Below are 115,343 nucleotides of genomic sequence, written 5' to 3'. Positions count from 1 at the left end.
GCAGATTTAATCTTTGGTTCTAATACAGAATTAAGAGCTATTGCAGAAGTTTACGGAGCAGACGACGGAGAGCAAAAATTTGTAAAAGATTTCGTGAAAGCATGGAGCAAAGTAATGCATTTAGATCGTTTTGATCTAAAATAAAACGCAGTTATCAATTTTAAAAGAGGAGTGGGTTTTGGTGCTCATTCCTTTTTTAGTTTAATATAAAATCTTATGAAAAACATTGAACTCCTTTTTGAAGCTATAAGAATCAAGGATAACGAGCAACTCAAGTCGCTTCTAAAAGAACAACCTGATTTAGCGAATGTTAGAGATTCCAGAGGGTTTACACCTTTAATATTTGCTACTTATTTTGACAATGAGGTAGCAACCAAAATCTTAATAGAACATAATGCGGACATTGATGCAAAAGACCATACGGGAAATACAGCATTAATAGGAGTGAGCTTTAAAGGAAATGAAAAATTAGCAAAATTATTGATTGAGAAGGGTGCAAATATCAACGCACAAAACAATTTGGGCACCACACCATTGATTTTTGCAACCACATATAACCAGCAAAATACAGTAGCGCTGTTACTAGATCACAAAGCAGATAAAACAATACAGGATAAAGAAGGTAGAAAAGCAATTAATTATGCTTCGGAAAAAGGCTATCAAGATCTTGTAGCGCTTTTACAATAGACTGAGCTAAAGATAGAACACAAAAATACGGTTACTCCCACAAGGAAAATAACCGTATTTTTTAAATCTAAAAAATCTAAGAGATCTAATTATCTATTGAACCCATCACACGTTTCATAAAAGCATTTAATGCTTCCTTTTTAGGTGTTCCAGATTTAATCATTTTTTGAACTTCAAGAGCACCATACATATTTGAAATCAGTTCTCCAATAACATCCAATTCTTCATCTTTTAAAGAAGAAACTTCTGTAAGGTTTTCTAAAGTCTCTATTGTTTCGACAATAAAGTCCTCGTCGTTATCTTCAATAAATTGAGATAGATGCTTAATTACTGGTAACTTCATTTACTAAATCTTTTAATACGTCAAACTTGTTCGTTTGCGTTTGGTTTATGAAAGCTCCTTTTTGAAATGTTGCGAAAGTTGGTAGATTATCAACTGTAGCTAGTTTTCTTGATTCCGGAAATTTCTCGGCATCAGCCATAATAAAGGTGATGTTCTCATTTTCCGAAGATAACTTTTTAAACTTTGGTTTCATGATTCTGCAGTTTCCACACCAAGTGGCAGAATACTGTACAATTACGGTGTCATTTTGCGATACTATTTCAGCTAAGTTATCTTGTTCTAATTCTTTTATCATAATAAAATTTTGAATCCCAAATTCCGAAGTAAAAAATAATTACATTTTGGAATTTGGGATTTTGTTTTGGTGATTTTTAGTTCAAGTGCGCTTTTAAATATTCAGCAGTGCCTTTTGCGTTTGCTTGCATTGCGTCTTTTCCTTCTTCCCAGTTTGCAGGACAAACTTCTCCTTTTTCCTGGACGTGGGTTAAGGCGTCAATGATTCTCAAATATTCATTTACATTTCTACCTAAAGGCATATTGTTTACGCTCTCATGTTGGATCGTTCCTTCTTCGTCAATGATGTATGTTGCTCTGTATGTTACATTGTCACCTTCAACAGTGTATAATCCTGTTTCGTCGTTGTATTCAACATCTGTTGTATCTAAAATACCTAATGCAGAGGCAAGGTTTCTGTTTGAATCTGCTAATAAAGGATAAGTTACACCTTCAATTCCACCATTATCTTTTGCTGTGCTTAACCACGCAAAGTGAACCTCTGCAGTATCACAAGATGCACCAATTACAATGGTATTTCTTTTTTCAAATTCTGCTTGTGCAGCTTGAAATGCGTGTAATTCCGTTGGGCATACAAAAGTAAAATCTTTTGGGTACCAAAATAGCACTACTTTTTTATTGTTGTTTTTTGCTTCTTCAAGAACGTTGAGTTTGAAAGTATCACCCATTTCGTTCATAGCGTTTACATTTAAATTTGGAAATTGTCTTCCTACTAAAGCCATATTTATGTTTTAATTAAAGTTATTATTTAGAACAAAATTAAAGCATGCAATAGCTTAATGAAATAGAATTTGATTATAAGAAACTATAAAATTATAGTATGAAAATATGGCTTCAAAAATACACATCATTTTGTGCTGATTTGATAAAGAAAGGATGTGTAAATTATCAACTGAATAAATACAACTACTTTTTAATGAAAAATCAATTTCATTTATTCTTGAGTTGCCTAATCTTTATAGAAAATGCTGCGAAGATTAAAGTTGTAAAAGGACTTAACCAATTAAATATAGCGTACATGAAATACTCACCCACACCCACACCTAAAACACCAGATTGATAAGCGCCACAGGTGTTCCAAGGGATTAAAACAGAGGTTACTGTACCAGAATCCTCAAGAGTTCTAGATAAGTTTTCTGGCGCAAGCCCTCTATCGTGATAAGCTTGTTTGAACATTTTTCCCGGGATTACCAAAGCCAGGTACTGGTCTGATGCAATAATGTTTAATCCCAAACAACTTGCTACTGTACTTGCAAATAAACCAAATACAGATGTTGCCACGGTAAGTAGTGCTTTTGTTATTCTAGATAAGGCGCCAATACCATCCATAATACCTCCAAAAACCATGGCGCAAATTATGAGGTAAATGGTCCAGAGCATTCCTTCCATTCCACCAGCACCAAAAAGCTGTTTAAGTTTATCAATAGTTAATAATCTGCTCAAGCTATCGGTTTTTAAAGCTAATGTGCTTTGATCATAATTAGCATCTTCAAAAACTTGTTCCAATTCTGTTTGGGAGAAGTTTTTCTCAATACCACCATCACTTAAAAGTGCTTCTAAATTTTCATTGTTGTTGATAGCCTCAATATCTTGGTCATTGAGTTTTGCTATATATGCGGAATCATCAATAGGAATATTAGTATCTGTAAAAACTGAGTTTACAATAGTTTTAGATTTAGATCCCGTTACATTTTCTATAACATCTGGCTGAAAAACAAGCGCGAAAACAATAGCTAAAATAACACCTGTGCCCAACGCAATAAGTGGTTTTGTTTTCATCAAAATTAAGGCAACTACAGCGATAGGAACTAAAAACAACCAAGGTGTAATATGAAATGTAGCATCTATGGTTTCAAGAATTTGAGAAATATCTGCATTTCCAGAAGTATCGATTGAAGCACTAATTATTCCGAAGATAATCAAAGTAATTACTATCGTAGGCACAGTCGTCAATGCCATATATTTAATGTGCGTAAACAAATCGGTTCCAGCCATTGCAGGCGCCAAGTTTGTGGTATCACTTAGAGGTGACATTTTATCACCAAAATAAGCTCCCGAAATTACAGCACCAGCAATCATACCTGGGTTAATACCCAGAGCTGTGCCAATGCCAACCAACGCAATACCAACAGTTGCAGAGGTAGTCCATGAGCTTCCCGTTGCAATAGAAATAACAGCAGCAATGATCACAGAAGCTGGCAGAAAAATCTCAGGACTCAATACTTTTAATCCATAATAGACCATTGCAGGTATCACACCGCTAATCAACCAAGTGCCAGCAAGTGCACCAACCAAAAACAAAATCATAATTGGTACGAAAACGCTTTTTAGGTTTTCCCAAACCTCTTTTAGCATAATCGATATTGAGACTTTATTAAAAAAGCCAACCACAGCAGCAACAGCGCCTCCAAGTAATAAAATAATTTGATTTGTATATCCTCCAAACCATTCTTGGTCTTCAACAAAAAAGATATTGTAGGCTAGCATGCCCATTAATATCACAACAGGAATTAGTGCTTCAAAGAAATTAAGTTCCTTATTTTCAATAACATTTTCATTTTTAGCTTCAATTTCTGAAATATTTTTGTCGTCGCTCATCTGTTTTTGTGTCGGTTTTCACTTGTAATGTTACAATAATGTTGTCTATTCTGCAAATCATAATAGTTGCGTACATTTACATTTCAATTCTAAAAAAATAAATGGATTCATTAACTCAAATTGTTTTAGGTGCTGCTTGTGGAGAAGCTGTTTTGGGTCGTAAAATAGGGAATAAGGCTTTATTTTTTGGAGCCATTGGAGGGACGATTCCCGATTTGGATGTGTTCTTCGGAAGGTTATTCTATTCAAACGAAATTGATATTATGCTATTTCACAGAGGCTTTATGCACTCTATTTTATTTTCCATTTTGGCTGGATTTTTATTGGGATGGCTTGTATACAAATTGTATAATAACGGAAATCGTTTAGGCACAACCACAAAAAAAGATTGGATTCTGTTATTTTTCTGGTCATTATTTACGCATCCTATTTTAGACTGTTTTACGCCATATGGCACACAATTATTTGCTCCTTTTTCAAATTATCGCGTTGCATTTAATAATATTGCTGTTGTAGATCCTCTGTATACTGTACCTTTTTTGTTAAGTATGATTGTTTTGATGTTCTATAGTAGAGAGCATCATAAACGTAGGTTTTGGATCAAGATTGGCGTAGGAGTAAGTTCAGTATATATGATTTTTACCATTTTTAATAAGCTCTACATAGATAGTGTGTTTCAAAATTCTTTAGCTGAAAAAGGAATCGTTTATCAAAGGTTTAGCGCTCAACCTTCTATTTTTAATAATATTCTTTGGTACGGAATTGCAGAAACCGATAGCACTTACGAAGTAGCGTATTACTCATTGTTTGATACAACGGATAGATTTTCTGAGTGGATGACATTTCCGAAGAAAAGAGATTTAAAAGAAGACGGTTATGCAGATTTAAAATCTTTAGCTTGGTTTAGTGACGGTTATTATAATGTGGAGCAATTAAATGATAACGCGTATGATTACAAGGATTTACGTTACCCATTGGTTGAAACCAGAGAAGGTTACAAGCCTGTTTTTAATCTAAAATTGTACAAAACTGAAGATCGCTTAAATATGAAACCGTTTGCTCCAGAAATAGACGATCTTGAATTTACTTTGAATGTCATTTGGGAGCGAATTAAAGGAAAATAAAAGCCTTCCAGAATTATCTGAAAGGCTTTATGTTTTTTGTGTTTATGCTAAAACATCCTCAGCTTTTAAAATTTCTAGTTCTTCCATACATGCACGCATCATTTCAAAAGTACGTTCAATATCTGCATCCAGTCCAATAGAAAAACGAATTAGCCCATCACTTAAGCCCATTGCCTTTTGCTCATCTTCAGGAATTTCCGAAGACGTAGAACTTCCAGGAGCAGAGAATAAGGTTTTATAAAATCCTAAACTTACTGCCAAGTAGCCTAGGTTTTTCTCTTGCATAAGTTCCATGAGTTCGTTTGCTTTGTCGAGGCTACCAACGTCTATGGTGAGCATACCTCCAAATCCGTATTTTTCATTCATCATAGATTTGAACAACTCATGTGATGGATGTGATGGTAATCCTGGATAAACGGTTTTTAATCCCGCCTGCTCAAACTTTTGAGCTAAATATGCGCCATTTAAACTGTGTTGTTGCATTCTAATGTGCAATGTTCTCAAGTTCTTTAATACGGAAGCAGATCGTAAACTGTCCATCGTAGAACCTAAAAGCATAGAAGCTCCATCGTTTACATTTCTCAAATCATTGATAAATTCTTGAGTGCCACAAACAACACCACCAACCGTATCACTTGAGCCATTTATGAATTTTGTTAAACTATGGATCACTATATCTGCACCTAATTTTGCAGGAGAGATTGATAATGGGGAAAAGGTATTATCTACCACTAACTTTAAGTTGTGACGTTTTGCAATCTCAGCAAGGCCTTTAATATCTGCAACCTCCAAAAGTGGATTGCTCACCGACTCACAATATAAAACCTTCGTGTTTTTAGTAATGGCAGCCTCAACGATATCTAATTTTGTTATATCTACAAAAGAGGTTTCAATATTAAATCGAGGTGTAAAGTTTTTTAAGAAAGCATACGTACCTCCATAAATTGTTCTACTGGAAACGATATGATCACCAGCTCCACAAAGTTGCATTAAAACAGGTGTAATAGCTCCCATGCCAGAAGCAGATACGTTTGCAGTTTCGGTCCCTTCCATGGCAGCAAGTGCTTCGCCTAAATATAAGTTGGAAGGTGAGGAGTGACGAGAATATAAATAACAACCATCTGCATTTCCCTCAAACGTATCAAACATTGTTTTTGCTGAAATAAAGGTATAGGTTGACGAATCTGAGATTGAAGGATTAACGCCTCCAAACTCTCCAAAGTATTGTAAATCCTGTATGTTATTTGCTGGTTTAAATGCCATTTTTATAATTTTTATTAAATTAAAATTCATATCAAATATGATGATAATTAGATAAAATATCAATGTATATTAGAATAATTAGAATATAAAACTATAATAATGTGATTATTTAGTTATTTTTGTTTTGCAAACCCTATTAGTAAATATCAAACTGAAAAAATTTCAAATTTATGATTCAATTAGATGCTATTGATAAAAAATTACTTAAACTTATTCAAGATGATAGCAAACAGACCAATAAAGAGCTTTCGGGTAAATTAAACTTATCTGTAACTGCGGTTTATGAACGTATAAAAAAACTGGAGCGTGCTCAAGTGATTTCGGGATATGTCGCATTGGTCAATAAAAAGGAAGTTGATAGATCTTTCGTTACGTTTTGTAGTATTAAATTATTGCAGCATACTCAGGATTATGTTGTTCAGTTTGAAAAAGAGGTGAAAAAGTTAGATGAGGTTCTTGAATGCTACCATATAAGTGGTGATTATGATTATTTGCTCAAGGTCATTGTTGCAGATATGGATGAGTTTCGTGAATTTATGGTTAAAAAATTAACCACAATAAGTCATATAGGGAGTACACACAGCGCATTTATGATAAGCGAAGTAAAACATACAACTGCAATTAGTGTGTAATTTTAATGGTTATCTTTAAGCATGCAATCAAACGTTTACAAGCTCACAGAGTTTTTTATAATTTTTATTTTAGTTCCGTTAAGTTTCTCCATAACATATCCCTTAGCGATAAAAATGGGTATCGGGATCTTTGGTTTTATGTATGTTTTGTTCGTGTTGTTGCGGGTCGAAAAAAACAAATTTAAAATTGCGCCACATCTTAATTGGAGCATGTTTTTTAAGTACACATTCGTCCAGTTAATAGGTATTGCAATAGTTACAACGCTCTACATGTGGTTTCTGGATAAGCCAAATCTTTATGTCGTTGTGTTGAACAAACCATTATTATGGTTGTTTATTCTTTTTGTTTACAGCGTTTTTTCGGTATATCCTCAAGAATTGATTTATAGAACGTTCTTTTTCCAACGTTATCAATCGTTATTTAAAAATGATACGCTTTTTATTGTTTTAAATGCTACACTTTTTTCTTTGGCGCATTTATTCTTCGGAAATGTGCTCGTCATGTTCCTTACTTTTATTGGAGGAATACTTTTTGCAATCACATATAAAAGGACAAAATCAACACTATTGGTAACCATAGAGCACGCCATTTATGGTTGTTGGTTATTTACCGTTGGAATGGGCAGCATGCTCGGTTTTCCGTCGTAGAAATTTTCCGAAGAAAAAATTGTTGAGGCAACCATTTTATGTTTATTTGCGTCTGTAGGGTAAGGACCCTTAATTAAATTTATGATTAGATGAAAAAAATAATTTTAGCTTTTAGTGTTATTTTAGTAATGGCTTCTTGTGCCAGTGTAGAGAAACATAATTCGGAAATTACAAAATTACATCCTGTTGAGGATCTGCATAATGATATTGATAAGCTCTACAAGCAGTTGCAACGTCATCATCCTAGATTATATCAGTATACGACTAAAGAAGTTTTGGATTTTAAGTTTGATAGTTTAAAAAAAGCTATGACCGAGCCAATGGATAGTCGTACGTTTTATAAGCAATTGGCAACAGTCACAAAATTTGTTGGTCAAGGTCATATGTCGATTTCTCCACCTAGTGTAAAATTATCAAAAACAGAACGTAAAGAAAGGTTAAAAACACGTTATGACATTAATTATCTAGAGTTCGAGTATTTGGACGATAAACTGTTTATTGCTGATGCTGTAGGTAAAGATTCGGTTTTGATTAATGCTGAAATTTTAAAAATTGAAAACGAAAGCTCTCAAGATTTAATTGCGAAGTATAAGCGTTTAATCGCCTCAGACGGTTATAATACCACTTTTCATGATCGTGTTGTTGGCAATCGTTTTTTGAATTATTATGCGAGTGATAAAGGGACTTTAGATAGTATTTCATTCACATTAAAAAATGCGGATTCTACATCTGTTAAAATGTACAAAAGAAGACCTTTACGAGATAGTCTTGAAATTAAAAGAGATTCCATAAAACTGGATTCTATAAAACTTGTCAACGAAACAAAGCCAAAGCTCACAAAAGCTGAGCGAAAAGCAGCCAAATTAAAAAGAAAAGCTTTGAGAGAATACAACAGTAAATATGGTTTTGTACCAACACCACATATGCCAGAGGTTAAAAATTATACTAGAAACTTAAACTTTGTTGGTAAGGATAGTACTATCGCACTAATTAAAATAAAAGGATTCCAAAATGGAAAGTATGAAGGATTCTATGATGATACATTTAAAACCTTGGACTCATTAAATACCGAAGTGTTAATAATAGATTTAAGAAATAATTTTGGAGGTCGCTTAAACGAAATCGATTATTTCTATTCCTATCTCACAGATGAAAACTACACCTTTCTCAATAAAAGTGAAATAAATAGCAGGTTTCCAATATTGAAGAGTATGATGAGCAACTCCAATTCTATTTTGTTTAAGGTTTTTGTAGGCATATTGTCACCTGGTCTGGCTACTGCAGATATTCTTGCTGTAAGCAAAAAAGATGGTCAGTTGTATCGCAAGTTTAAATCTGCAAAGCCAAAGGAGCCTAAACCGCTAAATTTTAAAGGAAAGATTTATGTTTTAATAAATGGAAACTCTTTTTCAGCATCATCAGTATTATCAACCCAGTTAAAAGGAACTGAGCGTGCTACTTTTGTTGGCGAAGAAACTGGAGGCGCATATAATGGTACCGTAGCTGGACTATTTAAAATTTACGAATTACCCAATACTAAGGTGAGAGCCAGAATAGGATTGGCTCATATAGATTCTAAATATAAAACAGATGTAGATGGTTATGGTGTAAAACCAGATGTTGAAATCATACCAACATATCAAGATCGACTCAATAATGTTGACCCAGAATTAGAATGGGTTTTGAAAGATATTGAATCTAAAAAGTAAATTTTAAGTTTTAAAGAAATTAATTATTCCTGTCCATATATTTATTTATAAAGACAGGAATAATTTTTTAATCCGTTTTAGTCTTCCATTGTAAATCCTATTTTTACGGTCACTTGCCAGTATGAGACTTTTCCGTTATCGCCAATAAGACCTCTAGATTCTACGATTTCAAACCATCTCATGTTTTTAACAGATTTAGCAGCCTTTGCCAATGCATTTTCAACAGCATTATCGCTAGAGGTTTCCGAAGAACCCACAATTTCAATTTTCTTATACGTGTGATTACTCATGATATTATAATTTAATGTTCAGCATTAAGATACAAAATTATGATGGCTTCCACTCATTTTGGGTAAATCTAAATTCGTACTTTTGTATTCGATTTTTAAACTGAAAACCAAAACGATAAAAAATTCTTTATGAAATCATACGATGTAGCAATAATAGGTTCTGGACCTGGTGGATATGTAGCAGCAATTAGATGTGCACAATTGGGCATGAAAACAGCAATTATTGAAAAATATTCTACACTTGGCGGAACGTGTTTAAACGTAGGCTGTATCCCAAGTAAAGCCCTATTAGCATCATCCCATCATTACGAGGAGGCAACAAATCATTTTGAAGAACATGGGATTGAGATCCCTGGTGATATCAAAGTCAATCTAGAGAAAATGATTGGTCGCAAGCAAGCGGTTGTTGATCAAACTACTGGTGGAATTGATTTTTTAATGAAGAAAAACAATATTGATGTGTTTGAAGGTCTGGGGAGCTTTATAGATGCAAACCATATTAAAATTGAAGGAAAAGATGCTCAAGACATCGAAGCTAAACATATTATCATAGCTACAGGGTCAAAACCTGCAAACTTACCATTTATCACGTTGGATAAAGAACGAATTATTACGTCTACGGAAGCATTAAAACTCAAAGAAATCCCTAAGCACATGATCGTGATTGGAGGAGGCGTTATTGGTTTAGAACTTGGTCAGGTTTACAGACGTTTAGGTGCAGAGGTAACCGTTATTGAATTCATGGATAGAATCTTACCAACTATGGATGCTGCGTTATCTAAAGAACTGAACAAAGTATTTAAAAAGGCTAAATTCAATATGAACATGTCTCACAAAGTGCAATCTGTTGAGCGTAACGGTGATGAGGTTATTGTTAAGGCTGAAAATAAAAAAGGTGAGATCGTAGAGTTTAAAGGCGATTATTGCTTGGTTTCCGTAGGAAGAAAACCATATACTGATGGATTAAATGCAGAGGCTGCTGGTGTGAAACTAACAGATCGCGGACAAATTGAAGTCAACGAGCATTTACAGACCGCAGTTAAGAATATTTACGCCATTGGTGATGTTGTAAAAGGTGCGATGTTAGCACATAAGGCTGAAGAAGAAGGTGTTTTTGTTGCTGAAACGTTAGCAGGACAGAAACCTCATATCGATTATAACTTAATTCCGGGAGTGGTTTACACTTGGCCAGAAGTTGCTGCAGTAGGCAAAACAGAAGAAGAGTTAAAAGCAGATGGAGTAGAGTACAAAGCTGGACAATTTCCGTTTAGAGCATTGGGAAGAGCCAGAGCAGGAGGAGATTTGGATGGATTTGTAAAAATCTTAGCCGATAAAAAAACAGACGAAGTTTTAGGAATACATATGATTGGCGCACGTTGTGCCGATTTAATTGCTGAAGCTGTCGTTGCTATGGAGTACAGAGCATCTGCAGAGGATATCTCTCGCATGTCACATGCTCATCCAACGTATGCAGAAGCCATGAAAGAAGCAGCCTTGGCTGCGACTGAGGATAGACCTTTACATATTTAAATAAGCACTATGAATATAAAAGTAATTTTTGTGCTTTTTCTATTATTCAGTTTCAGTGGATATGGACAGAATAAATATTTTGAAACCGAGAGGATTCAGAAAGTTTTTCTGAAAGAATGACTAAGTTATTTGGAGAGAATGAGCCTTCCGAAGCATTTGATGAAATGAAGGATTATTGGCCTCTAGCAGAGACAGAATTAGATTTAATTAAAGAAAAGACTTTAAAATGATTAAACATAATGGAGTCTAGGTTTGGTAAATCTATAGGGATTACTAAAGTCAAACATCTCAAGCTTGGAGATGTTGCATATAAAGATGTTTACTTTGTAAGATATAAAGTAATTGCGTTACGATTTATTTTCATTTACTACAAAAATGAAAATGGGTTGCTAATGAATTCATTTAAATTTGATGAAAACTTTGAAGAAGAATTTTAACTATAAAACGAACACATTGTGTTCGTTTTTTTTTTTTTTTTTTCTTTCTGTGGTTTTGATAATAAGTCGATTTTATGTCAACTTATTTCAGGATGGGATATTTAATTTTTAAAAAGCGAACTTACTAAGTTCGCTTTTTTTATGTTTAAATAGTTTGCTGTGTAACAATTTAATATCTTTAAAGACAAATAGTTAATTAGTTAATCAACCTCAACTACACCATTAACCTAATTTACTTTCTAACCAAAGTAAATGATTACATTATTTCGTCGTTTTAGGGAACGACTACTCTCCACCCAGTTTTCCGAAGCTTCTGCGAAAGCAGGAGACAAATTCTCGAAATATCTTATCTATGTTAATGGCAAAGTTATCCCTATGGTTATTAGTAGTCTCAACGCTTTTCAAATTAGTAGTTTAAAACAAAAACCAATTAAATCATGAAAACCAAAAAACCAAACTGGAGCAAATCAGAATTACAAATTTACATCATGCTACTCTGTGCCAATGCAGATAAAAAAGAAACAGAAGAAGAATTGGAAATGATCCAAAAAAAAACATCCAATAAAATCTTTCTAAAAATGCATAAAAAATTCCATAATCATTCTGAAAAAGAGCGGTTAGATAAAATTGAAAAGGTTATTGATAACCATAATTACAGTCAGATGGAACTCGCATCTTTTAGAAGAGAAATGTACAAAATTTTCTTTTCGGATTGTAGTTTTAGTATGATGGAAGAACGTCTAGATAGAACCTTGGATAATATTCTTTACTAAAAAACCAAATAAGCTTACCGCTTTCTCGGGAAATAAATATGATTAAATTTTTTAGACATATACGTCAACGGTTAGTTGCTGAAAGTAAATTCAGCAAATATTTACTTTATGCCATCGGAGAAATAGTGCTGGTTATAATAGGTATTCTTATTGCTTTAGCAATTAACGAAAATGTAAAAGATAGAAATAATCTAAAATTACGTAATCAATATATAATTCAGTTAGAAGATGAAGCAAACCGTAATATAATACGATTAAATGAACTTAATGATTTTACAATTAAAATGCTTAAAGAAATTGATACTTTAGGTAACATATTATATACCAAAGATTACGATAACCCAAAAATAGCAGAAAAATCAGAAATAATATTGCGTACTAATGGCTTAAACCCAACAACGGTAATCTATGAGAATTTGAAATTCTCTGGTGACCTAAAATTGTTTGATGATTTAAACTTGCGTAACGCTATTTCTGAACCTTACGAAACATTTAATGATATAAAAGTCGTTGAAGATTTAGATTTTGCCGGATTCCTAGATTATTATGAGAATTTTTTAATTAGAAATGTGAGCTTTTTTGAGATGCAGTTAACCTCAAAAAGTTATGCAAAAGAAATCCATTTTCAGAATTATATTATAGCACGAAGAACATCTTTAAATCTAAATAAAGAGGCCTATGAGAGGTCCATTGAATCCTTAAACAAACTAAAGACCATTTTTGCTGAATTAAAAAATGATAATTAGATGACCAAAATACAATTAGCTAAAATTTAGACTGTTGCATTTTATTATAACCATACGCTAACCAATGATTAAATTCTTTAGAAAAATTAGATACAACCTCTTGGAAACAGGCAAAACATCCAAGTATCTAAAATACGCCATTGGCGAAATCATCCTCGTTGTTATTGGGATTTTAATTGCGCTCTCTATTAACAATTGGAATGAAATCCGAAAGCAAAAAGAAACCACCAATTCAATTTATGTTATTGTAAAGGAAGATCTGATTAATGATATTTCAGAAATTAATCTAATTTTAAAATATCATGATGAGGTGAGAAAGCCCTCATTTGAAACCGTTTTAAACACTAACCTTACAAAAGAAGATTGGTTAAAAAATCCACAATATTTATCTGTAATAGATGGATTTAAAGATTTTTCCATTAATCAGCGTGGTTTTGAATTGCTGAAAAATCAATCTAATCTTATTGCAAACACGAAACAAAACCTAGCTTCAGAAATCAACTTGTTCTACAATCAACATCTTGTAGAAATAGATGTTGCAATCGATGAGTTATTCCGTGAAAATGTAGATATTAATAAAAATCTAAAAAAACATGATTGGTTTTCTTCTTTCTTACTGCACAAGGAAACTGAAGGCATAATAGATTACATTTCTAATAATACCATTGCAAAAAACGAGATAGCATTATACTATGTGATTTTTGATGTTTATGCACAAGAATTGAGAAATTTTAGAGAAAACGCAAAAAACATAATAATAAAGATTGATCAGCAATTAAAGGAGAACTAGAAATAACGAAAGCACAACAATGTTTCTACTTCATTATAACCAGCAATTAACCAATGATAAAATTCTTTCGAAAAATTAGACAAAACTTACTTTCAGAAGGAAAAACTGGAAAGTATTTAAAATACGCTATCGGAGAAATTGTACTCGTAGTTATCGGAATTTTAATTGCGTTACAGATTAATAATTTCAATAATAGTAGACAGGAAACAAAAATAGAACAAGCGTATTTATTGTCGTTACAAACTGAATATGAAACTAACCTAGAAAAAATAAATATTAGTCTTCAAGCAAATAAGGAACGAGTAAATGCAGTAGAGGATATGCTGACTTTATTTGATACTAATGTACTGGACACAATAAGTGATAAAGCTATATCAGATATATTGTATTCAGTTTTTTCTGGCGACGCAACCTTTCAACCCTCAAAAGGAGTATCAACGGATATTATAAGTTCAGGGAATCTTAATGTAATTAAAAATAAAAAACTAAGACAACGTATTGCTTCATTTGAAAGCAAATTGGATTTTTTAAAATTAATGCGAAATGCTATTAATACTTTAAAGAGTAAACTAAAAAATCAATTAAACAAGAATGGAAGTATCCGAAAGTTGTTGATGGGTAGAGGTCGTGAATTTGAACATAATTCAATTTCCGATTCAATTAACAATAGGCAAATCTTTAGTTTGATTGAATTTGAAAATAACCTTTTAGATTACTATCTAACAATTAAAGCAGCCAATGGACCAAGAGTTTTTGGCGGAATAAAAGAGCACATAGAACTCATTTTAGTTGGTCTTGAATCAGAAATAAAACTATGATAAAGTTTTTCAGACATATAAGACAGTCACTAATAATGAATAATCAAACAGAACGCTATTTCAAATATGCCTTTGGTGAGATAGTTCTTGTTGTTATCGGAATATTGATTGCACTTCAAATAAACAATTGGAACGAGAAGCATCAAGCTCAAAACAAGATGGTAAGTAATTTTCAAAACTTAATTGAGGATTTGGAAAGTAATAAACTTCAGCTATCAAATCTTATTGAAAGAAGGATAGAAATATCAGAAGGAGCTGGGTTATTGATTGATAACTATGAAAATCAAATCCAGGTTAACGAAAATAACTTTATTGCTTTACTCTTCCCTGTTCTATCTGAAAGAAATTTTAAAATCAATAGAAACGGAATTGATAAGGTTGTATCATCCTCTGCATATGAACTTGAACAGATGGAAACCATTAGAGACCTTATCAAATCATATATACAGATTAACAACACTCTAAACGCATTTGAAATAAAAGAAAATGCTGCGATTGAAAATATGGAAATGATAACTGCTGGAAATGGATACTTTAGAACTGTTTGGAAAACATTTCGCAAAAACAGATTTAAAACTACAACAGATTATAATAATCCAGATTTTGATTTTCTTAAAATTATGGAGAATGATGAACTATTATATATTTTGTTTCGGTATGAATTTGTAACTCAAACTGCGAGTAAACATTACAATGATCTCACTGAAAAAGGCGATGAAATCATAAAAGCAATTGAAGACTATAAAACAAAATAACTAAAGCACAAACCGCTTACCTATGATAAAATTCTTCCGTAAAATACGCTACAATCTTATGAGTGAAAACAAAACAGGCAAATACTTTAAATACGCCATTGGCGAAATTGTTCTAGTTGTTATTGGGATTCTCATTGCGTTACAGATTAATAATTGGAATGAAAATAGAATCAACATCAACTTAGAAAAAGACGTAATTGCAAAACTTCATATCGACTTTACGCAAAATAAAAGGACTTTAGAGGAATTCACAATAGGAAATAAAACTGAGATGAATGCCAACATGGAACTGATGAAACTAATTGGAGCCTCAAAAGAAGAACTTCTAAAGCACAACTTAGATAGTTTGTTTTTTATGTCTTTAGCAGCAAACGAGCTAGCTTTTGCTGATAATACGCTTAAAAATATTATGCAAAGTGACCAGCTAAATCTTTTAAAAAACGAAGATATTTCTGCGCTACTTTATAAATGGAATGAGCTATCAGAAATAAGAAAAACTAGAATGAATAAATTAGATGACTGGGCAAATGATAAGTTTATCCCTTATTTAATATCTAAAATTTCATTTAAGGAGATGGATGCTATAGGTAATTTAAAATGGACCGGTAAATCTAAAGTTAAACCTGATTATTATCCATTATTTCAAGAAGTAGAGCTTGAAAATTATTTAGATAATAGTCTTTGGTTGCATCAGCAAATTGTAGACCGATGTGAAGACACAATGATCTTAATTAATGAGATTATCAATGCTACAAAACCTTAGTCTCTATGATAAAATTCTTTAGACATATACGTCAAAACCTCATTGTGGAAAACAAAACAGGCAAATACTTCAAATACGCCATTGGCGAAATTATCCTCGTAGTAATTGGTATTCTCATTGCTCTACAGATTAATAACTGGAATGAAACTCAAAAAGGCAAAATGAAAGCTAGCACTATTTTGGAAGCAATTCGTTCCGATATGGTTAAAGATTTAGATCGAATAGAAGATTTAAAGCCTTATTGGGGAGAAGAAATATTATTCTTTAAGAAAGTATTTCCTTCTTATAAATATCCTATAGATATAGAGAATATTGTAGACTTAGATACTATTAACCAAGTGAATTATTCGACATTATTTGATTATGATGCACCATTTAGATCTAACACTAGCGCCTTCGATGCTATGATTGCTGATGGTAATTCTGACCTTATAACAAATGACACTCTATTTTCAAATATTCAAAAGTTCTATACTTTTAATGTTCCTACCAATGAAAATCTATTCGAAATTTTGAGGCAACGCTCATCAGATTTAAACTATAAATATGCACATGTAATAACTTATAAGCCCTATAAAAATATTAATGATTTAACGGATGAATATTTAATAGCAGATCTTAATATTTATTTTCGATCAAAGAATTTTTATTACTGGAGAACATTTATAATAAACCAAGAAAGTCTTACAGATATAATTGCTCAAATTGATAAGGAATTAGAACAATAGCTGAATTAAAATAACGAAAGCACAAGAACTAACCAATAAGATTCCCGCTTTCTCGGGAAACAAATATGATAAAATTCTTTAGAAAAATACGCCAAAAAATGTTAACCGAAAACAAGTTTAGTAAATATTTACTTTATGCAATTGGAGAAATTGTACTGGTAGTAATAGGAATTTTAATTGCTTTATGGCTAAACAATTTAAATTCGATATCTCAAAATAAAGAAAAAGGCGATATTATGCTATTAGAAATTCGGGATAACCTTGTGTCTGACACCCTTTTAATTAATGAAATATCAATTTTTAACGCAGAAAAGTATTCGGATATAAGTAAATTTATGCAGATTACTGCAGAAAAGAAATTATCCAAAGAACTTGGTGATAAAATGGTTCTACTTATGTCTGAAGGTAAATTATTCACCAATATAAGTTTCACACCTAATAGCACAGGCTACAAAACTCTAACCAACTCTGGTAATATTGAAATGATTTCCAATACAGAATTAAGAAATGAATTGACACAATACTATCTAAAAACTTCTATAGCAGCATTTGAAGAATTAATCAATCTAACTAGGTCTTTTAAGTATTATATTTTGCCCAAAGTTATAAATAAGACTTTTGTTAAAAAAGCTACTAATCTTGATTTTCACATACGAAACCTCGAAGACATTAAGCTTAATGAGGATGAAAAAATGGTTAGCGATATGCTTCTAATTCTAGCTAATATTAATCAAAACGAAGAAGCATTAGTAGAACTGAAAAAAGATTTGATTCATCTCATTGCATTAATTGATGACGAACTAAAAAAGTAACAATATATTAAATTAAAACGTTTATAAAACTGTTGTAATACTCAATAACCAACCAACAAGATTCTCGCTTTCTCGGGAAATAAATATGATTAAATTTTTCAGAAAAATACGATACGATCTTATAGAGAAAAATAAAACAGGTAAATACTTTAAATACGCTATTGGAGAGATTATCCTCGTGGTAATTGGTATTCTCATTGCACTTCAAATTAATAATTGGAACGAAAACAAGAAAGCAAAAGAAAAAGAACGCCAAGTATTAACCGAAATTATTTCAGATTTAGAATATACACTTCAAGATTTAGACCGAGTTCTCAATAAAAGAACCAACAACTTAAAAAGAACCATAAATTCAATTAATACCATAATTGATGTGCTTAAAACAGATAAACCTTATCATGATTCTTTGGCATATCATTTTAGAGCAGTTCACGCTTACGATGAGATAGATTTTAAAACCAGTGGTTATCAATCCTTAGTATCTATTGGCACTGACCTAATTGAAAGCCCAAAGATTCGTTCAGCGATTGGTAAGTTTCACACCTCTTCTATTAATGATACTCAAGGCAGTTTTGAAGAAGTTCACATGGATTTTTATAGCTATATGATGGATTATTACAGAAAGTATTTCACAACAATTATTGTTAGTAATTCTATTGACAAGATGGTTCCCAATGATTTTGAAGGACTAAAAAATGACAGCGAATACATACAATCATTAAATGCATTTTTAGGTGTTAACATCGCTTACTTCGAAACTTTAAATCAAGTCAATGATGAAGCAGAGCAATTAAAAAAAGACATAGAAAGTTATATAGAGTAGTAACGTTTCATTTCGCCCTTGATGAGGTATCCACAATTAATGAAATCCTGAATCGAGTTCAGGATGACAACAACATTTTAATATGATAAAATTCTTCAGAAAAATAAGATACAACCTCATGGAACAGAATAAAACTGGTCGTTACTTCAAATACGCCATTGGCGAAATTATCCTCGTCGTGATTGGTATTTTGATTGCCCTTCAGATTAATAATTGGAATGAAAATAGAAAGATAAATTATCAAGAGTTTGTTTATTTACAAGACCTAAAAAATGATGTTACTTTTGATATTAAGACGCTTAATGCAAGAGTTACAGATAATAATGAAATCGTACGTAATATTGATGCCATCTTAACACTCATTTCCTCAAAAAAAATGTTTACAGAACAAGATGAAGTATTACTTGCTGATATGACATTGAAATTATTTGGTGAATCTTATTTTATTCCCGAAAAAGGAACCATTAATCAAATACAATCGAGTAGTTCTGGTAGCTTTATAAAAAACAAAACCTTACGAGATCTTATATTTAGATATTATTCCAACGCTGAGAGAATTGAAAAAAACATGGAACAAAGTATTCAAATTTACCAACATCAAATTATTACTCCCACATTAATACATCCAGCAATAGCAAAAAAGAGCATGAATATAGATGCAGAAGTACCTCTATTAGATATGTCTCTGTTGATAAAAAATAATGATTATCTAAATGCATTAGCATTAAAATCAGTTGGCACTCAAAACCAAAATATACAGTATTTAAAAATTATAGGAAAAGCAGAGAAAATCTTATCGATTATTAATACCGAACTAAGTAATGATTAAATTCTTTCGAAAAATAAGATATAACCTCATGGAAACAGGAAAAACTGGTAAATATTTTAAATACGCCATTGGTGAAATTATCCTTGTGGTTATTGGTATTTTAATTGCTTTGCAGATTAATAATTGGAATGAAAATAGAAAAGCTTCCAATGAGGAATTAAATATTTTAATCGCTTTACAGTCTGATTTTTTAATATCAAAAAACCGTATACAGGAAACCATTAAAGTTCAAACTAATGCCATGAGACATAGTGAGGAACTTATTAAAATCTACGAAAGACAAAATAAAATGGAATTCGAATATTTTGATACACATTTAGACTCTTTAGATTACCTTATTTCTTATGGAGGTTCATGGTATCGTGCAGAACCTATAACAGGTGCATACAACTCTTTAATTAGTGCAGGTAAAATAGACTTAATTCAAAATCAAGATTTAAGACAATTACTAGCTCAATTTATTGCTGATTTTGAATCTGGTTTTGAAGACCAAGACACAGCCATGAGTCTACTTGATGTACTGAATAAAGAAACGACCCATTTCGTTTTAAAAATAGCTAGTAATAAATTTAGAGAGCGATTTAATTTTGAACCGAGAAGAGTTAATGAGTTAAACATTGCAGCATCTTTTTTTTCAAATGATGCATTTTTCGGCAACTTATATCTAAAATCTGCACTTGAATACAATAGAATAATTAGGCAAAATGAATTATTAAACCAGACAAATTCTATTCTCAATCTTATCAATCAAGAATTAAAGATAAAGTCAAATTAATAAAAGCAACAACAATAGTACGTGATTAAATTCTTTAGAAAGATGCGTAAATAGTTTTTTATCGAAGGTAAAACCAGCAAGTATTTTAAATACGCCATTGGCGAAATTGTACTTGTGGTTATTGGTATTCTCATTGCTTTACAGATTAATAATTGGCAATTTAACTCAAGTAACTCATAACTCCTTAATCAAATCAAAAATTCTTAGTCGGTTACTGTAATCGTATTCGTTGATGTCTCTTACAAAACAATATGGACTTATTTCTTCACTTTTTACTTTTTCTGAAAGCTCTTCAACAGTAAATGGCCCAAATTCCCTAGATTTTTCTATGTAATAAAACTTGTGTTCGTAAATAAGGTTCGTTACTTTTTGCTTGTATTTTTCCCTGAGAAATATTTTGATGTCATCAACGCTATTTAGATCTTCAGTATAATTTGTAGTATTTATGTAAAGCGCAAACTCCTGTTTATCTTGATGGTTGAGTACCAGTATGTCGTTATCTTTAAAATAGGCTTTTACTGTAATAGTGCCATCTTCGGTTTCTATAGAAAATACATTTTGAGAGTCAATCGTCCAAGATGTTTTTATGAGATAATCCTTTCTGGAGATTTCAAGAACATTGTTCTTTTTAAAAGTATAAGTCGATTTTTTTTTGGAAATACCGTTGACCAAAACCCATGAAGTATCAATAAATAACGATTCATAATGAACCGAATAATCAAATGGTTTTAAATTAGGGATAGCATTGTGTAGGTATTCTTTCATTAAAAAGCAGACTTAAAGTACATAGCAATTACTAAGGCAACGTCTAAAATACGTTTTTATTGAATAATCATCAAAATTTTTCAAGTTGCTTTAAAACTTCTTTTTTATAAGATCGACTAATGGGTAAGGATTGATTGTTAATAGTAATGTATTCATTTGTAAAGGATTGTATACAATTAATTGAAATAATATAAGAGCGATGAATCCTTAAAAATAAATGCTTTGGCAATTTGGCCTCAATTGCGCTAATGGTCTCTCTGGTAACGATTGTCTCGTTTTCCAAATGTATTTTGAGATAATCACTTAAGCTTTCAATATAAAAAATAGAATCATAATCAATCTTAATCATTTTACGGTCTGATCGTACAAACATAAAGTCAGAAACTGTTTCAATAGCACTGCTTGGAGTTGTCACGTTTCCGTAGATATCAAAATAGGTGTCCAGGGCTTTTTTTAATCTTTCAAATGAAATCGGCTTGAGTAAATAATCAACCGCTTTGAGCTCAAAACCCTCAACCGCATAATCACGATAAGCAGTGGTGAAAATAACTTTTATGTCACTATTAATGGATTTAGCGAAAGAAATTCCAGATATTTCTGGCATATTAATATCCAAAAAAACCAGATCGATATTACGATTGTTAATATGCTTAAAGGCGTCAAAGGCATTGCTGCAGCTCGCCACAACCTCAATGTTTTTTAATTTGGATAAATGCGTTTCGATGATTTCTCTGGCAATGGCCTCATCATCAACAATTAAACAAGAAATTTGTTTTGACTCAGACATTTGCTGCTTTTTTTAACCTCAGTTCAACTTCAAACGCCTGTGATGTATCTTTAATTTTCAAATTATGAGATTCTGGATAAAGGAGCTCCAAGCGCTTTTTTATGTTTTCTAATCCTATCCCGTGGGAAGTTGATTGCTGGTTGGTATTAGAATTATTTATTCGGAAATGTACCGTATCCTCAACCGCAATCAATTCTATATCAATAGTCAGGGTTTTATTTTTTAGGCTGCCATGTTTAAAACTGTTTTCAATAAACGGAAGTAGGAGCATAGGCGCAATGGTCGCATTTTTTGAGTCCAGTTTGATAGACATATTCACATTGAGCGTATCATGAAAACGCATTTTTTCCAAAGCGATGTAATCTTCAAGATGTTCAATTTCTTCTTGGATGAGTACAAATGGTTTTTCGGTTTGATATAGCAAGTAGTCCAGTAAATTGGAGAGTTTTAAAATCATATCTGGCGTTTGCTCTGCTTTTTTCAAAGCCAGTCCATACATTGTATTTAAGGTATTGAACAAAAAATGCGGATGAATTTGCATCTTTAGATAATTAAGCTCCTGTTCTTTTAATCTTAATTGCGCATCTAAAATTTTTGTCTCAAGAGCTTTTGTTTTTGCTGTTTGTTTTAAATTAAGTTTCAATAGTTTAAAAGCACTCACAACAATAACAACCAAGTATACAGCTGTACTAACGAAAATGATGTTTTTTGTTGCAGGATTCATATCTGCATATTCAAAATTCGAAATATAGATGAGACTAAAAAAGATAGAAACCATTAACAGATACAACGAAATGATAAGCGTATAGGTTGTGTAAAGCGCAAATCTCCAATACCTTTTTTTGATAAGATAATCTGGGATCAATTTATAGATAGAGACATAAGTTGTAGCAATTGTAATAGGCATTAAAAAGATTGAAAACGAAAGCGTATCTCTATAATTGGCATCGTTTACTCCAAAAAAATAGGTAAAAAAGAATAGAACACCACACCAAAAGAGTAGGTGAAGAAGTACTTGTCCTAATTTTATTAAGATGATTTGTTTTGTGAACATATACCTATTATCACTACAATAATACTATAATTTTCATCTCAATACATCACTTTAGAGACAAACAACCAATTTAGAACGGGTTTTGACAGTGCTGCTAAATCCAGTTGTAAATTGGTCATTGGTCGCAATTAAAACTGAGGTATGTAAGCAATGTTTAAGTTTGGCTAAGTTTAACTAAATTTGAAAACCATGATTATACAGACGATTACTTTAAAATCAGTTTACGCTCAAAGCATTGCTGCAAACCTTTTTATGGATGGAGGACCATTATTTATGTCTCTCATATTAATATGCTTAATAGTGTCTTTGATTTTTATTATTGTAGGCTTTATCAATACAAAAAAATCTGTTGCAACATCTAGAAAAATGACAAAACTCACAATAGATTCTAGCATCTTAGGCTTGGTACTGGGTTTCTTAGGATCTGTGATAGGTTTGATTTCTGCTTTTGATTCTATTGAGGCCTTTGGCAATCCAAGTCCAGAGATGTTTGCTGGCGGATTAAAAGTATCACTATTAACCGCAACTTTTGGACTTTTTCAATTTGTAATTGCAAGAATAGGGATTCTTGTATTGAGACTTATGTTACCTCCAGAAGATATTTCAGAATAAAAAAATATAAAAACATCAAGAAGATAATAAACAAGCGAACTGTAATAGGTTCGCTTTTTTTATAGATTAAATTTATACATTTAAAAAATTTTAAATAAGCTGTGACTTATTTTAAAAGCGTGTGTCTTAATACTGTATTATAAAAAAACATCCTCTAGTTTTTGCAACCCTCTATTGACATATATAAACTAACAGACGAAGAGCTGGTAAGTTCTATCGTTAAAAAAAAACGATACAATGCTTTTTGAAGTATTGTATGATCGTTTTTCGGGCTTGGTATATAATAAATGTTACGGTTTTGCAAAAGATGAAGATGAGGCAAAAGATTTAACACAAGATGTATTTTTAAAGCTCTTTGTTAAATTGGCTAGTTTTAAGGGTAAATCTAAATTTTCTTCATGGCTGTACGCATTTACCTATAACCATTGTGTAAATTATGTTACAAGAAATACTGCTAAAAAGTTTGAAAAACAAACTGTAGATTATGCCGAAATTGAAAATGTACCAGAAGATGTCGATGATTCTGGATTTGAAGAGATGCGGGTTGATAGGCTCAAACAAGCATTAGAACTGGTATCACCAGATGAAAAAATGATACTACTGCTAAAATACAAAGATGGTCTCACCATTGCAGAGATTGTAAGTATTTTAGATATTGGAGACAGCGCAGTTAAGATGAGAATAAAGCGTGCTAAAGAGAAATTGATAACCGTATATAATAACCTAAGCTAATGAAGAATCCTTTTAAAGATTTAGATCAGCCATTGAAAACAGTTCCACCAGAACTGAAATCTAAAGTTATGAACGATATCGCTATTGCCAAGCTGCTTATGGAATTAGCCGAGTTATTTTCTTACAATTTAGGTGACGTCATAGAAACGGTTATGAGTAAACGAGGAAAAAGCAAAAATTAAACTAATTAAACCAAATACTTTATTATGAATAAACTAACAAACTATACAGATGGAGCAATAGATTCAATGTCTGGTATGTGGCCAGAAATTGCAAAAATCGCAACCAATGTAATCATTGCATTAATTGTCATTATTTTAGGTTGGTTATTTGCTAAAATTGTTACTAAAATTTTAAAGAAGGCACTCAAATTAGCCAAGTTTGATAAACTGGATGATAAAATAAATGAAATTGAAATTGTTGAAGGAAAACAACTTAATTTCAATACTATAAAAATGGTTTCAACTTTTATAAAATGGCTAATCTACATCATGGTAGTTATTATAATTGCCGATATCTTGAATCTAGAAATCATTTCCAATCAAATAAGCGAATTCTTAGCTTACTTGCCTAAACTCTTTTTTTCACTTGTCATCTTTATTTTTGGGTTATTATTTGCCAATTTCATCAAAAAAGGACTTCAGTCGTTCTTGGAATCTATGGATTTATCTGGCGCAAAAATTATAAGTCAAATCGTTTTCTTCTTAATTCTACTCTTCGTTTCTATAACTGCCCTAAATCAAGCTGGTATTAATACAGATATCATTACCAGCAATTTCACAATGATTCTTGGAGCATTTTTATTGGCATTTGCATTGGCATTTGGTTTGGGGGCAAAAGAAGTTGTTGGAGACTTATTAAAGACATTTTATACAAGAAAAACATTTGAAGTAGGTAAACGAATAGAATTTCAAGATGCGATTTACGAGATAGAAGCTATCAATAATATCTCTGTCGTTCTAAAAAACACAAGTGGAAAAAAAGTTATAATACCTGTAAAGGATATTGTTGAGAGCCACATTAAAGTGGTTGATTAATATTATTAAAATTATATTTAAAAATCCCTATACAGAATCATGTAAAGGGATTTTTTTTTAGAAAAGGATTACAAAAGCTCATTGAGCACTTTAGCCAATCTAATTCCTGCCTTTTGCATCTGTGATCTTGCGATATCCAAATATTCGTAAGAATAACGACTACGTAAATTCTCTCCTTTTTCTGCGGAAGCGTAAACGCGGTTCGTTAAAATATGTGTCTCTGCAATCCAATCTAGAACAGTTCCCTTTTTGATGTCTTCAATTTCATCTTTAGAAAGATGCGACGCATTATCTGCTAATTCTGAGAAACTCATTCCGTAAGATTCAATCATTTGGGTATCCCAAACCTTATGCATATTTGAGTCTCTGTAGTTCCATTGTACATCAAAATCATTACCACCACGATCTTCTAACAAGCCTAAATGCATTGGTTGGTGAAGATCTCCAATTAAGTGAATGAGCATTTTCAAATAAAAGGTCTTGTCTTGGTCGCTAGAGCTTTTGTCTGTAATTATTTGCTTGCAGTAATTGATTCCTGTGAATAAATCACCTTCCATATTTTTTTCAGAAGACTCATAATTTGCATCCAGTGGCATATTAAGATAATGCCACGTTTTAAACTTATCGTAACGAGGATCTGCTTTGATCTCATCAACATAAGTCGCTGCAACAGCAAGCGATTCATGATTCAACAATTTTTTAAGCTTATTTCTTGTACTGCCTTTTAAATAATCATCAGCAATGGCACCCACCACACGATGACCGGTTTTTCCCCAAACGGGAGGATTTTCAGCAAAAACAGTAAAAATGGAAATTAATAAAAACAAGAAGGTTAACGTATTTTTCATACTAAGAGATTTGAGGGATTTGGGATTTTAATAAGGGTTTTAAATTAAAAGCGCAAATGTATAATATCCTCACATACAAAGCTAAATAATGTCAAAAACTATTCTAAATTTCTATTATATATAAGGGAAAGTAGGATTTATCTTAAAGAAATAAACAAAAAACAAGAGATACTATTTCTTATTTCGTTTATTATAATTTTTATCACCTCGGGTTTTAGGCTTCTTGTATTTTGCTGCAATTTTAAATTTGTAGGATCCGCCAAGGTTTTCTTTTTGGTTTTTGTCTTTCTTTTCATGAAATGCAGGACCTGGTGCATCTTCATCTTTTCGCTTAATTGGGTTGTTGCGTTCTCTAATTTGAGGTCGTTCTTCCTCAATAAGTTCTTTAGAAATTTCAACGTTTTCAGGAAAGTCGAGTAGTGTTATTTTTTTATCCATATAAGATTCAATCTCGATAATTGATTCTTGTTCTTTTTCCGTAGAAAAAGAAATCGCAATCCCTTCTTGTTCTGCACGACCTGTTCTACCAATTCTATGCATGTAGTTTTCTGGGTATTTTGGTGTATCAAAATTGATCACATGGCTAATGTTCTCAATATCCAAACCACGAGCCATGACATCTGTTGCAATTAACATTCTGTTCTCTCCAGCTCTAAATTGCTCAATACTTCTCAAACGGTAATTTTGGGTTTTATTAGAATGGATCACGCAGGATTGTTCTGGAAAACGTTCTTCCAATTGATCAAATAACAAATCTGCCATACGCTTGAAAGCAACAAAAATGAGGACTTTGTTGTAGGTCTCAGTATCTTGAAGTAGATGCTCCAATACATTTACCTTAGTATAAAAATTGGCAGCATCGTAGCGTTTTTGCTCAATATTATGTAAAGGTGTACCAGAAACAGCAACAGTTACTTTTTGGGGTTTTATAAAAAAGCCTGTAATTAACTCATCGACATCTTCAGTCATTGTTGCAGAGAACATGATATTTTGACGACGTTGCGGTAAAATGTCAAATATATTCAATAGTTGATGTCTAAAGCCTAAGTCTAGCATTACGTCTACTTCATCAATGACCAGTTTTTGTATCGATTTTAATTGTAAAACATGGCTTACAGCTAAATCAAACAAACGACCAGGTGTAGCCACAATAATATCTTGGCCTTGAGCAACAGCCTGTTTTTGAGTATTGATATTGGTGCCACCGTAAACTCCTAAAACCCTCACATTGATATAAGCAGCCAATTTTTTGATTTCATCAACTACCTGAACGACCAATTCTCTTGTAGGAACTAAAATTAAAATTCTTGGATTGTCCTGTTCAGAATATTTTAAATGTCGCAATATGGGCAGCATGTAGGCAAACGTCTTTCCTGTACCAGTTTGAGCAATACCAACAACATCTTTTCCAGAGGCAACCACATTAAATGCCTGTGCTTGAATAGGGGTTGGGTATTCAAAACCTAAATCGTTTATAGCGTTGTATAAAGGTGTATTTAAGTTTAAATCGGTAAAAGTGGTTTGTTGCTCCATGGTGCAAAGGTACTATTATTAAGAGGTATAACTAATCCTGATTTTCAGTTTCTTTTAAAAGTGCTTCAGCTAGTGGAATCCAGTTTTCAGAAAAATCATTCCAATTTAAATGAATCTCATATAGTTTCAAATCTTTTTTTTCAGACAGATCATAAATAGGGCCAATGAGAGCAAAATAATCCTCTATTGTTTCATTATAGGTATACGAGATTTTGGCACCTAGATAGGTATTCCCATTTTGCTCATATTCGTCAAGGATGTTAATATTATAGCCATAATCATCATTTTCATCTAGAAAATTTGATAATGATAGTTTAGCAAATGATTTAGAAATTTGATATGACTTTGGTACTTTTCTAAACTCACCAATATTGTGGTAAGCCTTCATTATATCATACCTAGAATATAAACTATCCATTAATTTGTTAACTAGTTTTTGTTCAATTGGGAGTTTATGGTTAATTCTCAAAGCTGTAGCCCTAGTCTTATACCATGGGTTGTTATCATTGTTTAAAATTTTATTTGAGAATCCGTCGATGTGATCACTGTTTATTTCAGGATGTTCCATTAACCTTAAATATTGATGTATTCTACCATTATAGGAGTAATCCATGTTTGTAGAATCATTTGCAACAATCAAATAATTATTTAAATCTTCTTGGGAAAACTTTAAAAGTCTATCAAAATTTTCTTTCACGATATTTAGGCTATCTTGTTTCATATCTAATATATCGTTCGTAATACTTAAAATGGATTGCCTGTAGTCTTCTTTATCCATTAAGGATATTAGCTTATCATAGTTAGAGATTGCCAAAGCAGAAGAATCCCTAAATGATCTAAAAACAAACCATTGTTTAGAGTTCAGATCTGTTGGCGGATGATTTAATAGCAAATCGGTATATACATCTATATTTTTTTCATTTCCCAAATTTTGAATGGTTGCTAATATTTCTGTTTTTAATTTATCATTCAATGAGGACCTGAAGTATAATTTTCTTAAATGTTCTAATGTTTCATCATCGCTAATAGTATTAAAAATCTCAATGATATTGAATTTTACAAATTCATTTATGCTATCATTTCCAAAATTAGTTTCTAAATGTTCGTATAACTTCGGAAGATCTCCTTTCTCAAATTCGTAATAACCAAAAGCACCTTGGGCTCTTAATTTGGTCAAAGAATCTTGAGCTTTTAAGTCTTTAAATATTAAATCAACTTTTGAAGCATAAATGTCGATTGTTGATTTTTTTGAAGTTGTGCTATAGCTATTAAAAATGCTATCTGTCATTTTGTGGCTGTATGTATCATTGGTTATATAAGCTGTGTATATTAGAAATTTATCATTTTCCAGCCAAATACGATGTTTAGACAATACATTGTTGGTTTTATTTTTTATCATAGCTTCAACACCATCTATGTTATTGATTTTTATAGGTTTTTTATAGACTATAGTATCGTTCCAGTTTTTGAGAAAATCTAAGTTGTCATCATAGAAACTTTCCAAGTTACTTACTTTAAAGTAGTCTCGTAAATCACCATAACTAAATTGATAGACATCACCAGAGTTGGAATTTGTTGTATAATAAGAATATGTGTTTTTGAGGTATGAATTTTCAAAATTTAATGAATCGACCGTGGTTTTATTGCGATTGAATTCCTTAATCTCAATTTCCGTATTTTCAATTTTTTTAGTTTGGAGAGGTATATTGGAAAATTCTATAAATTTGAAATTATTAAAATATGCATTATCCCTATCTACCATATCGCCTTCATTCAATTTTTGTTGCAACAGGAGATAGGTTCTATTACCTTTAAAATAAACCCTACAAATGGAATGGTACTTATTTTGAAATAACACCTCGTATTCTCGACCTTCGTATCCATCTAGATGAATTATTTTGGGTTCTGAGATAATCTTGCCATTAGAACTTAGATTTTCTTTAGTGGCTTCAAAACCATCTTCTGGTCTTTCCATGAAATAACCACTTGGCAAATCATTGTACCTAAAAAGATAATTATTTTCTTTCCCTGAATCAACATAATTATATAATTTAAGTAGATAATTTTCACCATCAGGATCTATTGGGTTGGGCGTTTCTCGAGAAATATCAATTGGTGTTCCTGGCAGATCAATAGAAAATGCACCTTCTTTAAATACTCTAGTTTCCCAGATGTTTTTAACTATTTTCTCTATCTCTTTTTTTGGAGTGCTAAATGATAAAGATTCAAAAAAACGATGTGATATTTTTGGAGAGATAATACCACTTTCGTTTTGTATAGAAAGAAAATAGAGAATTTGATCCTTAAATGCGAGTTTTGATTTTATAATCTTGCCATTTTCCGAAGAAATAGTATTATAAATATACTGTACATCACCATCTACTTCCTCACGATCTTCAATTACCTCGCCAAGATTTGATGTTGCAATATTGTTAATATACCCGTCTGCAATATTTCTAAAAGTATCATGGACATCAAGGTGTCTTAGGTCTAATCCAAACATCATGTATGTAGTATTATCAATAAATGATTGGTAAGTGTGAATTGTGAAACCTTCAAATTCCTCTTCATAATTAGGTTGCTGAGGAATTTCTACATCATACCCTAAATCTCTGTCTTCAAAATTGTACCAATCAATTTTAGAGAGATCGATTTTATAAGTATCTGCTATGCCAGTAAAATTAGCCTCTACAGGAGTAACTTTGTAACCTCGAAGTTTTAAAAGGTTTATGATGCCATTTTTACCTGGTAAATGAGCTGCACCAACTGCTGAAAATAGTGTGGAATTCTTCATAGTATCATCCATACTATTTACCATAACGTTGTTTCTGGCAATCATTTCTTCATCTTCATTTTCCCCATATCGATTTATGATTTTTTCAATTTCATTAAGATCACCCGTAAAATAGACCTCTTTCAATTCTTCTAGTATTTTATCTGTAGCGTCTTTTGTGTAGTTGAGTTGCTCTAGTATATAAAATCTTTTAGACTCCACACTGGGTAAGTTTTCATAATAATTAACCTGTGACTCCAGTGTTTCTAGGCCTATAATTTTTTTATTCATTGTTTTAGCCTGTCCAAATAAATATAGATCAACAAAAACCGATTTATCTGTTGTCTTTTCAGGTTCTTTATATAATAAGCCCAAAATAGTGTTGATGTCACTAATATTTGATTCTTCAATTGAATAGCCATTCACTTCAACAAAACGATCTGCTAATTTTTTATAATTTTCATCATTTAAAACAGATTTCAGTTCATCAATGGGATCTCTATAAAAATCTTTCTGTAGAACCATAGAGAACGCTGAGTCTGCATGAATTTCTAGCGCAAATTTCTCACAGCTCTTTATAGCAGGCATCACAGCATCGCTAAAATTGAAAGCGCGAATATCTTGAATGTGCATTGTGCCAAACAAATAGGAAGGCCCTTTTAAATCATTTCCTTCAATTTTCCATAGTAATTTATAGGTATCATTATTTTGTCCAAAAAAATTATGGGAAACACATATCAATAAAAATAATGCGATTAATTTGAAGTGATATTTTGAAATTGAAAATTGGGTCATAAATAGATTTTTTAAAGTTTAATACTATTGGTATGTTCTATTTTCTTAATAACTTTGAGATATACATCCAGAAAGCTTACAATTGAGAAAAAAAATTATAACAACCATACAAAACAGTGACCAATATAAAAAAAAATTATTGACATGGAGTCAGCAATTTGATGAAGTCGTTTGGTTGGATAGTAACGATTACACACAAAAACATGGAAGCTACGATGCAGTTTTGGCAGTTGAGGCTTTTACTGTTTTCCAAACCGATTATTTTGATGCCTTCAATCAATTAAAGGAATACCAGACGTCAACGAATGATTGGATTTTTGGCTATCTATCGTACGACCTAAAAAATGATGTCGAGGAACTATCATCAAAAAACCATGATAATTTAGGATTTGCAGACTTGTTTTTCTTTCAGCCAAAAAAGCTTTTTTTTCTCCACGGAAATGTGCTAGAAACACATTATTTAAATATGGTTGAAGATGAATTGGAAAATGATCTAAAAACTATAAATTCAATTGTCACTCAAAGCGTAGTCGGGAGGTCAGTTGGAGTTCCAATTTCCGAAGAAAATAATATTAAAATAAAACTTCGCATTCATAAAGACGATTATTTTAGTAAGGTCAAAACCTTATTGGAGCATATTCACAGAGGTGATATTTATGAAGCTAATTTTTGCCAAGAGTTTTATGCAGAAGATACGGTAATCAATCCGTTTGAGACGTATCAAAAACTAAATGCGATTTCAAGACCACCATTTGCGACTTTTTTTAAATCGTATGGTCATTATTTAATGTCTGCGTCTCCAGAGCGATACATCAAAAAAGAGGGCTTGAAAATCACGTCGCAACCCATAAAAGGAACCGCAAAACGCTCTAAAAATCAACAAGAGGACGAGGCTTTGAAAAAGATGCTTTCCGAAGATATGAAAGAGCGAAGCGAAAACATAATGATTGTAGATTTGGTACGAAACGATCTTTCAAAAACAGCAGTAAAAGGAAGCGTTAATGTAGAGGAGCTTTGTAAGGTTTATACGTTCGACCAGGTTCATCAAATGATTTCAACAGTGACGTCTCAAGTCAATGAGAACACGCATCCTGTTGATATTATAAAAACAACGTTCCCAATGGGAAGCATGACGGGAGCACCAAAAATTTCGGCAATGCAAATCATTGAAGAATTGGAGGAAACCAAACGTGGACTTTACTCTGGAGCAGTTGGGTATTTTTCACCAGATAATGATTTTGATTTTAATGTCGTCATTCGTAGTATTTTATATAATGAGACTAAAAAATATGTATCCTATTCGGTTGGTGGAGCAATAACTGCTAAGAGTGATCCATTAAAGGAATATGAGGAATGTTTGGTGAAGGCTAAGGCGATGCGAGAGGTTTTAGAAGGTTGATTTTTCTCACAATGGTGCAGAGACGCAAAATTTGACTCAATTGTAAACGCCCTTTTATTTTATGAAAAGATTATATAAAAGACGAATCACACACAGCTTTGCGACATTGCGAGAATAACAAGTAATAACATCAACTTTGCAAGAGAATTAAAATAATCTAACTTTACAAAGTGCATACAAAGTTCAAAAACCATATCACAAAAAACCTGACTTTCTTAAAAGAAAGCAAACTCTTAATCGCTATTTCTGGCGGATTGGATAGTTTGGTGTTAACACATTTATGTCACGAATTAAAACTCAATTTCGCTCTAGCACATTGCAATTTTAATTTACGCGGAACAGAAAGTGACGAGGATGAAAATTTTGTAATTGAATTAGCAAATAGACTAGATTTAGAAGTGTTCATCGAAAGTTTTTCTACGGAAGACTATGCTAAACAAAACAAGCTCTCAACCCAAATGGCAGCTCGGGAATTGCGTTACAATTGGTTTTTTGATCTCGCAGAAAATCTAAACTACGACTACATTTTAACAGCACACCATGCAGACGATAATCTAGAAACATTTTTAATCAATCTCACGAGAGGCACAGGACTAAACGGATTGACAGGAATCCCTGAAATTAACGACCATATAATTAGACCTTTATTACCTTTTTCTCGTGAAGAACTAGAGGATTATTCCAAAGAAAATAACCTAAAATGGCGAGAAGATAGTAGTAATGCAGAAGATAAATACCTTCGGAATAAACTGAGACATCGTGTTATTCCTGTTTTAAAGGAAGTCAATCCAGAGTTACTTCAAAATTTTAAAAAAACGTTGGAAAATTTAAATGACACCGCAGATATTGTGGATGAAAGTTTAAACGCAGTCGCAAAGCGAGCAATAGAAAACATAGACGACAATCAAATACAATTTAAAATTTCCGAATTTAAAAAAGTCAATAATTCTAAGGCATATCTCTATGAAATGTTCAAGGATTATGGGTTTACAGAGTGGAAGGATGTCGTCAATTTATTAGACGCCCAGTCTGGAAAATACGTTTTATCCCAAACCCACAGATTATTAAAAGACAGAGAGCATTTAATCTTAACTAAATTAAATTATCTCGACGAAAATCATTTAGAGCGAAGCGAAGAGTTGATAACAATAAATGAATCGGACAAAAAAGTAATTACACTTATAGGAATCTTATTTTTCGATGAGGCAGATGCCATCTTCGGAAAAAGAACCAATGTCATTTTTGTAGATAAACACAAAATAAAATATCCTTTAAAACTTAGGAAGTGGCAAAAAGGTGATGTGTTTTATCCTTTTGGGATGAAAGGTAAAAAGAAGCTGAGTAAATATTTTAAGGATGATAAATTGTCAATGATAGATAAGGAACATGTGTGGTTGCTCATTTCCGAAGATAAAATTGTTTGGGTCATCAATCGTAGAGCAGACGAGCGTTTTAAAGTGACCGATAAAACAAAAGATATTTTAAAGATTGAACTAAATTAAATTCTCATTTCGCAGTTGATACGGAATTCATAATAAAGACATAAAATTGATATTAAAAGGCCAAATAGTAGATATAAAAAACAACCGCATTTTCAAAGGCGAAATCACCATTTCCGAAGGGAAAATTAAAAGTATAGAGGAAAAAGATCACGATGTTGATCATTACATCTTGCCTGGATTTATCGATGCGCACATTCATATTGAAAGTTCTATGTTGGTGCCAACAGAATTTGCGAGAATTGCAGTAAATCACGGTACGGTTGCGACCATTTCAGATCCTCATGAAATCGCGAATGTTCTTGGAATTGAAGGTGTCAATTTTATGATAGAAAACGGAAAACAAACACCTTTTAAGTTCAATTTTGGCGCACCCTCCTGTGTGCCTGCAACTAATTTTGAATCTGCAGGAGCAGTTATAGATTCCGACGGAATTAAACAGCTCATGGCAAATCCAGACATTAAATATCTCGCAGAAATGATGAACTATCCAGGCGTTTTATTTGATGATAAAGAGGTGCTCAAAAAACTGGAATGGGCAAAACACTATAATAAACCCATTGATGGTCATGCGCCAGGTGTTGTTGGTAGCGATATTACAAAATACATCAATGCTGGGATTTCTACAGATCACGAATGTTTTACGTACGAAGAGGGTTTAGAAAAACTCCAAAAAGGCATGAAAATTCTCATTAGAGAGGGTAGTGCTGCCAAAAATTTTGAAGCGCTTATAGATTTAATGCCTGAGCATTATGAAAATATGATGTTTTGTAGTGATGACAAGCATCCGGATGATTTAATCGTCGATCACATCAATAAATTGTGCACCAGAGCAGTGGCAAAAGGGATTGACATCTTTAAAGTGTTGCAAGCTGCTTGTGTAAATCCTGTTGAGCATTACAATCTCGATGTTGGATTATTGCAAAAAGGTGATGATGCCGATTGTATTATCGTTGAAGATTTAAAAGATTTTAAAGTACTTCAAACTTACATTAATGGTGAGTTGGTGAGTGACTGCGGAAATTCTAAACTTCAATCCGTTGCTTTTGAAAATTTAAATAATTTCAATACCACAAAAAAAGACGTTTCAGAATTTAGAATCACTTCGGAAAGTTCTGCGGAAACAAAAAAAATCAGAGTGATTGAAGCGCTTGAAGGTCAATTAGTAACCAATGAACTCATCAAAGAAGCAACGATAGAAAACGGAAATTTAGTATCTAACACTAAAAACGATATTCTAAAAATGACTGTTGTTAATCGCTATAATAATGATCAACCTGCAATGGCATTTATTAAAAATTTTGGCTTAAAAGAAGGTGCCATAGCGTCTTCCGTAGGTCATGATTCCCATAATATTATTGCGGTAGGCGTTAGTGACGAGATGATTTGCAAAGCAGTAAATCTCATCATTGAAAACAAAGGAGGGATTTGTGCGGTCAATACTTCCGAAGAAAAAATAGTTCCGTTACCCGTTGCAGGTATAATGAGCGATCAAGATGGAGAAACCATTGGTAAACACTATGCAGCACTTGACAAAATGGCCAAAGAATTGGGCAGTACATTAACTGCACCATACATGACGTTGTCTTTTATGGCGTTGTTGGTAATTCCTTCATTAAAACTAAGCGACAAAGGGTTGTTTAACGGAAAAGATTTTAAATTTACATCTTTGATAGTACCGCAAGAGTAAAACTGAAAACTGACCACTGCTAACCTTTAAAAATGCCAATTTTACAATCCACTTTCAAACCTTTATTTCAATTCAAAAACGGATTCGTTTCAACGGTATATTCTGGGATTTTGCGTAAAGTGAAAATAGAACAAAAAAGAGAGCGCATTGAAACTCGTGATGAAGATTTTTTGGATTTGGATTGGAGTTATTCCGCAGAAAAATCAAACCAAGTCATCATACTTCTTCACGGACTTGAAGGTCACGCACAACGACCTTATGTTACAGCAACAGCAAAGCTTTTTAACCAAAATGGAGTGGATGCGGTTTGTATGAATTTTAGAGGTTGTAGCGGTGAGGATAACCGGTTTTATCATAGTTATCATTCTGGCGCAACAAAAGATTTGGATGATATAGTTCAACATTGTATTAAAAACAAAAACTACTCAAAAATCTATATTAAGGGCATTAGCTTAGGCGGTAATGTGGTATTAAAATATTTAGGAGAGGATAGGGTTTTACCACAGGAAATTAAAGCAGGCATTGGGATTTCTGTCCCTGTTCATTTAGATGGGTCTTCAACCGAATTACAGAAACTTAAAAACAGACCATTTGCGATTCGATTTAGAAAACATTTAATCGATAAATTAAAAATTAAGCAAAAACAATTTCCAGAACAACTGAAAGACGAACACCTTAAAACCTTAAAAACCTTGAGAGCCTTTGACGATTTTTACACCTCAAAAGCGCACGGTTTTAAAGATGCTTTGGATTATTACACCAAATCCAGTAGCCTACAATTTTTACCCAACATCAAAGTGCCCACCTTAATCATAAATGCCTTAAACGATTCTTTTTTATCTTCGGAATGCTACCCAGTCAAAGAAGCTAAACACAATGATAATTTGTATTTGGAAATGCCAAATTATGGAGGTCATGTTGGTTTTATTCAAAAAGGCGATGTATATTACAACGAGAAAAGAGCCTTAGAATTTGTAAGGCAATTTGATACCCATAACTAAATGTCAACCCTAAAAACCGCAATAATTTCCAACGCCAATGGGATGGAACTCCACGTTTCCAATTTTGGTGCTGCCATCATTAGTTTGAAAGTGCCAAATAAACAGGGAGCTTTTACCGAAGTTGTTGTTGGTCTATCCTCACCATTAGATTATTTAAAAGATGATTATCTCGATCAAAATCGATGTTTGGGCAGTTCTATTGGTAGATATGCTGGTCGAATTTCGGGAGGTGGTTATAAGATAGATGGGATATTTTATAAATTGTCACAACGTGAGCATCAGCATTTGCATGGTGGTTTTAAAGGATTTGATAAACGCTACTGGGATTTTGAGAGCGTAGAGCGCAATGAGAATCCTACCATAAAATTATCGTATGAAAGCGCACATTTAGAAGAAGGTCATCCAGGACATTTAAAAGTTACTGTCACCTATCAAATCACCGAAAATAACGAGCTCATCATTACTTACAATGCCCAAACCGATAAGCCTACACACGTCAATCTAACAAACCATTCCTATTTTAATCTCTGCGGAAATGGAACCATTTTAAACCATAAACTCCAAATAGCAAGCAATCGTTATTTAGAGGTAGATGAAAACACGCTTCCAACTGGAAGGATTGTATCTTCGGAAGGAACGATAATGGATCGACGACAACTTGACATCATAAATAAAAACGGATTTAAAGGTTACGACGATACCTTTATGTTATCGTCGGAAGTGTCTTGTGCAAAGCTCATTTGCGAAGAAACAGGAATCGAAATGATTGTAGACACAAACCAACCAGCACTTGTGGTTTTTACACCTCAAAATTTTGATAATCTATCGCTAAAGGAAGGTTTAAAATACAGTGATTATCCTGCTATTTGTTTTGAAGCCCAAAATTATCCTGATGCGCCAAACCATATGGATTTTCCCTCCTCATTATTGCAACCCAGTGAAGTTTATGAGAATATCACAAGTTTTAAATTTTCTATAATTCATTAGAAATAAGACTTTTAATTATTTAAGTAGGAGTAAGCAGTCTATGGTCTGATATTTATAGTCTATCGTCTAATTTTCCAATTTCCGAAGGAAACCCTTCAACCACAATGCCCCAAAGTTCTGGCAAAACAAAATACACAAACAGCGTTACAACGATTATGGAGATGATATTCATCACAATACCTTTGCTTACCATATCGGGAATGCGCAAATAACCAGAGCCAAAAACCACTGCATTTGGAGGTGTTGCAACAGGTAACATAAATGCACAAGATGCTGCTACTGCCGCGCCAACCATTAAAATAAAGGGATGGATGTCTACCGTAATTGCCATTGGAGCTAAAACTGGTAAGAGCATTGCTGTGGTGGCGAGATTTGAGGTAATTTCGGTTAAAAAATTGACTGCAGCTACTAATAAAAGTATGAGTAAAATAGTTGTGATGCCAGCAAATAGTGTCATTTGGTTTCCAATCCATTCTGCTAATCCGCTGGTTTGAAATCCTTGCGCAAGAGCCATTCCGCCACCAAAAAGGAGAATAATTCCCCAAGGTAATTTGACAACTTCTTCCCAATTGATGATTTGCTCTTTTTTGTTCTTTGCTGGAATTAAAAATAAAAGGATAGCAAAAAAAACAGCTATTATAGTGTCGTCTAGAGCTGGTAAAAAACCGTTTAATAAAAAGGAACGTGTAATCCAGCAAAAAGCTGTGATAGCGAACGTAATAGCGACCACTTTTTCTTCGTAGGTTATGTTTCCTAAAGTTTTTAGGAGTCTTTTTATTTCTTGTTTTCCGCCAGGAAATTCGGTTTGTGTGAACTTAAATGCGTAGCGTGTGAGATATTTCCAACAGATAAAAAGCAACAGTATCGAAATTGGGAATCCAAATATGAACCATTGCGAAAACGTAATTTCGTAACCATAAATATCTTCTACAACACCAGCTAACACGAGATTTGGTGGTGTGCCTATTAAAGTTGCTATTCCACCAATGGAGGCACTATAAGCGATGGCGAGCATGAGTGATTTTCCGAAGATAGAATTTTCGTTTTCAATGGTATTTGGATTGTCCTTAAGTTGTTTAATGATGGCAATCCCAATTGGGAGCATCATTACTGAAGTTGCGGTGTTTGAAATCCACATCGATAAAAACGCGGTAGCCACCATAAAACCTAGAATGATTTTACGTATATCGCTACCAATGATGTTTATGATATTGAGTGCGATGCGTTTGTGGAGATTCCATTTTTCTATGGCAATGGCGATGATAAATCCACCTAAATAAAGAAATACATATTTGTGCCCAAAAGCACTGGTTGTGGTGGATAAATCCAACCCACCAGATAACGGAAATAAAACAATTGGTAGTAATGCTGTGACAGCAATCGGTATGGCTTCTGTAATCCACCAGACAGCGATCCAAGCGGTTGATGCAAGAACAGCTATGCCTTGAGGCGATAAGCCTTCGGGTTTAAAAAATAGCAGGATTGAGGTGAATAGCGTTGGTCCAAGAACAAGTCCGATACGTTGGGTGAGCGTCATATTTCAAAATTGATTGTACTAAGATATACAATTTCATGAGATTGAAATTGGTGTTTTGTATGAGATTAAAAAGAGCTTACTTAACGAAAAGCTAATAATCTAATTATGTGTTTTACAGATTGTTGTGTGGATGTATTTTTATCGTATTTTGTTTGTAGTTTTAATTTTTTTAGTAAATTAGACACTTAATTATCCCTATAATTAATTAATAGAGCCATTTAATTTTGTTACAATTAATAATAATTTTAAATCATTTTTATGTTTTTAAAAAATATAGGGAAGTTAGCTGTCCGTTTTCTTCAGTTTGTCGATAAGGTGATTTCTGCTTTTGGTAAATTTGGTAAATCTTCTTATTTAAGTCTTCTCTTTTTAGGTATTGTTTTATTATTGGTACAGGCATTGGAACAAGCCAATACCTTGCTTGTTGATATGATAGAGACCGATAAAACGTCTTTGATTTTTTGTTTTATTGTTATTTCTGTATTTGCATCTGTATTATCCCATTATCCACGATATATTTATTATGCAGAAAATATTAACGACAGTCGAGATGATCACCAATGGTACCTGTACAAGTGGTTTGGCTACGCCATATTTATCTTTTCAAAAATAGATAGAGATTACAAGCAAGATTTCAAGGCAAAATTTTTTCGTCATTGTTTGGGATTGGTCATCTTCATAATCTGGCATTATTATATTTATCAAACGTTCTATCCAAAATTGGTTTTTAGTGGTCAAAATATTGCTATGATCCAAGGTGTTACACTATTGTTATCTGTTTTACCTGGAATTGTTTTAATAATACTATTACATAAATTTGATACCTATCAAGATGACGTTGTCAATGCTGGAAAAAATGATACACAGCTTGAAAACGCAAAAAATCGTAAAAAAGGGTTTTATACATTAGGAGTAACAATGCTTTTAGTACTTGTTGGGTTGGTGATAATTACCTCAATAGTGCTTATTATTGTTCTGGATTTTAGTTTAACCGGCTATTGGCTATTACAGATTTTTACGTTTTTATTGGCATTAATGTATATCCTATTTAGAACTTTTAGGGTTTATGTGCGCAATGTATATTTCTTTTTTAATGACATAAGTAGTAGTGTGGGCTATTTGCGTTACTATTTTGTATTTGCAATTGTGGTTATTTTATTTTTAATCTATAGTAATTTTGCGGTTTATTTTAATTGGAAACTCACCAATGCCATGCTTATTTTATTGTGCTATTTATTTATAGCCTATTACACATTAGCCTGTTTGGTGAAGTATTTCTTTATGTTGACCATTTTTAAGACTCAAAAAGAAGATTTAGACAAAAATGCTTACGTTACCAATAAAAGTTACTTATACACTTCTGGCGTGATGTCTAAAAACAGGCATCGTTTATTGCCATTGACTGAGCAGCATCAATTTTATTTAAGAAGAAGACTCATAAGCTCAATAGCTACATTGGCCATAATAGTTTTGATAATAGTGTCTGTTTCTTCGGAAAGTTTAATACACGAATTACAGGTTTACAAAACAGTAGAGAATGAAGACGTTTTACAACTAGATGAGTTTAAGGATAAGCTTAGAGAACGAACAGATCAACCTCTGTTTTTTGTCGCTGCGCATGGTGGTGGACTAAAAGCCAACATCTGGACCATGAAGGTTTTAAATGAAATCCAAATGAATACCGATGGAGAGTTTCTCAATCAAACGGTTTCATTTTCTGGCGCATCGGGAGGTATGATGGGCGTATCGCTGTATTCGGTTTTGGGAGGTGAATATGAAAGCGACTATAAAGCTATTGAGCAAAAAATAAATGAAGTTGCCAGTGAGAATTTTGCTTCAAAGGATTTGGCCTTGGCTTTCGGATATGATTTTTTTAGAAAATTTTATCCGTTTAACAAAATTGGAGCCTATCGAGACAGATCTTATTATTCAATGGTGACCTATCGAAATATTCTGGAAAATAGAACTGAAATGGTCTTAGACTCGACCTCTTTTAATAGCTATTGGAAAACGAATATCTTCAACAATAAAAAAGGCTATTTCCCGTCCTTAATTATAAATACAGCAAAAACAAATGGGCAACGAGGTGTGTTTTATTCGGTTAAATATCCTCGTGATTCCACATTGTTTTATAATTCCGATAACTTATCACAATTGCACAATGGCTCCATTGCTTACTACGAAGCAGTGTCTTCAACCAATAGATTTCCTGCACTTAGTCCCGCAGCCAAAATAAAAAACTATGGTCATTATATTGATGCAGGTGCTATTGATAATAGCGGACTTCTAAGTTCAATAGATTTACATAATTATCTGCTTAAGGACTCAACACTCAACAAAACCAAAAAAGTGTTTGTAGAAATTATTAACGGTCGAAATAATTACATCTGGCATCTCATTCAAAAGTTTAAAGAGGAAAAAAATATAGCACACTTCAAAATAAATGAAAAAGAGCAGGATAATATCATTGCAGACTTAAAAACAGGTTTAAACTTAGATAAGATACCAAACTATCTAAACGACTTTTTAGAAGATTGGAGCAAAGACCCATTAGTGACTTATGTGCCTATTTATTTGCCTTTTCAAATAGAATTATCTGAAGTTGAAAACTTTTTAGGAGGAGAAATCATAGATGATGATCAGGTTATAGAGCTTAATTATTTTTTAGATCGAGAAAACGCCAAAGTAAAACGTGAGATCAATGATAATGGTTCTGTTTGGGAAACTTACGAGCCAACTTTAGCTAGGCATTTAAGCGCAAGTACCATCACCTATTACGATCGGGTAATTGAAAGCACCTTGATTACAGAACAAATTAAGGAAATCAAAGCACTCTTAAAAAATCAAAATTAATCATTATGAAATCCATTAACTCCATCAACCAAATTCCATTACATTACGCAAGATTAGTAAACCATCCTTATGGAACGCGAGGAGAGCAACGCAACTTTTCTATAGACACCAATTTTTTTAATGTATTAAAAGAAGCTCTTGATGAGGTGTTTTCAAATTGTCCTCTAGGAAAACCAGAAGTCATTACTACCGCAGGAATTTTTGTAGATAAGCCAGGACAACATGGTCACGGAACCGCTTTTGATCTCGACGCTATTTTTTGGAAAGATAAAACATTGATTACCAATAATTTTATTCATCACAAAGAACTGTATTTGGGTATAGAATCTTTTCTTCGGAAGCACTTCGGGATCGTGCTCAACTATTATTACACCAATCATGAAGACCATTGGCATGTCGATACAAGTGTTGCGGTCGATTATCAAGAATCGTCAAAATCTGAAACGCTTTATCTTCAAATGGTTTTGAAATATATCTACGGAAAACCAGTTATTATTGACGGACTTTCAGGACCACAAACCAGAGGTCATACTAAAGATGTATTTGACAGGCTCAATATTAACACACCAATAACCACGAAAGTGAATTATCTAAAGTTCTTGGATCTCACAGGTAAGGTGGCTTTTAAACTTTCCGAAGAAAAAATAACACCATTACAATTATTAGAAAATCTGCAAACCGTTGTCAATCAATTGCCAACAACAAATAGACATATGGTAAGGGAGGCGCTCAATACGTTTGTTGATTATGATGATACGTCAAGATGGTTGAGTGGGATTTCACATCATCACGATCTGGATTCGGTTATAGATGATGTATTAAATTCTTAAAACACAAATTATGGAAACATACGAAGTAGGCACAAATAAGCCCATAAAATTAAAGGTTGCTATTGCTACGGAATCTATCCCTATAAGCTACGCATTTTTATACCACTCCATAGATGATCAAGTACCTTATGCTACAATTGCACCATTTGATCCCACGCAAAAAACCGGTTGGAAGCAGTTGGATGGAGGTAATGAAGTGCAATCAAAGATTTTTAGGGTGTTGACTTTTTGCAGGTTTTTTAATCCGTTTCCAAATGAGGAAACATTTAATCTAGCGGTAATGCAAATTGAAGATTCTTACGTGGCTAGCGTTAATGGAGGCGAGGAAGGCGCTTTTGAGATGAGCGTAAAAGTTAGTGCCTTTTTTGAAAATAAATCATGTATTCTTGAAAGCGAATTAAAATTCACATAACATTATGAAGCACTTAGTTTTTTTTACGTTTTTAATGACTTCACTTGGTTTTTCGCAATCAGCCCCAAACCCAACTGTAGCATTAAAAAATATAGCGCCACCAAGCTCTCCAGCATTTGTGTTGATGGATTTGACACCTTCAAATATTATTGTTCCAGAGAATATCCAGGCATTTTCAATACAAACGATTAGTGCATTTTCTGGAGACAGCTCCAATGGTCTTTCTAACAATAATTACGCAGTAGAGTTTCAACCGTATTGGTATGTGAAACGGGAAAACATGAATTTTTTTAAGTATAACAATCTTAAGCCAGAAACAACAAATGGAAATAATCTAAATCCTGAAGATTATACGCGATATAATGTTTTTGGTGATGCCTGGAAGCGAGCATCGGTATCTCTGGCCTTAATGAACGGTAATTTTAATGTGTTTGAAAATCCGCAATCGTTTGTGTCTGTTGGAGCGAGAACACGATTACTTTCTTTTAAAACCAAAACACAGCGTGAGGCTGTCATTTCGCAATATTCTACTTACAATCAATTTATGTCAAGCCCAGAGGTAATTACTATTTTTGCAAATCCAAGTTTAAGTGCTTCGGAAAAAAATACAGCGATTACAAATCTCGATACTTACAATACGATAGTTGACGATTTTGAAAAAACACTCAACCAGAAACCATTGTTTGCACTTGATGTTGCTGTGGCCTATAGTCATTTTATGGGTGACGAAAGTCAGGATTTAGACGATGCTTTTGGTCGATTGGGTGTTTGGGCATCTGGAGATTTGGCGTTCTATACACCCACTATTGGAGACAATAGCCATATTCATTTTTATGGTGTATTTAGATATTTACGTGATGGCCTCAACATCAACCCAGACTCTGGAGATTTATTAATTGAAGATGCTATAGATTATGGTGCAAAACTAGAATTTGAACTCGACAATCTCTCTTTTGCTTACGAGTATATTACCAGAGATATTAATAATGAAAATGAAGAACGCTCCATAGGCTCAATTAGGTATAAAATAAATAACGCCTTTACACTAAATGGAGGTTTTGGAAAAAACTTTAAAAGCGATGGAGAAACAGTAGCCCTTTTTGGCGTACAATGGGGAATTGATTTTGGTGGTTCGGTTGGATTGAATTCCAGCAACTAAAGAAATTTGGGCAAAAACTAATTAGTTCAATCAAAATTCCTACATTTAAGCAAACCAACTGATTATGCTCAAAAAAGTTTTTGGAAGCGCTGTATTTGGCGTTGAGGCTACAACGATTACAGTTGAGGTCAATGTCGATAGTGGAATCGGTTATCATCTCGTAGGTCTTCCAGATAACGCGATAAAGGAGAGTAATTTTAGAATTGCTGCTGCACTTCAAAATAACGGTTATAAAATTCCCGGAAAAAAGATTATTATCAACATGTCGCCTGCCGATTTACGTAAAGAAGGGTCGTCTTACGACCTCACGTTGGCCATCGGTATTTTGGTGGCTACAAATCAAATTAAAGGCGACGATATTGATAAATATCTCATCATGGGTGAGTTATCACTCGACGGAAATTTGCAACCTATAAGAGGAGCCCTTCCCATTGCAGTAAAGGCTAGGGAAGAAGGTTTTAAAGGATTTATCCTTCCGAAGCAAAATGCAAAAGAAGCAGCAATCGTTGATGGATTGGAAGTTTTTGGAGTTGACAATATTGAGCAAGTCATCAAATTTTTTGATTTAGGAGAGCCTTTAGAGCAAACTATTATAAATACAAGAGAAGAATTTTATAAGAATCTGGATTTCCCAGAATTCGATTTTAGCGATGTCAAAGGACAGGAAAGTATCAAACGTTGTATGGAAATTGCAGCAGCTGGCGGACATAATATTATTTTGATTGGTCCACCAGGAGCAGGAAAAACGATGCTTGCCAAACGATTGCCAAGTATTTTGCCACCAATGACCTTGCATGAGGCTTTGGAGACGACCAAAATACATTCGGTTGTTGGTCGTGTTAAGGAACATACGGGTTTGATGGCGCAAAGACCGTTTAGGAGTCCGCATCATACGATATCCAATGTGGCACTAGTAGGTGGTGGAAGCTATCCGCAACCAGGAGAAATCTCATTATCCCATAACGGAGTTTTGTTCTTGGATGAACTCCCAGAATTTAAACGCGAAGTTTTAGAAGTGATGCGTCAACCTTTGGAAGACCGTGAAGTCACGATTTCTAGGGCAAAATTTACAGTGACGTATCCATCATCGTTTATGTTGGTGGCGAGTATGAACCCTAGTCCTGGAGGTTATTTTAATGATCCCAATGCACCTGTAACCTCTTCACCTGCGGAAATGCAACGGTACTTGAGTAAAATCTCTGGACCATTATTGGACCGTATTGATATTCATATAGAAGTCACGCCCGTACCTTTTGATAAACTGGCAGATGAACGTAAAGGAGAAACTTCAGTAGAAATAAGAAAACGTGTTACTGCAGCTCGGGAAATTCAAACACAACGTTTTAAAGAATCTGATAAAGTGCATTACAATGCCCAAATGAATACAAAATTTTTAAGACAACACTGTAAATTGGATGATGCGTCGATGCAGCTTTTAAAAACTGCGATGGAGCGTTTAAATTTGTCTGCAAGAGCCTATGATAGAATTTTGAAAGTATCACGAACTATTGCAGATCTTGAAGCAGCAGATGATATTAATGGTTCTCATATTTCCGAAGCTATACAATATAGAAGTATGGATCGTGAGGGTTGGTTGGGGTAATAAATTCCTGCGAGGGGAGGAAACCCTGATAAAAGAGAATAGATTTTTAATTACTTTCTATAATCCGCTTCATCAAAAGTATCCATCCATTGAAGGATCATATCCTGTCCTTTGTCATCTGTAATCTTTAGTAGATTCCTAAATTCAACAATTTTTTTATTGATGTCTGTTATGTTGTCTGCAACGAGGTATATTCTTGAGAAGACTTGTTTTTCGGTGCCTAACATTTCAGCAGTAACAATATCACCAGTTTTAAATCTGTCTAGTACAAAAATAACATTGTCATCATTTTGAATTTGCTCTAAACCTTTAATTGCATCTATTTCTCCGCCTTTTAATAGCACCCAAATGGTACAGGCGATTTTTCCTTTAAATCTAAAGTCATTTTTAGTTACAAAATCATCACCACCAAAATTACCGGTAAGTGCAAAATTGACGAGCATTTCTCTGTGGTCAAAACCATTAATGTGAGCAATGGGTAGGTGAGGTGCTTCACCTTGTAACCTAAAACCTGGATCGTAAGCATAAAAGACACCATCTTCAACAAAGAACTGAAGATTTAATACACCGTTTTGGACATCTAAAGATTCAAAAAACTTGGTTAATTTAGGGTTGACCTCTTTTACAAATTGCTCGGTATATTTAGATGGAAATATAGCTCCAATGCAAACGGGACTTGAGTCACCTTGTTTTTTAGTTGTAAATCGATCTGAAATTGCAGATAGGTAAGCTTTGCCATCCTTAAAGGTATAATAAGCAGCCATGTCATCACAATCCATATATCTCTCTACTAACACCACTCCTTTTTTAGAGAATTTTAAAGCAGTTTTAACTGAGTTTTTATAATCATCTTCGTCTCTGCAAATCTTCATGCCAACACCACCACCATTATCAACAGGCTTAATCATTACTGGGAATTTCATTTGTTGAGTATTCTCAATACTTTCTGTCTCACTTATGTAAATTCCTGGTATATCCTGAATATTATGTACTATACAATATCTTTTAAAACCATCCTTGCTACAAAATGCATCAACAGCTTCTTCTGTGACATAGCAATGAAAATTTAACTTTTCACATATTTTTTTGTAAGGTGCGACCAATATATCGGCAACGCCAACCAAAACACCATCAACTTTAAGTCTTTTTGCTAAATTAACGACTTCGTCTACATTGAAAACTTCTATGTCATAACTTTCGTCTGCAATTTGTTTTGCAGGAGAAAGCGGATTAGGATCAACGACAATTATATATATTCCCATTGACATCGCTGTTTTTACCAAAATCGCTGTTTCTGGGTTTCCGCCAAGAATAATAAGTTTTTTTGTCATATTTTAACCTAAATGATTGATTGCAAATATTTTATATAGTAGCATTTTTTTTAAATTCGAAATCTTTATTAAATCCAATTTCAGCTAAAAGTGTATCAATGTCGATTTCGTTTGTGTTGATCTTCAAAACTTTAGAATTATTGATTCCCATTAATCCCAATTCAATTTTTATAGCATTGTAAATTGAAGGGTTTATGGTTGCTATTATTAAAAAATCAAACTCATCGTTTTTAATAGAACTAATAGGCTGTACGGAGTTTCCATTTATATTGAGCTTATGAAAATCAAGGTCTATCCATTTTACGATTTCAAAAAAATCTGTTTTTTTATTTGTGGATAAAATGTGTTGTCCAAAAGAACCAGAACTATATACCACGATTTTAGAATGTCTTTTAGCTTTAACAAAGGGATTGAAAATAATGTCTCCCTCGTCGTTGAGTATAATTCCGCCACATCTTACTAATATTTGAGAATAGAGGTATAATTTGATTTGATTATTAAGGATCTCTGAATCTAGAATATGGCTAAGTTTCGTTTTTAAAAAGCTCATTAGTAAACCTAGTCTGTAGAATTCTGTTTGTGGGTCTTCTATTGACTTTACGATGGAATCAAATCTTTGTCTGTAATAATATAATGGGATTTTACTTATTACAAGTCCTTTTGAGATGGCTAAATAGGAATAGGTAATAGCAGCATCTTCTCCCATTACAATATCATTTGGCACATCAAAAAGAATTAATTCTAATAACTCTCTTTTAAAAAGTTTGTTCCATACATATGTTGATATACCATGCTCGCAAAAGTCACCATTATAGATGGCCTTAGGCATGATTTCAGTTGCGATATCTTTAGCATTATAAACACCAGCTAATTTAGGTTTGATGGTTTCTATTTTTCCGTCAAACTCTCTAAAGTGGCCAGTTTCAACTAAATCTGCATCATTGGCTTCTGCAAGTTTAAAGAGGGTGTCTAAATAGTATTTATCTACCCAATCATCTCCATCTACAAAAGCAATATATTTTCCTGAAGCATTCTTCAATCCTTCTTTTCTGGCGCTTAATAATCCTCCATTTTCTTTATGAATGACTTGGATTCTGCTATCTTTTTTTGCGAAATCATCACAAATTTGGGGAGAACTATCTTGGCTTCCGTCGTCAACAAGAATGAGTTCAAAATCGTGAAAAGATTGTTCCAAAAGACTAACCACACAAGTGGGTAAGTATTTTTCAATTCGAAAAACAGGAACAATGACACTAATTTTAATGTTATTCATTTAATTAAATTGTATTTAACTCAATATAAAATAATCCACCACCAAAAATATCACTTTTATTGTCACTTTTCGCAGTTGTAACATATAAGTTAGAGTGATTATCAAAACAACATGATGTCACATTAGTACAAGGCAGATTTATTTTTTTAATACGTTTTCCATTTTCAGGATTCCATTGAGATATGCACTCACCGTTCCATTCGGCAATCCAGAGCATACCATTTTTATCTATACACATACCGTCTGGATTGCTAGAGCCTTTAAATTCAATTATATAGGAACTAAATTCTACATTTCCAGTGTTTAAATCATAGCGGTATTTTGCAACTTTATTTGTTAGAGTATCAATGAAATATAGAAATTTGTTATCTAATGAAAAAGTTAATCCGTTTGAGATTGTGGTGTCTTTTATAATCGTTTTATAATCGCCTTTATGATATGAGAAAACCTGTCCTATATTTTCTTTTATCTTCGGAAATCCCATCGTACCAACTATTATACGCCCAATAGGATCTTTAATTCCGTCATTGAATCTTACATTATCTTCTATCTCTATTTTAAATGCTAACTTAGTTTTTAAGGTATTAAAATCAATTTCAAAAAAACCATTTTTAGCAGCTGCCAATATTTTTTTATGACTTTTTATAAAAACTGAGCCTACGGGAGAATCTAATTTTACACTTAATATTTGTTTACTTTCAGGATTATAACAATACACTAAACCCTCTAAAATAGATACAAAATACAGGAGATTGTTGTCTTTATCAAATATAGGTCCTTCGAGAAGTTCAGAGTTTGAATAAAAAACCAAATGTTGTTTCATAAATCTTTAGATGTATTCCCCTCCAGTAATTCTTATTAAAGAACCAGTTGTCATAGCAGATTCATCTGAGATAAAATGCATAACAGCAGGAACGGGATCAAAACGATTAAGCATACGACCCATTGGGATAATGTCCTTAGCTTTATTTTTTAATGCTTGCTCACTAATGCCTTCACTCGCTCTTAAATCTACTTCACCTTCGGTATTGGTCCATCCCATCACAACATAATTTGATCTAACACCATATTTGGCATAATGATGAGCAATGTGATTTGACAATGTATAGAGAGCACTTTTTGTTAGTGCATAGGCAGTTCTGTCTTCTTGACCATAATCCATATGAGCAGAACCAAAGAAAATAATTGAGCCTCTATTTTCTTCTACCATAGATTTTAAAACATGCTTTATTAAAAAATAAGGAGCTTTAAGGTTAACATTAAATACTTGGTCGTAAATCTCTTCTTCCGTGTTAGTTAGAGAAGACACTGGAGTTATGCCAGCATAGATAACTAAAGCATCGATATTTCCAAATTTCTCAATAGTTTTTGTATGGAAATTTTCAATCTCATTTATAGAGTTGAGATCAATTTCATGAAAATAAAGTTGATCTTTGCTTTGTAAATCTTCTATGATCTTATGGCCTTGAGTTTGGTCTCTTCCAGAAAATGCGACATTGTAGCCTTTTTTTAAACAAGATTTTAGTATTTCATTACCAACACCTTTCGTACCTCCTAAAATCATTACTGTTTTCATACAACTTAGGTTATATAAACCTTTCGGACGAATTTATAAAAATTTTAGTTAACGTGTTTCTGTGCGTTGCATATTTTCGTTTAAATACCTAAAAAAACAGAAATCTAGTAATCGTAATATAAAAATCCTTGATTTTTTGATACCTTAAACCCGAAAATGATTTGAGAGTAATCTTGGTTTTGAGTTCCCAATTTTGAATTTTAATCAAATTTACCTCGGAAATTCAAAAAATCCAATCCCCTTGATTGTCCATTAAAATTAATGCTAAATAATAAACAGAATTAAATTGTAATAGCTATAAAATCATGAAGACATCATTTTTAATATTAATCTCAATTTGTTTTTTTGCGTGCAATTCTTCCGAAGAAAAGACAAAAGAAATTATTGAACAAAAAGTTGAAGTAACACAATCTAAAATACCTGAAATCAATTTAGAAGAAGCAAGTCGGTTGGCTCAGTTGCCAATTCACTGTATTCAAACCGAATATCCAAATAAACTCAATCAAACCATTGGCGGAGAGGAAGATTTAAAATCACCTAAAGATTTGCATCCTGCTTTTTATGGTTGTTTTGATTGGCACTCTGCAGTTCATGGTCATTGGAGTTTAGTAAGTTTATTGAGGCAATATCCAAATTTGGAAAATGCAGATGAGATTAAGTCTATGCTGCTTGAAAATCTGTCTCAAGAACATATAAAGGCAGAGGTTGATTATTTCTTCGGAAAGTACAACTCAACATACGAAAGAACCTACGGTTGGGCTTGGTTATTGAAATTGGCAGAAGAACTTCATAAATGGGACGACCCAATATCTAAACAATTAGAGTCTAATCTACAGTCACTTACAAGCTTGATCGTAGAAAAGTATATCGAGTTTCTCCCGAAGTTAAATTATCCCATAAGAGTTGGTGAGCATCCAAATACTGCCTTTGGGTTGTCGTTCGCTTACGATTATGCAAAAACATTGGGCGACGAGCAATTGCAGGCATTAATAGAACAACGCGCAAAAGATTTTTACAGTAATGATAAAGATTGCCCATTAAGTTGGGAGCCTAGCGGATTCGATTTTTTGTCTCCATGTTTTGAAGAAGCTGCGTTGATGAAGCGCGTATTGCCAATAGAAGACTTTAAAACGTGGCTCAACGATTTTCTTCCGCAGTTAAAAAATAAAAATTTCACTTTAGCAACAGGAAAAGTAAGCGATAGAACCGATGGGAAACTGGTTCATCTTGATGGTGTTAACTTCTCAAGGGCATGGAGTTTAAATGAAATTGCTAGGGATTTGCCAGAATATAACCATCTTAGAAATATTGCAAATCAACATATTAACTATTCTTTGCCAAGTATTGTTGGAGATAGTTACGAAGGCGGTCATTGGTTGGGTAGTTTTGCTATTTATGCTTTAAATTCTGTTGAGCGTGATTAAAAACTGGTTTAAAAACATTGGCCCAGGACCATTGGTTGCTGCAGCATTTATTGGTCCTGGAACAGTAACTACGTGTACTTTGGCTGGTGTAAACTTCGGGTTTGCGTTGCTTTGGGCAATGTTGCTTTCAGTTTTTGCGACGATTGTTTTGCAGGAAATGTCTGCGAGGTTAGGAATTGTCTCTCAAAAAGGACTTTCCGAAGTGATTAGGACCGAGATCTCAAGCCCTGTCTTTCGCTCGCTCGCCATCATTTTAATTCTATCTGCCATTGTCGTTGGTAATGCAGCCTATGAAGCTGGAAATATAAGTGGTAGCGTTTTAGGTCTGGAGGCTTTGTTTGGTAACTCCCAAATTTTGATTGGCCATTTGTCTTTAAGTGTTTTTCCTTTGGTTATAGGAGCTGTTGCGTTTTCGATCTTGTACATTGGGAATTATAAGGTTTTAGAAAAAGTGCTGGTGTCCTTGGTGATTCTTATGAGTTTGGCCTTTTTAGTGACCGCTATATTGACCAAGCCAGATATTTTAGAAGTGTTGAAAGGGCTTTTTGTGCCAAAGTATTCAGGTGAAAGTATTTTAACCGTTATTGCTTTGGTGGGTACTACGGTTGTGCCATACAATCTGTTTTTGCACGCATCTTTGGTTAAGGAGAAATGGAAACATGAAAGTGATTTGAAATACGCAAGAAAAGATACGATTATAGCTGTAGTCTTAGGCGGAATTGTTTCTATGAGCATCATAATCTCTGCTGCTGCAATCAAAACTTTTGAAGTAAACAATGCGGTGGATTTGGCAAAAGGTTTGGAGCCTCTTTTTGGGGACTTTGCATCTTATTTTTTGTCAATTGGTTTGTTCGCAGCTGGCATTACAAGTGCAATCACTGCACCATTGGCAGCAGCTTATGTGGCTTCGGGATGTTTGGGTTGGAGCACGAATATGAAAACAAAACGATTTAGAATCGTATGGATGTTTATTTTGGGATTGGGTGTTTTGTTTTCGTCTGTTGGGTTTAAATCCATAGAAATCATAAAATTTGCTCAAGTGGCTAATGGGCTGCTGTTACCCGTAATTGCTGGCTTTTTGCTTTGGGTTATGAATAAAACGTCCATTCTTGGGAAATACAAAAATACCAGTTTGCAAAATGTACTTGGTGTTGTGATTTGCGGATTAGCTTTATTTCTTGGAGCAAAAAGTATTCTCAAAGTATTTGAACTGATTTAAAATGATGAAAACAATAGATATCAACTGCGATTTAGGTGAAGGCATGGGCAATGAAGCGCAACTTATGCCATTAATCTCTTCTTGCAATATTGCCTGTGGTGGACATGCTGGAGATTTGCAAAGCATGAAAGAGGCGGTGATTTTAGCCAAATCAAATCATGTAAAAATTGGTGCGCATCCCTCGTTTCCCGATAAATTGAATTTTGGGAGAACTAAAATGGATATGAACTCAACAGATTTATTTGATGCTCTAAAACACCAAATAGAGCTTTTAAAATCCCTTGTCGAGAGGGCGCAATTGCAGTTGCATCACGTTAAGCCTCATGGAGCACTTTACAATATAGCCTCGGTTGATGAGAGAACCGCTAAGATTGTTGTTGGTGTAGTAAAAACAATAGATGAAAACTTAATAGTATATGCGCCTTTTAAATCGGTTATTTCTGAAATAGCCAAAACCGAAGGGATTAAAATAATGCATGAAGTATTCGCAGACCGAAACTATAATGACGATTTGACTTTGGTGTCAAGAAATCTAAAAAATGCGTTGATTCACGACCCAAACATAATGTTTGACCATGTTTATAATATGATTCACTTCGGAAAAGTAAACACTATAAATAAAGTGGAAGTGGAGCTGAAAGCGGATACATTTTGCGTGCATGGTGACGGTAAAAATGTGGTCGAAAATCTAAAGCAATTAATAGCTAAATTAAAGCATCATCACATTGAAATTTCTTGATCAAATTTGAAGAACTTTAAGCTGACATATAAACGATTTTCGGAAGCTTCTATTTTGATAGAATGGCCTCAGGAAATCTCTGAAAACATCCTAAACGATGTTCTTGTTTATAAAAATCATCTTCTAGAATTAGATATTGAATCATTGGTTCAAATAAATAACGCATATAATTCGTTATTAGTTATTTATAGTGTTACTATTGATAATATCAATAGTAGGTTTTTAGAGTTAAAACAGTATTATAAAAGTCGAAATATACTAAAAAAAAGGGAATCAAAATTATTCAAAATTCCTGTGTGTTATGACGAACATTTCGGGTTGGATTTAGTTGAGATTTCCGAAGAAAAAAATAGGTCAATAAAGGACATTGTTGAGTTGCATTACAGTACAATTTACACGGTTTATTTTATTGGATTTTTACCCGGTTTTTTATACTTGGGAGGATTGGATGAGCGCTTATATTTTCCGAGGAAAAATAGTCCGAGACACGAGATTAAAAAAGGAGCGATTGCAATTGGAGGGTCGCAAACGGGAATGTATCCAAATGCAAGTCCTGGAGGTTGGAACATAATTGGTAATTCTCCGGTTGAGTTATTTCTTCCGAAGAAAAAAGAACCTTGTTTTGCGACGTCGGGTGATAAAATTGAGTTTTTTCCAATTTCGAGAACAGAATATGATTTGATCAAAAGAGAGGTTGCGCTTGGAACCTACAAAATAGAAAGCGAGGTGCTTGATGGTTGAAGTTCTAAAAACAGGTTTGTTGGATACGATACAGGATTTGGGGCGATTTGGGTTTTCTAATTATGGTGTGCCAGCTTCGGGCGTGATGGATCGCTATTCAGCACTTTTGGGAAATTCTATTTTGGGCAATGATAGCAATGCTGCTGTTATTGAAAGTATTGGTTTTGGTCCGCATCTCAAGTTTTCAAAGAGTACATTGATTTGTGTCACTGGAGCGATTATGAACTCAAGCTTAGATGATGTGCCTATTAAAAATAATGTAGTTATTAAAGTGGATGAAGGTTCAATATTGAGGTTTGGGAAACTTGAAGCGGGATGTCGGGTTTATATTTCGGTTTTTGGTGGTTTTCAAACTGAGATAATAATGAACAGTCGCAGTATGTATGGTGGAGTGACTTCACATGAGAAATTGATGAAAGGTGATATGTTGCCCATTTTAGGTTTAAATAAGAAGAATATACCAACATTTTCATCTGTAAAAACGGATGCAAACCATTTTAAGGGTAATGATTTAGAGGTTTTTAAGGGACCGGAATTTGATTTTCTTTCCACTTTTCAGCAAGAAAGATTATTTAATACTTTGCTTACCGTTTCTAAAGAAAGTAACCGCATGGCCTATCAATTTGATGAGCCTTTTGAGAACGATTTAAAAAGTATCATAACTTCGTTGGTTCTTCCTGGAACTGCACAGTTGACGCCATCTGGAAAACTTATTGTTTTGATGAGGGATTGCCAGATTACTGGTGGATATCCAAGAGTTTTACAATTAACCGAAAAGTCTATAAGCAAACTTTCTCAGCAGTTCACGTGTAGGAAAATTGCGTTAAAACGTATTAATTAGTAAGAAAATTGAATAATTTTAACATTAAAAATAGTTTTGTATACAGATTTTCAATACTTTGCGCCCACTATTAATTCAAACTAACCAAATTATGAAAAATTTAGTATTACTTATTTTAGGATTCCTTTTAGGGGCTTTGGCTATGTACTTTTATTGTCAAAAAGATAAAGACTCTTTAGAAGGAATGAACCCTTTGGTGCCAAGAGGTATTATCAATCCAGATCAAATTAAAACATTAACGCAAGCCTATAACTCTAGGTACGATAGCATTAATGCAACAGTTTTTAAAGATGTAAAAGGAGGAGACAATAGGTCATCATGGTATTCTTTAGAAGATGTTCGAAACTATTTGACTATTGCAGAACAGCAAGCCAAAGATTTGAAATATAATATGGATGGTGTACGTTTGTATTTAGGTGCTCAACCAATGGTTGGTGACACGCCTGGTTATACCACATTATTATTTGTACCAACAGGAACACCTATGGGTTCTGAAGGAAATTTGCTTAACTTTACACTTCAAGGAGGTGGAGGTCGTGATATTCCAGGAGGACCTGGATTGGATATGGGTAATGGAGGAGATCCACCGTCATCAAATTATCCTCAATAAGGCCATTTTATGATAGAGTACTTAATAAAGCATAGTGGATTAATAATAATGTTTTTTGAATTTATTGCTGCTTTATTAGGTACTTTGTTTTTTTTGAAAAACAAAGTGTCTTTATTCAAGTCAATAGCTCTTTTTTTATGGTTCACGCTTATAATTGAAATTTTAGGGAAATACACTTTATACATAGATGATTTATCATTTTTAAAACTCCTTAAAGACACAGTGTTTGAGAGAAATTTTTGGTTATATAATTTTTATGGTATTTTTCAGGTGTTTTTTCATTTATTAGTTTTTCTAAGTATTGTAAAAGCTAAAAACTCTCTTCGAACTTTAAAATTTCTTCTTGCTTTATTTACCATTGCCACTGCAACTATATTGGTAATAAATCATGAATATTATTTCGTAAAATATATCAATGATAATTTCTATGCGGGTTCATTTACAATTCTAGTATGTGTATTCGTTTATTTTTATGAGATTTTGAACAGTGATAAAATCCTAAGCTTTTATAAATCATTCACATTTTATTATAGTGTAGGACTATTGGTTTGGTGGTTAGTATTTCCACCTTTAGTTATTTATTATGACTATTACACACCTTATTACCCAGAGTTTATAAAAGTAAAAAGGATAATTTTATTGCTAGTTAATATTTTTATGTATAGTTGTTTTATATTTGGTTTTGTATGGCACAAGGAACAATAGATAAAGAAACGTTAGATTTTACGATTTTAATCTATTCAATTGTAGTTATAATAATAATAACAGTTCTTATTGTTTTATTTCTGGTGACATTTCAAAAAAGAAAAAGTAAGCTTTTGTTAGATCAAATCAATCAGCAAAAAGCCTTCGACGAAGAAATTTCCCGTTCCCAAACCGAAATTCAAGAGCAAACCTTAAAACACGTTGGCAGGGAATTACATGACAATGTTGGACAATTGCTCGCTTTTGCCAATATGCAATTGAACGCACTTGGAGCAAAGGTACCAGGAAGCTTAAAAACGAATGTCACTGAAACCACACAAATAGTAAAAGACAGCTTAACAGAGGTTCGAGCGCTCTCAAAATCTTTAAATAATGACGTGCTGTCTCATATGGGATTGGAAGCTTCAATAAAAAACGAGATTGAGCGTCTAAACCGAATGAATTTTATTTCGGAATTGCAAATCATTGGAAACCAGAGAGCGCTTAATGACAAAAAACATGAGATCATCATATTCAGGATTTTGCAAGAGTTCTTTTCTAACTCGGTCAAATATTCCGAAGCAACAAAAATTGAGGTCATTTTAGATTACCAGTCTGAAAAAATGCTGATTACAGTAAAAGATAATGGTGTTGGATTTGATTTGGATTCCGCAGAAAAAGGATCAGGACTCATTAATATGAAAGGTAGGGCAGAACTTATCAATACTGCATTTGATTTGGATTCAAAAGTTGGAGAAGGAGTGAGGTTGAGGCTTACTTATCCTTTTAGCTAACGTTTTTTAAACTTCACATGCATTCCAGATAGGATCATCTGGTAAATTTGCAATTACATCAATAGTTTCTTGAGACACAGGATGCAAAAACTGCAAACGTCTGGCATGTAAACTAATACTCGCGTCTTTATTGCTTCGGTCAAAACCGTATTTTAAATCGCCTTTTATTGGAGAGCCTATATTGGCTAGTTGCACTCTAATTTGGTGATGTCGTCCCGTTTCTAATTCAATTTCCAAAAGAAAATAATTATCCAGAGCTTTCAATAATTTGTAATGTAAAATCGCTTTTTTACTGTTTTCAATTTCCTTCGGAAAAGTGCTAGATTTATTATTTTTCGGATTTTTTTTAAGCCAGTTAACCAGAGTGTCTTGAGGTTTTTCTGGAGCGTTTTTTACAATAGCCCAATAGGTTTTATTGGCTTTTTTTTCAGAAAACAACTTATTGAGTCTTGGTAGCGCTTTACTGGTTTTTGCAAACATGACAATTCCCGTTGTTGGTCTGTCCAGTCTATGCACAACGCCTAAATACACATTGCCAGGTTTGTTGTATTTATCCTTAATATAATCTTTAACAACATCGCTCAAAGGCTTGTCTCCGGTTTTGTCACCTTGTACGATATCACCAGCTCGTTTGTTTACGATGATAATATGGTTGTCTTCGTAAATAACTTGAAGATTTGACTTGTTAGAAAGGGTTTTAGACATTTTAATTTACTTAAAGAAAATATTATAAAGAATTAGAATAATTGTTAGAAATACCATAGAAACAAAATTGTTAATTGCTATTTCTTCAAGATAATAAGAATAGGATTTATCCTTTTTAAAAAATAACCATCTAATTAGAGCTCCAGGATAATTAAGAATTAATCCACAAATAAAACGGGCAATGAATTCCATGATTTAGTATTAGTAAAATATTCCCTTAAGAGAAATGATTAAAGGAGTTAATACTGCTCATTATCGTTCGGGAAATCAACAGCTTTAACATCATTCACATACTGTCCGATCGCGTTGGTCATATCTTCGTACAAGTTCATGTATCGTCTTAAAAACCGCGGATTGAACTCATGGGTCATCCCAATCATATCGTGGAGCACAAGCACTTGACCATCAACACCAGCGCCAGCGCCAATGCCAATTACAGGGATCGAGACACTCTCAGCTACCTCCTGGGCTAATTTTGCAGGTATCTTTTCAACTACAATTCCAAAACAACCTGCTTTTTCCAGCATCAAGGCATCTTCTTTAAGTTGCTCAGCCTCTTGCTCTTCTTTTGCTCGAACCGTATAAGTTCCAAATTTATAAATAGATTGAGGTGTTAAGCCCAAATGTCCCATCACAGGAATTCCTGCATTTAAAATGCGTTTTATCGACTCTTTTACCTCTTTTCCACCTTCCATTTTTACAGCATGGCCTCCAGATTCTTTCATGATTCTTATGGCAGAGCGCAACGCCTCTTTAGGGTCACTTTGGTAACTTCCAAAAGGCAAATCTACAACCACCAAAGCACGTTCTGTCGCTCTTACCACAGACGATGCGTGATAGATCATTTGATCCAGAGTAATCGGTAAAGTCGTTTCGTGTCCAGCCATCACATTACTTGCAGAATCACCAACCAAAATCACATCCACACCAGCACCATCAACAATTTTCGCCATGGTATAATCGTATGCAGTCAACATTGATATTTTCTCGTTGTGACGTTTCATCTCAACAAGTGATTTTACGGTAATTCTTTTATAATCTTTTTTAGCTGTAGACATGTGGTGATTTTTAATTATTCGTAAAAATACAGAGATTTCTTAAAATATATTTATTCTGAAGCCCAAAAACTCTTAATTTTATAATTACTTCGGAAATTCTAAAATCATGAAATATTATATCTTTTGCATTTCAGTATTGATAGCCACTTTTTCTTTTTCCCAACCTTCGGAAGAAGAGGCAGTAGAACAAACCATAGAAACTTTTTTTGAAGGGTTCCATAAACAGGATGGTGCGATGGTGTTGAGTACTGTACATTCCGAAATTAAAATGCAGTCCATAAGCAGCAACAGCGACAATAAAACAGCTTTAACGACTTCCAGTTTTACGGATTTTTTAAGGTCTATAGCTTCAATTCCGAAGGAAAAAACATTTAAAGAAGAAATCTTAGATTACATCATCCAAATTGATGGCAATATGGCAAGCGTATGGACGCCTTATAATTTTTACTTAAACGGTAATTTTAGTCACTGTGGAGTGAATTCCTTTCAACTCTTTAAGGATAATGGCAAATGGAAGATTATTTACATAGTAGATACGAGGAGAAAAGAGTGCAGGGAAAACTAAGCTTAGTGCCTTTGTGAGAATATTAATCAATCTAGAATGTACGAGAAAGTCAATTATACTAAAGTCTCTAAGAATTCTAGTAAGTCTAATAATTCTAACAAATCTAAACAGTCTAGCAATCACTCAAATGCACACCAACAGCTAAACCACCTTCACTCGTTTCTTTGTACTTGGTATTCATGTCTTTTGCAGTTTCCCACATCGTTTGAACCACTTTGTCCAAGGGGACTTTGACATTTTTAGGATCTGTATCCAAAGCCAGTTCACAGGCATTGATGGCTTTTATCGCTCCCATAGCATTTCGCTCGATGCAGGGAATTTGAACCAAGCCTCCAATTGGGTCACAAGTCATACCGAGGTGGTGTTCCATCGCGATTTCCGCAGCAACAAGCACCTGCTCTGGTGTTCCGCCAGAAAGCTCACAAAGCGCTCCAGCTGCCATTGCAGATGACACGCCAATTTCAGCTTGACAGCCACCCATTGCAGCACTAATGGTAGCTCCCTTTTTAAAGATACTGCCTATTTCTCCTGCAACAAGTAAAAAACGCTTGATGTCCTCGAAATTGGCGTCGTGATTTTCTATCACCAAATAATACATTAAAACTGCAGGAATAACGCCTGCACTTCCATTGGTTGGTGCAGTAACTACACGACCAAGCGATGCATTAACTTCATTGACAGCCAATGCGAAGCAACTTACCCATTTTAGGATTTGTCTAAATTTAACTTCGGTGTTTCTAATAGAGTAGAGCCATTCTACAGGATTTGAGTAGGGTACATCTCCTTTTAGTTTTTGATGCATATCATAAGCTCGACGCCTTACGTTGAGACCGCCAGGAAGATTACCTTCTGTATGGCAGCCAACGTACATGCATTCTAACATCGTATCCCAAATGCGTTGAATTTCAGAATCTATTGTTTCTATAGGTCGTATGGATTTTTCGTTCTCCAATACCACACCAGAAATTGGAAGTTTTAACTGCTCACAATATTGTAAAAGTTTGACACCATTTTCAACCGGATAAGGAAAGGTGCAGTAAAATATAATTTTATTTTTTTTTGAGATCTTTCGTTCTTCTTGCACCACAAATCCTCCACCAATAGAATAGTAGGTTGATTTGTAACGTCGTCCATTTATGGTTGCAGAGAATGTAAGTGCATTGGCATGAAAGGGTAAGAACTTTCTATTGAAAACAATATCTGTTTTAATATCAAATGAAATAGGTCTCTCATTATTAAACAATAGCGTATTGGAATTTTTGATAGATGCGATAATGACCTCAATAGATTCTACAGGAATATATTCTGGATCTGCACCACTCAATCCTAAAAGTATGGCATAATCTGTAGCATGCCCTTTACCGGTTAGTGATAAGGATCCATAAAGGTCTACAGAGATGTTTTCAACCTTATCAAATTTTTTATTGTCTTTAAGTTCTTTGATCCAACGTTCTGCAGCTCGCCAAGGTCCCAAAGTATGAGAACTCGATGGGCCAACACCAATTTTAAGCATGTCAAAGACAGAAATACACTCCATTTTACGTAATCGATTTAGTGGGTCAAATATATCAAATGTTAAGTGTAAAGTTTCAATTTTTGTGAAAATAAAAAAGCGTCTTCAAGATATTGAAGACGCTTTGAAAACCTCACTGAAGATTATTATTTGATAATAACTTTTAGGGTTTCTCCTGTGCTTGTCTTTAATACATACGTACCAATGCTCAAAGAAGGTAATTTTATATTAGATACTTCTTTTTCTGAAAGAATTTCACGTCCGTTAATATCAAAAAGACTTATGTCTACTGTTTGATTAAAAAATAGAGTTTGATTTGACGTTGCTGGATTTGGAAATATTTTGAAAGAGTTATCTACTTGGGTAAAAGTGTCTACACTTAATTTATCTTTTGTCAAGTTGTAAACACTTACGGTAGAGCTAACCTCATTGGACAGCACAATTAAACCTGAGCCTGTTGGGCTATTTGTAGGATCAATATAAATTATGCCTTCTGGTCCTAAATCACCACCTTCAGCATCACCCAAACTTCTATTGTTGACGTATTTTTCAAATACAGGATTCTCAGGATTAGTGATGTTATAGGTCATAAACCCACCAATTCGTTCTAACGTAATAAATGCGTAAAATTCGCCATATATTTCTGCTACTGTAATACCTTCTGGCTCAGGACCTTTATTGTCACTTCGATTTTTAAAGGTATTGTTGCTATTGCTTACATTAAATAGAACACCATATGTAGGATCTGCTGCTGTAATACGTTCAAAATCATCACCACTATCGTAAACAAGATTTCCCGTTGCAGTATTCCATATGCTGAAAGATCTTGAACCAAACGCATGAATTTCATCAAAATCACCATCGTTATCTGTATCACCTGTGGCATTAGTGATAGAAAGTGCTCCTAAATTTGCCTCAAGTTCTAAAAGAGTAGCATTTGGAAAAATAGTCGCGTCTAGATTAAGATCGCCTATATTTACCTCTTCCTCTAAAGCATCGTATTCTCTGGCATCACCTTCATTTGCAGTAACTAGGTAGGTTGTACCTGCAACTTCATAAGAGGCGATGGCATCTGGCATGTACATGCCTTTGATTGGCCAATTTCCGAAGAAAATAAAATCGGTATCGTTTGATGTATCTAATGTGTTCTGCGGAAGATTATGATCTTTCAAGCCTAACGGAAGAATATTTGTAACGGTATTGCTCAATAAATCTACCACAGCGATTGCATTGTTTTCTTGAAGTGAAACCCAAGCAGTTTGTGAATTTGCTGAAAAGGTAATATACTCTGGTTCTAAATCTTGCGAAACGGAAGATCCTGGTCCAAAAATACGAACATCTTGTGCCTGTAAACTTGCCTTATCTCCATCAAATGCATTAAAATTAATGCTAGTGACATTTGCTTGAGTGATATCTCCCAAGCCTCCAGTGATATCTATTACGCTTATGCTACCTTCTGGATCTATAGAGTAATCTGAGTTTGGCTGACCTTCATTGGCAACCAATACCTTTGTGCCATCTGGTGTAAATGCTACCATATCTGGCAGATTGCCAACAGTGACACTCGACATATTGTTTCCGTCAAGATCCATAAAAACAATCACGCCATCTGCTGTTGTTCCATTAGAAACTGCTGCGACTACCAATCCGTTATTGGTGGCAACACTTGTTGGTCCATCAGACCCTAAAGCCGAAAGATCAATAGATGATATTGTAGTAATAGCTGTCACATCTGAAAAATCTAAAATCTCAACCGTTTTTCCAATCGAGTTCAAAACGAATAAACGTTCACTTTTTGGATCATGAGCAGAAATTTCTGCAGATCCAGATCCATCAACCAAATAACTAGTTTCGTAAGTAATGCCCAATACATCTGTTGCTGTTGGGATCATCGTATCATTATCTAAAATATAGATGCCTGCGATTTCGTTACTGCCAATATTTGCATTTTCAGGATTTAAAATTTGTAACAAAAATAATTCATCAGTTTCGGCATTGCCATCATCAACAATTGGTATGTTTATTTCAATTGGCTCATTACTATTTGCAGGAATTGTATACGTTTGATTATTAAACGTAAAATCGCTTGTTTGTGACGCAGTAATCAAATCGGTTACCAAAGAAACATCAAAACTGATATCGTTTGTGGTTGCGGAAGAAACTTCAACAATTATATTTATAAAACCGCCATCTTCGGAAATATTATAAGTTGCTTCAGCAAAACTAATTTGTGGGACCACATTGACGTTTGGAACAAATGTGCCTGGAGACGCAAACACATTATCACCAAGAGATTGACCAACAAGATTAGTTGCAGGTGCCCAATTTGTACCCTCATTAAAATCGCCATTTGGATTTTGTAGTTCTAGAGATGGTCCATCACCATCAGCCTCAGTTGGCCAAGGAGCATCGTCGCTGTATTCCATTTCGAAGATAACGGTTTGTTCAGAATTTAAAATCTGTAATACTTCGCCACCATTTCCTAAAGCGTTAGAAATACCTTGAGGTAAATCTAAAAATGTGACACCATAAAAAGCATCTGCTGTAGTTTTATCTGTTGCTAAGAGAACAATTTCTCCAGATAATAATGTTTGCGCAGGAAATGTAAAAATGAAATTGCTCTCATCTCTTATTTGTATTCCACCAAGTTCTATAGAAGTCGTACCGTTATTGAAAACTTCAATAAACTCTAAAGCGTTAGAGTCATCTGATGGAGCATTGTACATAATCTCTGTAATAATCAAACCCGAACTTGTGTTATTGAAAAAGAGCTCATCGCTAGTAAATGCTGGATTTTGAATATTGCCAGACGTATCAGCCATATCACTCACGCTAATCGTATATGCAGTTCCAGCAGTAAATCCAGAATGAGATAAAGTAGCAGTTTGATTTACATTATTATATGTAATAGAATTTATTGTAACGCCATTATCTATACTATAATTTGAAATATTCTCTGCTGAAGTTTGAATGATTTCTTCGGAAAAAACAACAGCAAGTGTTGTAGAGCTTGTCACGATAACATTAGTTACAGAAGGTGTGGTGAGATCGGTTGTTGAAATTAAAAATTCAGTTGTATCAAATGGCACGTCTGGTGCTATTCCGTCATTATGGTCATCTTCATCAGAATCTTGAAAATCATAATTAGAAAGATTGTTTAGCGCAATTAAATAACCGTTAGGTTGAAGTCCATTTCTTGGACCATTATATACACCAATATCTGTGCCTTCAGGATAAGTAATAGCAGTTGTGCCAATATTTAAACCAGTATTACTAAGATCTCCATATCCAGAAGTAGAATTTGAGATTGCTGCAATAAATGTTGTTGGTGTATCAATATCTACACCTTGAAAAGCGAAAATAGCTTCACTTCCAGATGAAAGTCCGCCAGGAGAACCAGCAATTGTTCCAAAAGAAACAGTTGGGATGTGACTAATTGTGTAAAAAGTAATAATTGTTCCTGCAGGAATGATGTTGGCTCCTGTTTGCCATTCGTAGCTTGCTTCTCCAGAATTGAATTCGGTTCCAGTCCATTCTTTGTCAGAAAAATAGATACTAGTATTTGCTGGAATATCTACAAAGGTAACCATTGCAAAATCGTCGTCACCATCTGCATTAAATGCGATGAATGCCATATCTCCCGTATTAAGCTGGGCGTTTAAGAGATTGGAAATAAAAATAATAGAAATAAGTAATAGTTTTTTCATAATATAAAGTTGGATTAATTTTTAAGCAAGGTATTGCCCCAACGTATTAAGAAAACTATTTAAATATTAAGAAATTATAACTAAAAATCATCATATCGTCCAAAAGAAGAACTCAATGTTAAGAAATCTATTATTTTGATAAACTTGAGCTAACAATTTGATAACTGAAACATGTAATAAGATAATGAATGCTTAGTTCCCGAAGGATTAAAATAAAAAAAAAAGCCTGAAAATTAATTCAGGCTCTCTAAAGTGTAATGATAACGATTATTGTACATGTTTCATGACCTCTGTGAAATCATTAATATCAAGATTGTTACTGTTTACAAAGTCTACAGGTAGTATTACGGTTCTAAAGGTTTGATCTAATCGATCACCATCTAAAAGTGTATTAAAATCGAAAGTTGAAGGTGCTTCAATATAATAAGTGACAAAATCAAAATTATGTTCAAAGTTATATTTAAACTCGCCACCGTCATCAGTATAAACGGTTTCTGGCAATAATCTCCAGATGTCAAAACCTCCAGATTGACCTACCAATCGATATACTAAAACCATATCGGATTCAAATAATTCAATATCAAGAGGTATTTCTACAGTTTCTTGATAATTGTTAGTTGATGTAAAATTTATGGTGCTCTCAAAAGATTGACCGACAAAATTGACACCATTTTGGCCATCAAACCCATCAAAACCAGGAGGTCCTTGAGGTCCTTCGCAAGAGGTTAATAGTAACAAAGCAACTACAGGAATTAAGTAAAATATACGTTTCATATTGTTAAGTTTTTTTTACAAGGTATCAAATGATATACCAAACACAGAAAAACTGATATATTTTATCAAAATAAAATTCTGACATCATGTCATATTTTTTGTCATGGCATAAAGATTGACATATAGAAGATGAAAATAAAATGAACATAACATTTCCGAAGTAAAAGGAAATATATAAAAACAAATATAATTATGAGTAAGATTATTGGAATCGATTTAGGAACTACCAACTCTTGCGTTTCTGTAATGGAAGGTAACGAGCCAGTAGTTATCCCTAATGCTGAAGGTAAAAGAACAACACCATCAGTGATCGCCTTTGTAGAAGGTGGTGAAATTAAAGTTGGAGATCCAGCAAAAAGACAAGCAGTAACTAACCCAACAAAAACAGTTTATTCAATTAAGCGCTTTATGGGTAATAAGTATTCTGAATCTAAAAAAGAAGCAGAACGTGTACCGTATAAAGTGGTAAAAGGTGATAACGATACACCACGAGTAGATGTGGATGGTCGTTTGTATACGCCTCAAGAATTATCGGCAATGATTCTTCAAAAAATGAAGAAAACAGCTGAAGATTATTTAGGCACCTCTGTAACTGAAGCAGTAATTACTGTACCAGCTTATTTTAATGACTCACAACGTCAAGCAACTAAAGAAGCAGGTGAAATTGCAGGTTTAAAAGTACGTCGTATTATCAACGAGCCCACTGCAGCAGCATTAGCTTATGGTATGGATAAAAAAGGTATTGACCAAAAAATCGTAGTTTTTGATTTTGGAGGTGGAACACATGATGTATCTATATTAGAACTAGGAGATGGGGTATTTGAAGTATTATCTACAGATGGTGACACGCACTTAGGTGGTGACGATGTAGATGAGAAAATCATTAACTGGTTGGCAGACGAATTTAATTCTGAAGAAGGTATTGATTTACGTAAAGACCCAATGGCTTTGCAACGTTTAAAGGAAGCTGCTGAAAAGGCGAAGATTGAATTATCATCTTCTGCACAAACAGAAATCAACTTACCATACGTTACAGCTACTGCTAGCGGACCAAAACACTTGGTACGTACATTAACACGTTCTAAATTTGAGCAGTTAATTGACGATTTAGTAAAACGTACAATCGAGCCTTGTGAAACTGCATTAAAAGCTGCAGGATTATCAAAAAGTGATATTGACGAGGTGATTTTAGTAGGTGGGTCAACACGTATTCCTGCAGTACAGGAAGCAGTTGAGAAGTTCTTCGGAAAAACGCCAAGCAAAGGAGTAAATCCAGATGAAGTAGTATCGTTAGGAGCTGCAATTCAAGGTGGAGTTTTAACTGGTGATGTAAAAGATGTATTGTTATTAGACGTTACACCTTTATCATTAGGTATCGAAACTATGGGTAACGTGATGACAAAATTAATTGAAGCGAATACAACCATTCCTACCAAGAAATCACAAGTATTCTCTACAGCAGCAGATAATCAGCCATCAGTAGAAATCCATGTATTACAAGGAGAACGTGCTATGGCAGCAGATAATAAAACAATTGGACGTTTCCATTTAGATGGTATTCCACCAGCACAGAGAGGTGTACCGCAAATTGAGGTGACCTTTGATATTGATGCAAATGGTATCATTAAAGTGTCTGCTACAGATAAAGCAACAAACAAATCTCAGGATATTCGTATTGAAGCATCTTCAGGGTTGACAGAAGAGGAGATTCAAAAAATGAAGCAAGAAGCAGAAGCTAACGCAGATGCAGATGCGAAAGCGAAAGAAACTGCAGATAAATTGAATCAAGCAGATGCTATGATTTTCCAAACGGAAAACCAGTTGAAGGAATTTGGTGATAAATTATCAGAAGATAAGAAAAAGCCAATCGAAGAAGCACTTGAAGAGTTGAAAAAAGCTTATGAAACTAAAGACGTGGCAGTAATAGAGCCAGCTTTAGAAAAAATAAACGAAGCTTGGAAAGTTGCAAGTGAAGAAATGTACAAGGCACAAGCAGATGCAGGTGGAGCACCACAAGGTGGACCAACAGATGCAGGAGCAGGTGCAAAAGGTCAAGCAGCTGGAGACGAAGGAAGCGACGTTGAAGATGTTGACTTTGAAGAAGTGAAATAAGCAGTTTTTTGATTCCGTACTAGATGCGTAATCTCATAAGAATAAATTATTTTAACATTAAAAAACGCAATCATTAATTTGGTTGCGTTTTTTTTTCTTCCGAAGAAAGAAATCTTAACACCATATTAATAGGTTGTCTTTTTTTCCGTTTGTATCTTTAGATAAATTAAAATAAATTAAAAACTATAACCGACTATGAAAGTAAAAGCATACGCAGCCAAAGAAGCAAAAGCAAAATTAGAAACATTTGAATATGAATTTCCAGAACTGGGAAAAGAACAGGTAGATATTAAAGTACACTATTGTGGATTATGTCACAGTGATTTGAGCATGATTAATAACGATTGGGGAAATGCAGAATACCCATTAATTCCAGGCCATGAAATTGTAGGAGAGGTAAAAGCATTAGGTAGTGAAGTAAAAGGACTAAAAGTTGGTGATAAAGTGGGAATGGGTTGGTACTCTGCATCTTGTATGCATTGTAACCAGTGTATGGACGGTAAACAGCATTTATGTAGTGATGCAGAAGGTACGATTGTTGGTCGCCATGGTGGATTTGCAGATCACGTTAGAGGTCACTGGTCTTGGGTTACAAAACTGCCAGAAGGAATTGATATGGCTAAAGCAGGTCCCTTATTTTGTGGAGGGATAACCGTTTTTAATCCAATCGTTTTATCTGGAGTGCAACCAACAGATAAAGTTGGTATTATAGGTATTGGAGGTTTAGGCCATATGGCCCTCAAGTTTTTAAGAGCTTGGGGTTGCGAGGTGACTGCTTTTACTTCTAGTAAGGATAAGACCGATGCGCTCAAAAAAATGGGAGCGCACCATGTAGTTGATTCTACAGATTCTAAGGACCTAGAAAAAATTGCAGGAAGTCTTGATTTTATTTTAAATACTACCAATGTGAAATTAGATTGGAATGCATTTTTAACCACATTGGCGCCACAAGGAAAACTACACACTGTTGGAGCAGTCTTAGAACCTATGGAAATTCCTGCATTTAGTATGATTGCTGGAGAGAAATCTGTTGGTGGAAGTCCGTTGGGAAGTATTGCACTCACCAGAAAAATGTTGGAATTTTGCGTGCGTCACGATATTTATCCAACGGTTGAAGAGTTTAAGATGGAAGATGTGAATAAAGCTATTAAGCATTTAGAAGATGGGAAAGCCCGTTTTAGAGTGGTTTTAAAAGCATAACTTAATTGCGTTAATTTTTAATTTGATAACACAAACGATGTCTCTCTTTTGTCAATATCTTTAAGTATTAATTAAAAACTTTATTATTATGAACGAAGATCAATTTAAAGGCAAGTGGAAACAAATAAAAGGTGATTTCAAAAAGAAATATGGAAAAATTACCGATGATGAGTACGCTGAAGCTGAAGGTAACATGGATAAACTTGCAGGTAAAATGCAAGAACGCTATGGCAAATCAAAAGAAGAAGTAAAAAAAGAGATTGATAACTGGTAGAATCCAATTTGAAATCTAAAAAGCGTTTCTAAATTTTATATTTAGAAACGCTTTTTTTTTGAGATAACATACCGTTTTCTATAAAATCGAATTAATTTGCAATCTATTAATTACAAGATAATTTCATGACATTTTCATTATCAATACCTACTAATTTAAAGCAAAATCGTCTCGCCATAAAACTCACTTCAAAAGGAGAGAATTACGTGCAACAAGGTCATCCTTGGGTGTTTTCAGATAGTATTGTAAAAATTAATGATGATGCGCAAACAGGTGATCTGGCTATTATCTTCGGAAAGCGAAAAAACGGAATGATTGGAATTGGCATATACGATGCAGACTCTCCAATTCGTATCAAAATGATTTATAGTCAGGATAAACCGACACAAATTGATGCAGATTTTTTTCTTCGGAAAATTAAAAAAGCACACCAAAAACGACTCTCGTTACTAAAAACCGAAACCACAAGTTACCGGTTGATATTTGGAGAGAATGACGGGTTTCCATCATTGATCGCAGATGTTTACAATTCTGTATTAGTCGTTAAATTATATTCTGAAATTTGGCTTCCATATCTTAATACAATTCTAGAAAGTTTGGTGGAAACATCAGGTTGCAAAACAGTAGTTATGAGATTGAGTCGAGGATTACAGCAATCCAACTCACATCAATTAAAAGACGGTGAAGTAGTTTATGGAAACTTAGAAAATGAAGTTGTTATGTTCAAAGAACATGGCGTTAATTTCTCTGCCAATGTAATCAAGGGTCATAAAACAGGCTATTTTTTAGACCATCGCGAAAATAGAAGGCAAGTAGGTTTGTTAAGTGAAAATAAAACAGTTTTAGACGTGTTTTCTTATGCTGGCGGATTCTCAGTACATGCTTTAGCCAATGGAGCCAGGGAAGTGACAAGTTTAGATATTAGTGAGCAAGCTTTAGAGATTGCAAAACAAAACGGAAACTTAAATGAATATCCTGGTACTCATTTTACTTTAGCTGGTGATGCGTTTAAAATATTGGAACAGCTCATTAAAGAAAAAAAGAAATTTGATGTTGTTGTTATTGATCCACCAAGTTTTGCAAAACAACAAACCGAAATTCAACTAGCCAAAAAAAAGTATGCCCAATTGGCAAGATTGGGAGAGCAATTGACAGCTAGAGAAGGCTTGTTGGTATTGGCTTCATGTTCATCTCGTGTACCTGCAACAGCTTTTTATGACGTCAATGAGCAGACTTTAATTTCTACAAAACGTTCATTTTCCGTAGAACAAAAAACACAACATGATATTGACCATCCCATTGGTTTTACAGAAGGAGCATATTTAAAATGTGGTTATTATAGATTTCATGATTAGTAAACTACTATGCATGCATAATATTTATTATATTTGTTCAACTCAATATAAAAAGTATGCAAACCAAACTCACTCAGCTACTCCAAATTAAATATCCAATGATACAGGCTCCTATGTTTTTGGTGTCTAATGTGGCAATGGTTACAGAGGCTATGAAATCTGGAATTGCAGGTTGTATTCCTGCTCTTAATTATAGAACTCTTGAAGAGTTACGGGCAGCAATTAGAGAGTTGAAAGCCAATAAAGTAGATGGAGGATCTTTTGGTTTTAATCTTATAGTGAACAAATCAAATATCAAATATAAAGGTCAGTTAGAGGTAATCTGTGAAGAAGGTTGTGATTTTATAATTACCTCACTAGGTAGTCCAGAAGAAACAATCAATCAAGCGCATGCTGTTGGTATTAAAGTGTTTTGTGACGTAACAGATTTACGTTTTGCGAAAAAGGTTGAGCAATTAGGTGCCGATGCTGCCATTGCAGTAAATAATGAAGCAGGAGGACATAGAGGTGGATTATCACCTCAAGACTTAACAAACTTATTGAGTAAAGAGTTACAAATCCCAGTGATCTCTGCTGGAGGTGTTGGTTGTAAAGCAGATCTTGATAAAATGTTGAGCTATGGAGCAGAAGGTGTTAGTGTTGGAAGTCCGTTTATTGCATCCATTGAAGCTGGAGTTACAGACGAGTACAAACAAGCGTGTATTGATTACGGTGAAAAGGATATAGTGATGACAGAGCGAATCTCTGGCACGCCATGTACAGTAATAAACACACCTTATGTTCAAAAGATAGGTACTAAAGCTACGTGGTTGGAAAATCTTCTTAACAAAAATAAGACACTTAAAAAATGGGTTAAAATGGTTCGTTTTTCAATAGGTATGAAAGCTACAGAGAATGCAGCTAAAAAAGCTACTTATAAAACCGTTTGGGTTGCAGGACCAAGTATTGAGCATACCAAAGAAATTCTTCCCGTTAAAGAAATTGTTGCTAATTTGGTAAATTAAATAATTTTAGCAATCTATATAAAATTTCATTCTCATATTTAGAGCTTCAATTATCGTTGTATTTTGACTTGTTTAATTTATATAATTATAAATTGTAATCCGGTCAACTAAATGTTTATAAGCGATAATAAATCCCTTATAAAACGCTTAAATTCGTAGCAAAATTTTAATGTAAATGAAAAAAGTTTTCTACTTTATAATTGTTGCGGTTTTGCTATTTATAGTGTTGACATACTGGTCATTATCGAGCACAGACAATACTTTTGAACGCAATAAAGTTTTAAATTTAGAAAATATTGAGTCAGTAAATTTCCACGATTATGATTCGGTTCTGGTAGCAGCCAGTTATCTGTATGAGCCAAATTACATTAAGGAAATTATGCAAGGCGAACAATATCGCGATGTTTGGGCAGCGCCTGTACAAGTTCGTATTTTGTTTTTAGATACACTTTTTGGAGGCGTTACCATTATGAAAGAAGGCGGTGGCAACCAAACCCATTCTCTAAAACTAGTGACCAGTGATAGTATTGAATATGCATTACGAAGCATAAACAAAGACCCAAAACCATTGATACCTCAGTTTGCAACCAAACTGGGACTTGAGAATATTGTTGTTGATGGTATTTCTGCCCAACATCCATATGGAGCGTTATTGTCTGCAAGATTATCTGAAGCTGTTGAGGTGCTACATACCAACCCGCGAGTCGTTTTTCTTCCGAAGCAAAAAAAATTAGATACCTACAACGATAAATTTGGTAACCGCTTATTTTTATTGGAATACGAAACTAAAGGCGATGTCAATTGGACCAACCTAGAGCATATTGATGAAATCGTAGATACTGATAATTTGCAGGAATTAAAACAAGAATTAGGCTCCAAGTTACATATTGATAAAAAAGCATTAATAAGAGCTCGTCTTTTTGATTTCATTATTGGAGACTGGGATAGACATGCCAAACAATGGGGTTTTGCGGTACAAAAAACAGATAGCAGCTATTTGGCAATTCCAATTCCAGGCGATAGGGACAACGCTTTTTTTGATACCGATGGCATCATCCCGTCAATTATTAGCAATCAACATGTTGTGCCAAAATTAAGACCTTTTGAAAAGAATATAGATTTTATGGAAGGTCTGGTTTATCCCTTTGATCGTTATTTTTTATTAGATACAGATGAGGCGTTTTTTACTACGGAAGCTAAAGCCATCCAAGATAAATTAACAGATAAGATCATAAATGAATCTTTCATGGTTTGGCCAAAAAATATCAGAGACCTCAATCAAACTGAAATTACTGCTAAAATTATTAGTCGCAGAAACAATTTGACAGAATATGCCATAAGATTCAAACAAGAAATTGATAGGCAAGGAGAAGTTCGTCGTGATCTAAAAGGCTCAGAAGATGAAGAATTTAACGACGGATTGATACATTGTTTTGAATGTAATTAGATTTTAAAAATCTTTAAAAATAGAACTTTTAATAGTTGGCCATTCTTCTTTTAAAATACCATAGCAACATGTATTTCTTCTAAAGTTATCTCTCATAACAACATCTTTTCGTAGAATGCCTTCAAGTGTTGCACCTAATTTTTCAACCGCTTTTCTAGATTTTTGATTGCGCTCATCAATTCTAAATTCAACTTTTTCAAAGTTTAGTATTTCAAATGCGTATTCAATCATTAAATATTTAATATGTTTATTTAACCCTGAGCCTTGAAATTCATGACCAATCCAAGTCCAGCCTATGTGCAATACTTTGTTTGTCCAATTAATCAATCCAAAACGCGTGCTTCCAGCATATTTCTGTTTGATTTTATCGTAAACTATAAATGGTATTGCAGCGTTATCTTCAAAACCACTAATTGCGGTTTCTACGTAATTTTTTAGGCTTTCCGCAGTAGAAATTGTACTTGGTGAATACTGAATTAAATCCTTTTCTTGAGAAACATCTCTTATTTCAAGATAATTATCCAAAGTGAGAAGAGATAATTTAACACGATTATTTTCTAATAGTGGTATGTTCATCTTTAAACCAGCTTATAGATTAATTTCACATTCACCTCATGAACACCATCAAAAGAAATTATCTCCAATTGTTTGCCAAAAAGCGCCATGGCTTTACCATGTTCTTGTACAATCCTTTCTTCGTTAAGGTATTCATCATTTGTACCATAAATAAGTTTTACTTTACCAGTAAAAAACTTGAAATCCTCTTTTTCCAATTCCTTCGGAATTCCGCCAGAATGCAATACCAACTGCGAACAATTAAGTTGTCTTTTCGCAACATAGCGCATGGCAACACTAACACCTTGGGAATAGCCTAAGACTATTAAATTCTTTTCTTCGGAAATCTCCTCTTCATCAAAAATAGAATCATAATAAGCCATTATATTTTTGGTTTCCAATTTAGTGTTCTCTCTCGTTAGCCAACTTGCCCCAACATGTTTAAAACCTGGAGAAATATAATATTTACTCGGTGCCTGAGGAGCAATAATATAATTTTCATCAGGATTTAAACCCTTAAAGTATTTTAAAAAGTATCTGCTCAAATAACCCAAGCCATGACAAACAAACCAAACATTTTGAGTGTTTTTTGTGAGCGTATTTAAGGTTGAATAACTGTTTGTAGTCTTATAAGAAATATCCTTTTCTGTAGAATTCATTTTGTATTTTTGTAATTCAATAATTAGACCTTAAAAATACAGTAAATCTATGCAATTATCTAAAGAAGAAGTTCTCAATAGAGCCAATGCAGCCAGTAAAAATACATTGATGGAAACCTTAAATATTGAAATGGTAGATTACGGTGATGATTTTCTCGTTGCTAGAATGCCAGTCAACTCAAGAGTTTTTCAACCAGATGGTGTTTTGCATGGAGGAGCAACTGCAGCTTTGGCAGAAAGTGTTGGGAGTTTTGCATCGCATATTTTTTTGGATATCGAGAATAAATTCGTTCGCGGATTAGAAATCACTGCCAACCACCTAAAAAGTGTTACAGAAGGTTACGTTTACGCCAAAGCAACATTTTTGCATAAAGGTCGAACCACACAGCTTTTAGATATTAGAGTGACTGATGATCATGATAATTTGGTCTCAATTTGTAGATTATCTACCATTTCGCTTCCAAAAAAGAAATAAGAATGGCACCAGACGAATTCTTGAATGACATAGAAGCGCATTTTAATAAAAATCTTCCTTTTGTTGTTTATAGAAAACCCCACGAAACGCTTGTTAAATCTATACTTCAAAAAGATAATACAGTTTATCACGTAAAAGATTTCACAGAGAGTGGATTTGTTTTTTCCCCGTTCGATTCAAAAAAGGAAACGATAATTTTTCCTTCGGAAAGTTCTAAAATCAGTTCTACAGCTTTTTCTTTTCCATTAGAGAACGATCACAATCCTAGTGCACTAAAAAAAGACTTGTTAGTTGATATTTCCGAAGAAAACCATCAAAGACATCTCAAATTAGTTCAAAAAGGAATTGATGCCATTGGTGAGAATACATTTGAAAAAGTAGTATTATCCAGAGTTGAAACATTACCTGTTTTAGAAAATAATCCCATTGATTTTTTCCTTTCATTATTACAAAATTATGCTACCGCATTAGTCTATTTATGGTACCATCCAAAAATAGGATTGTGGTTGGGAGCAACCCCAGAGACATTATTAAAAGTAGAAGGACAGCGGTTTAAAACGATGTCGTTGGCTGGTACAAGACAATTTGATGGAGATGAAAATATTAATTGGGATTCAAAAAACAGTAATGAACAATATTTAGTGACCAATTATATTTTGCAAGAGTTGAGCCCTTTTGTAGAGCAATGTGAGGCTTCACCAGTTAAAACCATTAGAGCAGGAGAGTTGCTGCATTTACAGTCTAAAATTTCGGGAGTTTTAAAATCAGATAGTATTAAGGACGTGATTTTTGCATTACACCCAACTCCAGCAGTTTGTGGTTTGCCTAAAAAAATAACCAAGAATTTTATTTTAGAAAATGAAGGCTATAACCGTGAGTTTTACACTGGTTTTTTAGGAGAACTCAATCTAAAAACTTCAAAAAGTAGAAATAAAAATAAACGAAACGTCGAGAATAACGCGTACTCAAGTGTAAAAACCACAAGTGAATTATTTGTCAATTTACGTTGTATGCAAATCTCTAAAAACGACATTTTGATTTATGTTGGAGGAGGAGTCGTTAAAGATTCTAAACCACAAAAGGAATGGGAAGAAACAGTTGCAAAATCGTTTACAATTAAAAAAGTAATATTGAAATAATCATTATTACTATATTTAGATTTTAATTTGAATTATGAAATTTTCATTACAAAGTTTAAGCATAAACGAGTTGAGAAGAAAGGCAATGTATGCAATCACCAGAAATGTTGGGAGCAGTGTTTCCCTAGATTTCAATAATTTGTCAGAACTTGAAAATGTTAAAAAAATATTAGTTCTTAGACCAAATCACAGGTTAGGGAATTTGATTTTGACAACACCAATTATTGCAGAGCTTTCTCATGTGTTCCCAAATAGTAAAATTGATATTTTAATTAGAGGCGATTATTTGGCACCTATCGTTTTTGGCAAGTATGAAAAAATAAATAACTATCTGCCACTTCCTAGAAAACCGTTTAATAGTCTCATAAAATACGCATCACTTTGGGGTAAAGTGAAAGTAAAAGAATATGATTTGGTCATAAATGCTGTAGAGGGCTCATCTTCAGGGCGATTATTAACAAAACTATCAAGAGCAGAATATAAAGTGTTTGGTGGTACAAGTGAAGAAACACCAATAGAGTTTAAGCATAGAAAACACATCGCTTTAGGGCCTATTTATGATTTAAGATATTTTCTTCGGAATATAAGAGAATTCAACGATAAAAATATTCCGTTGTTAGACATTAAGCTCACTACTGAGGAGAAATCTAAAGGCAAGCTAGCACTTAAGAAAATCGTAAAAACAGATAAACCAGTGATTGGAATATTCACATTTGCAACTGGGGCAAAATGTTACAGTACAGAATTTTGGGACGAGTTTTACACCAAGTTAAAAGCAAAATTCACAGCATATCAAATTCTTGAAATATTGCCAATAGAGAATGTGTCGCAAATTCAGTTTAGAGAGAAAACGTATTACAGTAAGGATATTAGAGAGATTGCATCTGTAATGCACAATACAGAAATCTTTATTGGAGCAGATAGTGGTATGATGCACTTAGCTTCCGCCTCATTAACTCCCACCGTTGGTCTGTTTTCAAAAGCAAACATTGAAGAATATAAACCTTATGGTCCACAAAATACTGCCATAAACACAAACACGACATCAATTGATGACAGTTTAAAAATTATAGAACGTATTTTAGATTCGTAATTACTGTGATTGTAAAACTAATTTGCTTATTATTTGCCAAATGCATGCAATAATAATTCTTCTTTAATCTAATCGTTTTATATTTGTATTAAGATGATATACCCTAAAATTCCGCTTGCACAAACTGTTATTCAATTATGTAAGCTCAAGAACATAAAGCACATAATTATTTCTCCGGGAAGTAGAAACGCTCCATTAACTCTTGGATTTACAAACGATGAATCTTTTAATTGCTATAGTATCGTAGATGAGAGATGTGCAGCGTTTTTTGCATTGGGTATCGCCCAGCAAATTGGTGAGCCAACAGCTGTAGTCTGTACCTCGGGAAGCGCATTGTTAAATTATTATCCTGCAATTGCAGAGGCTTTTTATAGTGATATTCCTCTGGTTGTTCTTTCCGCAGATAGACCAAAACATTTAATTGGTATTGGCGACGGACAAACTATAAATCAAAAAGACGTATTTCAAAATCACATTCTATATTCGGTAAATCTTAAATTAGATATAAAGGATGAGCATGGGGTTTCAGATAAAGATGAGCTTCCAATATTTAAAAGCTTAGAAAATAAGCTTGAGCGTATTTTGGGGTTGCAACAAAGTATTCAATCCTACAATGAGGAAGAGATTAATAGAGCGATCGATTTGGCGTATTTTAATAAAGGCCCAGTACACATAAATATCCCTTTTGACGAACCGCTTTATGAAACTGTGAAACAATTATCTGTAAATCCAGAATTAGAGGATTTTGGCACAAAACCCTCAAAAATTGATCAGGCTGAATTGAAAGACTGTATTGATGAGTGGTACGTGTCCAAGAAAAAAATGGTTTTGGTAGGTGTTTTAAATCCTAATCAAATAGATCAAAAATGGCTTGAAGAATTGGCAAATGATGATAGCGTTGTTTTATTTTCTGAAACAACATCCAATATCCATCATCCACAATTTTTTGAGAGTATTGATAAAATAATAGCACCTTTAGATGAGAAGGATTTTAAGGAGTTGCAGCCAGATATTTTAGTGACAATAGGTGGACTGATAATTTCGAAAAAAATAAAAGCATTTTTAAGACAATTTCAACCCAAACATCATTGGCATATTGGAGAGAAAATGGCCAATGACACTTTTTTTGCTTTAGACAAGCATATCGTGGCAAAACCGAATGATTTTTTTGCTGAATTCCTGCCAAAAATAACCCACGTCACAAAAAGCAGTTATTTAGAAAAATGGTCTATGGTTAAACAGCATAGACATAAAAAACATTTAGAATATTTAAAACAGATTCCTTTTAGTGATTTTAAAGTATTTAGCGCTGTGCTAAAGTCATTACCAAAAAAAACGATTTTACAATTAGCTAACAGTTCAGCAATACGATACGCTCAGTTATTTAAAATGAACCCAAGTATTGAGGTCTATTGTAATCGTGGCACAAGTGGTATAGACGGTAGCACCTCTACAGCAATAGGCTGTGCAGTAGCAAACCCTAAACAAACCACGTTTATAACTGGAGATTTGAGTTTCTTTTACGATAGCAATGCGCTATGGAATAATTACATACCCAATAATTTCAGAATCGTGGTCGTAAACAACAATGGAGGCGGAATTTTTAGAATCTTACCAGGACATAAAAACACGCCTAACTTTGATTATTTCTTTGAAACCCAGCACCAACTAACCGCTAAACAATTATGCGAAATGTATAATTTTGAATACAGCACTGCACGTAATGAAGAAGAATTAGAAACACTTTTAGCACCGTTTTACAACAAGTCCAAAAAGCCACGATTACTAGAGATTTTTACTCCTAGAACAAAAAACGACACCATCCTCTTAGATTACTTTAAATACATCAAATAAATTTCTAATACCCTAAGTTTTTAGTTTTCCAATATTTAACTATATTTATTAAGCAATTATTTAATAACTAAAAACAATAACTAAAATGAGCAAAAGAGATGATTTAATAGCAAAATATGCAGAAGATTTAAAAGAGAAATGCGGTGAGACTCCAGATATGGATTTATTGACAAAAGTAACCATAGGTTGCGGTCCATCAATTTATAATGCAGACTCAGCAACAGTTTCTGGCACAGATGAATCTGAATTGGCAACAGTTAAAAATAATTTCTTGATCAAAAAACTGGGATTAAAGGATAGTCCAGAATTAGATAAAGCGATTCATACAGTTATTGAAAAATACGGGAAATCCAACAGAAACAAATACAGAGCTGTAGTTTATTATTTATTAGCTAAACATTTTAAAAAAGAGTCAGTTTACAAATAGAATTATTTGATACAATTTATATATAGCGTTACATTGGTAACGCTTTTTTTTATTTCTGAAATTTTAAAACAACAGCCAATTGCCTTTTTATAAAAATTGCATTGCTGCTATCATAAGTTAAAAATCAATATTATCTAAACCTCTTTTTAATTATCTTTGGCGCATGATAAGAATTGGAGATTACAACACATTAGAAATAATACGAGAAACAGAACAGGGTATATACCTTTCAGATGCTGATGATAATGAGGTTTTGTTGCCAAACCGCTATGTTCCTGAAGCGTTTCAAATTTGGGATGAAATTGAGGTTTTTGTCTATTTAGATAATGAAGAGCGTCCAGTAGCGGTAACCGATAAACCATATGTAACTCGTGATGATTTTGCTTTATTAAGATGCAACCAAGTTACCCAACACGGTGCGTTTTTAGATTGGGGAATGGTAAAGGAACTATTTTGCCCGTTTCAAGAACAAGCATTTAAAATGAAAGCTGGTGGCTGGTATTTGATCTACTGCTATCTCGATGAAGAAACAGATAGATTGGTGGCTTCAAGTAAGACAAACCAATTTTTAGATAATAAAGAGTTAACAGTACAGCAATTTGATGAGGTAGATTTAATAGTATCGCATCCATCAGATTTAGGAATGAACGTGATTGTTAATAAAATGCACTTAGGACTTATCTTTTCCGAAGATATTTTTAAGGATTTGAGCGTTGGCGATAAATTGAAGGGATTTGTCAAGAAAGTACGTAATGACAACAAACTGGATATTGTTTTAGGTAAAATTGGCTATCGTAAAATTGAGCCCAATGCAGATTTGGTAATGCAGTATCTTGAGGATAGCTCTGATGGTTTTCTTGGTCTTAATGATAAATCCAACCCTGAGGATATTAAGCGCGAATTACAGATGAGTAAAAAAACCTTTAAAAAAGCAATCGGCACACTTTACAGACAACGTTTAATTGTTATTGAAGACGATGGAATTAGGTTAGTTGATTGATGCTTTTTTATGTTTTAATACCTTTTTAAAAACAACATCCAATCCTTCATATAAATTATCAAAGCTAATATTAGTTTAGCTGCGGTATGGACTTTCAATTTTCAGTGTTCATTTGATAAGCTTGGTCATATCTAACAATTCCTGAGATAAGGGTTGGGCAAATAGATCTTATTTCATTATTTCCATTACGCCTATTGAGTAAAAATGTACTCGGTTTAGGACGATACCAAAAGGTGTTTCATTTCCGAAGTAATTGAAAAGGTCAATGATGGTTTACTTGCAAGAATTTAAATTGGTATGAATACCTTCGTTAAATTCTACAACAGCAGTATGGTTAAAAAGTGAGTTTACCAGATTGAGATGTTTCACGCTTGATTATTTGTGAGGCAAGGTTAGATTTTAAGATAGCCCTATCCCTAAATATGTTTTTATTGACAACTAAGTAATCTAAAATAGTCGCCTATTTTAAAACAAGCGATTTTTTAATAAGTCACATAATTCACTAGTAAGTAGTAATTTAGAAATTAATAGCTAATAGAGGTAGTATATTAATAGTATGGTATTTTAATAAAAGCAGTATTTTTGCTACAAATATTACAAATATGAAAAAAGCCGAATGGGTCACAGCAAAAACCTATGAAGATATTACCTATAAAAAATGCAATGGAGTGGCGAGAATAGCATTTAATAGACCAAATGTTAGAAATGCGTTTCGACCAAAAACAACCAGTGAACTTTATGATGCTTTTTATGATGCTGGAGAAGATGTAAATATTGGCGTCGTTCTATTATCTGCGGAAGGTCCATCAACAAAAGATGGCATATGGAGCTTTTGCTCTGGAGGCGACCAAAAGGCAAGAGGACATCAAGGCTACGTTGGAGAAGATGGCTATCATCGTCTAAATATTTTAGAGGTTCAAAGGTTAATTAGGTTTATGCCAAAAGCAGTCATAGCAGTGGTTCCTGGTTGGGCAGTTGGAGGTGGTCACAGTCTTCATGTTGTTTGCGATTTAACCTTGGCAAGTAAAGAACATGCCATATTTAAACAAACCGATGCAGATGTCACAAGTTTTGATGGTGGTTACGGGTCTGCGTATTTAGCAAAAATGGTTGGTCAAAAACGTGCGCGTGAGATTTTTTTCCTCGGAAGAAATTACTCCGCACAAGAAGCTTACGACATGGGAATGGTAAATGCAGTAATACCTCATGACGATTTAGAAACTACAGCCTATGAATGGGCTCAGGAAATATTGGCAAAGTCACCAACATCCATAAAAATGTTAAAATTCGCAATGAATTTAACAGACGATGGTATGGTTGGCCAACAAGTCTTTGCTGGAGAAGCTACGAGATTGGCATATATGACAGATGAAGCAAAAGAGGGTAGGGATGCGTTTTTAGAAAAGCGCAAGCCTAACTTTGATAAAAAGTGGATTCCGTAAATATCAATTCACTCTATGTTTAAAAAAGTCAAACCTTGGTTATCTGCTTTTAGATTACGCACCTTGCCATTATCTGTTTCAGGAATAATAATAGGAAGCTGTTTAGCGCATTATAATGGCGCTTTTGATGTGCTTATCTTTGTACTTGCTATGTTATTGACCATTGCGTTGCAAATTCTTTCCAATATAGCTAATGACTACGGTGATGGTATGAGAGGAACAGATAACGATGATAGAATAGGTCCCAAAAGAGCTATTCAAAGTGGAGCTATAACACCACAAGAGATGTTTGAGGGTATAAGATTTAATATTCTTGTCGTTATCATATTGACCGTTGCGCTTGTTCTTGCCTCATTTGGCAGTAAGTACCTGCTTTATGCTCTACTATTTTTTTTACTTTCTGGGGTTTCTATATATGCAGCAATCAATTATACTGTTGGTAGTTCACCTTATGGATACAAAGGTTTAGGAGATATATTTGTTTTTATTTTCTTCGGAATTGTAAGCGTTGTAGGCAGTTATTTTCTTTACACAAAACATATTGATCATCACGTCTGGTTACCCGCAATCACGATTGGGTTATTGAGCATGGGTGTTTTGAACCTTAACAATATGAGGGATCTTGAGACTGATAAATCATCAGAAAAAATAACGCTCGCAGTAAAATTGGGCAAAGAGAAAGCAAAAATATACCATATTACTTTGATTGTTTTAGCAATACTGGTATCTATGTTATTTTCCATTTTATATTTCTCAAATTTTACGATCTTTTTATTTTACATTGCTTATATCCCTTTAATAATACACATCAATAAGGTAAGAAAAGCAACTTCACCAAAAGACTTTGATCCACAATTAAAAGTGCTGGCATTATCATCATTTTTGTTATCTGTTCTTTTGGGTATTGGATATATTTTATAAAAATAATTTTATAAATATTTGGTTTTCAAATAATTAATAACTAATTTAGTTCTTGAAATTTTGTAGGTCGGCATTGATTTGCTTTTATGTTGGCAATAAAATTTGGGGCTTAAAAACTCAGACAATTTCTTCAAATCTGTCTGAGTTTTTTTTGTATTTTACGGTAATATTCCAATAATTTTAAAAATAAAAAAATGCAAATTACATTTTACGGTCATGCCTCTTTGGGTATCAAAATTGATGACATTCATATTTTAGTAGATCCATTTATAACAGGAAACCCTAAAGCATCACACATTGATATAGAAACTTTAAAGGCAGACTATATTTTAGTTACACACGCGCATCAAGATCATATTTTAGATGTAGAAGCTATAGCAAAAAGAACAGGAGCGGTTGTCGTATCTAACTTTGAGGTAGCAAATCACTTTGATGGTTTAGACATAGAAAATCATCCCATGAATCATGGAGGACAATGGGATTTTGAATTTGGTAATGTAAAATATGTTAATGCTATTCATACATCATCTTTTCCAGATGGTAGCTATGGTGGCCAACCTGGCGGATTCGTCATTGAAGGAGAACGCAAAAACATATATATTGCTGGTGATACTGCTTTGACTATGGATATGAAATTGATCCCATTATTCACAAAATTAGATTTAGCTGTTTTGCCAATAGGAGATAACTTTACAATGGGAGTTGACGAAGCTATTATAGCAAGTGATTTTGTAGAGTGCGATAAGATTTTAGGTTATCACTTTGATACTTTTGGGTATATCGAAATTGACCATGAAATGGCCAAACGCAAATTTTTTGATAAGAACAAGGATTTAATGCTTTTAGAAATAGGTGAGAGTATAGAATTATAATGTTCGTTTAAATTTTCTCATATTTAAAATTCTAAAATTGTTAAACATCTGTTATTTGAGACACTTAGTTTTCAAAGTTGATTTTTCAGTGTTATTTTGCATAAAAAGCCCATCAACTATGAAATTAAAATTCACACTTATTTTACTCTTATGTTTATCAATACAATCTTTTGCGCAAGTAGAAGCTGGCAAAACAGGAGCATGGTACATGTATTTTTATGATGCACAATTTAAAGACAGTAAATTTGGGATTCAAGGTGATGTTCAATATAGAAATTGGAATTTAGGAGGCGATCTAGAACAACTTTTATTACGATCTGGATTCACCTACAGACCAACTGGAGTAAACGCAAAGTTCACTTTGGGATATGCTCACATAACTTCAGGAGCCTTTGGTGAAAGTAACGAAACATCAGCCGAAAGTAGAATCTATCAAGAAGCATTAATCCCTCAAAAACTAGGAAATAGAGTCTTTTTGACCCACCGTTTTAGGTACGAGCAACGATTTGTAGAGGATCAAGATTTTAGAACACGATACCGCTATAACCTGTTCATGAACATTCCATTCAACAAAAGCACATTAGAGAAAGGAGTATTTTACGCAGCGCTTTATAATGAACTCTTCGTCAATGGTCAACGTGATATAGGTGATAATAGAGAAGTAGAATTCTTTGATAGAAACCGAACCTATTTAGGTCTTGGCTACGTACTAAAACAAGGAATGAAATTTCAGTTAGGCTGGATGAATCAAAAAACCGATGCCATTGGGAAAGCACAATTGCAACTAAGTTTTCATCATAATTTCTAACTATTTTCAAACCTTAAATCATACAAGTTTCTTTACTTTTGTGTAGATGATAAAAGCGACCTTCAAACCTTATTCACTTCATTTTAAAAATCCAAGTGGTACTTCTCGTGGCATCCTAAAAACCAAAGATACATGGTTGATCGTTTTAGAGCGATACGATAAAAAAGGCATCGGCGAATGTGGAATGTTCAAAGGATTGAGTGTTGATGACCGACCAGATTTTGAAGAAAAACTCCAATTTACTTGCGATAATATTAATTTAGGATTAGAAGTTTTGCTTGCTGAACTTATTGAATTCCCTAGCATTCAAATAGGATTGGAAATGGCTTTCAAGTCATTAGAAAGTGAAGATGGTTTTAATCTGTTTCCTTCGCAATTTACTCAAAACCAAAAACCAATCCCAATTAATGGATTGATTTGGATGGGAGACAAAACATTCATGAAGCAACAAATCAAGGACAAACTAGAGACCGGATTTTCATGTATTAAAATGAAAATAGGAGCCATAGATTTTTCTTCGGAAATTGAACTACTAAAATCCATTCGTCAAGAATTTTCAGCAAAGGATATTGAATTACGTGTTGATGCCAATGGTGCATTCTCACCTCGAGAGGCTTTAGGAAAACTGAAACGATTATCAGAGTTTGATCTTCATTCCATAGAACAACCCATCAAACAAGGTCAATGGCAGGAAATGGCGAAATTGTGTGAAACGACACCTTTACCAATTGCTTTAGACGAAGAGTTGATTGGTATATTTTCCGAAGACAAAAAGAAAGAACTATTAACCGTAATAAATCCGCAATACATTATTTTAAAACCAACGTTGGTTGGAGGGTTTCAAGGGAGCGAAAAGTGGATTAATTTAGCAGAAAACCATAACATTGGCTGGTGGATTACAAGTGCTCTAGAAAGCAATATTGGGCTTAATGCCATTGCACAATGGACGTTTAAACAAAACAGCAATTTGCCACAAGGCCTAGGCACTGGGAGTCTATTTACTAATAATTTTGATGCACCATTAATTGTAAAAAATGGTACATTGCAATACAAAATAAATGGAGATTGGAACCTTTCTAATCTCAGGATTAAAATTTAAAATTACGACTATGTTTATAGCACAAGCTTTTAAAGCGCAACATGATTTTTGGAGGTATTTAGTAGGTTCTTTGATTGTTTTTATCGCTGCAGTTATAGGGCAACTTCCTTTATTGGGAGCTGTCGTTTATAAAACTATAGAACAAGGAGGCAATCTTGAAAATGTGAGTGAAGCAACAATGTATGCACTTTTAGATTCTAATCTCTTCTTGTTTTTAATGCTCATTTCCTTTGTGATGGCATTTGTTGGCTTATGGATCGCGGTAAGAACCTTACACAACCAAAAGATGGTTAGTATTGCAACTTCCCGACCAAAACTCGATTGGAAACGTATCATGTTTGCATTCGTATTTTGGGGAATTATCTCATCTAGTCTTGTTTTAGTAGATTATTTTTATCTGTCCCCAGAAAATTATGAGTTCAATTTTGAGCCTCAGCGTTTTCTAATTTTAGCTATAATAGCAATTGCCCTAATTCCAATCCAAACAAGTTTAGAGGAGTATTTATTTAGAGGTTATTTGATGCAAGGCTTTGGTATGCTTGCAAAAAACAGATGGTTTCCATTGCTAATGACTTCACTTATTTTTGGACTATTACATATTGCAAATCCAGAAATTGAAAAACTAGGTTATTCGTTATTGGTCTATTACATAGGTACTGGTTTATTTTTAGGGATCATGACCTTAATGGATGAGGGCACAGAGCTCGCTTTAGGTTTTCACGCAGCAAATAATTTGTTCACTGCTTTGTTGGTAACTTCAGACTGGACTGCATTTCAAACCCATTCTATTCTAAAAGATACAGCAGAGCCTAGTTTAGAATTTATAGATATGGTGTTACCGGTATTTATAATTTTTCCAATTATTTTATTTGTTTTTGCTAAAGTATATAAATGGAAAAACTGGAAAGAAAAATTGTTTGGTGACATTCATGAGCCACCAACAGAAGACTATAAAATCATTGGAGAATAATTTAATTAAGCTGAAATTTTATGACACCAACTCACAATAAAGTACATTCAAAATTTAAACTCAACGGTACAAATTTTGATCACGAAGAATTAAAAGAAGTAGCCTACAGCTTAGTTAAAGAAGGAGAGCCTTATGAAAAAATCACTGGTAATTTTCTATTAGACTGGTTGGATGAGAAAGACTATATATTTGCGCAAACGTCTGGATCTACGGGTAAACCTAAAAAAATAAAACTAAGCAAACAAGCCATGGTGAATTCTTCAATTGCTACTGGTAATTATTTGCAATTACAACTTGGAGATACATCACTTCATTGTTTGCCAACAAACTATATTGCTGGTAAAATGATGTTAATTAGAGCCTTAATATTAGGTCTTGAGGTTGATTTGGTTGAGCCTGCATCACGTCCTGTTTTTGATTATGAAAAAAAATATAGGTTTTGTGCCATGCTGCCAATGCAATTGAAATCTACATTGACCTATTTGCACAATGTTGATATTATGATTGTAGGAGGTTCTACTGTTTCTTCAGATTTGATAGCATCTACACAATCCCTAAACACTAAGGTCTATGCAACTTATGGCATGACCGAAACTGCCACGCATATTGCTTTAAAGCCATTAAATGACTTAAATAAGAAGTCTTACTTTAAAGTATTGCCAGATGTAAAAATATCTCAAGACGAAAGAGGGTGTTTGGTAATCGATGCTCCAAAAGTGGCACCTAACAAAATTGTCACTAATGATATTGTTAAATTGCATTCAGAAACAGAATTTGAGTGGCTTGGTCGCATAGATAATGTCATCAATTCTGGTGGATTAAAATTGTTTCCAGAGCAAATTGAAGAGCAGTTAAAAGGAAAAATCAAGGAGCAATTTTTTATAACTTCGGAAGCTGATGAAAACCTGGGGCAGCAACTCATTCTAATCTTAGAAGCAGAAGAGGCTAATTTAGATAAAGCTATTTTTAAGGGATTAGGAAAATTTGAAATTCCGAAGAAGATATATCCAGTTCCTCAATTCGTGATGACAGAGACCGGTAAAATCCAGCGTAAAAAGACTTTGGAAAAAATTAAATCTTAGTTTTTAATAATATTGATTTAGAGTGTCTATAAAACCAAAAAGATGCTATTAATCCAATAACCGAAAATAAGGTCATCACACCAAAAACGTTTTCTAATCCAACTGCTCCAGGGTTGGCATCCAGAAAATAACCCATTAGCGGTCCAGCAAAGATATCTGGTGTATAACCTATGATTGAGATAAAACCAACCGCTGTTCCTGTTGCTGCCAACGGGATTTTAGCTTCTTCTAAAGTTGCAAAATATAGAACCCTTGCAGAATAAACGCCAAGAGCCATCGTGCCTATGGAGGTTATAAATAAAAGAGTAGAACTGTCATTGATAATTCCGCTTGCAAAAATAGAACTGGTTATAACCATCAATAAAAACCCAATAACAATCCAAAGTGATGCTCGGGTACGATCTGCCATCAAGCCAATGACAACACCTATAATTGGTCTCATATACAAAAGCGAAGTGCCTACTTTTGCAGCTTCAATTTTATTATAATTCATAACATCTTCTGCATATTGGCTAAAGAGATCTGTCATTTTATATCCAAAATAAGCGCATAAAATAATGACCATCAAAAGCCAAACAGCTTTAAACTGCATGACCATTTTAAAATTTTCTAGAGTAAGTAATTTTGATTTTCCGATTTTAGTTTTAAGATTTTTTTCTTCGGAAGCATCTAATTTCCGAAGAAAAAAGAATACAAGAATTGCAACTATAGAAACTGCAATTGACGTGTAGGTAATGACCTCTTTGAAAGCTTCTTTTCGCTCTAAAATAGATGTAAGCTCAATATCTTTGGTTATAAATGCTGAAAAAATAAACACACCAACCGATCCAAATAGTGCTGCCACCAAACCCCGTCCACCGTCTAAAAATCCAAATGCGATACCTTGTTTGCTCTCTCCTCCCCAAATCCTGGTAGCTTTAATCATGGCAGCCCAAAAGAGAAAAATAGTGGTGAATCCCCAAAACCCATAAAGTAAATGAAGTTTGGCTAACGATGGATAAGACGCCAAATAAAACCCGCCAACCGCAGTGAGCATCAAAGCGATAGACATTAATACATGCGGACGAAATTTATCTGCCAATGGACCACCAAACAAATAAGAAAACAACGCAACGAGACCGTAAACAGAAAAACAACTTCCCAATTCTGTTTGTGTAATGGCGAAAGATTCTAAAAATGTGGTTCTAAAAATTCTAACGAGTACAAAAGGTAAAATGAAAACAGCTTCTCCAGCTAATATGAGCAAGATGATCGTAAAAACTGAAGAGGTGCTTTTCTGTTGAGACATGTTATACCTGTAAAACGCCCATATTAAATTTTTTCTCAATAGGAGCGTGGTCTGCAGCTTCTATACCCATACTAATCCATGTTCTGGTTTCTAATGGATCAATAATAGCATCCGTCCAAATGCGAGCTGCAGCATAATATGGTGATACTTGGTTATCGTATCTATTTTTGATTTTATCGAAAAGCTCTTTTTCTTTGGCTTCGGTAATTTTTTCTCCTCTTTTAAGAAGCGATGCTTTTTCAATCTGCAATAATACTTTTGCTGCGGAATTCCCGCTCATCACCGCAAGTTCTGCGCTTGGCCAAGCAGCGATTAATCTAGGGTCGTAAGCTTTTCCGCACATGGCGTAATTTCCTGCTCCGTAACTGTTTCCGAGGATAATAGTAAATTTTGGAACTACGGAATTACTCACCGCATTCACCATTTTTGCACCATCTTTAATGATACCACCATGTTCAGATTTACTACCAACCATAAAACCTGTAACATCCTGTAAAAAGACCAAAGGGATTTTCTTTTGGTTGCAATTAGCAATAAAGCGTGTTGCCTTGTCTGCACTATCATTATAGATGACACCACCAAACTGCATTTCTCCCTTTTTGGTCTTCACCAATTTTCGTTGGTTGGCAACAATACCAACTGCCCAACCATCAATTCTTGCGTAGGCTGTGATGATTGTTTTTCCGTAGCCTTCTTTATATTCGTCAAACTCACTGTTGTCAACTAGTCGTTTGATAATTTCTTTCATATCGTATTGATCTGCACGTGATCTTGGCAAGATTCCGAAGATATCATCAGGATTTTCTGTAGGTTTTTTTGATACAGCTCGATTGAATCCAGCTTTATCATAATCACCAATTTTATCCATTAAGCGCTGGATGGTTTCCAGAGCATCCTTGTCATCTTTTGCTTTATAATCGGTCACTCCAGAAATTTCGCAGTGTGTTGTCGCACCTCCTAAAGTTTCATTATCTATGGTTTCCCCAATGGCAGCCTTCACTAAATAACTTCCTGCTAGAAAAATACTTCCTGTTTTATCTACGATTAAAGCTTCGTCACTCATGATTGGTAAATACGCTCCGCCAGCAACGCAACTTCCCATTACTGCAGCAATTTGTGTAATTCCCATGCTGCTCATGACTGCATTATTTCTAAAAATGCGACCAAAATGTTCTTTGTCTGGGAAAATTTCATCTTGCATTGGTAAATACACACCTGCAGAATCCACCAAGTATATAATTGGTAATCTATTTTCTATAGAAATTTCTTGTGCACGCAAATTTTTCTTGCCAGTGATAGGGAACCAGGCACCAGCTTTTACAGTAGCATCATTGGCGACAACAATACATTGCTTGCCTGACACATAACCCATCTTTACAACAACACCTCCAGAAGGACAGCCTCCATGCTCCTCATACATGTCTTCTCCAGCAAACGCTCCAATTTCTATAGATGGCTTTTTAGAGTCCAATAAGAAATTTACACGTTCTCTGGCAGTCATTTTACCTTTGGCGTGATGTTTTTCGATACGTTTTTCTCCGCCTCCTAATTTTACCTTTGCCAAACGTTTTTTTAAGTCTGAAAGAAGTAGTTTATTGTGATCTTCGTTTTTGTTGAAGTTTAAATCCATAAGGTCTTTTAATTTCCTACGAATTTACAAAACCAATTTATGTTAAGAAAGTGAATGTTTTGTTAAAATTAATTACATGGAAATATTTACCTAGGAATATATAATTTATTTGAGTATATTTGAATAACAAAAAAACATAAGATGAAAAACATTATAGCATTCGCTGGAAGCAACAGCACAGATTCAATAAACAAACAATTAGCAGTTTACACATCTACTTTAGTTTGTAATGTAAATGTTTCTATTTTAGATCTTAACGATTTTGAATTACCAATGTACAGTAAGCAATTAGAGGAAAAAGAAGGTATTCCAGAAAATGCTAAAAAGTTTTTAAAGCATATTAAGGAAACGGACGGTATAGTATTATCATTGGCAGAATACAACGGTGCCTATACATCGGTATTTAAAAATTTATTTGATTGGATGTCGAGAATCGAAACTAAAACATTCTTTAATAAGTCCATTTTGTTGATGGCAACCTCTCCTGGAGCACGAGGTGGACAATCGGTTTTAGGTATTGCGATGGATCGCTTTCCATTTCATGATGCCAATATTGTAGGTAAATTTTCATTACCATCTTTTGGTGATAATTTTTCCGAAGGAAAAATAGTAAACAAAGATCTTAACGACGAGCTTATTGCTGAAGTTAAAAAATTTGAAAAAAGCCTATAAAATGGAAGTCAAACACAAACAATTAGATGGAGAAGGAAAATTCTTTTTAGAAGAAAATGGAAAGGAAATAGGAGAAATGACTTACATAGTTGTAGATGACCACACCATTGATATCAATCATACTTTAATAGACAAATCGTATAGAGGCAAGGACTTGGGATTGAAATTAATTGAAAAGTCTGCGCAATTTATGCGAACTAATAATCTCAAAGCCATACCAAGCTGTCCTTATGTAGATAAGGTTTTTAGTGAAAATTCTAAATACAATGATTTGAGAGCTTAGAATTTTAGTTTTAAAAATTATTATAAAATAATTACATAAAATGGGTGATTTAGCAAGGGATATCAATTCAAAATTCGAGAATAATAGAATCAAGGCATTGCTTAATATTATTTACACTGCAAATTGGATCACAAGTTGTCAAAACGAGTTTTTTAAAGATTTTGGCATTTCCCCTCAGCAGTACAATATTCTTAGAATTTTGAGAGGAGCAGATGAGGCACTCAATGTCCAAACGATTAAGGATAGAATGTTGGAGCGCTCACCCAATGCTACACGATTAATGGATAAACTTTGCGCTAAAAACCTAATTGAAAGGTTACCATCACAGCATGACAGACGCGTTGTTAAAATTGCCATAACTAAAGAGGGAAGAGATTTATTGTCATCAATTCCTAATAATATGAACAATGACTTACTTAAAAATTTAAATGAAGAAGAAGCGGAGCAATTAAGTGATTTGCTAGATAAGATGCGTTAACATTTAAAATTTCAAAAAAATAATATCAATTATAGAAACATTATGAAAACAACTATAACAAGGGCAGGAGAAAGAGGTTTTGCAAATCATGGTTGGCTACAAGCTAACCACTCGTTTAGTTTTGCGAATTATTATGATGAAAATAACATGAATTTTGGAGCACTACGCGTCTTAAATGACGATACGATTGCACCAAAGATGGGTTTTGGTACGCATCCTCATGATAATATGGAAATCATTACGATCCCATTATCTGGAGTATTAAAACACAGAGATTCTATGCATAACGAATGGCAGGAAGTAAATGTTGGGGAAGTGCAAATAATGTCTGCAGGTCAAGGCGTGCAACACTCTGAGATTAATGGTTCAAATGATACATATTTAAGTTTATTTCAAATTTGGATTGTTCCGAATAAAAGGAATGTTGAAGCGCGTTACGGTCAAAAACATTTTAGTGCTTCAGAAAGAAAAAACAAATTACAAACTTTAGTGACATCAATCGATGAGGATACAAGTAGCGCTTTGCAAATTCATCAAGACGCTAAATTATCTAGATTGGATTTAGATCGCGAAAAAACACTTGATTACGCACTAAAATCTGAAAATCATGGAGTTTACATCTTAGTAATAAGTGGAGATATTACGGTAGGTGAACATAAATTAGAAACTCGTGATGCTATTGGAATTTCCGAAGTAAAAGATTTTTTAATTGCAGCTCATCAAGAAACCGAATTGTTATTAATAGAAGTCCCTATGAATTAATCCCCTTTAATTTTGATTAATAGCAAAAGCATTCTGTAACGGAATGCTTTTTTTTGTTTAAAAAATACGATATTTGTATTTCCCTTAAAAATTAATTAATTATGGCAATGAACAAAAACACAGTGTTAGCTTGGGCTACCACAATAATGATTATTGTAGGATTAGGACTTATTGCTTTAGGTGCTTTTAGATATTACGAAGTCGCAGGATACGGTTTTGCAGCTGTAGGTGTTGGTTTTTTTTGCATAGCATGGGTATTCAATGCTTTAAAAGGACGCGTTTAGGTAAACTCTTAAACTTAGTTTGCTATTTCAACAGTTCTAGATATTAAAATTCTTTAGGTGTACTTCGGAATAAAAATATATATAATCTCTCATTGCAATTTAATGTACTGTGGGCTTTTTAAAATATCTGGAAATGGCTAAACAATTATCATATCATTCCTCAACTTAACAAATTAATAAAAAACAATTAAACAACTTATATAAAATGAGTGACGATAAAAAAGTAATTTTCTCAATGTCTGGCTTGACCAAGACGTTTCAAAGTGCACAAACACCTGTTTTAAAAAACATATATCTTAGCTTTTTTTACGGAGCAAAAATTGGGATTCTTGGTTTAAACGGTTCTGGTAAATCAACTTTACTAAAGATTATTGCAGGCGTTGATAAAAATTATCAAGGTGATGTGGTATTTTCTCCGGGATATACGGTTGGTTATTTAGAACAAGAGCCAAAGCTCGATGACGATAAGACAGTTATGGAAATTGTAAGAGAAGGTGCTGCGGAAACAGTAGCAATTCTAGATGAATATAACAATATTAATGATCAATTTGGTTTAGAGGAAGTTTATAGCGATCCAGATAAAATGGAAAAACTAATGAACCGTCAAGCAGTACTACAAGATCAAATTGATGCAGCAGATGCTTGGGAGCTTGACACCAAATTAGAAATAGCGATGGATGCGTTACGTACTCCAGATGGCGATAAAAAAATCGGAGTATTATCTGGTGGAGAGCGTCGTCGAGTGGCACTATGTAGATTATTGCTTCAAGAACCCGATGTTTTATTATTAGATGAACCTACTAACCACTTAGACGCAGAGTCTGTACATTGGTTAGAGCATCATTTGGCGCAATATAAAGGAACTGTCATTGCGGTAACTCACGATAGATATTTTTTAGATAACGTTGCTGGTTGGATTTTAGAGCTAGATAGAGGTGAAGGTATCCCTTGGAAAGGAAATTATTCATCTTGGTTAGATCAAAAATCTAAACGTATGGCTCAAGAAAGCAAAACAGCTTCAAAACGCCAAAAAACATTAGAGCGTGAGCTAGAGTGGGTAAGACAAGGAGCAAAAGGTCGCCAGACTAAGCAAAAAGCACGTTTGAATAATTACGATAAATTAATGAGTCAAGACCAAAAACAATTGGATGAGAAACTTGAAATTTACATTCCAAATGGACCACGTTTGGGAACCAATGTCATTGAAGCCAAAGGTGTAAGTAAAGGGTATGACGACAAATTACTTTATGAAGATTTAAATTTCAATCTACCACAAGCAGGCATTGTTGGGGTTATAGGACCAAATGGTGCTGGTAAAACCACAATTTTTAGAATGATCATGGGTGAGGAAACTCCAGATAAAGGGGAATTTAAAGTTGGTGAAACAGCAAAACTAGCGTATGTAGATCAAAAACATTCTAATATAGATCCAGAAAAATCAATATGGCAAAACTTTAGTGATGGTCAAGAATTGGTTTTGATGGGAGGTAAGCAAGTAAATTCCAGAGCATACTTAAGTCGATTTAATTTTTCTGGCAGTGAACAAAATAAAGCGGTAAAATTGCTTTCAGGTGGAGAACGCAACCGTTTACATTTAGCAATGACACTTAAAGAGGAAGGCAACGTATTGCTTTTAGATGAACCTACCAATGACCTTGATGTGAATACATTGAGAGCTTTAGAGGAAGGATTAGAAAATTTTGCTGGATGCGCAGTGGTTATTTCTCACGACAGATGGTTTTTAGATAGAATTTGTACACATATTTTAGCATTTGAAGGTAATAGTCAGGTATATTTTTTTGAGGGTAGTTTCTCAGATTACGAAGAAAATAAGAAAAAACGTTTAGGTGGAGATTTAATGCCAAAAAGAATTAAATATAAAAAGTTAGTAAGATAAAATTTAAAAGCAAAACATAAAAAAAGCCAGCATTTGCTGGCTTTTTTTATATATAAATATCTTAATATTTAACTATTGTTATTATCGTATAGATGACCGTCTGTAAAATCCTGGTAACTCTTATCTATTTTAGATTTGTAAAAATTATTGTCAAGCAATCGTTTATTTTCAGCTTTTAACTTATACATTTTAATTATAGCAACTGCGATAAATACCAAAAAAATAGATGCAGTAATTATTAATACTATAGTAAGCTGCATCGTGCTTACAGTAAAAATGTTTGATATATAAGTAGTTAACATCGCACTATAATTAAATTGATTGGGAACTCAAATATACAATATTATTTATTATATAAGTCATTTATCTAGAAAAAGTTACACTTAATCGATATAATTAACATTTGTTAATTGTACCAATTCAGTTGAACCACTTTAATAGACCCATCTCCAAGGTTCACCATGGTCTTAAATTTTTCTGTGTCGCTCATACCGTCTTGGCCACGATAATGGTATGGATAAACCGTTTTTGGTTTAAATTCCAACACAGCTTCAACTGCCTTTTCAACGGTCATTGTATATGGCAAATTCATACATATAAATGCTTTATCTATGTTTTTGAGATTTCTCATTTCAGGAATATCCTCTGTATCGCCAGAGATATAAATACGCTCATCATTTATAGTTAGCACATAACCGTTACCACGTCCTTTGGGATGAAATTTTAGAGCCTCTTCACGCAAATTGTACATAGGTAATGCTTCAACAGAGAAACCTTGAGTAGTATCATACGTCTCACCATTATTTAAGGTAATTATAGTTTTTGTCTTTAAATCCTTCGGAAACATGTCAACTACAGCTTTTGGTGCAATTACAGTAGCATTAGATAAATCTAATCCCTTAAGGGTTTCAATATCATAATGATCACCATGAATATCAGTGAGCAAGACGATTTCCGGAGAGGTAAATTCAGAAAAAGCCTCTGTTCCTCCAGTTGGATCAACGTAAATGTCATCGTTTCCTAAAGTTAAAACCATAGTGGCATGAGAGATAGGATTTATGTCTAACATATCTCCTTTTTCAGTATTAGACATTTCCGAAGAATTCTCAGCAACCAAATTTGTTTCAGTAGTTTCTGCAGTATCCGTTGATTGTTTTTTTGTATCTGTTTTACAAGAAAAAGTTGTAAAACACAATAAGATTAAAAGTAATTTTAAATAGTTCATAGATTTTATCTGTTTTAGAACTTAAAGATAATCACAAAAAAATTCTAAATAAAGTTTGTAACAAAACATTATAATTTGATACTGATATTTTAGGCACATTAAGTTTTTAAAATCATATTTTTTAACGAAATTGCTTATCCTAAATATTGTCCAACTAAAACACACAACATAACATGGCTGATGATTTTGATTTATTAGAAACAAATTCTAACGAGAAAATCGAAAAAGTAGATGTCAACTGGGGAAAGGCCATTGACCAAATGAAATCGAAGCTCGCTCAAGAAGACGATCCAGAAAGTCGTCAAAAAATCCTAAACGCAACATTAGACAATGTTGTTGACATGGCAGAGAAAGACCGGTCTACACTATTGGATGCCATTAAGGATCTTACCGATTATCAAGATGAGGTTGGAATTATGTTTGAAGGTTTTTCTGCATTAAATGCAGCAGAACAAAAAGTCATTGATGATGCCATTAAAAGGTTAGAACGAGCAAAAGTAGAACTGGAAGATGCAAATGCTAAACCAGATACGTTTTGGAATAACCTCTGGGGTAGAAAGAGCAAAATCAAAAATGCTGAAGATGAGCTTAAAGCAGCTCAAAAAGAGCGCGAAGCATCAGATAATAAAGCAAAAGCATTATTTCAGCAACGTATTGAAAGTGCAGATGTTCAAACACTGTTAAATGAACTGTCATTTAAAAGTCAAGCAGCAATTAAGCGATTAAAGGACAGAGAGCTAGAAATTAAAGAAGTAGAAGAAAGCTTAAAAACTGCCATAGTAGAAGCTAGTAAAAACCACACCAAAGCTTTAGAGAAGAAAAAAGAAGTTGAAACCAAGTTAGAAGAACAATATGCACTTTTAAAGCAAGCTCGTCAAGCACTTGAAGAAGTAGCAGACAAACAATCTACCGAATATTCTGATGCTTTGGCAAAAGTAACTACGCTTGAGCAAAAGGTTGAAGAGTTGGAAGGTTTAAAGAACGCTTACACAACACTCGCAGCATCAAAAGATAGTTTTGTCCACAAACATAACTTAACTATTAAAGTATTGACCTCGCTACGTAGTAACTTACAAACGCATCGTGCAAAATTAAAGAGTGATACCGATGAGCGTCTAAAATATTACGACGGTTACGTAGTGGCATTAAAAGCACGTACAGATCAAGAATTTGCAGCAATTTTAGAGCATTTAGGTGTCAAGACCGATGAGCATATTGGCGAAACACTGGCAGCAATGCACACAGCAAGTGCTAAGGCACGTCAAGAAATGATGGATAACATTCCGGTTCACGAAAAAGTGATGCAAGGCGTTTATGGTAGTTACGCAGAAGCTTTAAAAGAAATCAGGACGAAAGACAACGAAATTCAAAAAAACTTTGCAGACCGTTATGGTATTGATATGAAAGAGATTTTTGACGAGTATTACAGTGCAGATCCAAATGCACCTTCAGGTGGAGGAGAGCCAGCAGGCGAGCCTAAACCAAAAGCTAACGACGACGATTTATTGTCTTAAATTAATTATGATGGCGTTACCTAATTTTGCTTTTAATGGCAAAATTAGGTCAGGCTCTCGCAAGTCGCTTTCGTAAAAACGAAGAGCTCCAACAATTGCTCCATCCTTAACGCAAATATCAACCAATATTTAAAAATTAGATAATGAATAAGCATATGACCAATAAAACATTTGTTCTTTTTTTAGTGGTTTTTTTCATATTTAATTTAATTGGAACCTATTTTTTGCTTTATGATGAAAACATAATTCGCACATTAGTTGTCAATTCTGTATCCTACATTCTCGTTACTGCAATATTTATAGCAAAACGAAATTGGGACAGAGAACAGGAAAAAGATTTTAAATAAATTACACTAAATGAAAAAAATCATAGTCGCTTCAATAGCAGCAATTTTATTAAGTGTTACAGTGGTTGTTTTGATTTGTATCTCAAATGATCATTCAGAATGCTTTAAAGTTCAAAAGGTTCAAACTTTAAATAATGGTAAAACAATAGTGACTACCAATAATCACATCTGTAAAGAAAAATTTAATTTATAACAACCTTGATATTCAATTCTAGCCAATTGCCAAAAGCTAATCGCTAAAAAAATGATCGTAACACCATTAGATTCCGCAGTATTAGATTCTAAAGAACAGTATGTGTTCTATCACAAAATGATAGATTTTACATTAAAAGAACTTATTGTCGCAGTACAGCAAAAGCAAATTCTAAATCATCAGGAATTATTGTTGTTTAAGCAATACTGTGATTTGTTATTGTATTCTATCGAAGCGATGCGTGTAAAATACATGTACGATGATGAAGAAAACATGAAAGTAGATTTAACCGATTCTGGATTTCCAAATTATCTCGAGTTTAGATATTTATTCAACGATTTAGGGTTAAGAGAAGATTATTTAGGGAAGTTAACAGATACAAATATTTTAAAAGAAGAGTTTCTAGATACATTATTACGCAAAAAAGAACCTATTGCTAAACGTAAATTATTTCAGGCTGCATCTATAGTCTATTATTCTTCAGCAAAAAAAGAATACATTTTCAACCGTTTCGTACAAGGTAAAATCATTGAAGCGCCACAAGGTTCTCCAGCAGAGTTTTTGGTAAGCTGGAGCTTTTACGAAGTTTCCCATAATAGACCGTTTGTTTGCTATATGTACTTTGATTACGATGGCAGTAATCCACAAAAAGAGAGAGAAGACATTTATTACGCTCTAAAAACGGTTGCAGATAGGGAAATGAATTTGGACATGATGGCTTATGGTATAGATAAACGTATCCCGAAGTTATTTCCTAAATTAATAAAAAGAGTAGATTTAGGACCAATCCACAACGTGTTTGCAAAAGACGAGAATAAGGTAACACATGCCATTTTAGAAGGTATTTCACAAAAGACAGTGCCTTTAGAGTCTTATGCAGTCTCTTTTAAAATCGATGAAGTCAGTTCAAAAAGTGAATTTAAGGAAGGTAGTTTTTTTAGCAAACAAACCTTTCAAAAGTGGGATGAAATTTTTAGACAACGATACATTTTTGCACCTCATAGAATTATACAATTACTATATAATAAAACACCAGAAATTATGAATAAGTTGGCTAAGGCGCCTATTCAAATTGCTGATCTTAATATTAAAAATTAAACTTATGAAGAACTACTTTGTAATATTTATTGTCTTAGTATTTTCAAATTCCTTGATTGCACAATCATCACCGGAAGAGATTGTTGAGGAGTTTTTTGAAATTTATAAGGATAAGGGATCTACAAGCGCCTTAAACTTTATTTATAGTAAGAATGATTGGATTAGTCAGTCTAGTGACGACGTAATTATACTCAAGAATCAAATGGAATCACTTACAGAGGATTACGTTGGTAAATACTATGGTCAAGAATTGATTTTAGAAAAAAAAATATCTGACAGCTATATTCTGAAAAGCTATTTGGTAAAGTATGGACGACAACCCCTAAGATTTACATTTCAATTTTACAAACCTAATGATAAATGGCTTTTCCACGGTTTTAGTTTTGATGCAAATTTAACTGAAGAAGTGAAAGAAGCAGCAAGATTAAACAACTATAGGTTGAATTAATATTAGTTCACAAAACTATCAAATTAAGAAAATTTGGATGTTAAATAGAACAAGCAACAGATAACTAAACCATGCAACACAACTCAACATTTCCTATAAAACAAAATGAACTTGACATGCTTCGTGATGAAGCAACGTCTTATATAAAAAGCATCCAATGGGAGCAAGGACAGCGAGCAAAAAATAAAGATAAGGATGCAAAAGACGAATCCATTTTATTGTATTTATCTAAAGCCAAAGGAAATGGAGGTACAGATGTCACTTCAGTATCAAAAACGATATTAGAACTTAAAAAACGTTTGTTGCCAGAATCTATTGCGATTCCAATTCACTTGAACCAAACACTTTTTGCGGTTCAAGAAGGAATTACTCTAGGGATCTGGATCAAAGATAGTTACTATGACGCTTCAGGTTTATCCAGCTTATCGGAAAACAAATCGGCATTAGACACCTCTGGAAAGCGAGAGTACGAAAGCAAAATGCAAACCGCAACTGCTTTTATGCTATTTGCTACATCTTATAAAATTTTACACGATCTAAAAACCATCGCATCAGATGATTTGAGCGTCATGCGAAACAAATTTGCAGGTATTCCAGAAGTGTCTTTGATGACACCTCTAAAAGGGATTTCGTGCGCATTATTTTATTACGATAAGTATTTAGGGCACCCAGAAATCATAAAGTCAGACAAAGACGTTATCGATTTTACAGTAGTATATTTTGAAGCTTTGATTGCTGAAATTCAAATGCGAAAAAACAGTCTGGAACATACTGAAACGGTAGTTGATAGAACCTACAAGTTAGAGAATTCAGACTTTTCAGTTTCCGGTTGGGACAATGTGTTTCAAGGTGCTGCAAAAAGTGTAGAGTTTAATAAAATACAATTTGAGCAAATTGTTGGTAACAGAGATGCAAAACATTTTGCGCGTCGTTTAACAGAGCGTATGCTGAGTTACGATTTTGAGGCGAAGAAAAATCCATTTCAAGAATTAGGTGGTTTCATGCCAGTGTTTATGGGCTACGGAATTCCTGGGACAGGAAAAAGTATGCTCATTGCAGCTATTGCCACTCGACTTAAAGAGCATTGCGATAATCTCGATATTCCGTTCTTGTTTCACCCAATGCCAGATACGTTGATTTCAACCTTTCAAGGTGGTTCCGCAGAAAAAATGGTAGATTGGATGAAACCGTTGCAGGATCCAAGTAAGTTGATTTTCGCACCAATAGACGATGCCGAAAACAATTTGCAAGAGCGAACAGCACAAGGAGTTTCCGCAGGTGTAAAAGAAGTTATTGGTGTGTTTTTGAGATATACTGAAGGCGCTTACGCTGTTAACTACGGAAATAGTTCTATTGGCCTGTTCACGAATTTACCCGAAATGCTGGATAAAGCGGTCATCTCTCGTGTGCAAGGTCGATTTAAGATTGATGGTGCTCTAACGGAACATGATTTCTTGGATCAAGATCATTTATGGTGGCGCAAACTGGATAATACCATGCCAGATTTCGTAAACATGCAAGGTCCAGAAAACTATAGTTACCTCCAAGATCAAGGCTTGGCGAAGAATATGGGAGAAATTTTAAATGTCTCAGATAAGCCAACCGAAGAACGTGTTTTAGATGCCTACGGAAAAATAGAAAGTCAATATAAAACCACAGATCATTTGTTTTACGCTAATCTTTACAAAGAAATCCAGAAGATTTTCCCTTTCTTTTCTTCTCGTGACGTGCGTAATATTCAAAGCGCTGTGTCATTGCGATTGACAGATTTTGATCTGGAAGAGGATTGGTTTGAAAATCCGGAAGTTTATTTCAAAAAGGATTATGAAACCAAGTTTAATATGCTTCAAGAATTGATGCGTGCCAATATGAAAGGTTTGGATTTTTCTGAAATTCGCCGACAAGAAGTCGTTCGCTATTTAGATAACGTTGCGACTATTGCAGATACCGATTTCAAACGAAAAGTAGATGCTAGAATAAATCAATTAAACATAGAAACCGAAGCTAGAGAACAGTTTGGGAAAAGAGATTAAATGCAGAATATAAAAAACATAGCACACACTAATCTATCTAATGAATGGGCAAAATTAGATAAAATAGATTACGATTATAAATTCAAAAATGGCGAGTGGAAACGATTATCTCGTGAAACCTATAATAGAGGTAATGGTGCAGCAATATTGTTGTTCAATTCTAAAAAAAATACCGTGATTTTAACCAAACAATTTAGAATGCCCATTTATGAGGTCAATAAAAAAGAAGGCATGTCTATTGAGGTTTGTGCAGGAGCTATTGATGGTAATGACAGTCCACTAGAAACCATTTTAAGAGAAACAGAAGAGGAAGTAGGTTATAAAATTAATAGTGCAAAACAAGTTCTAACAGCATACACATCACCTGGAGCATTAACCGAAAAAATGTTTTTGTTTATTGCAGAATATTCCGAAGAAATGAAAGTGAATAAAGGTGGTGGATTAGATAGTGAAGATGAGGAAATTGAAGTTTTGGAACTTGCGTTTCATAAAGCTATTAAAATGATTGAAGGAGGAGAAATAGTAGATGCCAAATCAATTATGTTATTACAATATTTACAAATTCATAAGTTTTAATTACTGCTTAGGCAGGAATCTCATACATAAAAATGAGATTTTAGAATTAATATGAAAAAGATTACCGCTTTCGCGGAAACAAGATGGATAAATTAAAAGTAGCAAATCTTTATAGAAGTGAATTGATTCCTATAAGTGGAAAACTGGTGGAGCGTTACAATAAGTGCCTAAAAAAATTGGGTTTTATTGAAACGAAACTAACTCATTTCCATATTGATGGGATTGGATGGAGCCCAGAGATTTCCGAAGAAAAAAATGAAGAAAACTACCTCTGTAATGGAGAGTCCAATCCTCACGGGATTATCATTTCACCACTTCAAAACAAAAAACCTGTGTATATGCCTTATCACACGTTTGATAGGGAAATGATGCAGTTGGTCTTTAAAGTGCATGGTGAAAAAATCAATGATATTACTAGAGACTCTGCTATTTGTATCGATTTTGATCAAAGTATTGATGCGTTTTATGAGCCATTAGATGTTTTGAGATATCAAATTGTTACTATAAAATTTCATCTCATTGACAATCTTGACCACGTGAGAGAGGAGCAATTAGAACTAATTGAAAAATTCAAAACCGGAAACAACTTTATAGATGAAGATCTACATAAAAAGTTATTGGATTCTGCCACCAAATATGGAGATTTAAGAGAACGTGATCTCCATTTAAGATCTGTGAATTATGTAACAGATTCGTTTTATACAAAATCATTTGGTGGTGTTTATGTGTTGCGTGATTTTATTTCACCAATCATTGTTTTTGAAGATATGAAATGGTATAAAGAGGCTATTAAGGATACGGTTCATGAGGTGATGATTTTTCATATCTCTCAACCAGAACTTATGGATAAACTTCGTGATCATATTATCATTGCCTACGATTTAGAAGATAGTGTTACCACAAAACGTTACGAGAGGATTAAGAAATTTATGTTTGCACAGTATCTAAAAGACACTCAACATCCTATAAAAGATATTCTCGACAATCCATTATTGTTTAAAAGTTACTTGAACAAAGTAGATATTGAAACCCGAAAAAAAGTGATGAGCGTGGAGCGTTATCTTGAAAAATTAGAAACGAGTAACCAATATAAAATTTCAGATATTGTTGATGAGGAATTGTTTGAAGCCATGCACGAGCCTCATTCTAGCTTACATCCAAGACATCAAGACTTAATTTGGAAGTTATTGGTCAACATATCTCCAAAAGATGTTTTGTTCTTATATTGGTACGATAAACAGGAATTTTACAAATTGTATGACACTTGGGATGACTCACTAAAAGACTGGATAATTGAAACAATACGTAACAATATTTGATTTTTTTAGACTAACTTTATAAAGGATCGTAAAACCAACAACCATGGGAATAGAATTAGTAATATTTATCACAGCAATACTTTTTGGGATTTTTCTATACTGGAGAGAATCCAATGGCAATGGTGCGTACCGTTTTGTAAATAAAATGGTAAATAGTAAGGAGTTGCAAATGCCAGCTCAAAGTAAAAAAGGATTTATCTATCAAAGATCCTTTATACCAAGACTACTTTTTATCGCGATTTTGGTTTTGATAGTTGCTCTTGTTGTAGAATTTTTAACTCCAATATCTGTATTTGGAAGTTATAACGGGATTTCAGCATTTGCGTCGTTTGCAGTAGGCACATTATTAGGTACATATTTGGCAAATTTAGTGCTAAAATCAAGTAAAGTTATTGAAGAGCAGAGTGAATCTCTTGAAGACAAATTTGATAATGCGTTCGAAAAAGGAAAAGACTTTATTCACGATCTAAAAAATAAAGACAACAAAGCAGTCCAAGAAGCAAAAGAAGAGATCAAAGTTGAGCCAGAATTAAAAAAGAACGAGAAATCTGCCCGTGATCGTTTAAAAGATAAAGGATTGATGTAGTACATGTTACATCCAAAACGTTTTGAAGATCTCTCTATTAGACTATAAACTTATATCAACAATTTGCAGAATCGCGAGTTAAGCGTAATAGCCAAAACAACATATAACCAATGATCAAATCATACTGGAACAGAGGAAAAAAGCAAAAGACCATTACCATAACATTAGGTCTCATATTACTCATCGTACTCTTTGTTTTGCGTGACGATTACCAACCTGGATTATTATTTCTTCGGAAATATATCTTCATCATTCTATTAAGTTTGATTGTCTTGTTTTTCGGACTTAGAAAATTCAGAAATTCAGCCAGCACAGGAACACGCATAGGTATTCTTGCATTGCTCATCGGTTTTTTTAGTTTGCTTTACGTTGTTGGCTGGCATCTAAAACTTTATGATTATATGAAAACCTATAACGTATTCAATGATCTAAATAAAGTTGAAATCAATGAGTTGCCATTAACACAAAACGAACGCATTCAGCCACTTCGCAACATATTCTCAATGGCAAATGAAAGTGTTGGAGAAACCAAAGACGTATCCTTACCACACTTAGTTCGCGTTGATAACGAAAATAAATGGACGATGGCTATTCAACCTTCAGAAAAATATGTGATGCAACAAATAAGTGACAATACCGAAGAGGTTTTTTCAGTATCGAGCACAACGCCTTTTCCTCGTTTTTCTAATGAAAACCGAATTCCGGTAACATTCTCCATTGGAGAATCCTTAAAATTTAGTCGCAACACGTATAATGCAGTTGTGCAACGTTTTAATCCGTGGATGCTTTTCAATTACGAGCCAAGTGATACATTTTACATGAAAAACGATTCAGGCCAATGGGTACAAGTGGTGAGTTTAATCAAATGGAAAGGGTTTTTCTTTCCATACCCAAGTTTTGGAGGCGTTATGGTTATTGAAAATGGAGAACATGATATGAACGATTATTTAGAGCGTATCACGATTGGTAAAGGAACTTATATTTCTGCGGAAGAGATGAAAAATTATCCATATCTAACAAAACAAAATACGTTGGCAGAAAAAGTGTCCCAATTACAAGCAGAATCCTTAAAATTTCTTGGCGGATTTAGTGATCCCTTACCATGGAATATGGAAACCGCAGTGAAAATTCCAGAAATGCCAAAAGACCAAAATCAGCAACCTTACGTCACCGATTTTGATTTTGCAGGTTCTGAAAGTGATGCCTACAGTGGTTTGTACCATTGGTTTGGTCTAGAGCCAATAGGTGCTGAGCGTACAAGTTTAAGCTATAGTGTATTTGTTCCTGCCGATGGAACAGATAAATTATATTACTACGATCACGCTGCAAAAAAACAAGGCTATGCAGGTGTTTCTGCAATGCCATTAAAAGTAAAAGAATCAAGAAAAGAAATCGATTGGACAGCAAATACTCCAGTAGAGTTTAGGCCTTATATAAAAGATATCGCTGGTAGAAAACGCATGTTTTTTCTAGGAACTGTTTCTGCAATAAGTGATACCAATGCACAGCAATTTGATGGTTCTGCAACTCCAGATTTGGTACTTATTGATAGTGAATATCGCGACGTAATTTGGATTGATGTAAAACACCCAAGCACTTGGGATAAAGAAGTCTATGATCAATTAGGGGAAGCTTGGAGAGCAAGTGAAGGGATTGGTTACTATTATGAAAATGAAGTTTCAGACGAGGATATTCAAAACATGGTAGATTCGTTAACAGTGATTCCAAAAGTCAATAAGAATACTTCGGAAATTGAAGCGTTGCAAAGAAGACTGGATTCTTTGAAGGCTTTGGAGGACAATAATTAATTCGTCGCTGTCATTCCGCACTGGATTCGGAATCCACTTATTAAAGCAATCAACCTTAGATTTCATTTTTATATGAAGGTATCTTCGGAATGAATAACGATGAACTATTTAATTCCGAAGAGAAGTAATTTCCGAAGAAAAACTACAAAAATTCGTAACAAAACGTATGATTTTCAGACTTATAAATAAAGTCTGTTATGGGAGGTTACATGGGATTTGGTATGGCTTCTTGGATTTACAAACAACGTCCAAGAAAAGCGTTTTCTAAAAGAAAACGAAGACCAACGTGCAATACACTTTCTACTTATAAAAGAGAATTTAAACTCCAACCTTCAAAAAATAAGAGAGAAATTTTTATTGGTTTTAGTGTGCTTATAGTAATCTTAATCACTTTTTTAATGTACTATAAAATAGAAGATTTTACAGATCACCATAATAATTGGGCAACACAAAAGAAGGAACTAAGGGAGCGCTCCAATAAAAGTGCTTATCGTTTTTTAATGAACTCTGGTATAAAACGTTTGGAATCCAATAATTTGGTTGGCGCACATTCTGAATTTAAATTGGCTCACAATCTTTTTCCAAATGATGAAACCGTTAATCAATTGTTGATAGAGACTTTAGTTGGTTTGTGTGATAATGAAAACGAGTATTGTGTTGAGTTGGATGATATGCTAACTGATTCTTTGTAAATCTAAAAACTATAATTTCAACTCCATCTTAATATCACTACGGTTGTAAGGACTATTTTTTTCTAATTTTAATTCTACAAAACCGAACTTTCTATAGATGTAAATAGCATTCTCTAATTTTGTGGCAGAGTAGAGCATGAGCGATTTAAAATGATGGTCCTTAGCAAAATTGATGCAATATTGGAGTAGTTGTTGCCCAATTTTTCGTCCGCGTTGATTTGGCAAAACTGCCATTTTTGTTAATTCAAAAATCAACGCATCATTAGTAGGCATTAGTGCAACAGTTCCTAAAATATTATCGTTCTCTTTCGCAAAAAAGATGTAACCACCTTTATTGATGATATACGTTTCTGGTTTACTTAACACTTCTTCATCAAAAGGCTCTACATAAAAATGCGTGTTGAGCCATTCTATATTGAGCTCATAAAAGTCTTTAGCGTATTGACTTTCAAAAGAAATGATTTTAAACGCCATCATGTGCTCTAATAAAATCGGTTATGAGATAAGAAATCAATTTGCCAATTTGTGTTTCGGTTTCTGGCGTTGGAGCTGCTTCACAAATATGCAGATATCTTGTGTTTTCATGTTTACCAAAATAATGAATAAATGCTCTGGCTTTATTTACTGAAAATCCACTAGGAGTCATCGCACTGCTTGGTACATTTTGTATGGCATCACAATCTACCTCTAGTCCAAAAGGTCTTGAGGAAACATGCTCTATAGCTTTATCCATTTCCAGATCAAACGATGATTCTCGTCTTACCATCATACTTTCAAACGTACAGAACTTAAAATGCTTTATTTTTTTTATGGTTTTAAAAATAGTATCAGACGTATAATTCTCATGTAAGCCAAAAACAAAATATTTTTTTAGAAAACCTTCAGCAAAAGCATAAGAAAATCCGTTACCGCTATGGCGACCTTCTTCTGCTCTAAAATCGTGATGTGCGTCAAAATTTATAGCATTTATAGGCTTTTTGAGCGCAAGTGCTGTGCCTTTGATATTTCCGTAGGCATTATTATGACCGCCTCCTATAATGATGGGAATTTTACCAGCACTAATAATTTGTGACACCAAATACGTAACATCATCATCTATTTTAGATACTTTTTTTCGGGCTTTTTGAATATCCTTTTTATTGTTTTGATCTAAATCCTTTATTTTTTCTTCGTATTTGGGAAATTCCAAATGACCTAAAACTAACAATTTTGATGCGTTTGTATGAGCATTGCTTTGAATGTTCAACAATGTTTTTATAACTGCGTTCCATGCGCTAGAAGTCCCAGTATTACCGTAGTTTGCGAATACGCCAATATCTTCTTTAATGCCAAAAATTACATGCGTGACATCTAATTTTAACAATTGATCGTATATACTAGCAGAGTTGGGAAGTAACATAATATGTTCTCCTAGTTTGGTTTCGTTAGGGCGAGTTTTCAGAATAGTATTTAATTCTGAAGAAGTAAAGAGTTTTAAGTTATCCATTAACAAAATTGATTAATTTTGACGTATTAAAAATATATTTTTATTTTTCAACTGAACTAAAATTAAAGATTAACTTTTTAAAATAATTAAACCAAAAAGTAAACTTATGGAAAATTCAAACAGTAAGAGTACAGGATTAAAAATTGCTTTAGGCATATTGCTAGTATTATTTCTAGGGACTGCATTTTATACCTCAAAACTATACAATGAGAAAAAAGAAAATGAAATTTCTCTAACTCGAGAAAAAGAACAAGTTATGGCAGATCTAAGCACAATGGCAAAACAATATGATGTGGCTATTGGTGAAAACGAAGTGTCTAACGAAAAATTATTGGTTGCTAGGGAGAGAATTCAAGGCTTAATGGATTCATTAAAGATTTCTCAAAACAGTGTAAGCAGTTTATGGAGATACAAAAAACAGTTTTTAGCTTTACAAGATGAAATGGAAGTGCTAATGACAGAAAATGATAAACTTAAAATTGAAAACTCTATGTTGGCAACGTCACTTGATAGTACTAACGTTCAACTGGCAGAGCGTACCATGTTTACAGATTCACTTTTAGTTCAAAACACGCAGTTGGCAGAAGTAATGTCTAATGCAGCGGTTTTACAAACAACAGATCTTAAAGGATTTGGTGTGATAGAGAGAAGCTCAGGTAAGCTAATCCCAACTGAAAGAGCAAGACGAAGCGATAAAATTAGAATTTGTTATACCATTGCAAAAAATAAATTGGTTGGCGCAGGTGACAAAGAATTATACGTGCAGGTTTTAGATCCAAAAAACAACGTTTTGGGTGCTAACGAGCAAATCGTATTTGATGATACAGTTTTAAATTACAGCTTAATAAGTAAGTTTAACTACGAAAACAGAAACTTAAATATTTGTGAATTTGTAGCTCCAAACGACGAGTTTGAAGAAGGACGTTACATTGTAAACGTTTTTAGCAATAAAGAATTGATTTCTTCTTCGGAATTTACACTGCAGTAATTAAAGTCAAAGGTTAGGTTAAAAATCCGGAAGTTCGAATGAGCTTCCGGATTTTTTTTTATTCTTTATTCTGAAATTTGCCTTACTGAAAATCTCAATATTTTAAAATTCAGTCTAAATTCAAATGAGAATTTTAGTAAATAAATAGAGGCTTTAAAACTTTTGGCCATTAATAATTACAGTATCAATCAAATTGTCTCCAAAAGCATAAGGCAATTGGTAGTAACTATCAATTTCTTTTGTAATGATCAAATTTGCCTTTTTGCCTCTGCAAACACTTCCGTATTGATTAGAAATTCCCATAGCATATGCACCATTTATGGTTGCAGCGTTTATAGCTTCTTCTGGAGTAAGCTTCATTTTAATACACGCAGCAGAAACTACAAAATTCATATTTCCGGTAGGTGTGGACCCAGGATTGTAATCGCTCGCTAAAGCTAAAGGTAATCCTGCATCAATTAGTTCTCTTCCTGGAGTATATGGAATGCTCAAAAAATAGGAGCAGGCAGGTAAAGCAACTGGCATGGTTTCAGAATTTTTTAAAGCAGTAATATCTTCCTGTTTGAGTTCTTCCAAATGATCTACAGATAAGGCATTATGTTTCACTGCAAGTGCAACACCTCCAAAAGCATTAAATTGATTGACGTGTATTTTAGGCGTCATGCGATGTGCAATACCAGCTTTCAAAACACGGTTTGTATCTTCAAGATCAAAATACCCTTTTTCGCAGAATACGTCAATATATTCTGCCAAGTCTTCTTTTGCAACAGCAGGAATTAATTCATTAACGACCAAATCAATAAAAGCACTTTTATTATTTTTATAGTCTTTAGGGATAGCGTGAGCTGCCAAAAGCGTAGGTTTTACTTTAATCGGAAAATCCTTTTTAAGGCGTTTGATGACGCGTAACATTTTTAATTCGGCATTAACATTTAAGCCATATCCAGATTTTATCTCGATTGCTCCAGTACCCAACTTAATAACATCTGTTAAGCGTTTAGAGGCTTGATCGTAGAGATCATCTTCTGAAGTGTTTTGTAATGTTTCTGCGGAATTTAATATTCCGCCACCACGATTAGCGATGTCCTCGTATGATAAACCATTGATGCGGTCAACAAATTCTTGGGTTCTATCACCTGCATACACAATGTGGGTATGGGAATCGCACCACGTAGGCAATACCATTTTTCCTGTAGCATCGATAATTTCATCTGCTTCTTGATCATGCAAATCTGTCATTTTACCAAATTCTACAATAGTATCATGCTCAATTAAAACGTAGGCATTTTTTAAGGTAGGTAAGGTTCTCATGTTTTTACCTTTTACAATGGTAACGTTGGTATCTCTTACTTGCAATAATTCCTTGATGTTTGTAATGAGTATGGACATAAATAAAATGTGTTGATGGTTTAGTTTTATAAATATATAAATCTTTAACAAAAAAAAGCTGCCTTTGTTATAAAGACAGCTTTATTAAAGTTTAGGTTATATTTTTTATTGTTTTATAAACTTATAGGTAGTATTTGAATTTTCAAATCTTAGAATGTACAATCCACTATTTAATGCTGAAATATCTATACTTCCATTATTGAGAACTGTTGTATTAATAACAGATTTTCCTATAACATCAAATACTTGAAGATTTAAACTTTCCGAAGTCATATCTTTAAAGCTTAAACTATTTTTAGCTGGATTTGGATAAATTGCCAAGTTATCTGATTCAATATCATTTGTACCCAATACTATTAAATTATTTGAAAAATAATTAAGATCATCTTGGTTGTACGCGCAACTTGCAATATCCAAATCTCCATCTGCATCATAATCTGCTAAGTTGTAAACAAAAGCTTGACTTTGAGTTGCATCGATAACTTGCTCGGCACCATAAGTTCCTCCATTATTTTTAAACCAAACCAGATCATTTCCTGCGTTAGATGTGCCACTGCTTAAAACGATATCTTTTAATGTATCACCATCTATATCTTGGTGTTGTGCAATCGACGGATTGATAATGGAGGTCGTAAATGTTGTTTCGGTATAACCAGCACCATCTGTTTCATACCAATATAAATTTCCAACTACACAACCACCACAAGAAACCTCTGTAGCAAGAATGTCTAAATTGGAGTCGCCATCAAGATCTTCAAAAGTTGCATTAAAAAAACCAGTTTTACCTGTTGCAACAGAGGTAGCATCCTTTGTAAAAGCAACTGTACCTCCAGGGATTAAATCATTTCTAAAAATTTCAATTACATCGTTTCCATCGTAGCTTGCTGTAGAAATTAAAGCATCTAAATCACCATCACCATCAATATCTTTCATATTTACAGAACCTGGGTTTACTAATGTATTATCAATTGTGTTTGAAGTACCAAAAACTCCAGATCCATTATTTGCAAACCAAACTACTTGACTGTTATCATAGGAGGTAACCGCAATATCCAAAGTGGTGTTTCCATCAATATCGGCAACAAACAAACCACTTGCTCCTGGCACAGTTGCAATAATTTGCTCTGCTCCAAAATTACCTAAACCATCATTTGCATACCAAGCAACAAAGTCTGAATTATAAGCGGTAATTAAAATATCTAAAAAAGTATCATTGTTTAAATCTACTAATTTGAGACCGCCAACACCAGACATTGTATTTGAAGTATTGGTTTGTTTTGTAAAGGTGGCATCACCGTTATTTTTATACCAAATAAGGGTGTTGTCAACATCTGTCCCAACCATAATATCCAAAAAAGCATCATCATCAATTAATCCTGTTGCCATTGTGTAAGGATTATCTCCAGTATCAGCATCTATAGTGACTTTTGGTTCAAACGTTGTTTGGGCACATAATGTAACAGATGCGCAGGTAAAAGTGATTAAGCTAAGTAATTTTAGTTTCATAAATTTATTTTTTAAATGCGAAGATAAACAAATGAACTATTAAAAGAGCTTTTTGTCGAACTTTTAGAGCATTTAATCGTTATTTTAACGATCCAACCATGTCTTCAGGTTTTACCCATTCGTCATAATCTTCAGCGGTAACATAACCTAGATTTATAGCTTCTTCCTTTAGTGTTGTTCCGTTTTTATGTGCAGTATTAGCTATTTCCGCAGCCTTATAATATCCAATTTTGGTATTAAGTGCGGTAACCAACATCAATGAATTATTCAATAATTGTTTAATAACCTCATGATTAGGCTCAATACCTGCAGCACAATGTTCTTCAAAACTCACACATGCATCACCGATAAGTTGTGCACTTTGCAAAACATTAGCAGCCATCATAGGTTTAAATACATTAAGTTCATAATGACCTTGTGTACCACCAACGGTTACAGCCACATCATTACCCATCACCTGTGCACAAACCATAGTTAATGCTTCGCATTGTGTAGGATTTACTTTCCCTGGCATAATAGAACTTCCCGGTTCGTTTGCAGGAATGATGATTTCTCCAATCCCGCTTCTAGGACCAGAAGCCATCATTCTAATGTCATTGGCGATTTTATTAAGCGATACAGCCAATTGTTTTAGAGCGCCATGCGTTTCTACCAAAGCGTCATGCGCTGCAAGTGCTTCAAATTTGTTGTCTGCGGTAATAAATGGTAAATCTGTAAATTTTGCGATGTACTCTGCAACCAATTCACTATAACCATCAGGCGTGTTGAGGCCTGTGCCTACAGCAGTTCCGCCAAGGGCAAGCTCACTAAGGTGAGGCAGCGTGTTTTCTAAAGCCTTCAATCCATGATCTAACTGGGATACATATCCAGAGAATTCTTGTCCTAAGGTTAACGGTGTCGCATCCATTAAATGTGTACGTCCTATTTTAACCACATCTTTAAATGCAATCGATTTGTTGTGCAGTGTATTTCTTAATTTGATGACACCAGACATGGTATTCTCAACTACTTTTTTATAGATAGCAATGTGCATTCCTGTTGGAAAGGTATCGTTGGACGATTGCGATTTATTAACGTCATCGTTAGGCTGAATCGTTTTTTCGCCCTCACCAATCGTCTTTCCCGCAATTTGGTGAGCTCTGTTAGCAATCACCTCATTAACGTTCATATTACTTTGCGTTCCAGATCCTGTTTGCCAAATCACCAGCGGAAACTGGTCATCATGCTTACCATCTAATATTTCTTCACAAACCTGAGCAATTAAATCACGCTTTTCGCTCGCTAAAACGCCTAACTCACAATTGGTGTAAGCAGCAGCTTTTTTGAGATATGCAAATCCGTACACAATTTCTAAAGGCATTGATGCTGGAGCACCAATTTTAAAGTTGTTACGAGAGCGTTCTGTTTGAGCTCCCCAAAGTTTATCTGCAGGTACGTTTACGTTACCCATCGTGTCTTTTTCTATTCTATACTCCATAATTGGTTTGTGGTTTTTAAATAACTTCAACAACAAAGTTAAGATTTTTGATTGTTTTTTATAATGGATTTCTCTTGTTTATTACTTCGGAAATTGGAATCCATTAAAAGTTGTGTTCTTACTTTAATATTTATTCTTTTAGAATTTTTAGTTCATTATATGTCGGTTTTTTTTCCGAAGAAAAAAAATCAAGACATCAATCTTTTAAAACGTATTCAACAACCTATTGTTAATAAAACTCAATTTTCCTATTGCAAAACAAATCCCTTTATTATATCTTTGCAGTAACAAAATAAGACCACATGTTTGAATTTGATCAATATTTAGGATTTTTAGCGTTTTTATCAATTTTAACCTTAGGATTTTGGTTAATGATTTTCCTAATTACTTTTGTAATCCCATATTGGATTGGTGGTTCGCTTATTGAGCGTTTAAATGAAATTAAGGAGGAAAGAAAAGCGAAACGTGAATCGGCTTCAAGACTGTAATACGTTTTACTAATTACATATATAAAAAAAGGAAACCAAATTGGTTTCCTTTTTTTATACCTTATATTTCTGCTAATAATATATTGGTGTTTTAATATTCACCATGTATTTTGGAATGGTAATTAATAGTTTATCCCTCAAAATCAAAATCGTCTCCACCTCCAGATTCTCCACCGTTTTCACGCTGACGTTTTTTCTGTTGGTTAAATCTATATATTAGTGATAATGTTACTTGGCGTTGTCTCCACTGGGATTCACTATCTCTATTAAAGAATTCTGTAGTCGTGAATGACCTTCTAATTCTTGAGTTAAAGACATCTCTCACATTTACTGAAACGGTTGCGTTATCATTTAATATTTCTTTACTAAATGCTAGATCTAAAGTAAATAAGCCTTGTGTTCTGGTTTGTGCATCTTCTTGTGCACCTCTATAAAATGCATTTGTTTGCCAGTCTATTTTACCTGGTAATGTTACTTTTCCAGAGAAACGAGTAAACCAACTTGTATTTTTGGCACTGTAATCGACACCATTAAATTCACCTTCCGTATTAAATTGGAAGAAATTGAAACTAGTGTTTAATCGCAACCATTTATTAGGATTATAAAGTAATCCAAACTCTGCACCGGTTCTTGTGTTGGTAGACAGGTTTACAGGTATTGTTCTAATAATATCAATACCATCTGTTGTTTGTTGACCCGTATTTTCTTGAACTCTTTCAAAAGAATCGGTTTCGTGCTGATAATATATAGAAGATGTTAATGTGAGTTTATCCCAACGTTTTAGATATCCTAAATCAAAAGCACTCGCAAATGCAGGATTTAAATTTGGATTACCTTGAAATACATTAGTTCTACTTGATCGTGTAGGAAACGGATTAATGAACCAACCACGAGGTCTATTTATTCGACGATTATAACCTAACGTGATACTTTCTTCCTCTTGATCATCTGCATTTAAATTATAGATTAAGTTTAAAGTAGGAAAGAGTCCTAAATAGTTTTTATCAAAATCGGTATCAATTGGGAAACCATAAGCTTCGTTTAAATCTGCTTCACTTAAATTAGAATCAATCTTACCCTTTAACTGCGTGTGCTCTAATCGAAGTCCCAGTAAGAATGAGAATTCACCAAATTTTGTCCCATATTGTGAATAAACAGCATTTACGTTTTCATCATAGTCAAACACATTAGAGATTTCATCATTAACAAAAAAGTTGCCTGTTATTATGTTTTCTTGTTCAAGAAGATAATCGGTAATTTCATTTTCAAAGCTACCACGATAACCAGCTTCAAATAGGGCATCGTCACCAATGGGCAATACATAATCGGTTTGGATAAGGTATTCTTTTTGATCTTCGGTTTGGAAAATACGTTCTTGCTGAAATGCCTCTGGGTTCTCATCTTCAGTCACCACATAATTTTCATCAATAAATGTAAATTGGTCTTCAGCATCATTCTCAA

114 protein-coding genes (2 of these 114 only partly in view) are annotated in these 115,343 nt (G+C 33.7%); 80 read left to right on the top strand and 34 right to left on the bottom strand.

The genetic code is table 11. The features are described from left to right. Together katG and GQ40_RS06545 are read left to right on the top strand one after the other, a co-directional pair. Positions 1–144: the 3' end of a catalase/peroxidase HPI gene (katG, locus tag GQ40_RS06550; protein ID WP_047546829.1), read on the top strand. Its footprint begins 2,085 nt before the window's first position; the window shows 144 of its 2,229 coding nt (coding positions 2,086–2,229); the start codon falls outside the window, past its left edge; it ends in the stop codon at positions 142–144. Positions 145–216: 72 nt separating this feature from the next. Next, complete coding sequence (locus tag GQ40_RS06545; protein ID WP_047546828.1) at positions 217–687, top strand: ankyrin repeat domain-containing protein; 471 nt, start codon at positions 217–219, stop codon at positions 685–687. A gap of 85 nt (positions 688–772) precedes the next feature. Here GQ40_RS06545 and GQ40_RS06540 read toward each other — a convergent pair whose 3' ends face one another. The 4 genes from GQ40_RS06540 to GQ40_RS06525 all read right to left on the bottom strand — a co-directional run bounded on the left by GQ40_RS06540 (position 773) and on the right by GQ40_RS06525 (position 3,922). Beyond that, positions 773–1,030: a DUF6952 family protein gene (locus tag GQ40_RS06540; RefSeq protein WP_047546826.1), complete on the bottom strand. Its 258-nt coding sequence runs from the start codon at positions 1,028–1,030 to the stop codon at positions 773–775. Beyond that, positions 1,011–1,325 (bottom strand): thioredoxin family protein, encoded by a 315-nt coding sequence (locus GQ40_RS06535; protein ID WP_047546824.1) that lies wholly within the window; start codon positions 1,323–1,325, stop codon positions 1,011–1,013. Before GQ40_RS06535 ends, GQ40_RS06540 begins: the two co-directional genes overlap by 20 nt. Positions 1,326–1,401: 76 nt before the next feature. Continuing rightward, positions 1,402–2,046, bottom strand: coding sequence for a peroxiredoxin (locus GQ40_RS06530; RefSeq protein ID WP_047546822.1), 645 nt, complete (start codon positions 2,044–2,046; stop codon positions 1,402–1,404). Positions 2,047–2,254: 208 nt separating this feature from the next. After that, on the bottom strand, positions 2,255–3,922 hold the full coding sequence (locus GQ40_RS06525) for a Na+/H+ antiporter NhaC family protein (protein ID WP_047546820.1): 1,668 nt from the start codon (positions 3,920–3,922) through the stop codon (positions 2,255–2,257). A 101-nt stretch (positions 3,923–4,023) separates the two neighbouring features. On the opposite strand from GQ40_RS06525, the gene GQ40_RS06520 reads away from it, so the two are divergent. After that, positions 4,024–5,046, top strand: coding sequence for a metal-dependent hydrolase (locus GQ40_RS06520; RefSeq protein ID WP_047546818.1), 1,023 nt, complete (start codon positions 4,024–4,026; stop codon positions 5,044–5,046). A gap of 42 nt (positions 5,047–5,088) precedes the next feature. On the opposite strand, the gene GQ40_RS06515 is transcribed toward GQ40_RS06520, so the two are convergent. Continuing rightward, complete coding sequence (locus GQ40_RS06515; RefSeq protein ID WP_047546816.1) at positions 5,089–6,309, bottom strand: aminotransferase class I/II-fold pyridoxal phosphate-dependent enzyme; 1,221 nt, start codon at positions 6,307–6,309, stop codon at positions 5,089–5,091. Positions 6,310–6,482: 173 nt separating this feature from the next. Here GQ40_RS06515 and GQ40_RS06510 point away from each other — a divergent pair, with 173 nt between their 5' ends. From GQ40_RS06510 to GQ40_RS06500, 3 genes are all read left to right on the top strand, one after another. After that, positions 6,483–6,941 (top strand): Lrp/AsnC family transcriptional regulator, encoded by a 459-nt coding sequence (locus tag GQ40_RS06510; RefSeq protein WP_047551600.1) that lies wholly within the window; start codon positions 6,483–6,485, stop codon positions 6,939–6,941. A 21-nt stretch (positions 6,942–6,962) separates the two neighbouring features. Beyond that, positions 6,963–7,589, top strand: a complete 627-nt coding sequence (locus GQ40_RS06505; RefSeq protein ID WP_047546814.1) for a CPBP family intramembrane glutamic endopeptidase — start codon at positions 6,963–6,965, stop codon at positions 7,587–7,589. 89 nt (positions 7,590–7,678) lie between these two features. Beyond that, complete coding sequence (locus GQ40_RS06500) at positions 7,679–9,298, top strand: S41 family peptidase (RefSeq protein WP_047546812.1); 1,620 nt, start codon at positions 7,679–7,681, stop codon at positions 9,296–9,298. Between the two features lie 77 nt (positions 9,299–9,375). On the opposite strand, the gene GQ40_RS06495 is transcribed toward GQ40_RS06500, so the two are convergent. Beyond that, positions 9,376–9,588 carry a dodecin gene (locus tag GQ40_RS06495; protein WP_047546810.1) on the bottom strand — a complete coding sequence of 71 codons (213 nt, stop codon included), beginning with the start codon at positions 9,586–9,588 and terminating at the stop codon, positions 9,376–9,378. A 129-nt stretch (positions 9,589–9,717) separates the two neighbouring features. On the opposite strand from GQ40_RS06495, the gene lpdA reads away from it, so the two are divergent. From lpdA to GQ40_RS17055, 14 genes are all read left to right on the top strand, one after another. Next, positions 9,718–11,118 (top strand): dihydrolipoyl dehydrogenase, encoded by a 1,401-nt coding sequence (lpdA, locus tag GQ40_RS06490; RefSeq protein ID WP_047546808.1) that lies wholly within the window; start codon positions 9,718–9,720, stop codon positions 11,116–11,118. Between the two features lie 239 nt (positions 11,119–11,357). Beyond that, entirely contained in the window at positions 11,358–11,555 is a 198-nt protein-coding gene (locus tag GQ40_RS06485; protein WP_047546806.1) for a hypothetical protein, read from the top strand. A 252-nt stretch (positions 11,556–11,807) separates the two neighbouring features. Continuing rightward, complete coding sequence (locus GQ40_RS06480) at positions 11,808–11,996, top strand: hypothetical protein (RefSeq protein WP_047546803.1); 189 nt, start codon at positions 11,808–11,810, stop codon at positions 11,994–11,996. After that, on the top strand, positions 11,993–12,328 hold the full coding sequence (locus GQ40_RS06475) for a hypothetical protein (RefSeq protein WP_047546801.1): 336 nt from the start codon (positions 11,993–11,995) through the stop codon (positions 12,326–12,328). The genes GQ40_RS06480 and GQ40_RS06475 overlap by 4 nt, the downstream gene beginning before the upstream one ends. Before the next feature lie 38 nt (positions 12,329–12,366). Next, the gene (locus GQ40_RS06470; RefSeq protein WP_047546799.1) at positions 12,367–13,074 is read left to right on the top strand and encodes a hypothetical protein; all 708 of its coding nucleotides are present in this window, start codon (positions 12,367–12,369) and stop codon (positions 13,072–13,074) included. Positions 13,075–13,138: 64 nt separating this feature from the next. Beyond that, a complete protein-coding gene (locus GQ40_RS17090; protein ID WP_052184173.1) occupies positions 13,139–13,864 on the top strand; it encodes a DUF6090 family protein in 726 nt (241 codons plus the stop codon). Positions 13,865–13,917: 53 nt separating this feature from the next. Beyond that, on the top strand, positions 13,918–14,682 hold the full coding sequence (locus GQ40_RS17085; RefSeq protein WP_052184172.1) for a DUF6090 family protein: 765 nt from the start codon (positions 13,918–13,920) through the stop codon (positions 14,680–14,682). After that, positions 14,679–15,437 carry a DUF6090 family protein gene (locus GQ40_RS17080; RefSeq protein WP_156115534.1) on the top strand — a complete coding sequence of 253 codons (759 nt, stop codon included), beginning with the start codon at positions 14,679–14,681 and terminating at the stop codon, positions 15,435–15,437. The genes GQ40_RS17085 and GQ40_RS17080 overlap by 4 nt, the downstream gene beginning before the upstream one ends. A 22-nt stretch (positions 15,438–15,459) precedes the next feature. Then, entirely contained in the window at positions 15,460–16,200 is a 741-nt protein-coding gene (locus GQ40_RS17075) for a hypothetical protein (protein ID WP_156115533.1), read from the top strand. A 44-nt stretch (positions 16,201–16,244) separates the two neighbouring features. After that, positions 16,245–16,928, top strand: coding sequence for a DUF6090 family protein (locus tag GQ40_RS17070; protein WP_197052652.1), 684 nt, complete (start codon positions 16,245–16,247; stop codon positions 16,926–16,928). Between the two features lie 65 nt (positions 16,929–16,993). Continuing rightward, positions 16,994–17,740 carry a DUF6090 family protein gene (locus GQ40_RS06440; RefSeq protein ID WP_156115532.1) on the top strand — a complete coding sequence of 249 codons (747 nt, stop codon included), beginning with the start codon at positions 16,994–16,996 and terminating at the stop codon, positions 17,738–17,740. 85 nt (positions 17,741–17,825) lie between these two features. Further along, a complete protein-coding gene (locus GQ40_RS17065) occupies positions 17,826–18,563 on the top strand; it encodes a DUF6090 family protein (RefSeq protein ID WP_052184168.1) in 738 nt (245 codons plus the stop codon). A 118-nt stretch (positions 18,564–18,681) separates the two neighbouring features. Next, positions 18,682–19,392, top strand: coding sequence for a DUF6090 family protein (locus GQ40_RS17060; protein ID WP_156115531.1), 711 nt, complete (start codon positions 18,682–18,684; stop codon positions 19,390–19,392). Between the two features lie 28 nt (positions 19,393–19,420). Continuing rightward, a complete protein-coding gene (locus GQ40_RS17055) occupies positions 19,421–20,167 on the top strand; it encodes a DUF6090 family protein (protein ID WP_052184166.1) in 747 nt (248 codons plus the stop codon). Between the two features lie 174 nt (positions 20,168–20,341). Here the strand turns inward: GQ40_RS17055 and GQ40_RS06420 are convergent, their stop codons facing one another. The 3 genes from GQ40_RS06420 to GQ40_RS06410 form a co-directional block, all read right to left on the bottom strand. Next, positions 20,342–20,932 (bottom strand): hypothetical protein, encoded by a 591-nt coding sequence (locus GQ40_RS06420; protein ID WP_047546795.1) that lies wholly within the window; start codon positions 20,930–20,932, stop codon positions 20,342–20,344. Positions 20,933–21,002: 70 nt separating this feature from the next. Next, the gene (locus GQ40_RS06415; protein WP_047546793.1) at positions 21,003–21,719 is read right to left on the bottom strand and encodes a LytR/AlgR family response regulator transcription factor; all 717 of its coding nucleotides are present in this window, start codon (positions 21,717–21,719) and stop codon (positions 21,003–21,005) included. Continuing rightward, positions 21,712–22,773, bottom strand: coding sequence for a sensor histidine kinase (locus GQ40_RS06410; protein ID WP_047546791.1), 1,062 nt, complete (start codon positions 22,771–22,773; stop codon positions 21,712–21,714). Before GQ40_RS06410 ends, GQ40_RS06415 begins: the two co-directional genes overlap by 8 nt. 189 nt (positions 22,774–22,962) lie before the next feature. Between GQ40_RS06410 and GQ40_RS06405 the strand changes: the two genes are divergently transcribed. The 4 genes from GQ40_RS06405 (at position 22,963) to GQ40_RS06390 (ending at position 25,154) form a co-directional block, all read left to right on the top strand. Further along, positions 22,963–23,385: a MotA/TolQ/ExbB proton channel family protein gene (locus GQ40_RS06405; protein ID WP_047546789.1), complete on the top strand. Its 423-nt coding sequence runs from the start codon at positions 22,963–22,965 to the stop codon at positions 23,383–23,385. A gap of 237 nt (positions 23,386–23,622) precedes the next feature. Next, on the top strand, positions 23,623–24,117 hold the full coding sequence (locus tag GQ40_RS06400; RefSeq protein WP_156115530.1) for an RNA polymerase sigma factor: 495 nt from the start codon (positions 23,623–23,625) through the stop codon (positions 24,115–24,117). Beyond that, positions 24,117–24,299: a hypothetical protein gene (locus GQ40_RS06395; protein ID WP_047546787.1), complete on the top strand. Its 183-nt coding sequence runs from the start codon at positions 24,117–24,119 to the stop codon at positions 24,297–24,299. Before GQ40_RS06400 ends, GQ40_RS06395 begins: the two co-directional genes overlap by 1 nt. A 24-nt stretch (positions 24,300–24,323) precedes the next feature. After that, on the top strand, positions 24,324–25,154 hold the full coding sequence (locus GQ40_RS06390) for a mechanosensitive ion channel family protein (RefSeq protein WP_047546785.1): 831 nt from the start codon (positions 24,324–24,326) through the stop codon (positions 25,152–25,154). 68 nt (positions 25,155–25,222) lie between these two features. Here GQ40_RS06390 and GQ40_RS06385 read toward each other — a convergent pair whose 3' ends face one another. From GQ40_RS06385 to GQ40_RS06375, 3 genes are all read right to left on the bottom strand, one after another. Continuing rightward, positions 25,223–26,002, bottom strand: coding sequence for a S1/P1 nuclease (locus GQ40_RS06385; protein ID WP_047546783.1), 780 nt, complete (start codon positions 26,000–26,002; stop codon positions 25,223–25,225). Positions 26,003–26,173: 171 nt separating this feature from the next. Beyond that, a complete protein-coding gene (locus tag GQ40_RS06380) occupies positions 26,174–27,535 on the bottom strand; it encodes a DEAD/DEAH box helicase (protein ID WP_047546781.1) in 1,362 nt (453 codons plus the stop codon). 31 nt (positions 27,536–27,566) lie between these two features. Beyond that, positions 27,567–31,103, bottom strand: coding sequence for a TraB/GumN family protein (locus GQ40_RS06375; protein ID WP_047546779.1), 3,537 nt, complete (start codon positions 31,101–31,103; stop codon positions 27,567–27,569). 82 nt (positions 31,104–31,185) lie between these two features. Here GQ40_RS06375 and pabB point away from each other — a divergent pair, with 82 nt between their 5' ends. The 5 genes from pabB to GQ40_RS06350 all read left to right on the top strand — a co-directional run bounded on the left by pabB (position 31,186) and on the right by GQ40_RS06350 (position 37,679). Next, positions 31,186–32,502, top strand: coding sequence for an aminodeoxychorismate synthase component I (pabB, locus tag GQ40_RS06370; RefSeq protein ID WP_047546777.1), 1,317 nt, complete (start codon positions 31,186–31,188; stop codon positions 32,500–32,502). A gap of 170 nt (positions 32,503–32,672) precedes the next feature. Next, positions 32,673–34,004, top strand: coding sequence for a tRNA lysidine(34) synthetase TilS (gene tilS / locus GQ40_RS06365; protein WP_047546776.1), 1,332 nt, complete (start codon positions 32,673–32,675; stop codon positions 34,002–34,004). 46 nt (positions 34,005–34,050) lie between these two features. Next, on the top strand, positions 34,051–35,691 hold the full coding sequence (gene ade / locus GQ40_RS06360) for an adenine deaminase (protein ID WP_047546774.1): 1,641 nt from the start codon (positions 34,051–34,053) through the stop codon (positions 35,689–35,691). Between the two features lie 32 nt (positions 35,692–35,723). After that, complete coding sequence (locus GQ40_RS06355; protein WP_047546772.1) at positions 35,724–36,692, top strand: YheT family hydrolase; 969 nt, start codon at positions 35,724–35,726, stop codon at positions 36,690–36,692. Beyond that, entirely contained in the window at positions 36,693–37,679 is a 987-nt protein-coding gene (locus tag GQ40_RS06350; RefSeq protein WP_047546770.1) for an aldose epimerase family protein, read from the top strand. A 52-nt stretch (positions 37,680–37,731) separates the two neighbouring features. Here the strand turns inward: GQ40_RS06350 and GQ40_RS06345 are convergent, their stop codons facing one another. Then, a complete protein-coding gene (locus GQ40_RS06345; protein WP_047546768.1) occupies positions 37,732–39,216 on the bottom strand; it encodes an SLC13 family permease in 1,485 nt (494 codons plus the stop codon). A gap of 258 nt (positions 39,217–39,474) precedes the next feature. Here GQ40_RS06345 and GQ40_RS06340 point away from each other — a divergent pair, with 258 nt between their 5' ends. From GQ40_RS06340 to GQ40_RS06320, 5 genes are all read left to right on the top strand, one after another. Continuing rightward, entirely contained in the window at positions 39,475–42,069 is a 2,595-nt protein-coding gene (locus GQ40_RS06340; protein ID WP_047546766.1) for a hypothetical protein, read from the top strand. 5 nt (positions 42,070–42,074) lie between these two features. Beyond that, entirely contained in the window at positions 42,075–42,899 is an 825-nt protein-coding gene (locus GQ40_RS06335; RefSeq protein ID WP_047546764.1) for a hypothetical protein, read from the top strand. Positions 42,900–42,909: 10 nt separating this feature from the next. Beyond that, on the top strand, positions 42,910–43,311 hold the full coding sequence (locus tag GQ40_RS06330; RefSeq protein ID WP_047546762.1) for a hypothetical protein: 402 nt from the start codon (positions 42,910–42,912) through the stop codon (positions 43,309–43,311). A gap of 4 nt (positions 43,312–43,315) precedes the next feature. Then, positions 43,316–44,470 (top strand): hypothetical protein, encoded by a 1,155-nt coding sequence (locus tag GQ40_RS06325; protein ID WP_156115529.1) that lies wholly within the window; start codon positions 43,316–43,318, stop codon positions 44,468–44,470. Between the two features lie 64 nt (positions 44,471–44,534). Then, positions 44,535–46,073: a YifB family Mg chelatase-like AAA ATPase gene (locus GQ40_RS06320; protein ID WP_047546758.1), complete on the top strand. Its 1,539-nt coding sequence runs from the start codon at positions 44,535–44,537 to the stop codon at positions 46,071–46,073. Positions 46,074–46,123: 50 nt separating this feature from the next. On the opposite strand, the gene GQ40_RS06315 is transcribed toward GQ40_RS06320, so the two are convergent. The 4 genes from GQ40_RS06315 to GQ40_RS06300 are packed head-to-tail and all read right to left on the bottom strand — an operon-like array spanning position 46,124 to position 50,253. Next, entirely contained in the window at positions 46,124–47,404 is a 1,281-nt protein-coding gene (locus GQ40_RS06315; protein WP_047546756.1) for an acetyl-CoA carboxylase biotin carboxylase subunit family protein, read from the bottom strand. Positions 47,405–47,435: 31 nt separating this feature from the next. Beyond that, complete coding sequence (locus GQ40_RS06310; protein ID WP_047546754.1) at positions 47,436–48,677, bottom strand: glycosyltransferase family 2 protein; 1,242 nt, start codon at positions 48,675–48,677, stop codon at positions 47,436–47,438. Between the two features lie 4 nt (positions 48,678–48,681). Beyond that, positions 48,682–49,500 carry an SMP-30/gluconolactonase/LRE family protein gene (locus GQ40_RS06305; RefSeq protein WP_047546752.1) on the bottom strand — a complete coding sequence of 273 codons (819 nt, stop codon included), beginning with the start codon at positions 49,498–49,500 and terminating at the stop codon, positions 48,682–48,684. Positions 49,501–49,506: 6 nt separating this feature from the next. After that, positions 49,507–50,253: an SDR family NAD(P)-dependent oxidoreductase gene (locus GQ40_RS06300; protein WP_047546750.1), complete on the bottom strand. Its 747-nt coding sequence runs from the start codon at positions 50,251–50,253 to the stop codon at positions 49,507–49,509. A gap of 305 nt (positions 50,254–50,558) precedes the next feature. On the opposite strand from GQ40_RS06300, the gene GQ40_RS06295 reads away from it, so the two are divergent. The 8 genes from GQ40_RS06295 (at position 50,559) to GQ40_RS06260 (ending at position 57,305) form a co-directional block, all read left to right on the top strand. Next, positions 50,559–51,677, top strand: coding sequence for a DUF2891 domain-containing protein (locus GQ40_RS06295; protein WP_047546747.1), 1,119 nt, complete (start codon positions 50,559–50,561; stop codon positions 51,675–51,677). Further along, positions 51,670–52,896, top strand: coding sequence for an Nramp family divalent metal transporter (locus GQ40_RS06290; protein ID WP_047551574.1), 1,227 nt, complete (start codon positions 51,670–51,672; stop codon positions 52,894–52,896). The genes GQ40_RS06295 and GQ40_RS06290 overlap by 8 nt, the downstream gene beginning before the upstream one ends. Before the next feature lies 1 nt (position 52,897). Then, a complete protein-coding gene (gene pxpA, locus GQ40_RS06285; RefSeq protein WP_231565550.1) occupies positions 52,898–53,635 on the top strand; it encodes a 5-oxoprolinase subunit PxpA in 738 nt (245 codons plus the stop codon). Between the two features lie 6 nt (positions 53,636–53,641). Continuing rightward, entirely contained in the window at positions 53,642–54,376 is a 735-nt protein-coding gene (pxpB, locus tag GQ40_RS06280) for a 5-oxoprolinase subunit PxpB (protein WP_052184165.1), read from the top strand. Beyond that, positions 54,369–55,217, top strand: coding sequence for a biotin-dependent carboxyltransferase family protein (locus GQ40_RS06275; protein ID WP_047546745.1), 849 nt, complete (start codon positions 54,369–54,371; stop codon positions 55,215–55,217). Before pxpB ends, GQ40_RS06275 begins: the two co-directional genes overlap by 8 nt. A gap of 91 nt (positions 55,218–55,308) precedes the next feature. After that, on the top strand, positions 55,309–55,827 hold the full coding sequence (locus GQ40_RS06270; RefSeq protein ID WP_047546743.1) for a hypothetical protein: 519 nt from the start codon (positions 55,309–55,311) through the stop codon (positions 55,825–55,827). A 9-nt stretch (positions 55,828–55,836) separates the two neighbouring features. Continuing rightward, the gene (locus tag GQ40_RS17050) at positions 55,837–56,532 is read left to right on the top strand and encodes a hypothetical protein (protein WP_156115528.1); all 696 of its coding nucleotides are present in this window, start codon (positions 55,837–55,839) and stop codon (positions 56,530–56,532) included. After that, complete coding sequence (locus GQ40_RS06260) at positions 56,514–57,305, top strand: sensor histidine kinase (RefSeq protein ID WP_047546741.1); 792 nt, start codon at positions 56,514–56,516, stop codon at positions 57,303–57,305. Before GQ40_RS17050 ends, GQ40_RS06260 begins: the two co-directional genes overlap by 19 nt. Before the next feature lie 6 nt (positions 57,306–57,311). On the opposite strand, the gene GQ40_RS06255 is transcribed toward GQ40_RS06260, so the two are convergent. Together GQ40_RS06255 and panB are read right to left on the bottom strand one after the other, a co-directional pair. Then, the gene (locus GQ40_RS06255; protein ID WP_047546739.1) at positions 57,312–58,010 is read right to left on the bottom strand and encodes an RluA family pseudouridine synthase; all 699 of its coding nucleotides are present in this window, start codon (positions 58,008–58,010) and stop codon (positions 57,312–57,314) included. A gap of 239 nt (positions 58,011–58,249) precedes the next feature. After that, entirely contained in the window at positions 58,250–59,068 is an 819-nt protein-coding gene (panB, locus tag GQ40_RS06250) for a 3-methyl-2-oxobutanoate hydroxymethyltransferase (protein WP_047546737.1), read from the bottom strand. 106 nt (positions 59,069–59,174) lie between these two features. Between panB and GQ40_RS06245 the strand changes: the two genes are divergently transcribed. After that, complete coding sequence (locus GQ40_RS06245; protein ID WP_047546736.1) at positions 59,175–59,633, top strand: nuclear transport factor 2 family protein; 459 nt, start codon at positions 59,175–59,177, stop codon at positions 59,631–59,633. A 112-nt stretch (positions 59,634–59,745) separates the two neighbouring features. On the opposite strand, the gene GQ40_RS06240 is transcribed toward GQ40_RS06245, so the two are convergent. The 3 genes from GQ40_RS06240 to GQ40_RS06230 form a co-directional block, all read right to left on the bottom strand. After that, positions 59,746–61,170: an L-serine ammonia-lyase gene (locus tag GQ40_RS06240; protein WP_047546735.1), complete on the bottom strand. Its 1,425-nt coding sequence runs from the start codon at positions 61,168–61,170 to the stop codon at positions 59,746–59,748. A gap of 122 nt (positions 61,171–61,292) precedes the next feature. Further along, the gene (locus GQ40_RS17045) at positions 61,293–64,853 is read right to left on the bottom strand and encodes a choice-of-anchor I family protein (RefSeq protein WP_052184163.1); all 3,561 of its coding nucleotides are present in this window, start codon (positions 64,851–64,853) and stop codon (positions 61,293–61,295) included. A gap of 267 nt (positions 64,854–65,120) precedes the next feature. Beyond that, on the bottom strand, positions 65,121–65,627 hold the full coding sequence (locus GQ40_RS06230; protein ID WP_047546734.1) for a hypothetical protein: 507 nt from the start codon (positions 65,625–65,627) through the stop codon (positions 65,121–65,123). Positions 65,628–65,819: 192 nt separating this feature from the next. Here GQ40_RS06230 and dnaK point away from each other — a divergent pair, with 192 nt between their 5' ends. The 6 genes from dnaK to GQ40_RS06200 all read left to right on the top strand — a co-directional run bounded on the left by dnaK (position 65,820) and on the right by GQ40_RS06200 (position 73,019). Next, positions 65,820–67,739, top strand: coding sequence for a molecular chaperone DnaK (gene dnaK, locus GQ40_RS06225; protein WP_047546733.1), 1,920 nt, complete (start codon positions 65,820–65,822; stop codon positions 67,737–67,739). 195 nt (positions 67,740–67,934) lie between these two features. Continuing rightward, positions 67,935–68,939 (top strand): NAD(P)-dependent alcohol dehydrogenase, encoded by a 1,005-nt coding sequence (locus tag GQ40_RS06220; protein WP_047546732.1) that lies wholly within the window; start codon positions 67,935–67,937, stop codon positions 68,937–68,939. Between the two features lie 88 nt (positions 68,940–69,027). Next, positions 69,028–69,213, top strand: coding sequence for a CsbD family protein (locus tag GQ40_RS06215; RefSeq protein WP_047546730.1), 186 nt, complete (start codon positions 69,028–69,030; stop codon positions 69,211–69,213). A 125-nt stretch (positions 69,214–69,338) separates the two neighbouring features. Beyond that, entirely contained in the window at positions 69,339–70,568 is a 1,230-nt protein-coding gene (locus GQ40_RS06210; RefSeq protein ID WP_047546729.1) for a class I SAM-dependent rRNA methyltransferase, read from the top strand. A gap of 56 nt (positions 70,569–70,624) precedes the next feature. Further along, positions 70,625–71,572, top strand: a complete 948-nt coding sequence (locus GQ40_RS06205) for an NAD(P)H-dependent flavin oxidoreductase (protein ID WP_047546727.1) — start codon at positions 70,625–70,627, stop codon at positions 71,570–71,572. A 175-nt stretch (positions 71,573–71,747) separates the two neighbouring features. Then, on the top strand, positions 71,748–73,019 hold the full coding sequence (locus GQ40_RS06200; protein WP_047546725.1) for a hypothetical protein: 1,272 nt from the start codon (positions 71,748–71,750) through the stop codon (positions 73,017–73,019). A 3-nt stretch (positions 73,020–73,022) separates the two neighbouring features. Here GQ40_RS06200 and GQ40_RS06195 read toward each other — a convergent pair whose 3' ends face one another. Together GQ40_RS06195 and GQ40_RS06190 are read right to left on the bottom strand one after the other, a co-directional pair. Continuing rightward, positions 73,023–73,595, bottom strand: coding sequence for a GNAT family N-acetyltransferase (locus GQ40_RS06195; RefSeq protein WP_047546724.1), 573 nt, complete (start codon positions 73,593–73,595; stop codon positions 73,023–73,025). Between the two features lie 2 nt (positions 73,596–73,597). Further along, positions 73,598–74,233: an alpha/beta hydrolase gene (locus GQ40_RS06190; protein WP_047546721.1), complete on the bottom strand. Its 636-nt coding sequence runs from the start codon at positions 74,231–74,233 to the stop codon at positions 73,598–73,600. 49 nt (positions 74,234–74,282) lie between these two features. Here GQ40_RS06190 and GQ40_RS06185 point away from each other — a divergent pair, with 49 nt between their 5' ends. The 13 genes from GQ40_RS06185 (at position 74,283) to GQ40_RS06125 (ending at position 87,415) form a co-directional block, all read left to right on the top strand. Then, entirely contained in the window at positions 74,283–74,708 is a 426-nt protein-coding gene (locus GQ40_RS06185; RefSeq protein WP_047546719.1) for a PaaI family thioesterase, read from the top strand. A gap of 2 nt (positions 74,709–74,710) precedes the next feature. Next, a complete protein-coding gene (locus GQ40_RS06180; RefSeq protein WP_047546717.1) occupies positions 74,711–75,847 on the top strand; it encodes a chorismate-binding protein in 1,137 nt (378 codons plus the stop codon). 34 nt (positions 75,848–75,881) lie between these two features. Beyond that, positions 75,882–76,940: a glycosyltransferase family 9 protein gene (locus tag GQ40_RS06175; protein ID WP_047546714.1), complete on the top strand. Its 1,059-nt coding sequence runs from the start codon at positions 75,882–75,884 to the stop codon at positions 76,938–76,940. Between the two features lie 93 nt (positions 76,941–77,033). After that, positions 77,034–78,794, top strand: a complete 1,761-nt coding sequence (gene menD, locus GQ40_RS06170; protein ID WP_047546711.1) for a 2-succinyl-5-enolpyruvyl-6-hydroxy-3-cyclohexene-1-carboxylate synthase — start codon at positions 77,034–77,036, stop codon at positions 78,792–78,794. A gap of 85 nt (positions 78,795–78,879) precedes the next feature. Further along, entirely contained in the window at positions 78,880–79,221 is a 342-nt protein-coding gene (locus GQ40_RS06165; RefSeq protein WP_047546709.1) for a DUF2853 family protein, read from the top strand. 163 nt (positions 79,222–79,384) lie between these two features. After that, positions 79,385–80,221 (top strand): S1 RNA-binding domain-containing protein, encoded by an 837-nt coding sequence (locus tag GQ40_RS06160; RefSeq protein ID WP_047546707.1) that lies wholly within the window; start codon positions 79,385–79,387, stop codon positions 80,219–80,221. A 602-nt stretch (positions 80,222–80,823) separates the two neighbouring features. Beyond that, entirely contained in the window at positions 80,824–81,663 is an 840-nt protein-coding gene (locus GQ40_RS06155) for a 1,4-dihydroxy-2-naphthoyl-CoA synthase (protein WP_047546705.1), read from the top strand. Positions 81,664–81,678: 15 nt separating this feature from the next. Beyond that, on the top strand, positions 81,679–82,584 hold the full coding sequence (gene menA, locus GQ40_RS06150) for a 1,4-dihydroxy-2-naphthoate octaprenyltransferase (RefSeq protein ID WP_047546703.1): 906 nt from the start codon (positions 81,679–81,681) through the stop codon (positions 82,582–82,584). Positions 82,585–82,778: 194 nt separating this feature from the next. Then, positions 82,779–83,456 (top strand): metal-dependent hydrolase, encoded by a 678-nt coding sequence (locus GQ40_RS06145; RefSeq protein WP_047546701.1) that lies wholly within the window; start codon positions 82,779–82,781, stop codon positions 83,454–83,456. A gap of 118 nt (positions 83,457–83,574) precedes the next feature. After that, a complete protein-coding gene (locus GQ40_RS06140; RefSeq protein WP_047546699.1) occupies positions 83,575–84,264 on the top strand; it encodes a DUF2490 domain-containing protein in 690 nt (229 codons plus the stop codon). A 49-nt stretch (positions 84,265–84,313) separates the two neighbouring features. Next, complete coding sequence (locus GQ40_RS06135) at positions 84,314–85,363, top strand: o-succinylbenzoate synthase (RefSeq protein WP_047551559.1); 1,050 nt, start codon at positions 84,314–84,316, stop codon at positions 85,361–85,363. A gap of 10 nt (positions 85,364–85,373) precedes the next feature. Continuing rightward, on the top strand, positions 85,374–86,333 hold the full coding sequence (locus GQ40_RS06130; RefSeq protein WP_047551557.1) for a CPBP family intramembrane glutamic endopeptidase: 960 nt from the start codon (positions 85,374–85,376) through the stop codon (positions 86,331–86,333). A 20-nt stretch (positions 86,334–86,353) separates the two neighbouring features. Further along, positions 86,354–87,415, top strand: coding sequence for an AMP-binding protein (locus GQ40_RS06125; RefSeq protein ID WP_047546697.1), 1,062 nt, complete (start codon positions 86,354–86,356; stop codon positions 87,413–87,415). Here GQ40_RS06125 and GQ40_RS06120 read toward each other — a convergent pair. Next, positions 87,405–88,703, bottom strand: coding sequence for an MFS transporter (locus tag GQ40_RS06120; RefSeq protein ID WP_047546695.1), 1,299 nt, complete (start codon positions 88,701–88,703; stop codon positions 87,405–87,407). The genes GQ40_RS06125 and GQ40_RS06120 overlap by 11 nt on opposite strands. A gap of 1 nt (position 88,704) precedes the next feature. Then, complete coding sequence (locus GQ40_RS06115) at positions 88,705–90,333, bottom strand: acyl-CoA carboxylase subunit beta (protein ID WP_047546693.1); 1,629 nt, start codon at positions 90,331–90,333, stop codon at positions 88,705–88,707. 141 nt (positions 90,334–90,474) lie between these two features. Between GQ40_RS06115 and GQ40_RS06110 the strand changes: the two genes are divergently transcribed. The 6 genes from GQ40_RS06110 (at position 90,475) to ettA (ending at position 94,709) form a co-directional block, all read left to right on the top strand. After that, complete coding sequence (locus tag GQ40_RS06110) at positions 90,475–91,005, top strand: NADPH-dependent FMN reductase (RefSeq protein ID WP_047546691.1); 531 nt, start codon at positions 90,475–90,477, stop codon at positions 91,003–91,005. Next, complete coding sequence (locus tag GQ40_RS06105) at positions 90,989–91,288, top strand: GNAT family N-acetyltransferase (RefSeq protein ID WP_231565549.1); 300 nt, start codon at positions 90,989–90,991, stop codon at positions 91,286–91,288. Before GQ40_RS06110 ends, GQ40_RS06105 begins: the two co-directional genes overlap by 17 nt. A 40-nt stretch (positions 91,289–91,328) precedes the next feature. Continuing rightward, positions 91,329–91,766: a MarR family winged helix-turn-helix transcriptional regulator gene (locus tag GQ40_RS06100; RefSeq protein WP_047546687.1), complete on the top strand. Its 438-nt coding sequence runs from the start codon at positions 91,329–91,331 to the stop codon at positions 91,764–91,766. A 42-nt stretch (positions 91,767–91,808) separates the two neighbouring features. Continuing rightward, on the top strand, positions 91,809–92,528 hold the full coding sequence (locus GQ40_RS06095) for a pirin family protein (RefSeq protein ID WP_047546685.1): 720 nt from the start codon (positions 91,809–91,811) through the stop codon (positions 92,526–92,528). Positions 92,529–92,635: 107 nt separating this feature from the next. Continuing rightward, on the top strand, positions 92,636–92,812 hold the full coding sequence (locus GQ40_RS17710; protein ID WP_197052651.1) for a CAL67264 family membrane protein: 177 nt from the start codon (positions 92,636–92,638) through the stop codon (positions 92,810–92,812). A gap of 205 nt (positions 92,813–93,017) precedes the next feature. Continuing rightward, on the top strand, positions 93,018–94,709 hold the full coding sequence (gene ettA, locus GQ40_RS06085) for an energy-dependent translational throttle protein EttA (protein WP_047546682.1): 1,692 nt from the start codon (positions 93,018–93,020) through the stop codon (positions 94,707–94,709). Between the two features lie 68 nt (positions 94,710–94,777). On the opposite strand, the gene GQ40_RS06080 is transcribed toward ettA, so the two are convergent. Next, positions 94,778–95,011, bottom strand: coding sequence for a hypothetical protein (locus GQ40_RS06080; RefSeq protein ID WP_047546681.1), 234 nt, complete (start codon positions 95,009–95,011; stop codon positions 94,778–94,780). A 104-nt stretch (positions 95,012–95,115) separates the two neighbouring features. Further along, positions 95,116–95,934 (bottom strand): MBL fold metallo-hydrolase, encoded by an 819-nt coding sequence (locus GQ40_RS06075; protein ID WP_047546680.1) that lies wholly within the window; start codon positions 95,932–95,934, stop codon positions 95,116–95,118. 173 nt (positions 95,935–96,107) lie between these two features. On the opposite strand from GQ40_RS06075, the gene GQ40_RS06070 reads away from it, so the two are divergent. From GQ40_RS06070 to GQ40_RS06020, 10 genes are all read left to right on the top strand, one after another. Continuing rightward, entirely contained in the window at positions 96,108–97,448 is a 1,341-nt protein-coding gene (locus GQ40_RS06070; protein WP_047546679.1) for a hypothetical protein, read from the top strand. A 357-nt stretch (positions 97,449–97,805) separates the two neighbouring features. After that, on the top strand, positions 97,806–97,988 hold the full coding sequence (locus tag GQ40_RS06060) for a hypothetical protein (protein ID WP_047546674.1): 183 nt from the start codon (positions 97,806–97,808) through the stop codon (positions 97,986–97,988). A gap of 51 nt (positions 97,989–98,039) precedes the next feature. After that, positions 98,040–99,086, top strand: a complete 1,047-nt coding sequence (locus GQ40_RS06055; protein ID WP_047546672.1) for a hypothetical protein — start codon at positions 98,040–98,042, stop codon at positions 99,084–99,086. A 4-nt stretch (positions 99,087–99,090) separates the two neighbouring features. Continuing rightward, positions 99,091–99,534: a hypothetical protein gene (locus tag GQ40_RS06050; RefSeq protein ID WP_047546670.1), complete on the top strand. Its 444-nt coding sequence runs from the start codon at positions 99,091–99,093 to the stop codon at positions 99,532–99,534. Positions 99,535–99,605: 71 nt separating this feature from the next. Beyond that, positions 99,606–101,567, top strand: coding sequence for an AAA family ATPase (locus tag GQ40_RS06045; protein ID WP_047546668.1), 1,962 nt, complete (start codon positions 99,606–99,608; stop codon positions 101,565–101,567). Continuing rightward, positions 101,568–102,143, top strand: a complete 576-nt coding sequence (locus tag GQ40_RS06040) for an NUDIX domain-containing protein (RefSeq protein WP_047546666.1) — start codon at positions 101,568–101,570, stop codon at positions 102,141–102,143. Positions 102,144–102,226: 83 nt separating this feature from the next. Continuing rightward, positions 102,227–103,462, top strand: a complete 1,236-nt coding sequence (locus GQ40_RS06035) for a DUF6638 family protein (RefSeq protein ID WP_047546664.1) — start codon at positions 102,227–102,229, stop codon at positions 103,460–103,462. 43 nt (positions 103,463–103,505) lie between these two features. Continuing rightward, the gene (locus GQ40_RS06030) at positions 103,506–104,048 is read left to right on the top strand and encodes a hypothetical protein (protein WP_047546662.1); all 543 of its coding nucleotides are present in this window, start codon (positions 103,506–103,508) and stop codon (positions 104,046–104,048) included. 110 nt (positions 104,049–104,158) lie between these two features. After that, entirely contained in the window at positions 104,159–105,856 is a 1,698-nt protein-coding gene (locus GQ40_RS06025) for a hypothetical protein (protein ID WP_047546660.1), read from the top strand. A gap of 197 nt (positions 105,857–106,053) precedes the next feature. Further along, entirely contained in the window at positions 106,054–106,548 is a 495-nt protein-coding gene (locus GQ40_RS06020) for a hypothetical protein (RefSeq protein ID WP_047546658.1), read from the top strand. Positions 106,549–106,557: 9 nt separating this feature from the next. Here the strand turns inward: GQ40_RS06020 and GQ40_RS06015 are convergent, their stop codons facing one another. Further along, complete coding sequence (locus GQ40_RS06015) at positions 106,558–107,022, bottom strand: GNAT family N-acetyltransferase (RefSeq protein ID WP_047546656.1); 465 nt, start codon at positions 107,020–107,022, stop codon at positions 106,558–106,560. After that, on the bottom strand, positions 107,012–108,034 hold the full coding sequence (locus GQ40_RS06010; RefSeq protein WP_047546654.1) for a formimidoylglutamase: 1,023 nt from the start codon (positions 108,032–108,034) through the stop codon (positions 107,012–107,014). The genes GQ40_RS06015 and GQ40_RS06010 overlap by 11 nt, the downstream gene beginning before the upstream one ends. A gap of 106 nt (positions 108,035–108,140) precedes the next feature. Between GQ40_RS06010 and GQ40_RS06005 the strand changes: the two genes are divergently transcribed. Then, entirely contained in the window at positions 108,141–109,022 is an 882-nt protein-coding gene (locus tag GQ40_RS06005; protein WP_047546653.1) for a hypothetical protein, read from the top strand. Positions 109,023–109,175: 153 nt separating this feature from the next. On the opposite strand, the gene hutI is transcribed toward GQ40_RS06005, so the two are convergent. The 3 genes from hutI to fumC form a co-directional block, all read right to left on the bottom strand. Continuing rightward, positions 109,176–110,411, bottom strand: coding sequence for an imidazolonepropionase (gene hutI / locus GQ40_RS06000; protein ID WP_047546651.1), 1,236 nt, complete (start codon positions 110,409–110,411; stop codon positions 109,176–109,178). A 105-nt stretch (positions 110,412–110,516) separates the two neighbouring features. Continuing rightward, positions 110,517–111,917, bottom strand: a complete 1,401-nt coding sequence (locus tag GQ40_RS05995; RefSeq protein ID WP_047546649.1) for a T9SS type A sorting domain-containing protein — start codon at positions 111,915–111,917, stop codon at positions 110,517–110,519. Positions 111,918–111,996: 79 nt separating this feature from the next. Continuing rightward, positions 111,997–113,394, bottom strand: coding sequence for a class II fumarate hydratase (fumC, locus tag GQ40_RS05990; protein ID WP_047546647.1), 1,398 nt, complete (start codon positions 113,392–113,394; stop codon positions 111,997–111,999). A 302-nt stretch (positions 113,395–113,696) separates the two neighbouring features. On the opposite strand from fumC, the gene GQ40_RS05985 reads away from it, so the two are divergent. Then, on the top strand, positions 113,697–113,882 hold the full coding sequence (locus tag GQ40_RS05985; RefSeq protein WP_047546645.1) for a hypothetical protein: 186 nt from the start codon (positions 113,697–113,699) through the stop codon (positions 113,880–113,882). A 130-nt stretch (positions 113,883–114,012) separates the two neighbouring features. Here the strand turns inward: GQ40_RS05985 and GQ40_RS05980 are convergent, their stop codons facing one another. Further along, positions 114,013–115,343: the 3' portion of a TonB-dependent receptor domain-containing protein gene (locus GQ40_RS05980; RefSeq protein ID WP_047546643.1), read on the bottom strand. It continues 1,186 nt past the right edge of the window; only the last 1,331 of its 2,517 coding nucleotides appear in the window; the start codon falls outside the window, past its right edge; the stop codon is at positions 114,013–114,015.

The sequence above is a fragment of the Psychroserpens sp. Hel_I_66 genome, assembly GCF_000799465.1.
Taxonomy (GTDB): domain Bacteria; phylum Bacteroidota; class Bacteroidia; order Flavobacteriales; family Flavobacteriaceae; genus Psychroserpens.
This window is presented reverse-complemented; position numbering and strand designations above follow the sequence as displayed.

Coding starts and splice junctions, on each gene's coding strand:
- GQ40_RS06120 (WP_047546695.1), bottom strand. CDS start 88,703: ATGTCTCAACAGAAAAGCACCTCTTCAGTTTTTACGATCATCTTGCTC.
- GQ40_RS17090 (WP_052184173.1), top strand. CDS start 13,139: ATGATTAAATTCTTTAGAAAAATTAGATACAACCTCTTGGAAACAGGC.
- GQ40_RS06525 (WP_047546820.1), bottom strand. CDS start 3,922: ATGAGCGACGACAAAAATATTTCAGAAATTGAAGCTAAAAATGAAAAT.
- GQ40_RS06210 (WP_047546729.1), top strand. CDS start 69,339: ATGACATTTTCATTATCAATACCTACTAATTTAAAGCAAAATCGTCTC.
- GQ40_RS17085 (WP_052184172.1), top strand. CDS start 13,918: ATGATAAAATTCTTTCGAAAAATTAGACAAAACTTACTTTCAGAAGGA.
- GQ40_RS06110 (WP_047546691.1), top strand. CDS start 90,475: ATGAAAAACATTATAGCATTCGCTGGAAGCAACAGCACAGATTCAATA.
- menA (WP_047546703.1), top strand. CDS start 81,679: ATGTTTAAAAAAGTCAAACCTTGGTTATCTGCTTTTAGATTACGCACC.
- GQ40_RS06215 (WP_047546730.1), top strand. CDS start 69,028: ATGAACGAAGATCAATTTAAAGGCAAGTGGAAACAAATAAAAGGTGAT.
- GQ40_RS06350 (WP_047546770.1), top strand. CDS start 36,693: ATGTCAACCCTAAAAACCGCAATAATTTCCAACGCCAATGGGATGGAA.
- GQ40_RS06530 (WP_047546822.1), bottom strand. CDS start 2,046: ATGGCTTTAGTAGGAAGACAATTTCCAAATTTAAATGTAAACGCTATG.
- GQ40_RS06270 (WP_047546743.1), top strand. CDS start 55,309: ATGAAAAATTTAGTATTACTTATTTTAGGATTCCTTTTAGGGGCTTTG.
- GQ40_RS06205 (WP_047546727.1), top strand. CDS start 70,625: ATGCAAACCAAACTCACTCAGCTACTCCAAATTAAATATCCAATGATA.
- GQ40_RS06180 (WP_047546717.1), top strand. CDS start 74,711: ATGGCACCAGACGAATTCTTGAATGACATAGAAGCGCATTTTAATAAA.
- GQ40_RS06415 (WP_047546793.1), bottom strand. CDS start 21,719: ATGTCTGAGTCAAAACAAATTTCTTGTTTAATTGTTGATGATGAGGCC.
- GQ40_RS06155 (WP_047546705.1), top strand. CDS start 80,824: ATGAAAAAAGCCGAATGGGTCACAGCAAAAACCTATGAAGATATTACC.
- GQ40_RS06255 (WP_047546739.1), bottom strand. CDS start 58,010: ATGTCTAAAACCCTTTCTAACAAGTCAAATCTTCAAGTTATTTACGAA.
- GQ40_RS06310 (WP_047546754.1), bottom strand. CDS start 48,677: ATGAATAACATTAAAATTAGTGTCATTGTTCCTGTTTTTCGAATTGAA.
- GQ40_RS17055 (WP_052184166.1), top strand. CDS start 19,421: ATGGAAACAGGAAAAACTGGTAAATATTTTAAATACGCCATTGGTGAA.
- GQ40_RS06325 (WP_156115529.1), top strand. CDS start 43,316: ATGAAGCACTTAGTTTTTTTTACGTTTTTAATGACTTCACTTGGTTTT.
- GQ40_RS06505 (WP_047546814.1), top strand. CDS start 6,963: ATGCAATCAAACGTTTACAAGCTCACAGAGTTTTTTATAATTTTTATT.
- GQ40_RS06295 (WP_047546747.1), top strand. CDS start 50,559: ATGAAGACATCATTTTTAATATTAATCTCAATTTGTTTTTTTGCGTGC.
- lpdA (WP_047546808.1), top strand. CDS start 9,718: ATGAAATCATACGATGTAGCAATAATAGGTTCTGGACCTGGTGGATAT.
- GQ40_RS06080 (WP_047546681.1), bottom strand. CDS start 95,011: ATGTTAACTACTTATATATCAAACATTTTTACTGTAAGCACGATGCAG.
- GQ40_RS06390 (WP_047546785.1), top strand. CDS start 24,324: ATGAATAAACTAACAAACTATACAGATGGAGCAATAGATTCAATGTCT.
- dnaK (WP_047546733.1), top strand. CDS start 65,820: ATGAGTAAGATTATTGGAATCGATTTAGGAACTACCAACTCTTGCGTT.
- GQ40_RS06335 (WP_047546764.1), top strand. CDS start 42,075: ATGAAATCCATTAACTCCATCAACCAAATTCCATTACATTACGCAAGA.
- GQ40_RS06410 (WP_047546791.1), bottom strand. CDS start 22,773: ATGTTCACAAAACAAATCATCTTAATAAAATTAGGACAAGTACTTCTT.
- GQ40_RS17060 (WP_156115531.1), top strand. CDS start 18,682: ATGGAACAGAATAAAACTGGTCGTTACTTCAAATACGCCATTGGCGAA.
- GQ40_RS06470 (WP_047546799.1), top strand. CDS start 12,367: ATGATTAAATTTTTTAGACATATACGTCAACGGTTAGTTGCTGAAAGT.
- GQ40_RS06400 (WP_156115530.1), top strand. CDS start 23,623: ATGCTTTTTGAAGTATTGTATGATCGTTTTTCGGGCTTGGTATATAAT.
- GQ40_RS06055 (WP_047546672.1), top strand. CDS start 98,040: ATGATCGTAACACCATTAGATTCCGCAGTATTAGATTCTAAAGAACAG.
- GQ40_RS06175 (WP_047546714.1), top strand. CDS start 75,882: ATGAAATTTTCATTACAAAGTTTAAGCATAAACGAGTTGAGAAGAAAG.
- GQ40_RS06330 (WP_047546762.1), top strand. CDS start 42,910: ATGGAAACATACGAAGTAGGCACAAATAAGCCCATAAAATTAAAGGTT.
- GQ40_RS06075 (WP_047546680.1), bottom strand. CDS start 95,934: ATGAACTATTTAAAATTACTTTTAATCTTATTGTGTTTTACAACTTTT.
- GQ40_RS06380 (WP_047546781.1), bottom strand. CDS start 27,535: ATGGAGCAACAAACCACTTTTACCGATTTAAACTTAAATACACCTTTA.
- GQ40_RS06535 (WP_047546824.1), bottom strand. CDS start 1,325: ATGATAAAAGAATTAGAACAAGATAACTTAGCTGAAATAGTATCGCAA.
- GQ40_RS06050 (WP_047546670.1), top strand. CDS start 99,091: ATGAAGAACTACTTTGTAATATTTATTGTCTTAGTATTTTCAAATTCC.
- menD (WP_047546711.1), top strand. CDS start 77,034: ATGATATACCCTAAAATTCCGCTTGCACAAACTGTTATTCAATTATGT.
- GQ40_RS06025 (WP_047546660.1), top strand. CDS start 104,159: ATGATCAAATCATACTGGAACAGAGGAAAAAAGCAAAAGACCATTACC.
- GQ40_RS17045 (WP_052184163.1), bottom strand. CDS start 64,853: ATGAAAAAACTATTACTTATTTCTATTATTTTTATTTCCAATCTCTTA.
- GQ40_RS06540 (WP_047546826.1), bottom strand. CDS start 1,030: ATGAAGTTACCAGTAATTAAGCATCTATCTCAATTTATTGAAGATAAC.
- GQ40_RS06095 (WP_047546685.1), top strand. CDS start 91,809: ATGAAAACAACTATAACAAGGGCAGGAGAAAGAGGTTTTGCAAATCAT.
- GQ40_RS06305 (WP_047546752.1), bottom strand. CDS start 49,500: ATGAAACAACATTTGGTTTTTTATTCAAACTCTGAACTTCTCGAAGGA.
- GQ40_RS06100 (WP_047546687.1), top strand. CDS start 91,329: ATGGGTGATTTAGCAAGGGATATCAATTCAAAATTCGAGAATAATAGA.
- GQ40_RS06035 (WP_047546664.1), top strand. CDS start 102,227: ATGGATAAATTAAAAGTAGCAAATCTTTATAGAAGTGAATTGATTCCT.
- ettA (WP_047546682.1), top strand. CDS start 93,018: ATGAGTGACGATAAAAAAGTAATTTTCTCAATGTCTGGCTTGACCAAG.
- GQ40_RS06045 (WP_047546668.1), top strand. CDS start 99,606: ATGCAACACAACTCAACATTTCCTATAAAACAAAATGAACTTGACATG.
- GQ40_RS06230 (WP_047546734.1), bottom strand. CDS start 65,627: ATGAAACGTATATTTTACTTAATTCCTGTAGTTGCTTTGTTACTATTA.
- GQ40_RS06145 (WP_047546701.1), top strand. CDS start 82,779: ATGCAAATTACATTTTACGGTCATGCCTCTTTGGGTATCAAAATTGAT.
- GQ40_RS06165 (WP_047546709.1), top strand. CDS start 78,880: ATGAGCAAAAGAGATGATTTAATAGCAAAATATGCAGAAGATTTAAAA.
- GQ40_RS06300 (WP_047546750.1), bottom strand. CDS start 50,253: ATGAAAACAGTAATGATTTTAGGAGGTACGAAAGGTGTTGGTAATGAA.
- GQ40_RS06010 (WP_047546654.1), bottom strand. CDS start 108,034: ATGGATAACTTAAAACTCTTTACTTCTTCAGAATTAAATACTATTCTG.
- GQ40_RS06495 (WP_047546810.1), bottom strand. CDS start 9,588: ATGAGTAATCACACGTATAAGAAAATTGAAATTGTGGGTTCTTCGGAA.
- panB (WP_047546737.1), bottom strand. CDS start 59,068: ATGTCTACAGCTAAAAAAGATTATAAAAGAATTACCGTAAAATCACTT.
- pxpA (WP_231565550.1), top strand. CDS start 52,898: ATGATGAAAACAATAGATATCAACTGCGATTTAGGTGAAGGCATGGGC.
- GQ40_RS06190 (WP_047546721.1), bottom strand. CDS start 74,233: ATGAATTCTACAGAAAAGGATATTTCTTATAAGACTACAAACAGTTAT.
- GQ40_RS06030 (WP_047546662.1), top strand. CDS start 103,506: ATGGGAATAGAATTAGTAATATTTATCACAGCAATACTTTTTGGGATT.
- GQ40_RS06140 (WP_047546699.1), top strand. CDS start 83,575: ATGAAATTAAAATTCACACTTATTTTACTCTTATGTTTATCAATACAA.
- GQ40_RS06440 (WP_156115532.1), top strand. CDS start 16,994: ATGATAAAATTCTTTAGAAAAATACGCCAAAAAATGTTAACCGAAAAC.
- GQ40_RS06385 (WP_047546783.1), bottom strand. CDS start 26,002: ATGAAAAATACGTTAACCTTCTTGTTTTTATTAATTTCCATTTTTACT.
- GQ40_RS06340 (WP_047546766.1), top strand. CDS start 39,475: ATGTTTTTAAAAAATATAGGGAAGTTAGCTGTCCGTTTTCTTCAGTTT.
- GQ40_RS06195 (WP_047546724.1), bottom strand. CDS start 73,595: ATGAACATACCACTATTAGAAAATAATCGTGTTAAATTATCTCTTCTC.
- GQ40_RS17080 (WP_156115534.1), top strand. CDS start 14,679: ATGATAAAGTTTTTCAGACATATAAGACAGTCACTAATAATGAATAAT.
- GQ40_RS06020 (WP_047546658.1), top strand. CDS start 106,054: ATGGGAGGTTACATGGGATTTGGTATGGCTTCTTGGATTTACAAACAA.
- GQ40_RS06260 (WP_047546741.1), top strand. CDS start 56,514: ATGGCACAAGGAACAATAGATAAAGAAACGTTAGATTTTACGATTTTA.
- GQ40_RS06005 (WP_047546653.1), top strand. CDS start 108,141: ATGGAAAATTCAAACAGTAAGAGTACAGGATTAAAAATTGCTTTAGGC.
- hutI (WP_047546651.1), bottom strand. CDS start 110,411: ATGTCCATACTCATTACAAACATCAAGGAATTATTGCAAGTAAGAGAT.
- GQ40_RS06125 (WP_047546697.1), top strand. CDS start 86,354: ATGACACCAACTCACAATAAAGTACATTCAAAATTTAAACTCAACGGT.
- GQ40_RS06405 (WP_047546789.1), top strand. CDS start 22,963: ATGATTATACAGACGATTACTTTAAAATCAGTTTACGCTCAAAGCATT.
- GQ40_RS06355 (WP_047546772.1), top strand. CDS start 35,724: ATGCCAATTTTACAATCCACTTTCAAACCTTTATTTCAATTCAAAAAC.
- GQ40_RS06500 (WP_047546812.1), top strand. CDS start 7,679: ATGAAAAAAATAATTTTAGCTTTTAGTGTTATTTTAGTAATGGCTTCT.
- GQ40_RS06480 (WP_047546803.1), top strand. CDS start 11,808: ATGATTACATTATTTCGTCGTTTTAGGGAACGACTACTCTCCACCCAG.
- GQ40_RS06015 (WP_047546656.1), bottom strand. CDS start 107,022: ATGGCGTTTAAAATCATTTCTTTTGAAAGTCAATACGCTAAAGACTTT.
- GQ40_RS06395 (WP_047546787.1), top strand. CDS start 24,117: ATGAAGAATCCTTTTAAAGATTTAGATCAGCCATTGAAAACAGTTCCA.
- GQ40_RS06070 (WP_047546679.1), top strand. CDS start 96,108: ATGGCTGATGATTTTGATTTATTAGAAACAAATTCTAACGAGAAAATC.
- GQ40_RS06245 (WP_047546736.1), top strand. CDS start 59,175: ATGAAATATTATATCTTTTGCATTTCAGTATTGATAGCCACTTTTTCT.
- GQ40_RS06130 (WP_047551557.1), top strand. CDS start 85,374: ATGTTTATAGCACAAGCTTTTAAAGCGCAACATGATTTTTGGAGGTAT.
- GQ40_RS17710 (WP_197052651.1), top strand. CDS start 92,636: ATGAACAAAAACACAGTGTTAGCTTGGGCTACCACAATAATGATTATT.
- GQ40_RS06545 (WP_047546828.1), top strand. CDS start 217: ATGAAAAACATTGAACTCCTTTTTGAAGCTATAAGAATCAAGGATAAC.
- GQ40_RS17075 (WP_156115533.1), top strand. CDS start 15,460: ATGATAAAATTCTTCCGTAAAATACGCTACAATCTTATGAGTGAAAAC.
- GQ40_RS06345 (WP_047546768.1), bottom strand. CDS start 39,216: ATGACGCTCACCCAACGTATCGGACTTGTTCTTGGACCAACGCTATTC.
- GQ40_RS06185 (WP_047546719.1), top strand. CDS start 74,283: ATGCAATTATCTAAAGAAGAAGTTCTCAATAGAGCCAATGCAGCCAGT.
- GQ40_RS06240 (WP_047546735.1), bottom strand. CDS start 61,170: ATGGAGTGTATTTCTGTCTTTGACATGCTTAAAATTGGTGTTGGCCCA.
- GQ40_RS06220 (WP_047546732.1), top strand. CDS start 67,935: ATGAAAGTAAAAGCATACGCAGCCAAAGAAGCAAAAGCAAAATTAGAA.
- GQ40_RS06320 (WP_047546758.1), top strand. CDS start 44,535: ATGCTCAAAAAAGTTTTTGGAAGCGCTGTATTTGGCGTTGAGGCTACA.
- GQ40_RS06275 (WP_047546745.1), top strand. CDS start 54,369: ATGGTTGAAGTTCTAAAAACAGGTTTGTTGGATACGATACAGGATTTG.
- GQ40_RS06420 (WP_047546795.1), bottom strand. CDS start 20,932: ATGAAAGAATACCTACACAATGCTATCCCTAATTTAAAACCATTTGAT.
- GQ40_RS17050 (WP_156115528.1), top strand. CDS start 55,837: ATGATAGAGTACTTAATAAAGCATAGTGGATTAATAATAATGTTTTTT.
- GQ40_RS06475 (WP_047546801.1), top strand. CDS start 11,993: ATGAAAACCAAAAAACCAAACTGGAGCAAATCAGAATTACAAATTTAC.
- GQ40_RS06315 (WP_047546756.1), bottom strand. CDS start 47,404: ATGACAAAAAAACTTATTATTCTTGGCGGAAACCCAGAAACAGCGATT.
- GQ40_RS06115 (WP_047546693.1), bottom strand. CDS start 90,333: ATGGATTTAAACTTCAACAAAAACGAAGATCACAATAAACTACTTCTT.
- GQ40_RS06485 (WP_047546806.1), top strand. CDS start 11,358: ATGGAGTCTAGGTTTGGTAAATCTATAGGGATTACTAAAGTCAAACAT.
- fumC (WP_047546647.1), bottom strand. CDS start 113,394: ATGGAGTATAGAATAGAAAAAGACACGATGGGTAACGTAAACGTACCT.
- GQ40_RS17065 (WP_052184168.1), top strand. CDS start 17,826: ATGATTAAATTTTTCAGAAAAATACGATACGATCTTATAGAGAAAAAT.
- GQ40_RS06520 (WP_047546818.1), top strand. CDS start 4,024: ATGGATTCATTAACTCAAATTGTTTTAGGTGCTGCTTGTGGAGAAGCT.
- GQ40_RS05995 (WP_047546649.1), bottom strand. CDS start 111,917: ATGAAACTAAAATTACTTAGCTTAATCACTTTTACCTGCGCATCTGTT.
- GQ40_RS05985 (WP_047546645.1), top strand. CDS start 113,697: ATGTTTGAATTTGATCAATATTTAGGATTTTTAGCGTTTTTATCAATT.
- GQ40_RS06060 (WP_047546674.1), top strand. CDS start 97,806: ATGAAAAAAATCATAGTCGCTTCAATAGCAGCAATTTTATTAAGTGTT.
- GQ40_RS06375 (WP_047546779.1), bottom strand. CDS start 31,103: ATGACCCAATTTTCAATTTCAAAATATCACTTCAAATTAATCGCATTA.
- GQ40_RS06160 (WP_047546707.1), top strand. CDS start 79,385: ATGATAAGAATTGGAGATTACAACACATTAGAAATAATACGAGAAACA.
- GQ40_RS06200 (WP_047546725.1), top strand. CDS start 71,748: ATGAAAAAAGTTTTCTACTTTATAATTGTTGCGGTTTTGCTATTTATA.
- GQ40_RS06040 (WP_047546666.1), top strand. CDS start 101,568: ATGCAGAATATAAAAAACATAGCACACACTAATCTATCTAATGAATGG.
- GQ40_RS06515 (WP_047546816.1), bottom strand. CDS start 6,309: ATGGCATTTAAACCAGCAAATAACATACAGGATTTACAATACTTTGGA.